The sequence below is a fragment of the Amaricoccus macauensis genome (assembly GCF_049800915.1).
Classification (GTDB): Bacteria; Pseudomonadota; Alphaproteobacteria; order Rhodobacterales; family Rhodobacteraceae; genus Amaricoccus; species Amaricoccus macauensis_A.
Genome location: NZ_JBNAFY010000008.1, coordinates 57672 through 171058, shown reverse-complemented (window position 1 = coordinate 171058; position 113387 = coordinate 57672). Strand labels below are relative to the sequence as shown.

Below are 113387 nucleotides of genomic sequence, written 5' to 3'. Positions count from 1 at the left end.
CAAGAGCACCGCAGCTTTCGCAATATGTTGAGCCTGACTCTTCAATTTCACCTCCGCGACCTGTTCTTGGGTCCGGACGACGCAAGTGGAAGTAGCATTTGCGATGCCGGTATCACTTACTCATTCCTGAGCCAGAAAGGCTATCGAGGATAGGACAGTCTGGGCGCGTGGCGCCATGACATGCCCGGGAGAGCGTGGATTTGAGCGAACCGAGATCGGCAATCTTTTCCTCGATACGGTTCAGATGCTGTCGGGCAAGCCGCTTCACATCCGCGCCTGCCCGCTGACGATCTTCGTAGAGAGAAAGAAACGTTCGTCAATCTTCAATTGGGAAGCCCAGCGAGCAGGCACGGTGCAGCAAGGTGAGCTTGTTTGCGTCCACCGAACTGAGCGCAGGGTAGCCGTCCGCGCTTCTTGCCGGTCGGACAAGTCCGATATCCTCATGATATCGGATTGACTTCGCGGGTAGACCGCTCTCTGTCAAAACTTCTCCAATAATCATCATCGCCTCCACAGTCTGGCCGCGTGATACGGCTTCCCGCCGCTGGAAAACTGAGATGAAATTCCTTTGGAACCTTCCAGTGTGGGAGGCTTGTTGGACCATACACCACGATCTCAACGGAGGAACGAAATGAAATATAGCCGATTCTTCGCGATGATTGCGACGTCAACGATTGTAATGTTTGGCTTGATGTATCTGAACACCTACCTCATCAGCCATATTTTCTGGTCAGAGACTCGAGCCTACATGGCTGTGGTGATGGGGGCTGCCATGGCACTCATCATGCTGGTCTTCATGCTGTCGATGTATCGCAATCGCATGCTCAACATCGCGATCCTTGCCGGCTCCGTCGCAATCTTTGCCGGTGCGCTCTGGCTGGTACGCAGCCAGGTTACCGTCCAGGACCGCAACTACATGCGCGCGATGATCCCGCACCATTCCATTGCCATAATGACCTCGACCCGGGCTCAGCTCACCGACCCCCGGGTTCGGGCGCTCGCCGACGACATCATTTACGCCCAAGACAAGGAAATCGCGGAAATGCGCTTTCTGATTGCCGATATTGGAAAGAATGGCGAGGCTCAGGAAGCGGCGGAGCCAGCAGCCGCGCGGCTGGTCTCCGCGGAAGAGGCCTTGGCATCGGAGGTCGTGACGAACGTCGACCCCGAATTTCTGAGCGAAGACGAAATTGCGGAACTCTTCCCGAATGGCGGCGTCTGCCGGTTTACCTACACCAAGGACAGTCCGGCCGTGTTCGTGACGGGAGAGGATGCCGAAGGACCCGCGGGTCTTGTGAAGATCAGCGGTGATCTGGTGCGAATATCGGGCGATGGTCGAGACTTCGTGACCGGGCGCCTGAGTATCCAAGTTCGGGGAACAGACGACAACGATTTGACTGACATGCTCGTGTCGGCAGGAGCGAACTATCATGCCGGGTTCCGGGGAAAATTCAGCTGCCCGATCCAAGGATAAGGAGAGCCAGATGCCCAAGGATCACGACAAGCACGCGCACCTCTACCGCACGGTTACGCCGGACCATCTCTGCCCCTTCGGCCTAAAGTCCAAAGACCTTCTGGAGCGGCAGGGGTACAAGGTCGAGGACCATTAACTCACCACCCGCAGCGAGAGCGAGGCCTTCATGGAGGAACACGGTGTCCAGACAACGCCCCAGTCTTTCATCGGAGGGGAGCGGATCGGCGGCTATGACGACCTGCGCGTCTATTTCGATCTCGACCCGCCGCCGGAGGAGCGGAGCGATACGACCTATCAGCCGGTCATCGCGATCTTTGCGGTAGCCTTTCTGCTCGCGCTTGGGATCTCGTGGAACCAATAGGGCAGCATCTTCACGCTGCGGGCTGTCGAGTTGTTTGTCTCGTTGTCCATGGCTTTTCTCGCCATCGAGAAGCTTCAGGATGTCGAGAGCTTCTCGACAATGTTCCTCAACTACGACCTGCTCGCGCGGCGCTGGGTGAGATACGGCAGGATCTACCCCTTTGCCGAGGCGCTCGCGGGAATCCTGATGACCGCCGGCGCGCTCGTCTGGATATCCTCGCCCGTGGCGCTTTTCATCGGGACGATTGGCGCAATCAGCATCGTCAAGGCGGTCTATTTCGAAAAGCGGGAGTTGAAATGTGCCTGCGTTGGCGGGGAATCGGCGGTTCCGCCCGGCTTCGTTTCACTGACCGAAAGCTTGATGATGGTGGTGATGGGGATCTGGATGCCGGCAAAGTCGGTGCTCTTCTGAGATCGCTTGATTCTGTCTTGACCTTCCAACGATTGGAAGCCCCATCTTTCATGTCAGATCAGACAGGGAGTCTGAAATGACAGATCACGAACACCGGGGCCACGAGGCGCATCGCGCCTGTGGCCATCACCATCACCACGAGACCGAGGGCGGTCCGAAGGCCAGGGATCCGGTTTGCGGCATGTCCGTTGCGATCACACCGGATGCGCGCAGCCGCGAGTACGACGGAAAAACATTCCATTTCTGCTCCGAGGGATGCCAGGCGAAGTTCGATGCCGATCCGTGGTTCTACGCCTCCGGCAGTGCGGCGAAAGTGACCAAGAGGGCGCCGCAGGGAACTCAGTGGACCTGCCCGATGCATCCCGAGATTATTCGCGACGAAGCTGGATCCTGCCCGATCTGCGGCATGGCGCTGGAGCCGATGGTTCCAAGTGATCAGCCGAGCGAGGAGCTTGTCGACTTTACCCGGCGACTCTGGATTAGCGCGGCAGCCGCAATCCCGCTCGTGATTCTGACCATGGGAGAGATGGTGGGCCTGCCCGTGCGCGATTGGGTCGGGCACAGGATCGCCGTCTATCTTGAATTCCTCCTGGCGACACCGATCGTCCTCTGGGCGGCGCGCCCGTTCTTCCAGCGCGGCTGGGATTCGATCCTGAACCGCTCGCCGAACATGTGGACGCTGATCTCGCTCGGCGTCGGGGCAGCCTACATCTACTCGCTGGTCGCGACTTTCCTGCCGGGTGTCTTTCCGGAGCAATACCGGATGGACGGCATGGTCGGCACGTATTTCGAGGCTGCCGTCGTCATCGTGGCTCTGATCTTCGTAGGCCAGGTGCTGGAGTTGCGCGCGCGCGAGCGCACCGGCGACGCAATCCGGGCTCTGATGGATCTGGCCCCCAAGACGGCGCGACGCATCCTGCCGGACGGATCGGAATATGACGCACCTCTCGAGAACATCATCGAGGGTGATCTCCTGCGGGTCCGGCCGGGTGACAGCGTGCCAGTCGACGGGGAAGTGGTCGAGGGCCGCTCGTCGATCGACGAGAGCATGATCTCGGGCGAACCTGTGCCAGTCGAGAAGGCTGCAGGCGATGGCGTCACGGGCGGGACCATCAACAAGAACGGTTCGCTTGCCATCCGTGCCACCGCAGTCGGCTCGAACACAGTGCTTTCGCAGATTGTGGACATGGTTGCCGGCGCACGACGATCGCGTGCGCCTATTCAGGGCCTCGCGGATCGCGTCGCGGAGATCTTCGTGCCAGCCGTGGTGGGCATAGCCGTGATTGCCTTCATCGCCTGGCTGATCATCGGACCGAGCCCGGCAATCGTCTTCGCGATGGCGTCCGCAGTATCCGTGCTGATCATTGCCTGCCCCTGTGCTCTGGGCCTCGCCACGCCGATCTCTATCACCACGGCCGCCGGGCGAGGCGCACAGGCCGGCGTGCTCATCAAGGACGCCGAGGCGCTCGAAAGGATGGCCCGCGTCGATACGCTCATTGTCGACAAGACAGGGACGCTCACGGAAGGCAAACCGAAACTGACAGATGTGATTGCGTTGTCCGACACCATTGAGAACGACGTTCTCGGGTTCGCGGCCGCACTTGAACGCGGGTCGGAGCACCCTTTGGCCGAGGCGATTCTCGAAGGCGCCAAGGCGCGCGGTGTCATAGCTGACAAATCAACGGAGTTCGAAGCCGTCACCGGCAAGGGTGTGACCGGAAAGGTGGCCGAGCGGTCAGTGGCGCTCGGAAACGCAGCCCTGATGCAGTCGCTGGGGATTGGAACGGAAGCTGCCGATCGGACCGCCGACGACCTTCGTGCCGATGGCAAGACAGCGATGTTCGTTGCCGTGGACGGAGCGCTTGAAGGCATCATTGCGGTCGCGGACCCGATCAAGGCAACCACGAAGGACGCCATTCGCGGCCTGCACCAGCAGGGTTTCCGGGTCATAATGGCGACGGGGGACAACAAGCGCACAGCAGAAGCGGTCGCGGCTCAACTTGGCATCGACGAAGTGCGTGCGGGTGTCCTTCCGGAAGGCAAGAAGGACCTTGTGGACGAGTTGCGTGCCCAAGGCGCCTCGATCGCCATGGCAGGGGACGGAGTGAACGACGCGCCCGCGCTCGCCGCGGCCGATGTTGGTATTGCAATGGGAACCGGCGCGGATGTTGCGGTCGAGAGCGCGGGGCTGACGCTGCTCGGGGGAGACCTGTCAGGCATTGTGCGGGCCCGCAAACTGGCGGACGCCACGCTGCGCAACATCAAGCAGAATCTCTTCTTCGCCTTTGTCTACAATGCGGCGGGGATCCCGATAGCAGCGGGCGTGCTCTATCCGGTCTTCGGTCTGCTGCTCTCTCCGATGATTGCGGCGGCCGCCATGTCGCTATCCTCCGTGTCAGTAATCAGCAACGCCTTGAGGTTGCGGCGCCTGGAGTTGTGATCCATGAACTTGCCGTCTCCGTTTCTTGACTGGATCACCAAAATGCCAGTTGTATGCCGACGGATCTTGGATAGTTTCACGCCATGCATGACCTGATTCGCAGACTCCTGATTGTATGGGCGGTGACGTTTGTCGCGGTATCCGTCATGCTGAGTCCAGCGAATGCAGTGGAAATGATCGATTGCGACAGTCACGTTTCAGCAAGCGTGACTGTCGAGGGCCATGACCATAATGTCGATGTCCTGTCTGGTCATGACGAGATGCAGCACCAGCACCCGGAAAGCCACTGTGCCAGTCATGCTTGCGTTCTCGGTGTGGCAGTTGCTCCTACCGATCTGATGGAGATCGGACCGCTTCCCGACATGAACCGTCGGGGTATCGAGCCCTCACTGAATACTGACGCGTTGCTCGAAGGACTTCAGCGCCCGCCACGCGCCTGAGCATCATTTGATGGTCGATCGATCCCACTCGGATCGATCAGGTGTGTTGTTCTAAGACGGGACTTTATCCCTTGAAAATCATGTTTGCGGCCTTAGCGCCGCTGCTCGTTGCGGCATGCGCGCCGGTCAACGAGCTCGAGGACGCGTCATTATTGACAGCGGCCACCGATCCTTCCGTATCGGGACCAGCCGTTTCCGGCCCCGGCGTGGCTTACGCGCCTCACATCCTCGAAGAGCCCGCCAACTGGCGAGCGCTCAACGATGCCCAAGGGGGCAGCGGCCAATGAGAAGGAGGGTGTATTTCAGCCTCGGTGCTGTGCTGTTTCTATCTGCCTGCGGCAGTGCAGCTTTGAGGCAAGAAGCAAGCGCTTCGCGAGCTGGTTTTGACCGCGTCGAAGCCGGGACGCGCCGGGCAGTGGGCGCTGCGCCGGCCTGGCACCTCACAAATGCCGAGATGGAAGCCAATGCCGCGCGGGTTCGGGCTGCGATGAGCGGTAAGACAATCAGTTCAGATACGGCCGTCCAGGTCGCTCTGATCAACAACCGCGGATTGCAGGCCAGCTTTGCCGAACTGGGGCTCTCATCGGGCGATCTCTGGGAGGTCGCGATGGGCCCGGTGCCCACTGTGGGGGTCTCCGTTTCGGGGATCGCGGGCGATGTGACCCGGACACTCGAAGCCACGCTCATCAACTCACTTCTGGACCTCGCAACTTCCAGGTCTCGCACCGAGATCGGGGAAATCCGCTTCCGGCAGGCCGAACTTGCCGCATTGGCCGAAAGCATCGCGCTGGCCGTCGAGACACGGCAGGCCTGGATCGAAGCCGTCGGCGCGTTCGAAGCGGCGGCTCTGGTAGCGGAGGCAAAGGGCACTGCGGAAGCCAGCTCCGAACTTGCGTCCCAACTTGGCCGGACCGGCGCCATGAACAGGGCAGATCAGGCGCGTGAATACGCCTTTTCAGCCGAGCTCGCGGGCGAGGAGGCCGAAGCAAGACTTGAAGCCCAACTCGCCAAGCAGCGGTTAATCCGTCTCATGGGCCTTTGGGGCAGCGATGTGACCGTCTATGTTCCCGACGCCCTCCCGCCCTTGCCGGGAAGTCCACGCACAGCAAGCGACATCGAGCGTTTGGCGCTGACAAACCGGGTCGATCTCGCGTCGGGGCGCCTGGAGCTTGAGGCCGTCGCACGAGAATATCGGCTGACAGGTCAGACCTACATGATCTCGGACGTCGAGTTGGGCGCTGGCCTCGAGATCGAGAGAGAGAACAGCGAGACCGACAAGGGACCGGTCCTCGACATCGATTTCGAGATCCCGCTCTATGACACCGGCGGGCTTGTCTCGAAGCGCGGACAGATGGCCTATCTCAAGGCCGCAAACACCCTGGCCCAACAGGCAATTGATGCGCGCTCAGAGGCGCGCATGGCCCACAAGGCGGTGACGGGACGCCATGCGGTCGCGCGCCATTGGCGCGACGAGGTTCTGCCGTTGAGAGGGGAAATCGATGAAGAAGCCCTCAAATCCTATAGCGGGATGATCACCTCCACTTTTGAGTTGATCGAGGATGCGCGCGACGGGCTCGAGGCGCAACTCGGGGCCGCGGAAGCCAAGCGCGACTACTGGCTGGCCGAAACAATGGTCACTGCCGCGATCTGGGGCGGCGAGGTCAGCCCATCTGCCGGAGAGGGAGACGACGAATGATGAACCGCAGACAGCTTCTGGGCGCGGGCATTGGCGCCGGCGCGATGCTCGCCTCGGCAGCCAGCGCGCAGACGCGGTTCCGCGATCTGCCCGAGGCCGCAACCACAGACAGCCCCTACACTCAGGTGCCGGGACGCCCTGGCACAGGCCCGGATTACAATCCGGTAGTCACGCTGAACGGCTGGTCGCTTCCCTTCCGCATGAACGGAAACGTAAAGGAATTTCATCTGGTCGCCGAACCGGTGGAGCGGATCATGGCGGATGGCATGATCGCGCGGCTGTGGGGCTACAATGGCCAGTCCACCGGTCCGACCCTCGAGGCGGTCGAGGGCGAACGGGTCCGGATCTACGTCACCAACCGCCTGCCGGAGCACACCAGCGTGCATTGGCACGGGCTGATCCTGCCTTCGGGCATGGATGGCGTCGGCGGGCTTTCCCATCCGGCGATCCCGCCAGGGAAGACCTTCGTCTACGAGTTCGACCTGACAAAGTCCGGCACCTTTATGTATCATCCGCATGCGGATGAGATGGTGCAGATGGCGATGGGCATGATGGGGCTCTTCATCGTGCACCCGCGCGACCCTGCGTTCATGCCGGTCGATCGCGATTTCGCCTTTCTGCTTGCCGCCTACGACATTGATCCGGGAACCTACGTGCCGCGGATCATGGAGATGACGGACTTCAATCTCTGGACGTGGAACAGCCGGATCTTTCCCGACATCGACCCGCTTGTAGTCTCGAAGGGCGACCGGGTGCGGGTGCGCGTCGGCAACCTGACGATGACGAACCATCCGATCCACATGCACGGCTACGATTTTGAGGTAACGGGAACCGATGGCGGCTGGGTTCCGGAAAGCGCGCGCTGGCCGGAGGTCTCGATCGACATTCCCGTGGGCGCCATGCGGGCCTATGAATTCGATGCGGTGCATGAAGGCGACTGGGCCATCCACTGCCACAAGTCGCACCACACGATGAACGCCATGGGGCACGACATCCCGACCTTCATCGGAACCGACAAGCGCAGGCTATCCCGGATGATCAACCGGCACCAGCCCGGCTACATGGCGATGGGAACGGCAGGCATGGCCGATATGGGCGAGATGTCCATGGAGATCCCGGACAATACGGTGCCCATGATGGCCGGATGGGGCCCCTATGGTCCCCTCGAGATGGGCGGGATGTTCAGCGTCGTGAAGGTTCGCGACGGCATCGCTCCCGACGATTACAGCGATCCCGGCTGGTACGAAAACCCGCCGGGAACCCAGGCCTGGGAATGGACCGGCGAACTGCCGGAGCATGCCACCAACACCAGTCCTGCCACCATCCTCACGCCGCGCGGCGGCAAAAGGCAGGGCTGAAGCAATGAGCAGTACAGGAGAAAACCTCATGAAGTCACTTGTCCTCACACTCGGGCTGGCACTGCTTCCCGCAGTCGCCCTGGCTGCGGGAGAGCACGCCGGCGGCCACGGCGAAATGCCCGGTCACGTAGACGGCGGAGGGCATGGCCATGGCATGGCGATCGGCGAACCTGCCCATGGATCACCTTCGCGCACCGTCAAGGTCACCATGCGTGAAGACTACGAGGGCGAGGAAATCTACATCTTCGAACCGGACGAGCTGAATTTCGAGGCCGGGGAGACGGTCCGGCTCCACATCGTCAACGCCGGAGAGGAAGCCCACGAATTCGTCATGGACACAATGGCAGCCAATGCCGAGCACAAGGAGCTAATGGAGCGGTTCCCCGAAATGGAGCATGACGACCCCAACGCCGTGCGCCTCGAACCCGGCGAGGAAGCCGATATCGTCTGGACATTCGCGACCCCCGGAACCTTCGAATTCGCCTGCCTGCTGCCCGGTCACTACGACGCCGGAATGCACGGTCCCTTGACTGTCAACTGAACCCGGAGAACAGACAGATGAAACTTGCCGCCTTTGCCGCAGCCCTCATCCTCACCACGACCACAGCAATGGCTGAACAAAGCTCATCCATGAGCACCGGCACGGTCACGAAAGTCGACACGCAATGGAACAAGGTGACCATCGATCACGGACCGCTCGAAAACCTCGACATGCCTCCAATGAAGATGGTCTTCAACGTAGCCGATCCGCAGATGCTCAACGGTTTGTCGGAGGGAGCTCAGGTCAGCTTCCTCGCTGATCGAGTGAACGGGAAACTGACCGTCACCGAACTGAACAAGCAGTAAAAATCAGCCGCGCGCTGGCTTGCACCGGCGCGCGGACTGCCCTGAAAGGAAGGGAAAATGCGCCGAAAGCCTCTCATTCTGGCCATATCGGGACTTGCAGCCGTCGCCTTGGGCGGCGCTTGGCTTCTGCCTGCTGGCCCCGACCTCTCAAGAGGTGCAACCATTTATGCCGAAGCCTGCGCGTCCTGCCACGGAGCGGAACTCGAAGGTGCGCCGAACTGGCGTGCTCCGGGCGCAGATGGGCGGCTCCCCGCCCCGCCGCACGATGCTACTGGCCACACCTGGCATCACCCCGATCCCGTGCTTCTCGACATGATCACGCGAGGCACCGCCGCCGTTGTCGGGCGGGGCTACGAGAGCAACATGCCCGGCTTCGGGGACACATACTCCGACGCCGAGATCACGGATGTTCTCGAATGGATCAAGAGCCAATGGCCGGACGATATCCGGGAAACCCAGGCCGAAATCACCGCAGAGGCCGAAGGCAGCTGAGGTATGCTTGCGGCCCATTGACGATGGCCAAAATGCGGGTCTTGCCGCGCTGCGGCAACAAGACTGGAACGCTGCATGATTAACCGGGACCGTATCACCGTTGGGACGTCATCGGTACTTGTCGAGAGCGGCATCTTCCGCTTTTCACGCATCCCGATATATCTTGCGATGATGCTTCCTCTGCGAGGCCATAGCGCGGCTTGTGAACTCACTTGCGCTGTTCTTCCTGATGTTCCTGACGGGTAACCTTATCTGTCATCTTGAAGGCAGAAGCCCGCCTTGGCACCCCGTCAGGCGGAGCCTGTATTCCGTTGCGCGGCATTGTCTGCGGGCGGGCATGCGCGATCAGTCCCCATCGTCCCGTATCAAAGGTCCCAAGAGGCGAATGCGACCGCGTGCGGGCCGCTCGAGGTCGCCACGCGTTTCGAGTGAGGCTATTGCCCGGTAGAACGCGGGCGGTGTCACACCAAGATCGGAGGCGAGCGAGGTCAGCGAGATTTCGACCGGCACCACCCCATCGCTCCCGGCGAGTTCGACAAGACGAATGAGCACCCTTTCGGTTAGGGGCGTGACAGCGCGCAACTCCAAGAGGCGCCGAGACTGCATCAGCGATCGGGCAAGGTATAGGGCATAGTCTCGCGCCAGATCCCGGTCATTTTCCAGAGCGTGCTCGAACAGTCTCTTCGGAACGAGATGCACATGTGACGGCGCAAGCGCCACGGCATCACAGTGGCAAGCTTCAGCATGCAGTGAAGCCTCCGCAAACGTTTCGCCGGCGCACGCCGTATGGATGCGCACGCTCCGCCCGGCCTTCGTCCACCGGACGAGGGCGATCTGACCGGAGCAGAGTGATGCCAACCCCGGTGGATTGTCGCCCTGTCGAAAGAGCAGCTCTCCAGTTGTCAGATCGATAACACGCACATTCCGATCACCGCAGGCGCGTTCCAGACGCTCGAAGAATTCCTGACACGACATGATCGCAATCATATCCGGATCGGCATAGTGGTGTTAGACATTCCTCTTGCCGGACAGGGAGGTAGTCATGCGCTTCGGACACATCACAGTTCTTGCAATCCTGCCGATCCTCGGTATGACGGGCCCCGCTCTTGCACAGCACACGAACCATGCGGATCACATGGCACAGTCCGCCGCAGTAGTCGAAACAACCGGAACGCCGATTGAACCGGGAAACGGGGCCTTCGCCGCTATTACCGAGATCGTCTTGCTGCTCAACGCCGACTCAGACACCGATTGGCCCTCTGTCGATATCGGCGCTCTCCGAGACCACCTTGTGGATATGAACAACTTGGTTCTCGCCACCGATGTGCAGACCAGAGACCTCCCGGACGGTATCCTGATACGAATAAGGCTCGATAATGAGGCAGGAGAGGCCGCGAGCCGGATGGTTCCGGCCCACGGGCCCGTTCTCGCTGCTGAAACTGGCTGGTCGTCCGAGGTGTCGATGGCAGATGAGTTTATTACCTGGACGATCAAGGGCGAAGGAGATGGGGCGGCGAGCCGGATCAAGGCGCTCGGTTTCTACGGCCTCTTGGCGACAGGCAATCATCACCCCGGTCATCACCTCGCCATCGCGCGTGGTGAACCCATGCGTTGACGAAATAACGCTTTGCTGCCAATTGGCAGGAACCTTGGGGTCGGTTGCGCCGAAGCCGACATTCATGATCAAGAGGCGAGCGGCTTCGTCCATGGGCCGTTCGCTCCGATCCGAGGCACCAACTTGTACGCCCAATGCCTCGGGCTTCGTTTGCCGCTGCAGACGCCCCGGCAGGGCCAATTCTGCTACCATATGCCCATCGCGGCGACCATGTTCGGGCACAAGGCGACTACCGTTTCTCACGGCCTGCAGGCCGTTTCCGGTGGAGCGGTTCGCTTTTGCGGGACTGGCGCCGTGCGATGCGCCCCTCTGGTAACGCCCCCTTAACCATCTCTGCACGTCGTTCCTGATTTCAGCTTTGGATCTCCCAGGCGGACCAATCTCGGTTCTGACAGCACGTGATGCTGTTGATTTTGAGAGGACATCGCCATGAGCGACTCTGATACTTCGATGCAACTCGTAAGTGTAACCCTTTCCCTTCCGTCCGGCCTGCTGGCTGCCTACGACGCACTCGTGGACCAGCAGATCTATCCGGACCGTGCGAGCGCACTGCTCTATGGTCTCGTGCGAAGCTGGTATTTCGACCAGGGCACATTCCATTCGATCCGTCTCGACATCAAAAGCAAGGACGATCAGACCGAGGATCCGGCGTTCGAAAAGGCGGACGCCGAGGAGGATCCGGAAAACTCCGCATCCTGATCGGTGAACCCGCGGCTCGTCAGCCGCCCGCGGAACGTCTCGCGTTTCGCTGCAAACTTCCCGCTGGCGCGCCTCGCGCCGGCGGAGCAGATCCCGAGGGATCTGTGCCATGCCCGCCACCGATCGCGCAGGCTCACTCACGTCGGACAGGGTTCCGACAGCCGGACGGCACCATTGAAGACCGATGCAGACGGCATGCGGCGTATAATGGAGTTGCCTATGAATACCTCAGACCTGACCTCGACACCTCGTCCCAATCCTTCGGACCAGCAAATATCGCAGCTGAGCGCTGCCCGATCTCTCGCGTTCGACCTCGCGAGCCTTCGGAGCGAGGTGAAGACCCATTTCGGAAGGTTCGTGAAACTCGAGGGCGATGCCCTGGTCAAAGCAATCGCAGCCGAGATTGGTCCGATTGCCGCGAAGGATGTCCGGCTGCAGCTCGAGAAGCTGGTGCGCGCCGGGGAATGGTCGCCCAACTGGGCACGAAGTGTCGAACTGCTCTCGGACCGCCTGGCGGGGTATGCCCGCGACCAGAAGAACCCGGTGATCGAATGCGATCTGGAGGTCTTCGCCAACAACGCCTTCACCTTTGTCTTCCAAAGCGAAACGATCTGGAGACTCGAGGCCGCCCTGGGACTGTCGGGGCATGGCACCGGGCCAATTCCGGTCTACTCCCCAGTTCCCCGCAAGCGGTGATTTCCGCGGCTGTTCCGACCGCCCTGCGCGGTCGGAACACGCACGCTCCCGCGCGCCAACAACCGCGCGAATGGCGACAGCCGCAAGATCCGTGGCCTGCCGCCTGACGGCTCCCCCGAACTGGATCCTTGACGCAAGTCCCGGGTCAAACCGGCCTTTTCAATCAAATGATGCGCTGCATCGAGCAAGGAGACCACAACATGCAATACGTAAACCTTTCCGACCGGATCCTGGATCTTCGAAGGGCCGCAGGGTTCGCCGCCTGGCTCCGCGAGGAAGGCGGACCAAACCTTGTGGAAACCGCGGCACTCTTCGGGGGACCCCACTGGGGTTCCCGGGCTGATGCCCTTATCCAACTTGTGACGGAAGGTGCCGAACCCCTCGAGCATATCCAGGACCTCCGCGCGCTTCGGGATTTCCTTCATGACGCCCTTGGGGGTGGTCTACCGGTCGCGTCCGTCGAAGACGGCGATATCGACTTCCTCGAACCGGACGACCCTAAGGTCATCTGTGCGCTGGAGTGCCTCACGACCCTGGATCAGGGCGTGACGGCCCTGGATGCTGCCCGGACCCTGAAACGCCGACTCACACATGGAGCCCTCGGCGCATGACCTCGCACAACTCCTAACAAGATCACACTGCCGGCCGAGGCACGGGATCCCGCGACTGGAAGGCAGGCGAAGCCGCTTTGAAGCTGGACAGGCTTCTGATCTCTCCCGACCGGCAACGCGTTTTCGAGACGGCGCTCCGGAGGGCTCATGCTCTCCGGGACGCCGTCGTGATGCGGGAAAACGCTGTTGTCATGGACGGCGCGGTGCGCCCCGAGATTGTCGAACAATACCGCCTTCTCCGGGAAGCAATGGCTCGTCACGGGGCACACCCGGCGGTGATGACGTCGCAGCGCTCGTGCGGCACGGCTACGTTGTGGACACTCGGTCCCATCTGACGTCTCGCAGACGACACGTCTTCCCCATCGATACATACGGGTTGGTGGGAAGCGGTCTGGGACTTCCCTGTCGGAGCCGAGGCTGGTCAAGCATCGAGCGGGCGGCATCTCTCAAACCTTCCCGCAAGGCGCGTTGTATCCGCGCATCTGACATTGCGGATCAAGTCGCAGCTTCGACGAGAGGGGCTATGGCTGGGGTAAGCCGACATAGCCATGGAACGAACCGCCCTGCCTTTTTTCCTTCTGGCGAGAGTTCGCCTCGCAATTCTTCGCGGAGACTAACCCGGTTTCACTCGCGCACTGTTGCCTGAGACAGCCTCTTGAAGGAGAGCGGCAGGAGTAGCGGATCGGTTATGCGCGTATCAAGCCCACGGAGCCGGAACGTATCGCCATCGATAGCCATGTCGGCGACACCCATGATGTCTTTTGCTTCGCCCGTTTCGCTGGACGAGACCCCCTCAAGCAACCCCGCATGGCCTGCAAGGGCAAGCACCATGATCGCAGTCATCACGTTCCGATTCCGAAGTCCACGTGTACGCCAGCGAGACGATCTGAACCTGTTTACAACAACAGGGCCCCTGCCCGGCTAAGCCAACGCGCATTTCCGTCATATCCTGTCGTGGTATCACGGCCTTCAATGAGATCATTCCGGCGCCGGGCGATCCGCGCCACCCGCTGAAAGTGTACTTTGACCCGGCCATCCGCGCTCGCGGCACATGAGAGCGCAACAGCTTCTGCACGGTCACCGAGCCGCCAGACAAGCGCTTCAGCCTCGCACACAGCCTGATGCCGCGCGGACAGCGCGCCTCGAATACGGCTGATCATAGGTAGCCCCTCTAACCCCTTGAAGATCATGCCTGATTGGAATGCGTGTGACCAGCTTCAGCTTTCAATGGGGTGAATCTCAAGGAGAAAACTGCAGCAAACCGGGGACAGTGGACGCCGACCAAAACGCCACATACATCGGCGCTTCCGGATCGGGAAGCCAAAAAACGCTCCGTTGGGGTCGGTGTCGACCGCCGTCGGCCCTCCCAGCTGACCACTCGTTGAGATGCGAGAATCCGGATGCCTCGATTGCCGCGCCTCTCGAATTCGATAAGGAGCCTACGCCTCCCCTCCCAGTGGAGGGTCTCGCTGCCGGATCACATCTGTTCGCCGATCGGAAAATCGGTCCTTCTACCGGCGGCGGCTGGCGGGAACAGGTTTTCGACTGGCAGCGTGCAAGTTCCGAGCCTCTGCCCGGCTGTATCGTGCGTGCTCTTCGGCAATGCGACGCTCGGCTTCCAGTTGCACGACACGCACTCTGGCGTCAGCGTCGGCCCGGGCCCGAGCAGATGATTCTATCGCCTCGGCATACCGCCGCTCCGCATCCAGGCGGGCCACACGCTCATCAGTCAATCGACCCTCCGCGTCATCCATCCGCTTCTCGACCGCCTTGGTGCGCTCCTCCGCGATGCCATACCTTTTCTTTGCCTCCAGTAATTGGGACTGCATCTCCTCCAGCTCCCTGGTCAATTCCGCATTCTTCTTGTCCTGAGCATCTGCGCGCGCTTCTGCTTCCGCTATCCGGATCTGCGCATCGGAACTCGCTTCGGCCTCGGCATTGCGCGCAGCGGTGCGTTCGCGTTCAAGTTTTTCTGACATGGACTGGCGATGCATACGAGCGGTGAGACGTTCGGCCTCGAGTTCCTCTGCCATGATCTGCTCATGCGCAGCTATCACCGCCTTGAGGGCAATGCGCATAGCTTGCGGGACTGGCAGATCGTCGAGCGCCGGGACAGTTCGCTTCGCCTGCTCAGATTTGGCTTGCTGCCAGGTCTTGAATGCAGAGGCGACGTCGTTGTTGTTCGCCTGCACAAGTTCGCGCACCTTCTGGATCGTTGGGCGAATGCCCTCGGACTCCAGGGCTTCCGCAGCCGCCGCGACCCGCGCTTTAAGATCGTTACTCATCCTGATACCTGTTCGATACGATATGGTCGTATCGTATCGTATTCGGGTTGCAAATCCGTTGCCTCACCGCCAACCGACCAGGGTTGATTTTCGATCAGACCGTTCAGCCCGGGCCGGCAAGAGGCTCGTCGGACGCCCGAGCGCGGGATCATGCTCTTCTTTTCAGTTCCGCCCGAATAAAAGCATGTCCTCTTCGAAATACCGTGCCTTTGAACAGGAAGACTCCCCCGCCTGACATTGTCCTCGAGTCCCAGAACAGGCGCTTGTGTGATCATGCGGCCCGTTGGGGACTATTCCGGTTGGCCTTGATCTTCCTTGTTTCGGAATTGACAGCTACGTCTTTTCCTGGAGACCATTGCGGTTGCGCAGAGTCGCTGCGGTGCCTGAGATCTACTCCGGGCATCAATTCCTCAAAAATGTCATCGCGTTCTCGCGCAGCGGCGGCCAATGCAGAAGCGCGGGCCTGCTGACCAATATACTTCGCGGCAGCCTGCGTCGATTGATGGTCATTGAGCAGCATAGCACCCCGCGTTGCGTTCTCGCCGAGTGCGAAGAGAAAGTCGTAGACAATGGTACGTGCGATGTGCGCGCCGGTGCCTAATTCCGTCGACCAGACTTGTGACACGTAGTTCGGAGCTACCTCCGATCCGTTCGGGTGGATAAAGAGGGGCCACATCATTTGCTCGGCCCTTTCACGCAATACATCGAGATATTTCGGATCATCGTCCTGCAAGAGAACCGCATCCACGAATTGTTGCACGGACGGGTGAATCGAGCCGGGGTAATCCTCGCTGCCTGAATGCGCCATGAACCATCAACGCTGCGCATCCTCTCGACCCAGGCTCTCAGCTGTGCGCTGCGAGGAGCGGAACATCAAATTGACCTATGGGCTGTCGATGGATCTTGCGCCCAGGCACAAGTTGCAGCACAAAAATGTCGCAAGACGGAGTCGGGAAAGTTTCGGCATCTAAATTCCTTTTTGGGACAAGGACTTGCGAACTCCGCTCCGGCGCCTTCCAGAAGCTCGGCAATGCCGGCCACATCCTTGCTGACGACCGGGTCCGCAACATCACCCGCAAGCGTGACCACGCCGGCTTCCACAGATACCGTTAACTGGTCTTGGTCGAGTGCGCCGATGATGGCACGCAGCCGGTCGGCGATCGCCCTATCCGTGGGAGCGTTCTCCACGGCAAGAACTCCGGGTGTCGCATCGCTCTCCTGCGCCGCGGCTTGCATCCCCGGGGTGACAAAAAGGGAGGCGGGAAGAAGGAACTGAGGATCAGTTATTGGCAACTGTGAACGTCCATGTGTGATACCAAGCAGCAGAGACTATCAGTCATTCACCCAGTCGCGGCGGCCGATCGAAAGGATGCGCCACGGCTCATAGTCTCTGCTGCTTAATATTACGCGAGCGATACGCGCTGTCCGCCCAGACGCCCGACTGGATTACAGATCTGCCCGCAATTCCAGTGTCACTCAAATGGCAATCCAGGATTATGTCGGCAAAGGTGGCGTTAGAAATGCCACCAACCGGGTTGGAGGTGAATTTGGCGCTTCATCGCGTCCGCTTCCTGCGAATAACCCGGTCTTCGGCGCTCGCGGCGGCAATATCCTGAATGCCATCCGCATAGGTGCGCTGCCCGCGTGTCACATGCCGTTTCAAAACCTCTACGGCGGCAGGGAGATCCCCAGATTCGAGCAGGTCAACCATCTCGATATGCTCGCCGATGGATTTCTCGGTATGGGTCGCATGCTTCGAAAGGTGGGTTCGCAGTGCGGCCGTGCGGCCTGTAATCGCTTGATACCCACCAATCAGGTAGAGGTTCCCACAGCGCTCGACGAACGCATTGTGAAACTGTCCGTCCAAATTCAAATACTCCGCCATTCGACCTGTGCCGTGGGCTGCAGTCATCGCGCTGCAAATCGATTTAAGTGAGATCAGAAGATCCTTTCTGTGCTCTGCCATCGCAAGGTCCAGTGCCGTGGATTCGAGGACGAAACGATAGAAGCCCAGCTGTGCCACCTCTTCGACACCCATGGTAAATACAAAGGTGCCTTTTCGTGGAACAATGGTCACAAGGCCTTCATGCTTGAGAGTGGCAAGTGCTTCACGGATCGGAGTCTTGCTAATGCCGAGAAGTTCGGAGAGTGAATTCTCGGAGAGTGCCTCCCCCAATCCATAGCGCCCTGTGATGATCGCCTCCCGTATGGCCGTGGCTGCGATATCGCAGAGAGAATCCGGCGCCTTAATCCGCTTCATCTTCTGTCCGGTCATCGGCTTTCCTTTCTTCGCCACCGCAACCTTGATACCCCAGCCAAGATTCCGTTGCACTAACATTTTATATCTGATACATCAGACATCAGTATCAACAAGCAGACGATCCATTTGGTTGGACGCACACAGGGTGGAGAAACCATGTCGAGGACAATTTCAGTCGCGTTCTTTGCATTCTTGGCTACGGGAGTCGCAAGCGCAGCATCGGCCGAAACCGTAATAAAGATCGGCCACGGCACGAATGAGCAATATCACATGCACCGGGCTCTGCTGAAGTTTGAGGAACTGGTTGAAACCCGCTCCGATGGCGAGTTCGACGTTCAGATCTTCCCCTCTTCGCAAATGGGCCCGGATCGTGAGATGATCGAAGGTGTGCAGACCGGGGTGTTGGAAATGGCGGTTTCGCCCTCTGCCATCTTCGCAGGCTGGGATCCGGCGTTTGCAGTGATCGAACTGCCCTACATGTACCCCAGCAAGGAAGTCGCCCTGGACGTGCTCAACGGCCCGACGGGTGACGAAATGCTGGCGCGGCTTGAAAACCAGGGTCTGGTGGGCCTGGGTTGGATGGAAAATGGCCTGCGCCACGTGACCAACAGTGTTCGTCCCATCGAGAAACCCGAGGACCTTGAAGGCATCAAGCTGCGCACCATGAAGGTGCCCGCCCATGTCGATACCTTCAAGGCTCTGGGCGCCAATCCGACTCCAATGAACTTTGGTGAAGTCTATTCCGCTTTGCAGCAGGGTGTGATCGACGGCCAGGAGAACCCCGTCGCACTGATCGATAGCCAGCGTTTTTACGAAGTGCAGGAGCATGTCTCGCTCACGGGCCATGTCTTCACTGTCTACGTCCCAGTGGTCGGCGAATGGTTCTGGTCGGGTCTCTCTGAGGATGAACAGAACCTGCTGCGCGATGCGATGACCGAAGCCGAGGCCTATCAACAGGAACTGGTCAACGCCGAAGAGGCCGGCCAGCTTCAGAAGATCCGTGATGCCGGTGTCAACGTGATCGAGTTGACGGCCGAGGATCGTCAGATGTTCGTCGACGTGACCCAGGATGTCCGCGCGAACTACCGTGACGAGGTGGGTGCCGACGTATTTGACAGCTGGCTCGGCGCTGTCGAAGCGGCAAGCGCTCCCTGAGAGTGGGCAATGCCACGGGTGTCCAGGATGGACACCCGTTCACTGCAGTTCTGGGGGGAGACCGGTAAATGACGGCACTGCGTTGGATCGACAAGAATTTCGAACGCTATCTCGTTGGCCTGCTTCTGGCCGCGATCGTGCTTCTGATAAGCACGAATGTCTTTATGCGCTACATTATGAACGCATCCCTGTCGTGGGGCGAAGAACTGACCTTGTGGTTGTTTATCTGGTTCGTCTGGGTGGCGGTCAGCTACGCATTCCAGCAGGGCTCTCATGTCCGCATCACGTTCCTCCGCGATGCCTTGGGCCCACGCAGCCAGCGAGCATTCGAAGTGGTGGTGGATCTGTTGGTCATCGGATTTCTCGCGGTGATTGCCGTCCAATGTATCCAATTGATGATGCAGCCCTTCGTTCTCAGCCAGAAATCGGTGGTGCTGGGTATGCCAATCCCACTGCTTTACGCTTCCGCGCCCGTGGGTGCGGCGCTGTCCATCCTGCGCGTTACGCAACACCTGATCGGCACGTTGCAGTGCACGGACTCGATGTCCGGAAAGGCCTGACCCATGATCGCGACTGTACTCTTCCTGGTATTGCTCTTCACCCTGCTTCTCAGCGTTCCGATTGGTATCTGCCTTGGCCTTGCAACGATGGCTGTCATGGTCTTAGTCGACGGCACTCCGCCCTTGGTCCTGTTGGCCAGGTCGGTGGTAACGGGAGCGGACTCTTTTCCTTTGATTGCCGTTCCGCTTTTCGTTCTGGCTGGCGATCTCATGCAGCATGGCGGCATGTCGCGGCGCCTCGTCGGTTTCGCCAATGCGCTGATCGGTCACATCCGCGCCGGCCTCGCCTATGTCAACGTGCTCGCATCTGTTTTCTTTGCTGCGATCTCAGGCTCTTCACCGGCAACGGTCGCCGCCATTGGCGCGAACCTCATTCCTGAAATGGAGAAGGTCGGATACAATCGCACCTTCAGTTCTTCGCTGACGGCGTCCTCCGGCATGATCGGGGTCATGATCCCGCCCAGCATTCCTTTCATCATCTATGGGGTTACGGCCGAGGTCTCGATCGGCAAGCTGTTCCTTGCCGGGATCGTACCAGGGATCCTCTTCGCGGTGATGTTCATGATTGTGGCCCGCATTTTGCTGCGCAATGAAACCGAGGTCATCAACAATACCAGAACGTTCAACGCGACGCGCGTTCGTACGAGTTTACGCGAGTCGGTCTGGGCCCTCCTCGTCCCGGTGATCATCCTTGGCGGCATCTACAGTGGCGTCTTTACACCCACCGAAGCGGGCGCAGTTGCCGTGCTCTATGCCGCGATTATCGGAAAATTCGTCTACCGCGATCTGAAGTGGTCAGATTTTCCGTCGATCCTGGCCGAGAGCGCCCGGACCAGCGGAATGATCCTCGTGCTGGTGATCATGGCAACGGCATTCGGCCGGGTCATCACCCTGGCTCAGATTCCGGCAGATCTGGCGACATGGTTGACGGGGCTCTCGGACAATCCGATCATCATCCTGCTGCTGATCAACCTGTTGTTGTTGATCATCGGCATGTTCATGGAAACGATTTCCTCGATCATCATCATGACGCCGATCTTGTTGCCGGTGGCCACGGCTCTTGGCGTCGATCCCATCGCATTCGGCGTAATCATGACGGTCAACCTGGCAATCGGCTTCTGCACGCCGCCCTTGGGTGTGAACCTTTTTGTCGCCAGCAGCATCTCGGGCGTGTCGATCGAGCGGATCAGCAAAGCGATCCTCCCATTCTTTCTCGGGATGATCATCCTGCTTATGCTGATAACCTATGTGCCTGCCCTGTCCCTGGCACTGCCGGCGCTGTATTGACATGACGGATCTCGAGCCGGTCAACGTGAGCATCGAGGGTGGGATGCAGTACCCCTGCCCCCCTCTGATCCCGTCGACCGGCATTCCGAATGCAGACGATTGCACGATATTGGTGCGGCCATGGCACACCAGCTCGACCGCGTCCCGAACGATGATATCGCCGGGAAGACGATCGCCATTACCGTCGGCAGTTACGAGATCATGGGCCTCGTCGAAATCATCCGCGCCCTGGTCGCGGGGCTCAAGGGTTACGGGATCACCGAGGAGAGCACCGGGGCGGAGATCCGATCTTCGATGGAGGTGTTGATGTTGATCGGCTGGCCGACGGCACGCCGCTCTACATCGATCGGATCGCGTCCAATGCCGACGCCATAGTCATTGCTAACGAACTCAAGCAACATGCGGACTTCAAGGCCGGAGTATGAAAACGGCCTCGTCGAGAGGCTCTGCATTGGGTTGGGCAAACAAAAAAGCGCGGGGCGATAACCAGGGGTTTGCCCGCGCTTCTGCTTAGTGTGAAGGTAAGTGAGTGGCGTTCAACAGCGGGCGGTGCAAAGCCAATGGTCTTCGCCCCCTACGATCATCTTCACTGGTACTTACGATGCACTCTGGGCACTATCACCGGATGAAGTGTTCGACAGGGTTCGAGCCTGCCCTGTCCTGATCGAGTTCCTTGCAGCATGTCGATCTCGACGACGACCGTTCGACACCCCTCCGGGTCATGCCGACACGCATTGCCTGAAGTTACCGCGCAAGTTCCCTGTAGGCGTGGGTGAAATCCGATGCCCGCCTGTTCAGCTCCGCCATATCGTATTCCGGTTTGAAGAGCGCCGAGCCGAGCCCGAAACTGTCGGCCCCGGCGGCGTAGTAGTCCGCCATGGTTTGGGGCGTGATGCCGCCCACTGCCGCGACCAGAGCTTGCTTCGGCAGCACCGCGCGAAGCGCCGAAATCGCCTTCGGAGGGATCATCTCGGCAGGAAAGAATTTCAGGACTGCAGCACCAAGATCTAACGCAGCGAAAGCTTCGCTCGCGGTCATCACGCCAGGGCACCATTTCGCCGCAAGTTGCTCGGCGCGCGCGCCAACCGCGGGGTTCATGTTGGGCGAAACGATGATGTCGCCACCGGCATCCACCACCGCCGACACGTCCTCGGGGTTCAGTACCGTTCCGGCCCCGACGACGATGTTCTCACCATGGCGTGCGGCGATCCGTTCGATAGAGAGCAAAGGCTGAGGCGAGTTCAGCGGCACTTCGATTATGCGAAAGCCGGCATCGACCAGTACGCTCGCGGCTTCCACGGCACGCTCGGGATCGAGCCCTCGCAAAATGGCAATCAACGGATTGTCGCTCAGGGCCCGCTGCCATTTGGTCATGTGATCAATCCCGCTGTTCTGGCGATGACGAAATGTCCTCGCGCGACGATGTCGTTCTCGGCCCTACGGCTTTCCCGACCGGCAATGTCCAGCGCGATCTCGTATCGGTCTGCCAGGTCGCTGCGTCCGACGATGGTGACGGGACCTTCGCCAGTCATGCTCGTCTGCCCTCCTGCAATCTCTGCACCGATCAGCAGGCCGGACAGATAGTCCGCACTCATCTCCGCCGGGATCTTGTTGAACAGCGGGAGGGATCGCACATGGAAGAGCCGGTGCAGCAGGTTGCACCCAGCCGACAGGCCCGACGAAACGCCGAGGCTAAAGCCATCTTTCTGAAATGACATTTCAGCCATCAGCGCTTTGAGAATTGTATGATCGCGAAGCGCGGCAAAGATGTCGCCGGTCATATAGGTAGCGAAATTCTCGATCCGCCCACCGTCGACCTCGACCCATTTGCTGTGCGTGCCTGGCATTACGAAACAGCCTGCAACCGCACCGGAGGCGATTGCCCCAACGATCTGGGTTTCCTCGCCGCGCATCACGTCTGGAGCGCCATTAATCTCGCTTGCCAACCCGGTGACGAACTGAATCTGCCTACCGGTATCGGTCGTATGTGCAACCAGCGCATTGGCCAGTTCTTCGATGCCGGCGGGCAGCGATACATACGGCGTTTCCACCCAACCGTTCCGACTGGTAATCATTCCGGAGGCCAGAACCGGCAGCGATCGATGGCAGGCCCAGGGTGACAACAGACGCTCGAAAGCTGCTTCGAAGCAGCCACCCTCGACATGCATGATGCCTTCGGGCGCGTGCAATGTTTCCAGGACGCTACCATCCGCACCGATCAAAGCGGCGCGGAAGGACGTTGTTCCCCAGTCGAGGCCGATCAGCGCCGGATCAGATGCGGCCGAATTCATTAAGAAGATCCTCGACCGTCTTGCCCTGGGCGACCCATTTGCGTGTCTCTTCTTCGCGATCCGCCTGTTCCTGCGCCAGCTTGACGACCTCTTCGGCCTTTCCCAGAGGAACGACCGTAACCCCCATCAGATCGGCGACGATGAAATCGCCGGGATTGACCACGACGCCACCGCATTGGATCGGGACATTGATCGACAGCTCTTCCTTGCGGCCCGAGAACATCGTGTGGGTGCCACGCGGGGTAATGGCGCGGGTCCAGATCGGCCAATTGATGTCTTGCAGTTCGTCGGTATCCCGGCCTGCGCCATCGACGATCATGCCCCGAATGCCCCGGTTCTGTGCAAGGCCGCCCATGAGCCCACCGCAGACGGAAGTGTTGGGATCGCCACCGGCATCCACCACAATGACATCCCCGGGCTGACCCATTTCCAGCGCCTTGAGCGGATCCACCAGGTCTCCCTTGGAGAGCTGCACGGTGATCGCCTGTCCGGTTACCTTGGCCCGAAAGGCAGGCTTGATGCCGCTGTCCATGACGCCGAGACGGTATTGAACGTCGGCAAATACAGCGGTGGAGGAATAGCAGGTCAGCACCTTGTCGAATTGCGCCAACAGGTCGGGGCGACGATCGAATTCGTTGAAGACTTTCAGCATGTTGTTTCCTTTGTGACTTCAGCTCTGGACTGCGAGAGCTTCGGCATTGACGGGGAAGTCGGGCTTTTGCCCGGTCAGGACCTTGGCCACCTGCGTTGCCGCACCCTCACGCGCTGCTCGGATCGATTCCTCCGAGTAGTAGGCGGCGTGCGGCGTGATCAGCACATTGGGCAGGGTGAAGATCGGGTTGTCTGCGGGGTTCCAGGAGGCGCGTTTTGCGGGTTCTTCCTCGGGGTCATCGAGCCCGGCTGCGGCGAGGTGGCCTTCGGTCAATGCGCGGTAAAGCGCCTTGTTGTCGACCGTGGGTCCGCGCCCGGTGTTCACCAGAATTGCACCAGGCTTCATCGCGGCGAATTCGGCATCCGACAGGAAATGCCGGGTGTCCTTGGTCATCGGCGCTTGCATCAGGATGTAGTCGGAGCGCGCGAGTAGGTCCGCCTTGGAAACCAACTCGACACCCAGTTTCCGTGCCACATCGGTAGGCAGGAAGGGGTCGTAGGCGATGACTTCAGTGCCAAAGGCTCTGGCACGATGAGCAATGGCCTGGCCGATCTTTCCAAAGGAAACGATGCCCATTGTGCGTCCCCGAAGACGACGGACAGGTGCGCCGGACTGCCAACGCCAGACACCATCGTGGGTTGCCCGATCATACGCAGGCAGGCTGCGTGCAAGGGCCATCCACAATGCTATGGCATGATCCGCCACTTCCTCGGTGCAATAGTCCCGGACATTGGTGACAAGAATTCCCCGATCCGTCGCAGCATCGACATCGACGATATCGACCCCGACGCCGTAGCGCGCGATCACCTTGCATTTCGTCATTCGTGCAATCGTTTCAGCCCCGATGCGGGCGTACTGGTTCATGATAGCCGCACAGTCGCGCGCTTCCTCGAACAGGTCGGATTCCCGCTTGGCCTGCAGGCCGATGACCTCGGCGCCAATGGGTTCGAGAATGGCGCGTTCGATATCGACATCCCCATAATCAAAGTCGGTGACGACAACTTTTGGCCTTGGTCTCATGTCCGCCTCCCCGGTCAATTTCTTGTCTTTCTGATATCTGATGTATCAGATCTATGTCAAGAATTTTATGGCCCCGTGCGCGGATGCGGCCCCTTTCCTCATTACGAGCCAGTCCGTCTACGTCACCAATCGGCACGATCAGGAGTTCCCTGACTGCTGTGCCGCCGGGTCTAACGCACTAATTCGCTATCTTTTTGTGTAAGCAGAACAGCATCACCCAGAGCACTTCCCAGAATGCCCGCGTGAAAGAGCAGGGTTCTCAGGCTTCCGGAACTGGCCGAGCCAGGTGCAGCAGGACCGGCACCATCGCGAAGGAAATCGCTGCAGCAACCAGGAAGAACACTCCGTATCCCAATGACTCAGCCACCAATCCCGCCAGGATGCCAGCCACCATGCTGATCGCGGCGTCCATGCATTGGAAAAGCGTGAAATCAACACCCCCCTGAGCAGGATCAGACCAACGCATGAACTGGGCGTAGAGCGCGACGAAGCCGAGTGCCATGACGGCAGGGCTCGTCAGAACGATCATCGGCGCGATGAGGCCCGGCTCTACCAGGGGTGTGGCAATGGAGGTTGCCACGAGCGCGAGAAGCCCGCCCTGCGCCGCAATCGCCGCCACGAGAACCGGCCTGCTGCCGAAGCGTCGCACGATGGCGCCGCCCGCGAGCGCACCACCGAGACCCAGGGTGAGGCTTGCCGCGCCACTCAGGAGTCCGAGCGTCGAGAGCGAGTAGCCAAGATCGACAAAGAGCGGGCCGATCATCCCCATGGCCGTTTTCTGCGCGATGACATAGATCGCCGCGATGCCAAGCCCGAGGCGCACTTGCCGACGGGCGAGCGCCGCGCGGAGCGAGGGAACGTGGCTGCGTTCCTCGACCGGGCCTTGGCGCGCAACCAGAACGAATGGAATGCAGATGACCACAATGATTGCGGCCATGCTCCAGGTGCCGGCGAGCCAGCCGTAGTGATCGGCAAGCACCAGGAAAAGTCCACCGCCAATGGCCGAGCCGAGATAGGCACCGCCAACCTGTGCCGCGTTGCCCGAACCGTAGTTGGTGCCCTGAAGTGCACTGACGGCGAAACCGTCGCAGGCGATATCGACGGTTGCGGTGGCGAAGGCAGCCACGAACAGTAGTGCAAGCACCAGCAGGACCGGTGACGGCCCGACGAGGCCGACCGCCAGGAGCGATGCGACCACCAGCCCGACGCCAAGCATTACGATCTCGCCCGAACGGTTGCGGCCGCGGGCTGGAAGGCGGAAACGTTCAACGCGCGGGGCCCAGAGGAACTTGAGTGCCCAGGGTAAGACGATCAGCGAGACAAGCCCGATCTGATCCAGCGGCATCCCGTTTGCGCGCAGGACACCGGGCAGACCCGTCCAGGTGAACCCACCCAGGACACTCTGCGCCACGTAGACACCACCGATTGCGCCAACGATCCAGCCGCTTCCCGCCCCCATGCTCAGAAGCGATATTGCAGCGCTGCGGTGGCTGTGCGGCCATCGTAGCGGTAGCAGTATCCGGCGGAGCAGGTCTGACCCGTCTCGTCAAAAAGGTTCTTCACATTGACCTGGATCTCGGCACCTTCTTGGCCGATGCGGCGCAGATCGTAGGTCAGCGTGAGATCGGCGAAGACGTAGTCGTCGTTCTTGAAGCTGTTCTCGTCGTCGCCGTAGCTTTCGCCTACGTATCGCAAGCCGCCACCGAAGCCGAAACCACTGAGCGGGCCTACCTGCGGCTGGTAGAAGGCCCAGATTGCTGCCTCGTTGTGGGGCGTCGCAGAAAGCTGATTGCCCTCGGTGCCGGCGACACCGTCCTCGATCTCCATGTCGATGTAGGTGTAGGAGGCGATCATCCTGAGGCCGTTCTGGAAGTTGGCTTCGCCCTCGACCTCGAAGCCGCGCGAGCGCAGGTTATAGGGCACCTGCACCTGCTGCACGCCGAAGACGGCCGCATCGACGTTCTGAAACACGACGCCATCATCCTGTTCGATGTCGAAGATCGACGCCGTGATAAGACTTTCTGTTCCGGGGATCGCGTATTTGATGCCGATCTCCTTCTGGAAAGCGCGGGTCGGATCGGCCGGCCGACTGCTGTCAGGGTCAGATGGATCGTCGAAAACCAGGCCGGTATTGGGCACGAAGGCGCTTGAGATATTGGCGAAGGGCGTCATGCCGTTCTCCATCTCGTAGGAGACGCCGAGCCGTCCGGAAAATTCGCTATCCGTGGTTTCGGTGATCGTCCGGCTGGCATCTTCCGTCGTTGTCTCGACCCAGTCGTATCGGCCGCTGACGAAGACATTGAGCGCGCCGCGCGAAAGCTGATCATGCACGTAGATCCCGAGTTGCTCGGTGCCCTGCGAGGCGTAGAAGTCTGCGTCCGCAGCATCGGTGGCGCTGGCGGAGACGTAGCCGGTGGGTGCAAGATAGGCGTTGTAGGAGGAGTCGGTGTAGTCGATCCCGAAGATTACATCGTGGTCGATCTCACCGGTCCGGAAGGACGATTCGAGCGCGTTGTCCACGGTGAAGTTGTGCTGGTCCTCGACATAATGCCCCCAGTAGCGCGCAAGGGAATCGAAGCCGGTGTCGTAGAAGCCGCTGTATTCGAGGTCGCTATCGACGTCCGAGTACCGCAGCTTCTGGCGGAACGTCACCATGTCGGTCAGTTCCTGTTCGTATTCGTAGCCGAGGCGATACTGGGTCTGATCGAAGTCGTTATAGTCCGGATCGGAGTTGGCGATCTCGGACGCGACGCCGTAGCTGGGATTGTAGTAGGAATAGGTGCCGCCCACCGTCGAGTCCGAATACTCGCCGAGGAAGGTGATCTTCGCCTTCTCCGTGAACTTGAAAGTGAAGGCCGGCGCGATGAGCATCTCGTCATCCGGCGCATTGGGATAGGGCGAGTTTGCATCGCGCGCGATGCCGGTGAGACGGTAGAGAAAGCGCCCGTCTTCCGAGACCGGGCCGGTGGTGTCGAAGGCGAGTTCGGCCATGTCATCGGTCCCGCCTGTAAGACGCACCTCATTGAAGGGCTCTTCTTTCGGGCGTTTCGAGACCACGTTAACGAGGCCGCCAGGGCCAGAAACGCCGTAGAGCGAAGAGGACGGTCCCTTGAGGATCGCAATGCCCTCCATCGTGTAGGGGTCGTTGCGATACCAGGCGGAAGGGCCGTTGACCTGACGCAGGCCGTCGCGGAAGAAGCCGTTGTTAAAGGCCGAAAATCCGCGAAGGTAGAAGGCGTCATAGCGCTGGTCGAAGGCGAAATTCGACGTGGAGGTGCCAGCCGAATAGCTCAGCGCTTCGAGAAGCTGGCGGGGTTTCTGGTCCTCGATCTGATCTTGCGTCACGATGCTGATCGCCTGAGGGATCTCCGCGATCGGCGTATCGAGTTTGGTCGCCTGACGTCCGCTTTCAGCCACATAGCCATTCTGCAGCAAGGTCTCGTCGCTTTCGGCCTCCACAAGCAGTGTACCGAGAAAGAGCGGCTCTTCGTCCTGGGCAAATGCCGAACTTGCGACGAGGCAGGAGACGGAGCAGAGGAAAAGCGCGTGCGTGGTGATACGAAGCATAAGGCCTCCCGAGATGAAGTGTATCGGTTCGGGCTGGCGTCTCGCTTGCTGTGTTCCCCATAGTAGCGCTGGTCGGGAATGTTTAGACCGGAAAAACCGCGATAACGCACCATGCGCGCAGTGTGACAGTACTGTCACAAGATGCGCGGCGCCTCACTGCGCAACCGGACAGCACAGCCGTCGCGCCTACAACCGATAAACTCCCGCATAGATTGAGTGAAATGTCTTCGTGCAATCGTAATTTCGACTGAGACTTCGGTGCGATCTTGTAGGCAAAAGTGGGAGATGCAGTGAGCCTGGCAAGCAACAGTCCGTTGCCCACTTGCAACTGACTGTATCCGCAGGCGCCATTCGCCACCGCGAGACACCTCTTGCTCGCTTCAGCTGGTAGCGCGCGACACGGCCTCTTTTTCTGGGCTTGCCAAGGGACCGGCATTCGCGGCAGGAATAAACTTACTAAACCACTCAGGTATGCGTGGTGCGTTTCAATGACACCGGAGGCATGGCCCGACATGAACAAGCAAGCCGGCACACTCGCTATCCCATTCGACGTCGCGGTGCCCCAGGTCAGAAATGCGGCCCACGCCTTGGGCCTGACTGTCCTGGAACCGGAGAGCGGCCTCCAAGTGGTGCTTGAATATGGTGTTTTTACCATTTCGGGGAGCACCTCGGGTTGCGAACTGCTCTTGCGCGCCGACAACGAGGCGCGACTGCATGATCTGCGCGATACGCTGAACCTCTATTTCGAGAATTCCGGCCTCCGCGAACATCTCAGCTGGGCTGCGGACCGGACCGGGACACGACCGGCAAACCTGACAATTGCCCATATCGAAAATGTCCGCAGGATCTCGCCATCCTTCTTCCGCGTGCGGCTGGATGGCGATTTCCGGCGGTTCGAGAAGGATGGCCTGCATTTCCGGCTGCTTTTCGGACCAGAGGGCGCGGACTGGCCCATGGCGGACGCCACGGGTTCGACCATATGGCCCGGAGGGATCGATGCGTGGCACCGGCCGCCTTACACGGTGCGGGCAATCGATCCGGAGTGCAGATGGATCGACATGGATATCTTCATCCACGAGGGGGGCCGCGTAACCGACTGGGTGAAACAGGTCACGCCGGGCGAGGAGATCGCCATGACCGGACCGGGTGGAGCGAAGCCCAGAAGGGCCGGATGGGTTGGCTATATTGGGGACGAGACGGCTTTGCCAGTCATCGCCCGCGCCTTGGAAACACTGCCAGACGCGGCGCGCGGGCAAGCGCGGATCTTCATCCCGCAGGAGGCCGATCGGCAGGAGATTCCGGTACCGCCCGGCGTCACGCTTGAGTGGATCACCCGCAACGGGCAGAGCGATCCGCTTTCCGCACTCAGAGACCTTGCGCCGCCCGACGAGGATCGGTTCGTGTTCTTCGCCGGTGAGCGTGAAGATGCGAAGGCCGCGAGAGCGCATCTCGAAGGACTTGGCTTCGCCCGAACCGAGTTCACCACGGCCGCCTACTGGACCGATGGCTGGGTTCCCCCCGCGGATCAGGCCCGGCCACAATTCCGCCGGAGTTGATCCCTGAAGGGTTGGAGTCAAAGCGCCTACAGATACCTCGAGGCCTTTGGTCAATTGCTTGTTTCAATGGGCTCGAGATAGGCAGGAGGAGTATCGCGAAACGCATCGCGGATCAGGGCAATCCGCGCAACGGCGCGATGACTCGACGCGACAAGATGCGCACGCAGCCCTTCGCAAGCCTCCGGAACCGCCCCCGCCCGCAGCAATTCGAGTACCTGAAGATGTTCGTCCAGGAACGGCTCCACCGGATACATCTCGGATGTGTGCTGATAGAAGAACCTGTGCGCCAGCAGAAGTGATTGGCTCTCGACCATCGTCTTTCGCAGCAGGGAATTTCGGCACCGACCCAGCAATCCGAAGTGCAGGTCGGCTTCGAGTTGGTCCAGGGTCGGCCCCCCTGAACGATCGGTCATCACGGTATGCAGGTCACGTATCATGCCGTCGAGCAGGTCGGTTGGCACATTGGCACCGACTTCGGCAAGCGCCGCCGGTTCAAGCAGGGCGCGCAGATCGTAGAGTTCATGCACCCGCTTTTCGGTCAACTCCGGTGCGATCCACCGTTTCCCTTCGTTGACGACAAGCCCGCAGGATTGCAACCGCGCCAGTACCTCGCGGGCGACAGTGCGACTGACGCCATAGTGCCGACCGAGAGCGGACTCGACCACACGCCAGCTTCCGAAGGCGATGCGCCTGGTCAGCGCTTTCTCGATATCGCTGTAGATGAGTTGCCAAGCCGGGGTGGTCTCGGCGCTGAAGGGTTCGGGAGGGTGAGCGGCGAACCGGAGAGCAGCGCGTTCGGCTGCATCCGTCGTCACGACAAAGCCCCGCGCAGGTGCTTCCGCTTGCGCCACAAGGCCCAGGTCTTCCATCTCGGCCAGCGCCTGCCGCGCCGGAGCGCGCGATACGCCGAAACGATTGGCGAGCCGGTTCTCCATGAGGCGCTCACCAGGTGCAAGATCGCCTCGCGCGATCTCGGCTCCGACAGCGCGGAGAATGCGGGTGTAAAGCGTCTCTTCCAATTCCGGCTATCCGGTGCGGTGGAGGGGCTGCGGCATGAAACCTTCCCGCGGGCTGATAGCGCACTGCCACGCTACGGCCAATGAGGACTTGAATGCACACGATTATTGTCTAAAGTATACGATAGACGTTATTCGAAGGAAATCAAGATGGGTGTTCGTCAGTGCGACATGCAGGCGTGTTTTGGGTTTGCAGGCGATGAAGTGGTGTTCCGGACCGTCATGACCGCAGCGCGCACCCGCGGCCCGAGATGATGGCAAACCGGCACGCCAACCTCGACGCCCTATCGCGCTTTTGCGACGCGGTTCTCAGGGCCGCAGGCGCGGATGGTCCAAGCGCCGCTGCCGCCACCCGTGCGATGCTGCATGCAAGCAGCCTGGGCGTTGACAGTCATGGAATCCGTCTTCTGCCGCATTACGACATGGTTTTGCGTGGCGGGCGCGTGAACGGCACACCGCACATGACCTTCGAACGCATTCGAGTCGGATCAGGCCTGCTCAACGCTGACAACGGACACGGCGCGCTGGCCACCTATACCGCGGTTGATCATGCTTGCGCACTCGCCCGCGAGGCCGGCATAGGCGCGGTCGGTATTCGCCAGTCGTCGCATTTCGGACCAGCGGGCGCCTACGCTTTGGCGATGGCCGAGGCAGGCATGATCGGCTTTGTCACGTGCAATTCCGATAGTTTCGTGCGGCTTCACGACGGTGCCGAGCGCTTTCACGGCACCAATCCGATCGCCGTTGCTGCCCCAAACCCGAGTGGCCCACCTTGGCTACTCGACATGGCAACAAGCGCCGTGCCCTACAACCGCGTCCAGCTCTACAAATCGCTCGCGCTTGATCTGCCTGAACGCACCGCGTCCGACAAGGCCGGCATCGACACACGCGACCCGCATGACGCGGAGATGCTGGCACCGCTGGGTGGGGAATTCGGCTTCAAGGGAGCAGGTCTTGCCGGAATGAGCGATATATTCTCGGCGCTGCTCACCGGCATGAAAACGAGTCCCGAGATCCTGCCGATGCCCGGACCGGATGTCTCGACGCCGCGCGATATGGGAGCCTTCGTGATCTGCATCGATCCCGACGGCTTCATCGGCCGCGGCATCCTGCTCGCCGGAATGGAACGGTATCTTGCAGCCCTTCGAACGAGCGCAGCTCGCGAAGACGGAAAGGTCATGGCTCCGGGTGACAGGGAATGGGCGGTAGCAGACCGGCGCCGCGCGGAGGGTGTGCCAATAGACCCGGAAACTGCAACTGCGTTCGAGCGCCTGGCGGAATGCGCCAACGCGCCGGTGCCGTTCTAAATAAACGGGCTCACAGCCAGCCCAGAGGGAGAAGAGAGACATGGCAAAGACAATCACGCAGGGGCGTGTCGGGGTGGCCCTTATTGGAGCCGGTATGATCGCGAAGACCCATGTGGCCGCTCTTTCAGAGGCACGGGATACGCTGCAACTCAGGACGGTAGTCTCGCGCCGACCCGAGCGTGCACACTATCTTGCGGAGTTCTACGAAGGAGAGGCGCCCGAATTTTCGTCCGATCTCTCCGCGGTCGCAGCGGATCCGACCATTCCCTTGGCCATCGTCGCAACGCCACCGAGTGTCCGCAAGGAAGTGATTGAAGAGCTTGCGAAGTCCGGGACGCATGTTCTTCTCGAAAAGCCGGTTGGCCGGAACCCGGAGGAAGCTCTCGAGGTTGTCGAGATCTGCGAACGCGAAGGTGTGATGCTCGGCGTGCTCTTCCAGCACCGGATGCGCGCGCCGTCCTTGGCCGCGGCCCGTCACGTGGCAAGCGGGGTGCTTGGAAAGCTTGGCCTGGTCGAGATCGCCGTGCCTCTATGGCGCGACCAGTCCTATTATGATGAGCTCGGGCGGGGCACCTACGCCCGCGACGGCGGCGGGGTCATGATCACCAACGCAATCCATTCCATCGATCTCGCGCTCAGCCTGACCGGTCCGGTAAAACAGGTGCAGGCGATGACGGCCACGACGCTCCTGCACCGAATGGAGGCAGAGGATTTCGCTGTCGCCGGCCTGACGTTTGCCTGCGGGGCCGCTGGATCCTTCGTGGCCAGCACCGCCATGTTTCCCCACAGGACCGAGGTCATCCGGCTTCATTTCGAGCATGCCAGCCTGAAGCTGGACAAGGAGGCGCTCGAGATCAGCTGGCGAGATGGACGCACCGTCATCGAGGCGAAGGACGAGGCCCCGCGGAAGGTGAACCCCCTATCCGGCGGCAAACACGAATGGCATCAGGCGGTGATCGAGGATTTCGCCGAGGCCATTCGCCTCGGGCGCAAACCGATGGTCACCGGGCGCGAAGCGCTGGTTTCACATCAGCTCATCACGGCCATCGAGAATTCGTCGCGGTCCGGTGGGCCGATTGACCTGACGCCATAAGCGAAATTTCCTGCCGGATAGAGAACTCCGATTTACTCGACGGGGTTCGAACTCACCCGCAAACGATCCGCGCGTAGCTCTGGAAATGCAACACGGTATGGCTTCAGAAGGCCCAATCGGCGCACTGACGGTATCTGCCTCGAATGCTGAGTGGAAAGTAAGGTAGCAGTGCCCCGCAGGTTTCTGCGAGGCACCCTCCCCTTCAAAGGAACACCGGCTAACCGGTTAGACGTCGCCCGTTCAAGCAACCAGTATAGCTCGGAAATCATTCACGTTGGTTCCGGTCGGTCCAGGTTCGAACAAGCCTTTGGCCGCGGAAAACGCCTGCCAGGAGTCATTGTCGTCCAATAGCGCCTGCGGGTCCAATGAGGCCGCCCGGATGAGACCAAGGGAGGTTTCATCGCAAAAAGCCCCGGCATTGTCTTCAGATCCGTCGATGCCGTCTGTATCGGCCGCAAGGGCATGGACCCCCGGGAGCCCCTCAACCCCCATGGCAAAGGCAAGCAGGAATTCGGCATTCGGTCCACCGCGCCCGGTTCCGCGCAGGGTGACAGTCGCCTCGCCGCCGGATAGCATCACGACAGGGCGTTCAAAGGGCTGATTCTGAAGTGCAATCTCGCGAGCGATCGCCGCATGGGTCTGACCAAGCTCTCGTGCCTCGCCCTCCATGCTGTCAGACAAGATGACGGCCCTCAGTCCCAGACGCTCCGCCTCTGAAGCGGCTGCAGCAAGGGACTGACCTGCGGACGAGATGACGCGAACCTCGTGACCGGCATAGGCCCGATCTCCTGGCGCGGGGATTTCGGGCCCTTCGACGATTTCACGGTGGATCCGGTCGGGCAAGGACACGCCGTAGCGCGAGAGCCAGGACGCAGCAGTCTGACGCGTGGCCACGCCGGGCACGGTCGGGCCGGATGCGACCTCTGCCGGGCCGTCGCCCGGAACATCGGACACGATCAACGAGACGACGCGGGCGCCGCCCGCCGCCAGTGCCAGTTGTCCGCCCTTGATCCGGGAGAAGTGCTTGCGCACCGCGTTCATGCCCCCGATGGGCATGCCACTGCGCAAGAGCGCATCGGTCAGAAGCTGGTCGTCAGCCAATGTAAAGCCGGCGGGCGGCGCCGGCAGAAGCGCCGATCCCCCGCCACAGATCAGGGCGACGACCAGATCATCAGGGCCAAGCCCCGAAAGCAGCGCCAGAAGCCGCTCCGCCGCTTGCAGCCCGGCCTCATCAGGAACCGGATGAGCGGCCTCTACCACCTCAATGCGCTTGCAAGGGACCCCGAACCCGTAACGGGTGACCATGAGGCCCTCGATCGGCCCAGACCATTCCTGCTCGAATGCGCGCGCAAGCTGAGCGGCGCCTTTGCCGGCCCCGACAACAACCGTCCGCCCGGGGGGAACGGGGGGCAGTGCCTGCGACAAGACGCGTTCGGGATCGGCGGCGGAAACTGCGGTAGCGAAGAGGTGGCGCAGAAACCGCTCCGGATCTTTCAGGGGTGCTACCATGGCTTATGAAACAACATTCTGCGGCGCAGCGTTCATGAAGGCCTCAATATTGTCGATGAGCTGGTCCGCAAGGGTCTGTATGGCCTCCTGGCTGGCCCATGCGACATGCGGAGTCAGGATCACGTTGCTGCGCTTGGCGATGCGTCGCATGACATGATCTGCGCCCGGCGGCTCTGTCGTCACCACGTCAAACCCCGCTCCGGAAATGCGACCACTCTCGAGCGCGCGCTCCAGCGCTTCCTCGTCGACAAGCCCACCCCGCGCAGTGTTCAACAACAAGGGGCGACGCTCCATCATGTCGAACTCGCTGTCAGAGATGAGGTTGCGTGTGGAGGGCATCAGCGGGCAGTGCAAGGTAATGATGTCGCTGCGCCGCATGACATCCTCGAACGGCGTATAGAGGGGGCCCATCCCCTCGACCCCCTTGTAGCTGGAAAACAGCACCCGCAGTCCGAAGGCTTCGGCAATCCTGCCAACCGCCTTGCCGAGCGCGCCATCTCCAATGATACCCATCACCTTCCCCGACAGATCCGCGATCGGATAGTCGAAGTAGCAAAACTGGTTCGCGTCTTCCCAACGCCCGTCGATGACCGACTGGCGATAGGGCACGATGCTGCGCTGCAGGGCAAGAAGCAGCGCAAAAGTATGTTCTGGAACGGTATTCCCGGCATAGCCCTGGATGTTGGAGACTGTGACGCCCCGCGCTCTGCACGCTGCGAGATCGATGCGATCATAACCGGTGGCTGCCACTGCGATCAGCTTCAGCTTCGGCGCCGCAGCCAGTGCCTCGGCATCGATTGGCACCTTGTTGGTAATCACAACCTCGGCGTCGGCGATGCGCGCGGCCACCTGGTCGGGATCGGTCTGCTGGTGCTCTTCGATCTGCGCAGCGAAACTGGGTTGCTTCAGCCGGGTCTCGGGCGACAGGGTCGCCCGGTCGAGGAAGACGATACGGACGGGTGCCTGCGTCATTGCACGACCTCGGCGATGAGACCCGACAGCGGGCGCTGACCGAGGCCCGCAGCAACGGCATCGAGATCGGCGATGACATTGTCCGGCAGTGTGATGCCCGCCGCCCGCGTCTTGCGCGCGCGTGCCTGTTCGAGCTCGCCCGGCATGAGTATGGCGTCGAAGCCATCCGCCAGGGCGCACTCCTTCAGCGCGTTGACCAGTTCCCTCACCCGATCGGCATGGGTCCCCGCCACATGAGTGCGCGACACGTCGATGAGCAACATGAAGTGGCCGATGTCCTGAGGTGTGACGAAATCGCTGTAGAGATTGCCCAGGTCGCCTGCGAACCGCCCACCGGACAGCACGCCGCAGAGCACTTCAACCATGATGGCCAGCGCCGATCCCTTGGGACCCGAAAGCGGCAGCACGACGCCTTTCTCGGCGGCCATGCCGCTGGTGGTGGGTTTGCCGTCGGCGTCCAGCGCCCAGCCCTCGGGAATGGCCTCTCCCCGCTTGGCGGCTTCGACGATCTTGCCGCGGGCGACGACCGATGTAGCCATGTCCAGAAGCACCGGCGTCTCCCCGGCAATCGGGGTGCCGAAGGTGATCGGGTTGGTGCCAATCACCGACTGCCGGCCGCCGAAGACCGTCATGGAAGGCGGCGCATTGGTCATAGCGATGGCAATGCAGCCTGCTGCAACGGCCTTTTCGACATAGAAGGACCCAGCGCCATTGTGGTTGGAATGGCCCACGGTGGCGACACAGACGCCGTTTTCCCGCGCCACCTCCAGCCCGGCTTCAAGTGCACGCAGACTTACCACCGGTCCCGGTCCGTTGTCGCCATCGACAACCAGCACGCCCGGCGAGGGTCGTTCGAACTTGATATCGGGGCTGGCCTTGACGACACCCGCCTTGATCCGATCGGCATAAATCGGGATCCGCGTGAGCCCGTGCGAGCCATGTCCCCGAAGGTCGGCGTGGATCAACACGTCCGTCACGATTACCGCGTCCTGTCCCGTCAGCCCCGCGGCTTCGAAAACGCCGTTGGAGAAGTCCCGGATCGTTTCCAGTTCGATTGTTGCGGTCATTGGTTGGTATCCTCATTGCGGCCGTTCAGGCGGTCATAGAGCAGGCCAAGCGCAGCACTGTCGTTCTTGGCGAATCCGGAATTGCAGGTCGCGACCATCAGCTGATGCGCGAGATCCGTCGCGGGTTGTGTGATGTTGAAATGTGCACCCACGGCATTGGCGATGCCGAGATCCTTGCGCATGAGTTCGGCGCGGAACCCGCCCTCGAGCGTGCCTTCGATGTAGCGCAGTGCATGGGCGTCGAGAACACCGCTGCGGGCGGCACCCGTGGAGAGGACCTCCCGCATCACCTTGGGGTCAACCCCCGCGGCCCGCGCCAGGGAGACGGCCTCGAAGACGCCCATCATGTTCACCGCGACCATCAGCTGGTTGCAGGCCTTTAGCGCCTGCCCGGCACCGAGCGGGCCCACATGGTGAATGTTCTTGCCCATGGCCTGCAGCACCGGCTGCGCCTCGGCCACATCGTCCTGCGATCCGCCACACATGATGGTCAGGGTGCCGCTTTCCGCCCCCTTCGCGCCGCCGCTGACCGGCGCGTCGATGAACCGGCCCCCGACCGAGGCAAGCTGTTGCGCCATCTCCTCCGCCTCGAACGGCGCGATGGTCGAGCAATCGATCAGCAGACCGCCGTTCCAGTCCTGGGCAGTCAGCCCGGTCTCGCCTGCGAACACGCCGCGAAGCGCCGCGGCGTCCGGAACGCAGGAGACTATGATCCGGCAGCGCGCGGCAAGATCCGCCGGTGTCTCGCAGATCTCCGCCCCCAAGGCCCTGAAAGTCTCCGCCTTGTCGGGCGAGGAAGTGGTGACTGCCAGCTTCAGGCCGGATGCGGCGATGTTGCGTGCCATTCCGGCGCCCATAACGCCCAGTCCGATGAACCCGATCATGTTGCTCAAACCCCCATTCTCTCGACTTGTGTTTTCTTGGATCGCAGTTTGCCCTGTCGCCAGGTCGTCAGGCCGACGAGCCCGATGACAATCGCCACCAGGGTCAAGGTGACCGGATTGGTCACGAACGGCTCGAACGACCCGCGGCTGCGCGTGAGCGCCTGTCGCAACGCTTCTTCGAAAGAAGGCGTGATGATGAAGGATATCAGCAAGGGTGCGACCGGCACGTTCGTGCGGTTGAAGATGAACCCCAGGATGCCTGCGCCCAGCATGACGTAGACGTCCAGGATATTGTTCCGTGCAACGTAGCTGCCTGCCACGCAGATCAGGGCCACGCAGGGCATTAGATAAACCTTCGGGATCCGCAGGGTCAGAGACAGCATGCGCATCGCCGGGTATCCGATCAGCCCCATCAGGATCGTGGAGCCCAGCAGGGCGAAATAGATCGTGTAGACGATATCGGGCGAGTTGACGAAGATCAGCGGCCCGGGCGTGACCCCCTGCAGGACAAGCGCGCCCAGCAGGATCGCTGTAACGGCATCGCCGGGAATCCCCAGGGCAAGGGTCGGAATGAAGGTCGCGCCGACCACTGCGTTGTTGGCGCTCTCGGATGCGATGACCCCGCGCGGATCGCCCTTGCCGAAGGTTCCTTCGCTGCCTGCCGACCGCTTGGCGTCGGCATAGGCCAGGAACGAGGCGATGGTGGCACCGATGCCGGGCAGGATACCGATGGTTGATCCGATGGCGGATGCACGTGTCATCGGCACGATGTTGCGGATGATTTCACGAAGCGGGATCCGGTTCGCAGCGCGATCTTCGCCGGACAAGTCAACCTTGCGGATCGATTGAGAAAAGCCACGGGTGGCTTCCTCGATGATCTCGGCCACGGCAAAGAGCCCGACCAGGAGCGGAACATAGGTCAGCCCGTCCATCAGCGCCGTCGATCCGAAGGTAAAGCGGGGTATGCCCAGCATGGGATCGCTGCCCACTGTCGCCAGCACCATCCCCAACGCCGCCGAGAACAACCCCTTCACCAACGAGCTTCCGGACAAGATCCCGATAACGAGAAAGGTAAAGAACAGCAGCGAGGCGATCTCGACCGGACCGAACCCGAGCGCAAAGCCGGCCAGTTGCGGCGCCAGCAGGATCAGCAGGACGATCGAGAACACGGCCCCGAAAACGGAACTGATGAGCGACAGGCGCAACGCCCGGGTCGCCAGTCCCTGCTGGGCCATCGGGTAGCCGTCGAAAATCGTGGCTGCGGAGGCCGGTGTGCCAGGCGCGTTCAGCAGGATCGCCGAGACAGATCCGCCGAAGATACCCGCGCCGTACAGTCCGATCAGCATCACCATCGCCTGATCGGTCGGCATGAAGATCGTCAGCGGCACCGCCAGAGCGACCGCGATATTGACCGAAAGACCGGGGATTGCCCCAATGATCAGTCCGACGACGACTGACAGAAGAAGGGTCAGAAAAGTCACAGGCTCAGCGAGCCCGTAGAGAGCTTGGAAAAGCGGATCCATGTCCAGCCTCCGGAAAAGTCAGAACAACGAGGCGCCGGGGAGCGGAACCAGGAAAACCTTGCGCAGCAGAACATCGACGAGGATCGGCATCCCGAGCGTCAGAATTCCCGCCACGATCCAGTTCTGGGCGCGGTACATCAGGAAGACGGCTGCCAGAAACAGGATTGAGGCAGGCATGAACCCGATGAGCGGCAGGCCAAAAGCGTAGGCGCCGAACAGTGCGATCTGGAGGAGCCCCAGACCAATCCCGGCCTGGAACTTACCGACCTCTTCCGGCAAGGGGCGGTCGGTGAACAGCATCATTGCCCCGAAGAGCAGCACCATGACCCCGGCGAAGGTTGGTAGGGCCGATGGCCCCACCGAATAGAAACCACCGCCCATACTGGCCTGCTGCTCGTCGAGAGCCGGTACCATCACTGTCAGGAAGACAATGGAGGCGGCCACGAAGACCAGCGCAAGCATTCGGTTCGCGGTCATGCGCTTACTCGGCCGCCGCAGTTTCGGAGGACAGAGCACCAGCCACCGCGTCCGACATGGACTGCATCGCCTGTTCGAACTCTGCGCCCGTCAGATAGCTTGGCGTGATGTTGCTGCGCAAAGCCACCGTCGTGAAGGCGTCCGTTTCCATCGCCTTGGCAAAACGCTCCTGCAGGTAGGCGACCGCCTCGTCTGGAGTGCTGGCGGGAGCGACAAGGCCCTTCATATTTTCCAGATTGACGTCGTAGCCGAGCTCACTCAGCGAAGGCACGTCGGGGATCTGTTCTGCGCGATCGGAGGTGGTGGCAAGCACGTTGATCGTGCCGGCATCAAGTTGCGCGCGCGCGTCGCCGGGGGTGATGATCGTCAGATCCACATGCCCGCCCAGCAGAGCCGCAAGTGCCGGCGATCCGCCCTGGTACGGAACGTGGACCATGTCGATCCCGGCTTCCTGTCCAAAGACCAGGAACGCGGAATGCAGAATGCCTGCCGGGCCGGAGGACCCATAGGCAAGTTCACCGGGGTGCTGTTTGGCACGCTCGACAACCGCGTCGATGCTGTCCAGCCCGCTGTCCGCCTTGCTCACGATCACCATGTGTTCGCGGTTGACACGGATGACCCCCCGGAAATCATCGAGGCTGTACTGGGTTTCACGGTGATGAGGCACAGAAGTGCTTTCGCTCCCGCCGGCAACCAGCAGAGTGTAGCCGTCTCCCTCAGCCTTCGCGACCATCTCGGCCGCGAGCGTGCCAGAGGCTCCGGGGCGGTTTTCGACCACCAGCGGGACCGGGAACAGTTCTTGCGCAGCAGAGGCGATCAGACGCGCGGTCTGGTCCGTGCCGCCACCGGGCGCGAAGCCGACAACGATGCGGATCGGTTTTTCCGGCACCCATTCCTGGGCAGTGACTGAAGCGGCAGACGCCGTGGCCAGGCCACAGGCAATAATCAGCCTTTTGAGACTTTTCATGGTTTCCTCCGTTGGATTTTTCTACGCGGCGTGCCTGATGCGGCCGCCATCTTGTATTGATGCGCAGTCTGCGAGGGGCCTCAGACCCCGGCGCATCCCTTTGCCTTGAGCATCTCATCTACCCAGGCACGGTCCCAGGCGGCCTGCTTGATCGCCTGCTGAATGCCGCGTTCCTTTTCTTCCTGCGCACGAGAAAGTTCAAGAACCCGCGTGGCATCGGCCCTGGGGATGCAGACCACGCCATCCAGGTCGCCGATGACGATATCTCCCGGCTCGATGATCATCCCGTCGAGCGAGATGGGAATATTCACTTCGCCCGGCCCGTCCTTATAGGGGCCACGGTGGCTGACACCCGCCCCATAGACCGGAAAATCGTTCGCGCTGATGACGTCCATGTCCCTGACTGCGCCGTTGACAACGAAGCCGACACAACCACGCGACCGGGCATGAGAAATGATCAGTTCCCCGATCAGGGCATTGGTCAGATCTCCACCCGCATCCACGACGATCACGTCGCCGGGTCGAACCATATCGGCGGCCTTGTGGATCATGAGATTGTCGCCAGGGCGGGTCTTCACCGTCAGGGCAGTGCCGGCCAACGAACCTCCGCGGTGCATCGGGCGAACGGTCGGGCCTGCAGCCACCATGCGGTTGAGATTGTCACTGATGATTGCCGTCGGGATACTTGAGAAAGCTTCCACCATTGAGGCCTCGGCCCGTTCATGGCCGTCAACCACACTAAATCCAGTCACCGTTCATTTCCTCCCAGAAACATTTGTAAGACCCATGTTGCAAGAAACTCATATATGCTGTCCAATACTTTATATGCACCCGATTAATGCCGAACGGACATAACACATGCCTCTCGAACTTCGCTTGATCCAAAGCTTCGTGTGCCTGTCGGAAGAGCTGAATTTTTCGCAAGCGGCAAAGCGGCTGCATATCGCGCAACCCGCTCTCAGTCGGCAGATCATGGCGCTGGAGGAGACGCTTGGCGTGGAGCTTTTCCACCGCACCAAGCGCAAAGTGACGCTGACTGCGGCCGGGGCGGCCTTTCGCAATCGCTGCTATCGAATTCTTTCGGATGTGACGGATGCGGAGCAGGAGGTCCGGCGGGTCGCTGCCGGCCAGGAAGGAGCATTGGCTGTCAGCTTCATTCACTCTTCGACCTACGGGATGCTGCCCCCGATCCTGAATGCCTTTCGAATCCGGTTTCCCCGCATCGAGCTCAAGCTGTTCGAGATGACGATCGCCGAGCAGAAACAGGCCCTACGCGCATCCGAAGTGGACATTGGCTTGCTGCGCCCACCAATTTCGGATGACAACCTCACGTCGTGTCCGCTCGGAACGCAGAAGTTCCTGGTCGCCCTGCCACGATCACATCCACATGCCCGGGCCGGGCGTATTTCGCTCAGCGCGCTGAAGGACGACCCATTCGTCCTGTTCGAACGGCAGCAAAGTTCACTGTTCTACTCGCGCATCATCGCGATGTGCGAAACTGCTGGCTTTGTTCCCCTGGTCAGCCAGCAGGCAACGCAGATCCATACCGTCGTTGGACTTGTCGGCGCAGGGATGGGGGTGTCGATTGTCCCTGAAGTTGCGAAAAACCTGCAGCTTCCGACCGTTTCCTTCGCTCAGATTGAGGACAACCCGGCGGGTGTCGATGTGTGTTTGGCATGGCGCAAGGACAATACCCTGCCCGCTCTCGCAACCTTCGCCGACATCGCGGCAACCGTCGCGCGCGAGTATCTCGGTGGCAATGACCAAGAGGGCCGCTGATCCCTTCCGTTGCCGTATGAACTTGGAGGCCCTGGCCGAAACCCTCAACGGCCGGTGCGGTTGAGCTGCCTCGACAACACACCCCGAAGGTGTCTCGGCTACGGAGCACCCTCGGGAGCGTTTCGCGAGAAAGCTCGGGAATCCAAGATTCCGAACCGCTGCCGCAACCAGGTTGGACTTCCCATCTGTCTGGTCAGTCCAGCCCGCACTATGCGGTTTTTCCGTAATAGAGCCGCACGACATGTTCGGCCTCCGCGAAGAACAGCCAGCGCGAGACGAACATGCCGGCAAGATGCACCGCGAAGGCGAGCAGCAACACCGGCCAGACATTTGGCAGTGCAAGGAGCAGTAGGATGGGTGCCACGGTCATCGCAATCAGACCGATGACACGCAGCTTTTGCGCGTGCTTGCGGCCCACTTCATGGACGAACTCACGCAGCAGGTAATTGTCCCCGGTATGGGGGCTCTCGAAGAGGCGGAGGTCTTTCATGCCGGTGAGGCCAGTGGCAGAAGCAATTGAATGGCCGCGCTCGGAAAAGCGACTGTCACCCTTCATCCAGACAAAGGCCTGCAAGACGGCGAAGGCCATGAGCAGAAGGATGGCAAGCGAAACCTGGCCCGAGAGGATCGCCCCGCCGGTAAGCGCCGCGCCAAGAAAGCTTGCCGGGGTAAGCGGCGAGTTCCAGCGTGGCACAGTGGCAAGCTGGGCATAGATCATCGATGTGGCGAAGACGGTTGCGAGCGAAAGTGCCGCGCCCAGGAATCCCAGGAGCGTCAGCTGCGTCCCGAAGAAGATTGCGGCAATCGCATAAAGCCCCATGACGCAGAGGGCCGCGACCGAGGCCCAGGCCTCGCGACTAAGCCAGCTCGTGCGCCATTGGGTGAAAGCCCGCATAGCCCGCTTCGGCTGACCGAGATGGAAGGTCGAAGCCATGAGACCACCCGCAGCCAGCGCAAAGGCCAGCGCGAAGGGGCCGAACGCGGAGGCGCCCGTGCCGCCGGTCAGACCGAGCGCGAGAAAGGCAAGATAGCCAAAGCCTGCGCCCGAAAGCACAGTGAAGATGATGACGGAGGGAGCGGCGTGCATCAGACCTTCTCCAGGGCGCGGTCGAGCCAGCCCAGAAAGCCTTTGGCATCTTGGGCGACCGGTTCGAGTGCGGGAGTGTTGCAAAGCTCGGCGAGGAAGTTCTTCGGCCGCGGCGGCAGATACTTGTTCACCGGCTTCGTGTTCATCTCGGGCATGAGATCGACGCCACCGCGCTCGGCCACGAGCCGGCTCACGTCGCTCTCCGGATCGCCCAGATCGCCGAAATGGCGCGCCCCCGCGGGACAAGTGCGCACGCAGGCCGGCACCCGGTCCTCCTCGGGCAGGTTCTCATTGTAGATCCTGTCGACGCAGAGGGTGCACTTCTTCATGACACCTTCGGTCTGGTCGAGTTCGCGCGCCCCGTAGGGGCAGGCCCAGGCGCAGAGCCCACAGCCGATGCAGGCGTCCTCGTTCACCAGCACGATCCCGTCCTCGGCCCGCTTGTAACTCGCGCCCGTCGGGCAGACCGTGACGCAGGGCGCGTCCTCGCAATGAAGGCAGGATTTCGGGAAGTGGATCGTCTGGCTGCCGCCGCAGCCGCCCGTGTCGGCCTCGAAGGCATGAACACGGTTGAGGAACGTGCCCATCGGCGCATCGCCATAGGCGTCGCGGTCGGAGAGCGGCGCGCCGTAGTTCTCGGTATTCCAGCCCTTGCAGCTCACCACGCAGGCGTGACACCCCACGCAAGTGTCGAGGTCGATGACCAGCCCGAGCTTCTTCTCGGTGGTTTGGGGTAGTGCTGTCATGTTCCCACCTTCCAGGCAATGTGTTCAGGGGCGTCAGGCACCGGCGATGCGATCGGCGGCAGGACCGGATCGCATTCTGGCAACGGCGCCTCGGCCTTCTCGATTTTCACGCGCAGATCGAACCAGGCCGCCTGCCCCGTGATCGGATCTGAATTGGACCAGCGCAAACCGTCGGCCCTCGGCGGCTGCAACTCGTGGATCAAGTGATTGAGTAGGAAGCCCTTTGTGGCCTCCGGCGCACCGTCCGAGAGCGCCCAGGCACCCTTGCGCTTGCCGATCGCGTTCCAGGTCCAGACCGTGTTCTCGTTGAGCCCGCCATGGAGCGCGACCGGAACCGTGATCGATCCGTGCGGTGAGCTCACCCGCGCCCAGTCGCCTTCCTCGAAGCCCTGCGCCTCCCAGATTTTCTTCGGCACGTAGAGCGGGTTGCGGCCATGGATCTGCCGAAGCCAGGCGTTCTGGGTGCCCCAGCTGTGATACATCGCCATCGGGCGCTGGGTGAGCGCGTGGATGGGATATTGCTCGGCAGTCTCGCCGGCATCCTCGAAGGTCGGATACCAGATCGGCAGCGGGTCCATCACGTCGCAAAGCCTTCTGCGCAGGTGGTCGGGCGGCTGGCGCTCGCCATGGCCCTCGGCCGCGCGCTGGAACTTTCGCATCGGCTCCACGTAGAGCTGGAAGAGGAAAGGCTGCGGCTTGTCAAAGAGCCCCATGCCCACGGCCCAGTCCTGATAGGCGTTGTTCCACGGCTTGAAATAGGCAGCTTCCTCCGGGATGTGCGTGACGAAGAAGCCCCCATTGGCAATGTAGCGATCGAGCTGGTCCGCGTTCGGCGCGCCACGCCCCACCTGGTCGCCATTGCCTCGGAAACCCGAGAGCGGACCGATGCCGGGCTTGCGCTCGTGGCGCACGATGTAATCCGCGTAGTCGCTGTATTTCGCGCTGTCGTCCTCGTTGACGAAGCCCGGCAGGCGCAGGCGGTTGGCAAGCTGGATGAGCACGGTCTGGAAGCCGCGCACCTCGCGGTCGGGCTCGATCACCGGCCAGCGGATCGCATCCGCCGCAGCATCGGCCTCGCAGATCGGCCGGTCGAGCAGGCTGATGCAGTCATGCCGCTCGAGATAGGTCGTGTCGGGCAGGATCAGGTCCGCATAGGCCACCATCTCGGAGCTGTAGGCATCCGAATAGATGATGCGCGGGATCACGTAGTTTCCATCCTCGTCCTTGTCCGTCAGCATGTCCATCACGCCGCGGGTGTTCATCGACGAGTTCCACGCCATGTTCGCCATGTAGAGGAACAGCGTGTCGATCTTGTAGGGATCGCCTGCGTGCGCGTTGGAGATCACCATGTGCATGAGCCCGTGCGCGCTCATCGGGTTCTCCCAGGAAAACGCCTTGTCGATCCGCGCCGGTGTCCCGTCCGCCTTCAGCGCCAGATGCTCGGGCCCGCGCACGAAGCCCAGATGCGGACCATCCAGCGGCTGGTTCGGAGTGAAACCGCAATGGGGCGTCGGGTGCGCCTCGATGGGTTTCGGATAGGGTGGCTTGAAGCGGAACCCGCCTGGCACTTCCACCGAGCCCAGCAGGATCTGAAGCATGTGCAGCGCTCGGCAGGTCTGGAACCCGTTCGAATGCGCCGAGATGCCACGCATCGCATGGAAGGAGACCGGCCGCCCGGTCATCTTCGCGTGCCGGTCGCCTCGAAAATCGGTCCAGGGGATGTCGAGTTCGAATGCCTCGTCGAAGGCCACCCGAGCCAGCTCGGCGGCGATGGTGCGGATCCGCTCGGCAGAGATGCCGCAGCGCTCCGCCACGGCTTCGGGGGCATATTCCTCCGAGATGTAGCGCTCCGCCATGGCAGCGAAGACCGTCCGCGCGCCCTCATGCTTTCCGTTGAGGTCGGGCCGCACGCCGGGCGTATCGAAGGCCACTGGCTTGCCGCTGCGGCGGTCAATCACCAGAGGCGTTTCGTTCGCGTCACGCAGGAAGAGACCCGTCTCGGGATTAAGGAGCACCGGCGCGTTGGTATAGCGCGAGAGATAGTCGAAATCGAGCCGCCCTGCCTTGAACAGGCAATGAACCAGCGCGAGAATGAACAGCCCGTCGGTGCCGGGCGTAATCCCCACCCAATCATCGGCGACCGCGTTGTAGCCGGTGCGGATCGGATTGACGCCGATCACCCGCGCGCCACGCGCCTTGAGCTTGCCCAGACCCATCTTGATCGGGTTGCTGTCATGATCCTCGGCCACGCCGAAAAGCATGAAGAGCTTGGTGCGCTCCCAGTCCGGCTGGCCGAATTCCCAGAACGCGCCGCCCATGGTGTATATGCCCGCAGCAGCCATGTTCACCGAGCAAAAGCCGCCATGAGCCGCGTAGTTCGGTGTGCCGAAACCCTGGGCCCAGAAGCTGGTGAAGCTCTGGGACTGGTCGCGTCCGGTGAAGAAGGCGAGCTTCGAGGGATCGGTGCAACGGACCTGCTCCAGCCAGTCGGTGGCGATGTCGAGCGCCTCCTCCCAGGTGATTTCCTCGAACTCGCCCGAGCCCCTGGGGCCGACGCGCTTCAGCGGCGCGCGCAGCCGGGAGGGCGCGTTCACCTGCATGATCCCGGCCGATCCCTTGGCGCAGAGCACGCCCTTGTTGACCGGATGGTCGCGGTTGCCCTCGATATAAGCGACCTTGCCGTCCTTCATGTGGACATTGATGCCGCATCGACAGGCGCACATGTAGCACGTGGTCTTGCGGATCTCGTCGGAGACCTTGGGCGAGGTTTCGATCTTCGGCTGGTATGTCATTTCGGGGAAATCTCCGTAGCGAGTTCGGGCATGCGGGCGATGGGCTCTGCCATGCCGTCTGCCTGGGCTGCGGTCACCGCGATCATGTGCAGCACATCTTCGGCGCTGCACCCGCGGGAGAGGTCGTTTGCCGGTTTCGCAAGCCCCTGGAGGATCGGACCGATGGCCTCCGCACCGCCGAGACGCTGCGCGATCTTGTAGCCGATGTTGCCCGCCTCGAGACTGGGGAAGACGAAGACATTCGCGTCCCCACCAAGGGGCGAACCCTTGGCCTTGGCGAATGCCACATCCGGCACGAAAGCGGCATCGAACTGCAACTCGCCGTCAATGATCAGGTTTCGGCACCGAGCCTTGGCAATGGCGGTTGCCTCGACGACCTTCGAGACGGCGCCATGTTGCGCACTGCCATGGGTCGAGAAGGAGAGCATCGCGACCCGCGGAACCTCTCCGGTCAATTCCGCATAGGACCGGGCCGATGCGATCGCGATCTCCGCCATTTCATCCGCCGTCGGATCGATCACAAGCCCTGCATCGGCAAACACATAGGCCCCATTCTTGGCATGATGGGACGCGCAACACATCATGAGGAAGAAGCTGGAGACCATGCGGCTTTCGGGCGCCATGCCGATGATCTGGATCGCTGTGCGAACGATGACCGCTGTGGGAAGCGTGGCCCCGCCAAGCGTTCCGTCCGCCAGTCCCGCGCGCACCGAGAGAGCCGCGTGTATTGCCGGTGCCCGGGCGCCCTCGAGTGCCTCGGTCTCCGTGAGCCCTTTATGGGCGCGCAGCCTGAGATAAAGTTCGGCCAGCCGGCCGGTGATCGGGGACGCGGCAGGATCCCGGATCTCGATCCGTTCACTTTCCTCTCCCCCCGCGCTTGCGAGGCGAGAGCGGATCGTCGCCGCATCGCCCAACAGTGTGATGCGGGCGATGCCACCGCGGGCAGCCGCAACAGCCGCCTCAACCACGCGAGGATCCTCGCCCTCTGGCAGGGCAATGCGGCGGTCCGATCTCGCGGCGGTATCAAGAATGCGCTGCAGCGGTTTCATGGCTCACATTTCCTTGGATTCATGCCTTTGGCTCGGTGAGTCCCGTCGCGGTACGGGGGGGAGAGACATTTCCACGACGGGACTGCGTCAGGCCGACAGCGGGATCAGGCGAAAACCTGTTCGCGCATGTCCTCAGCCTGAATGGGTGCCACTTCGACAGGTTTCTTCATCGCGTCGCGGCGGAAGGGCTCACCAAGCTCCTGGTTGAGCAGGACCTCGATGAAGGTCGTCTTGCCCTCGGTCATCTGGCGGCGAATTGCCCGGGCCAGCTCGTCGGTGAGTTGCTCCATGGTCGTGACCTGAACGCCATCGACACCACAGGCCCGTGCAATCCCCGCGTAGTTGACCTCCGTGGAGAGCTCGGTTCCGACGAAGTTGTCCTCGAACCACAACGTCGTGTTCCGCTTCTCCGCACCCCACTGGTAGTTGCGGAAAATCACCATGGTGATCGCTGGCCATTCGGGGCGTGAGATCGAGACCATCTCGTTCATCGAGATCCCGAAGGCGCCGTCTCCGGCAAAGCCCACCACCGGCACGTCCGGGCAGCCGATCTTCGCTCCGAGGATGGCCGGGAAGCCGTAGCCGCAGGGTCCGAACAGGCCAGGCGCGAGATATTTGCGGCCCTCCTCGAACTGGGGGTAGGCATTGCCGATGGCGCAGTTGTTGCCGATATCCGAGGTCATGATCGCCCCCTTCGGCAGCGCGGCCGTGATCGCGCGCCAGGCCATGCGGGGCGACATCTTCTCCGGCTCGCGGTTGCGCGCGCGCTCATTCCAGGTGGTGCCCGGATCGTCATCCTCGTGGTCGAGCGAGGTCAGTTCCTGCGCCCAGGCGGATTTGGTCCTTGCGATCAGAGCGCGACGCTCTTCCCGATCCGCATCGCCCGCAATGTCGGAAAGCTGTGACAGAATGCCCTGCGCAACCTTCTTTGCATCACCGACAATGCCGACGGTCACCGGCTTGGTGAGCCCAATCCGATCTGGATTGATGTCGACCTGAATGATCTTCGCATCCTTCGGCCAATAGTCGATCCCGTATCCGGGCAGGGTCGAGAACGGGTTGAGCCGCGTCCCCAGGCAGAGCACCACGTCGGCCTTCGAGATCAGCTCCATCGCGGCCTTCGACCCGTTGTAGCCGAGCGGCCCCACGGAAAGCGGGTGCGAACCGGGGAAGGCGTCGTTGTGCTGGTAGCCACAGCAGACCGGTGCATCGAGGCGCTCGGCGAGCATCCGCGAGTCATCAATCGCACCACCGAGAACCACGCCGGCCCCATTGAGAATGACCGGGAACTTCGCTTCGGAGAGCAGGTCAGCCGCCTTGCGGACAGCCGCTTCCCCGCCCGAGGGGCGCTCGAACTCGACCACCAGCGGGAGGTTGATGTCGATGACCTGGGTCCAGAAATCGCGCGGGACATTGATCTGCGCAGGCGCAGAGGCGCGCCGGGCCTGGAGGATCACCCGGTTGAGCACCTCGGCCATGCGGGAGGGATCGCGCACCTCCTCCTGGTAGGCAACCATGTCCTCCAGAAGCGCCATCTGCTCGACTTCCTGGAACCCGCCCTGCCCAATGGTCTTGTTCGCGGCCTGGGGCGTGACGACGAGAAGCGGCGTGTGGTTCCAGTAGGCGGTCTTGACCGGCGTCACGAGCGAGGTGATGCCCGGCCCGTTCTGCGCCACTACCATCGACATTTCCCCGGTTGCGCGGGTGTAACCGTCGGCCATCATTCCGGCATTGCACTCGTGGGCGCAGTCCCAGAAGCTGATCCCTGCCTTCGGGAACAGATCCGAGATGGGCATCATGGCCGATCCGATGATGCCAAAGGCATGCTTGATGCCGTGCATCTGAAGGACTTTGACGAAGGCCTCTTCGGTCGTCATTTTCATCTTTGAATACTCCAGTTTGGGATCGCACCGGGCCCGTCGGGCGAACCCGGTTCCTGTGTCAGGCGTAGCGGTGCGACAGGCGCCGCCACACGGAACGGATGTTTGGCCAGAGCGACCAGAGAACGAAGGCGAGCGCGAGCGCGAGGATCGTGGCGCTGATCGGCCTGGTGAAGAAGACGGTCCAGTCCTGATGAGCGTTCGCGAGAGAGGTCAGGAAGTAGCGCTCCGCCAGCGGGCCGAGGATCACGCCGAGCACCAACGGTGCCGTCGGAAAACCGATCCGCTTCATGCCCCAGCCCAGCACGCCGAAGGCGAGACACACATGCACATCGAAGATGTTGTTGCGCACCCCGTAGGCGCCGACGACGCTGAGCACGATGATGAAGGCAGCCATGATTACGGGCGGTGTCTTCATCAGGGTCGAGAAGATCTGTGCCACGCCCACTCCGGCAAAGATCATCAGGATATTGGCAATGATCATTGCGGCGAAGATCGTGTAGACCATCGACGGGTCCATGATGAAGAGCAGTGGTCCCGGGTTCACGCCGTGGATCATCATCGCAGCCAGCATGATCGCAGTCGCGGCACTTCCTGGGATGCCCAGCGTGAGCAGGGGAACCATGGCCGCACCGGTGGTCGCGTTCTTTGCGGATTCCGGCGCTGCCAGACCCTCGTCTACGCCGCTTCCGAAATCATCACTGCGCTTGGAGATCTGCTTCTCGACACCATAGGCGATCACGGCGCCCGGCGTCGCCCCGGCACCCGGAATCAACCCGATGACGCAGCCAAGGCCCGTGCCCCGAAAGATCGCGCCCTTGACCCGCAGGATGTCGGCAATCTTCAAGCCGAGACCCTTCCCGCTGCCGTTCTTCGGGCGCAGGTCGCGGTTTGTCACGAGGAGGTCGATGACCTCGCTGATCGCAAAGAGCCCGATCATTACCACGACGAACCGGATGCCGCTTTCCATCTCGGGCACACCGAAGCTGAACCGGGCCTGACCATAGAGCGGGTCCACGCCCACGGTGCCGACGGCGATCCCGAGCAGAAGCGAGATCAGGGTCACGATTGGCCGGTCCTTGGCAATCGCCACCACACTGACGAGCCCCAGAATCGTCGCGGCGAAGAACTCGGGTTGCGAGAACTTGAGGGCAAATGTGGCAAAGGGCGCGGACAGGAAGGCCAGCATCAGCGCACTGGCAAGTCCCCCGGTGGCAGACGCGGTGACGGCGATCGCGAGCGCGCGCTTCACCTCGCCTTTCCGGGTCATCGGGTAGCCCTCCCACGTGGCGGGCAGGGAAGCCGGCGTCCCAGGCACGTTGATCATGATGGCGGAGATCGACCCGCCAAACACGCCGCCGCAATAGATGCCGCCGAGGAACAGCATCGATTGCGTGGGCTCCATCACGTAGGTGAAGGGCAAGGCCATGGCCATCGCGTTCACGAAGGAGATGCCCGGCAAGGCGCCTGCGATGACGCCAACCATGAGACCCACGATGATCGTGAGGAAGTTGTGGAAGTGAAAGGCCGCCTGGAATCCACCGGCCAATAGCTCGAACGAGTTCATGGCAGAGTTCCCTCAGTAGATCCCGACTGTGTGCAGCAGCCAGATCGTGAATGTATCGAAGATCCCTGTTCCGCGGCTCAGGGGCATGAGCGCCAGCCCCATGAAGACCCAGAGCAGGACGAAGGTTCCGCCAAAGGCCATGGACAAGACGAGAAACGGGCTCTGCAGTCCGCCGAGAAAGCACCAGACAGTGATGAAGATCACGGTGGTCAGCGGAAATCCGGTATAGGGGAGCAGCCACCCATAGGCGAGGATCAGCCCGATCCAGAGTGCAGCACGCCCATAGTTGTAGCCCTCGCTGTCCGCAGGGGCGACCAGCGTCGGCTCGGCGTCGGGCGAGTTCATCACGATGATCTCGCGACCGAACCAGATCGCCGACAGGATCGCGAGGCCAAGAAGGGCAGTTTCGGGCCAGGCCGCCGGGCCGAAGGCTCCGTCCGCCGGGTGGGGTGCCTCATGCTGGAACATCAGGCTGGGCATGAACATGCCGAACGCAAGCAGGAATCCCGGCAGCAGCAGCGGCTGGACGAGGGAGAAGCCGCGCCGCTCCTCCGTCATCTTGCTCCCGAGCTCCTGGAAGGCGTCCGCTTCGGAGTATCTCGAGCCATCCATGTTACGATCCGAGCTGTTCTGCGATCAGATCGCGGAAATCACCGATCATTGACTGCGCCTCTGCGCCGGTGATCGGCTCAATGCAGGTGTAGCTCGCGGTGCAGAACTCCTGCCATTCCTCGGAATGCACGGCCTCGAGCACCGCGGCTTCGAGCTTGGCAACAATTTCCTCGGGGGTACCCGCCCGCACGGCGATGCTGCGATAGTTGTCCAGCCCGGAAATGTCGAAGCCCAGTTCGGCAGAGGTCGGGACGTCCGGAAATTCCGGATGGCGCTCTTCGGAGAACGTGACCAGGGGCTTCAACTGACCCGCCTTGATGAACTGCGCCACATCTCCCGGCTCTTCGTAGAGCACGGCCGTGTGCCCACCGATCGGCGCGGCATAGCGCTCGCCCGGGGACTGGAAGGGCACGTTCGACATCTCGACACCGTCGCGGGCGAGAAGATCGAGGGTCACGTCATCCTGCGTGCCATACCCGGAGGTCGCGACCGTGATCTCGCCGGGATTCTCACGGGCATACTCAAAGAGGTCTTCGGCGGACTGATGGGCGCTGCTGGCTGGAACGAAGAGAAAGCTTGGCGAGCTCTGGACAACTGCGACCACCCGGAAGTCCTCGGGCGTGTTGTCCCCGAGCCCTGACGCCCAGGACGCGACGGTGAGCGAAATCAGCGTGCCCATCGTGTAGCCGTCTTCCGGGTTGGTTCTCAACCGGGTGAGCCCCGCATTGCCTGAAGCCCCGGCCACGTTCGCTACCGGAACCGGTACGCCCAGCGGGTCTTCGAGAAGGCGCGACATCTGTCGGCCCATCAGATCGGCGCCCCCGCCGGGCCCGAAGGTCACGACCAGTTCCACCGGGCGGTTGGGATAATCCTGTGCCGCCACCGGAGACATCGCGCCGATGCCGCATGCCAGTGCGATCGCGGGCACCGCGGAGCTCGCCAGACGCGCATTGCGCCGTGTTTTTGTCTTGTTCATCTTCAGACCTCCCTGGGTTGTCGGTTCTGCCGCCATTCGGCGGGCCGTTTTTGGTCCTGTTGGTTGGCCGCTGCTGCGGCCCTCCTGTCTTCGAGTCCGGCTCTTCGACGTGGCCGGTATGAAGTTGCGATGGATCCGGTCGTGTTTCCGGCGGAACGAAGCAGGCTTCGGGAATTGGCCTTCAGTTGCTCCGTTTCATTTCACACCCGGTCCTGGGAATCCTCCTTAGCGTCTCTTTCCGTGTGTCTCGATTGCTCCCTTAGGCTTGGATGGCCGGTTCCGGGAGGGCGGTGAGTTCCGCGAGTTTCATCCGCTGGATTTTGCCCGAGGGTCCCTTGGGCAGATCCTCCATGAAATGGATCATCTCGGGGCTCTTGAAGGTGCCGAGCCTGTCCTGGCAAATGCGGATCAGATCCTCTGCCGAAACCCCGGATCCATTGCGCAGCTTCACGGCCGCCTCGACCCGCTCGCCCATGCTGACACAGGGGCGTGCGAAGGCCGCTGCCTCGACAATATCGGGATGCGAATACAGCGCCTCGTCCACCTCGCGGGGCGCGATATTCTCGCCGCCCTTGATGATCAGCTCCTTGAGCCGCCCCGTGACAAAGACATATCCATCCGCATCCATCCGCCCGAGATCCCCGGTGCGCAGCCAGCCATCGGCCGTGATCGTGGCCGCCGTCGCGTCCGGGTTGCGGAAATATTCCTTCATCACGTTGGGGCCGCGCACGGCAATCTCGCCCTCCGTCCCGGTCTCCGCCGGAATTCCCTCCGAAGTCAGGATGGCCACCTCGTTGCCGTAGGCCCGTCCCGGCGAACCGACCTTCCGCTGCCCGGACGGGAGCGGGTTCGAGAGGATCTGCGCAGCCGTTTCCGTCAGCCCCATGGTCTCGACGATCGAAACGTCGAACCGTGCCTCGAACGCCGCGTGAACATCGGGGGAAAGTGCGGAGGAGGCCGACCGGCCAAACCGAATGGCATTCCGCGTCGCTTGGTCCGGATCGTGCGCCCCGTGCAGCAGGTGCGAGATGATCGTCGGCACCACGGAGAACCACGTCACCCTGTGCTCGCCCGCCAGCCGCCAGAACCGCCGCGCCGAGAACCGTTCGCACACCACCACCGAGCCGCCGGTCACCAGGGGCCCCATGATCGTGACGCACAGTCCGTTGATATGGTAGAATGGAAGGACGCAGAGTGCGCGATCCGACTCCTCAAGTTCATGCGCAATGGCGGTTGTCCAGCCGCCGGCCAGAAGGCTTGCATGCGAATGGATCACGCCCTTGGGTCGCCCGGTGGTTCCGGACGTATACATCAGCAGCGCGTCATCCCGCGGACCGCAGGGCTGCAGCACACCCGGCCTCGCCCGCTCCGGCCAGGCAATCCCCCGGTCGTCCACTTGTATGGGCCGCAATGTCAGCGTCCTGCCGGCAAGGGCCGTGGCGAGCAGATCCTGCTGGTCCACGCCGACGAAGGTGAAACACGCCCCGGAATGCTCCAGGGCATACCCGATCGCATCCGCCCCCGCGACGAGATTGATCAGGGTTGCCCGAAATCCGCCATAGAGCGCGCCGAAGAGGCAAAGCACACCGGGGCGGCCATTGGGCAGCATCAGCGCAACGCTCTCGCCCTTCCGTGCGCCAAGCCCGTAAAGGAGACCGGCAATTCCTCGTGCTTCCTCGCGAAGTGCCGCCCAGGTCAGCGGGGCCGCACCATCCGCGAAAAGATGGCTGATCCCGTCGGGTGTCGTCTCGGCGCGATGGTCGATCCAGTCGCGAACGGTGCCATGGGGCGGGGCGTCGACCTCGATCCTCATTTGCCCGCCTCGTTCCAGTAGTCGCCGAAAATCTCCTCGACGCTCGGTTCCCGGGGTGAAATTTGCCGCACCACACGTGCGCGCTGGACGAAATGCCGCCAGTGAAGATTGTCATCGATCGAGTTGCCGCCCCAGCTTCCGCAACCCATAGAGAGTGAGAAGGGCAGGCCGTTGTCGAACGCGCCCCCGGTGGCAAAGCAATGTGCCTGATTGACGATCACGCGACAGGTGGGCATGCGCCGCGCGAGGTCCACGGGGCGCTGCGTGTCACTGGTGTGGATACCGAGGGAATGCCCCGCGCCCTGATGCTCGAGGATCTCCCGCGCAAGGGCTTCCGCATGTGCAAAGTCCCGCGCGCGATAGACCGCGACGACCCGGCTGAGCTTTTCACCCGAAAGGGGATGCTCCGGTCCGATACCGGCAGTCTCGATGGCGATGAAGCAGGTATCCGCCGCCACGCTCCCGGCCAGCCCCAGCGCCTTCACCAGAACATCGGCGTCTCTTCCGATCACCTCCCTGTTGAGATGTCCGTCCACCCAAAGCTTCGAGACGATGGCTCCCGCATCCGCTTTTTCCACGATGGCGCCCCCATGGGCTTCGAGCGCACCGAGAAATGCATCATAGATCTCGTCCACGACGACGAGTGCGTTTTCGGAGGAACAGGAGGTCGCATTGTCGAAGGTCTTCGAGGCAGCGATCTTTTCCGCAGCCTCGGAGAGATCCGCAGTTTCGTCGATGATGACCGTGACATTGCCCGCACCCACTCCGATCGCGGGTGTACCACTCGAATAGGCCCGGCGCACATTGTCCTGACTCCCGGTGACGATCGCGAGATCCGCCGTCTCGAGCAGACGCTGGGTCTTGGCCTTGCCGCCGGGGGGCGGGATCATTTGAACCAGGGCGTGATCCTCGCCGATCTTGTCGAATTCGGCGTGAATGTAATCGAGCAGGCGCTCGCAGCAGGCCACACCCTTGGGCGATGGCGAAAGGATGATCGCATTGCCACCCTTGAGCGCGTTGATGATATTGTTCGCCGGTGTCGCAGCCGGGTTGGTGGAGGGCACGACCGCCCCGATGACCCCGATGGGCCGCATGATCGTCGTGATGCCGGTTTCCGGATCATCGGAGACAATACCGAAAGTCTGGGCATTTCGGATGTCGCGCATCAGGCCCAGCGTCTTGCGGTGGTTCTTGGTGATCTTGTCGGCCACATTGCCAAGGCCGGTGCTGCGGACAGCAAGTTCCGCAAGGTCCCGGTTGCGACCCGGCTCCATGATTGCCCAAGCCGCAGCCTGAGCCGCGCGATCGTATCGTGCCTGACTTCCGCCTGCTTCGAACTTCGCCTGAGCCGCTCTCGCGCGCGCCATGAGTTCGTCGACCACGAGCTCTTCGTCAAACACATTCATCTGCCCGCTCCCGAAGCTTCGGAGACCATCGAGTCCTCGCCAGTTCCTTCTGGGACCGAGAAGTTTTCGCGGCACAATGCGGCTGGCAATCCTGACATGGCGTTTCCCTGTTTTCTCCCTGATCCGACCTTTTTTCGATCGGCACTGGACTCAGGTTAGATAATGAAAATAGTATTGCAAACGTTTTCATATTAATCTCCACATGGGGAAAAATAGAATGTCAAAACAAACCCATAAAGCTGACATCGTTTCCGTAGCAAAGCTTGCAGGGGTGTCTCCGGCCACGGTTTCGCGTGCGCTCAACCATCCCGATCTTGTCAACCCGGCGACTCGAAAGAAGATCGACGCGGCCATCCGCAAATCGGGCTACATCCGCAACAGGGCAGCGCAGATGATGCATGGCCGTCGAAGCGCGACGATCGGCATCATCGTCCCGACAGTGAGCTACGCGATTTTCGCCGAGGTCGTTCAGGCGTTCAACGAAACCGTCAGCGACCAAGGCTTCACACTTCTGCTTTCATCCCACGGATACGATCTCGGCACGGAATACGTTGTCCTCCGCAAACTCCTCGAACATCGTATCGATGGCGTGGCATTGATCGGGCTCGACCACAGTCCGGACACAATCCGGCTCCTGCAGGAGCAGGAGGTCCCCATGGTCGCAATCTGGAACTACTCGGATGATTTCCCCTTCTCCTGCATCGGGGCCGAGAATGCGGAAGCAGGACGGTGCGCGGCTGAGCATCTCGCCATGCTCGGTCATCGCCGGATCGGACAGGTTTTTCCTCCCGTCTCCGACAATGACCGCGCCCGGGCCCGCCTGAAGGCCGTGAGAAGCGTGTTCGACCAGAATGGCGTGATCTCCGAGCCACGCTGGAGTGCGGAAACCCGTTACAGTCTATCGGAGGCTAAGGCGGCTTGTCTGCGAATTCTGAGCCAGGAGGATCGCCCCACGGCGCTTCTCTGCGGCAATGATATCATCGCCCACGGTGCGATCTATGCCGCGATGAAGCTGGGGCTTTCCATTCCGAACGATCTGTCGGTTGTCGGGATCGGCGATTTCGCCGGTTCGGCGGAGATGGAGCCTGCGCTGACGACGGTTCGCTTGCCGGCGCGCAAGATTGGCAAGGCCGCCGGCGCACATCTCGTCGAGGCGATTGCTCGGCGCGACACGAATTTCATCGAGAGGATCCGTTTTGACGTCGAACTCATGATGCGGAAGTCGAGCGCGCCGGTTTACTATCCCCCCACGGGGCCTGACCGCTGAGAGCGCAATTCGTCTTTGCACAGGCACGGGTCCGCGAACGCTTGAGGCGGGAAACAGGCAACCATCGGGCGGATCTGCGCCAGAAGCCATACCGGTAGCCATACGTTTTCCATACCGGTTCCATACGGGTTCCATACCCCGGTTACGCCCATCTTTGCGGCTGCTTTCGGCCCTTTCGGGAAGGCCCGTGATGCGGTTTTCCGGCTGCCCGCCGCCATGCTCCGCACCCCTCCAGGGCCCGGCAGGTTTCGCTGCGAAACCCCCTGCCCTCTCCGACTGTGGACACCGCGCCAGGAGGTTTTTCTGGTCTTGGGACACGTGTTCGAGAAGCGTGTCGCGTCGGCTCGTGGAGGCACGCTTTGAACGATGTGCCGCCGCGCATGGCATGGGCACAAGGCTGCCCGGGAAAGAAGCGGGCGGGCGCAAGGCGCCCGGCTCAAGACCCGCAGGAGCGGAAGGGTCCCGCACCCGTTGCGTGGTTCAGACGGCTTGCGCGAAACTCTCGGCCTTCGGTGTTGCCATGTCGAACCGGTCGCGGATCGTGGTGCAGGTATCTCCACCCAACCGGGCAATTGCGTCCATCGCCGCCGGATCGACGTGCAATCTCTCGTTCACCGCACCCTCGGCAAAATGCGCGCGGACAATCCGCCCGAGAATGATCTCCCGCGACTTGCCGAGCGAGAGCGAGAGATGCCGCCGGCATTCGAAGGCAGCCGGACTCTCCGCGATCCAGGGGGCGGAGACGGCCGTGCCCGGGCGCGCGGTCAGCCCGGCGATCTTCAATTCATCGACGCCGGGCGCAAACTTCGCGGCACAGACATGCATCGCCTCGGCCATTGCGTGCGAAACGATATTGACCGTGAACACCTCGGTCTCGCGGATATTCGCCGAAGTATCCTTGAACCCCATATCGGCATGGTTCTCCACGCCGAGCGCAAGGATCGGCGGTTCTGCCGACAAGCAATTGAAGAAGCTGAACGGGGCGGCGTTGATCCGGCCCTGGGAGTCTACGGTGGTTACCAGCGCGATGGGGCGCGGGACAATGGCGCCGATCATCAGCTTGTAGCGTTCATGAGCGGAGAGGGTTTCGAAATCGAATTCCGTCATTTCGACTTCTGCCCTTCCGACAGCTTGAGTTCCGCCCATTGGCGCAGGATCTCAGCGGCATCGGCGCCGAGGGCCTGGCTGGCCGGGAGTTTGCGCTGCAGGACCGGAGCGCTGCATTCATGAACCAGAAGGTCGGTGTCGATCGGATGGCGTTCGGCCGGCGTCAGGTTCTCGAAGGCGCTTCCCGCCTGGTCCATCGAAGCGGCAAAGTAGAGCCGGGAGATGCCGGCAATTGCCATGGCCGAGACGCAGAGCGTGCAGGGTTCGCAGGAGGTGTAGAGGTCACAGCCGGAGAGATCGACGCTTTCAAGATTGCGGCAGGCGTCGCGGATGGCTTCGGTCTCGCCATGGGAGGTCGGGTCGAAATTCTTCAGCGACCGGTTGATGCCTTCACCGATAATCTCGCCGTCCTTGACGATGACAGCGCCAAACGGCTCGAGGCCAGGTTCGTTCAAGGCGCGCGCCGAGATCTCGATGGCGCGCTGCATGAAGGTTTCATTGTACATTCGGTTTCTCCTGAGTGGCCTGCGGCAGAAGCCAGGCATGTGCCGGGTTCCAACCGAGGCTGACCTGCGCGCCCGGACCGAGACGGAGCGCCTCGACCTCGTGCTGTTGTTTTTGAACGCGGAACTCGCGCCCGTCGGGGGCTTCCACGTAAATGGTCTGGGTGGAGCCGAGGAATTCGAGCCCCAGTACCGTCCCGGGCATTCCGTCGGGTGCGCCGAGATCCACACGGTCTGCCGCGATGACGAAAGCCGCGTCCTCGCCCATCTGCATGGCCTGTCCGCCATTGGGCACCTGCATACGGCCATACTGCGAGTCGAGGATCAGCGCATCTCCGTCGCGGCCGACGACCGAACCGCGGATGAGGTTGTTCATGCCGATGAACTCGGCGACGAAAGGATTGGTCGGCGCACGGTAGACCTCTTGGGGCGGTCCGGCCTGCTGGATCTGCCCGTCCGCCATGATGACCACCCGGTCAGCGAGGGCGAATGCCTCGGATTGCGCGTGGGTGACGTAGATGAAGGTGATCTTCAACTCCCGGTGCAGGCGTGACAGTTCCGCTTGCAACCGAACACGCAGATGGGCGTCGAGTGCGGACAAGGGTTCATCGAGCAGGATCAACGCGGGCTGGGTCACAAGGGCACGGGCGATGGCGACGCGCTGGCGCTGGCCGCCCGAAAGCTGGGAGATGTTGCGATCCGCCATGCCGCCAAGCCCGAGCCGTTCGAGCCACTCCTCTGCGCGGCGGCGGCGCTCCTTCGGCGTGACGCCTTTCATCTTCAGCGGGAACGACACATTGTCTGCGACGGAGAGGAACGGGAAGAGCGCGAGCGATTGCCAAACCATTGGCGTATCGCGTTGGCTGGCAGGGATCTCGGCCATGTCGCGCCCGCCGATACGGATGGTGCCGCTCGAGGGCTGTTCGAGCCCGGCGATCATCCGGAGCGTCGTGGACTTGCCGCAGCCGGAAGGCCCCATGATGGCGAGGAATTCGCCGGGTTCGATGTCCAGGTTAATCCCTTTCACCGCATGGTGGCCGGGGTACCGGCGGTCGACATTCTTGAGGGAGACATAAGGTTTGGTCATGGCGGGCTTATTCCTTCTCGTCGCGGGTGGTGCGCAGGGAGATCAGCCTTTGCGCGACCACCACGAGCGTAATGCTGATGAAGAGGACGACTGTTCCGATGGCGTTGATCTTCGGATTCACCTGACCCTGGAGCAGGTTGAGGATGCGCACCGGGAGGGTCTCGTGAACACCGCCGACGAACCAGGCGACCATGAACTCGTCGAAGGAAACGGCGGCGGAAAGCAGGAAGGCAGCAACGATCGACGGTGCGCAGAACGGGATCACGACATGACGAAGTGCCTGGAGATGCGACGCACCGAGATTGCGCGCAGCGGGTTCGAGTTCGGTGCCGAAGTCCTCGAGGCGTAGCCGGATCAGCGCCATGGCGAAGGACGACGCGATGGCGATATGCGCGACCATGATCCCGCCGATCTGGCCGAAGAGGCCGATGCGCGACAGGAAGGCCAGCATGGCCATGCCGAGGATCGACACCGGAACGGCGGGCGGCACGGCTACGAGGAGCACGAAGGCGCGCTTGCCGAAGAAATTGTAGCGGAAGTCGAGATAGGCGGCCGCGAAGCCCAGGAGCGTCGCGCCCGTGGCTGTGACCAATCCGACCTTGACGCTGTTCCAGAAGGCGGCGCGGATCATGGCATCCTCGAAGGCCGCCTTGTGCCATTCGAGCGAGAACCCGCCCCAGGGTATTGAGGGGAAGCGGTTGGCGTCGAAGGAGAACACAACGATCACGATGATCGGGGCCGCAATGAACAGGAACAGCAGCGCGACGTAGAAGCGTTGGAATACGGCGTTCATTTGCGACCTCGTGCGAAAAGATGCGCGGCGACGAAGGCCAGCGACAGGATGAGGAGCATGGCGACGCCGATCACTGAGGCTTGGGGCCATTGCGAGCCGGATTTCACCGTGTCCACGATGAGGATCGAGAGCGTGGGAGGCCGGCTGCCGCCGAGGAAGACCGGGCTCACGTAATCACCGAAGCTCAGGAGGAACACGGTCGTAGCCGCGGTCAGGATCGCGGGACGAACCGCGGGGATCAGCACGTTGGTGATGACCCGGTGCGGCGGGCAGCCAAGATTCTCGGAAGCCTCGATCAGGGTGCGATCCACGGCCGAGAGGCCGAAGACGAGCACCAGCGTCGCGACAGGCAAGGTGAGCGTGAGCAACCCGACCTGAAGTGCGAAGCTGTTGCCGAGCATTTCCACGGGACCGAAGCCCATCGCGCCGAAGAGGGCATTGATCACACCCTGTGGCGAGAGCAGTATCTGCCAAGCGTAAACTCTGAGGATGTAGCTCGAGAAAACAGGAACGATGAGCGCGCCTATGGCCAGCCGTCGTGCCGTCGGCCCCAGCTTGAAGGTGATGACATAGGCCGCCGGGAAGGCGAGCAGCACCGCGAGGACGGTGGTCAGCCCCGCCGTTTGAAGCGTGAAGACGAGGGCGCGCTGGAAGGGCGTCGAACCCAGCACCTTCACCCAGTTGTCGAAGACGAAATCCGGCGAAAGCCTGAAGTTTGCGACCTTCCAGAAGGTCACGACCACCAGGAACGCCACCGGCATGGCAAAGAAGACAATCTGCCAGGCCGCAACAGGCACTCCGAAGGCCCAGGGGAGCAAGCGCTCCGCCGGCCTGGCCGCTGCGCGCGTGCGCGTTTCGGTTTCCACGGTCCTGCTCCCCCTCTTGCTCAAAGGCTCTTGAATTCGCTCCAAACGTCGTTCCAGTCCTCAATGGTCTGGTTCGAGGGGAGCTCGCGAAAATTGATCCGGCCCGCGCGATAAGCGTCCATGACGTTGGGGGCGTCGAAGGTCATGCGCAGGATTTCGGCCTCTCCCGGCATTGTCTGATTGAGAAGCTCCCAACCCTTGACGGAAGGAATGGATTTCTTGTTGTCGACCTTCGTGGCCTGGCGAACCTGGCCCTCCGGTGAAGTCGTGTACTGGATGAACTTGCGCGCGAGGTCGGTCTTTGGGGATCCCTTCACGATCGAGAGGGACTCGGTCCATTGCAGACCACCCTCGGCCGGAATGTGCGTATCAACCGGCACGCCACCCTGACGGAGACCCAGCGTGATCCATTCGCCGATACCGGGGATGAGGTGCGCTTGACCGTTGGTGAGCGATGAGAAGATGTCGGCAATGGTATAGAAGCCGCTGGTCTGCGCGCTCAGGGAGTAGAGCTTCTGTTGCAGCGCCTCGAACTGATCTCCGGAAAGGGCGAAAGGCGGGCGGACACCGTTGGAAAGGCTCACGCAGCCCATGGACGGCAGGTACCAGTCGAAGAAGCCGACCTTGCCGCGGGCCTTCTCGGACCACATCACGGCATAGCTGTCGACTTCCTCCGGCGTGTACTGATCGGTGTTGTAGGAAAGGCCGAGGTAGCCGAAGTCGGTCATCACGCCATAAAGCTTGTCGTCGAACCAGTGCAACGGGAACTTCTGGAACTCGGGCCAGAAGTCCTCGAGAGGGTAGTCGGCCGGATCCAGTTCCTCGATGAAATCCGCGTCATGGAGAAGGTGCATGTACTCGGCATCCGCCAGCACGACGTCGAAGGAACCGGGAGGTGCCTGGTTGATCACGGCGAGCATCTGGTCGCCGCCAACATACTCCTTGATCATGATCTTGCAGTTGTTCTCCTTCTCGAAGGCCTCGATCAGGTAGGGGTCTGCATTGCCAGGCCAGGAGAGGTAGTTGAGCACCTGAGGGTCTTGGGCGCGTGCGGGGGACCAGCGCGAGGTGGCGGCGAGCGCACCCGTTGCGGCGGCTCCCTGCAGGAAACCTCGGCGGCTCAGATCGATCGGGAAGCGGTTTTTCATGGCGGAGGGTCCTGTCTGATATCTCTCCCCATTCAGATCGTATACATTTCATCGGTATGGAAGGAAAAAATCGTATACAAATACTCCAACAATGGGAATCCGATTGACTTGGTCAAACAGAATGCAGTTCGACTGCCATAATGCACAATCGATAAGCTACATCGTATACAATAATCTGGTAGGTGACCGCGCTCGGCCAGCTCAGCCCTCAGCGTAGCTGCTGAGAATCGCCGCGATGTCGGGCTCGGGCGAATCAGGTTTGAGGAGCGCGCGGGCGCTGACTGACCCGAGGTGATCATCCATCAGCCTCATGGCCTTCTCGGAATCCTGGCTGACAAGCGCCTCGATGATCTCCCTGTGCTCGTCCACCCCGCATTCGGCGGAATGCGGACGGCCATACTGCGCAAGAATGAGGGAACACCGGGAGACACTGCGGCTCACGTAGTCGGTGAGAGTTTTCGATGTCGTGAGTTCAGCCATCAGGATGTGAAACTCACCTGCCAGCCGAATGCTGCGGGCTGAAGCACCGCGCAATGCACGTTCTTCTTCACGAACATGGGCTTCCAGAGCGTCGATTGCATCCTTCGACATGCGCTGGCACAGACGCCTGACCACTTCGGATTCGAGGAACCGCCGGATGTCGAAGGCATCCCTGGCTTCCTCCAAAGTGGGCTGGGCCACGGCTGCGCCACGGTTCGGTCGCATCTCCACCAGGCCCTCGGACGTGAGCCGCACGAGTGCGTTTCTCACGCCCGTGCGGCTTACCCCGTAGGCCTCACCGATCTGGTCCTCTGGGAGTTTGGTGCCGGGTTTCAGGGCCTGTTCGATAATGGCGCGCCTGATCGAGGCGAAGATTGCGTCACTGCGGTTTGGCTGTCGCGCCATGACAAGGGCTCCCAATGCATTTTCGGGCAATGCTCTGGGATATATTGTATACGATTATCAGGGGCCCGCAATGGGTGAAGTGACGGCCCCATCCATCGCATGTCAAACTGGCCGCTGCCGCTCCGGCAAGGGTGGGAGGAAGCTGCGATCAAAAACATCCGCCGGAGCGGGTGCGCGCGTATGGGGCTTTCCTTCCGCGATCAGTTTTGCGCCATCGGCAAGCCTCGCGTCGCTTGCGTCTCCAAGACCGATTTCCAGCACTTCCGGATGGCCCATTTCGAGGGCGATCGTGCCCTTGAGCCGGACCGCATTTGCTTGCCGGTCGATGGACGGGTTGCGCCTTACCACGGCATCGATCGCGCTGTCCGGGTCGGCGAGGGTTTCCCGCACCCCGCGGTTTATCGCCCGCACGAGGCCTCCGACCGCCTCGGGATGCGCATTCCTGAATGCCCGGGCAACCATCACCGCCCCGCCATAGAGGGCCGGAACATGCTCACGCCATTCGAAATGCCGCAGAACGCTGGCCGGATCGAGCCCCGCCTCGACAGTCTGGGCGCCAATGGTGTTCACGAAACCGAAGATCCCGTCCCAGCGTCCTTCCAGCATAAGCGGCACCATGTCCTTGTGCGGCAGATCGGAGACCTCGATCTCGACACTATCGGGGTCGAGGCCGGTCGCGCGACAGAACTCGGGAAACAACCGCCAAGCAGCGTCGTTCGGATGTGTGACCAGCTTGCGGCCGGCAAGCCCAGCCGGATCGCGCACCGGACCGTCGCTGGCAACGGCGATGGTGTAGGGCGGACGATTATGCGCCATGTAGACGGCGACGGGGGCGTCGGCGTTCCCCGTGGCCGCCATCTCGATCAGCGCATTCATGTCGCCATAGCCGGCATCATAATCGCCGGTCGTCAGGCGCGGCACGGCATTGGCCAACGTATCACCCTCGGTGAAGCTGACCGAGAGACCTTCGTCCGCGAAATATCCCCGGTCATCGGCGAGGAAGAACCACGCCTGCGGGCCGGAAATGAAGGTATTAAGGATAAAGCGGACGGGCAGAAGCCCATCCGCTGGCGAAACGCCGGATGCGTCGGACCGACCCCGCCTGGCATCGAGCGCGGTCACTTGCCCTGGATCCCGGCCGCGACGATCAGCGGTTCCCAGACGCCGATCTGGGTTTCCACAAAAGCGGCATATTCGGCGCTCGGCATTGCCTTGGTGCTGATCCCGAGATCTTCCATGGCGGCGACCACATCCGGCAGCGCGAGCACGGCCTCAGTCGTCTCGCGGATCTGCTCGGCCGTGGCCGGGTCGATCCCGGAGGGACCAGACAAGCCGACCCAGTTCTCGATCACGATGTCATAGCCCTGCTCGGCGAAAGTCGGGACATCCGGTACTCCGGGAAAGCGATCAGGCGCGGCGATGGCGATGGCGACCGCCTCGCCGTCCTCGATCATCTCGCTGTTCTGCGCGACCATGTCGTAGAAGGTGTCGAGCACGCCAGCCCGGAAATCCTGGATCGCGGGCGCGCTGCCCTGATAGGGGACGTGGAGGGTTTCGATCCCGAGTTCTGCGTCCACGGCCTCGCCAAGAATGTGGCTGATCGAACCCACACCGCTGGAACCATACGTTACCGGGTATTCCTTCGCGCTTTCGATGAACTCCGCAACATTGGTGATACCGGCATCCGGCTTGACGAACAGGCCCGGCGAAGACGAACCGATATAGGCCACATGGGTGAAGCTTTCCATCGGGTCGTAGGGCAAGGTCTCGAACTGGGTCGGGGCGATTGTGAAGGGCGCATTGTTCGCGATCATCAGCGTCGTGCCGTCCGCATCCTGTTTCGCGACGTAATCGGCGGCGACGGTTCCGGCAGCCCCCGGGCGGTTGTCCACCACGGCCTTCTGGCCGAACTCCGAATCGAGATACTTTGCGAGCAGGCGGGCAACGAGATCGCTGGTCCCACCCGGCGGGAAAGTTACCACGATACGGACCGGCTCGTCAGACCAGGCGCCAGGCTCGGCGCTGGCGATCGACGCGGAGAAGGTCATGCTGCCGGTTGCCAGCGCCAAGACGGAGGCGCAGAGAAGGTGGTTCGGTTTCATGGCGGTTTCCTTTTTCGGTATGATTTCAGGTGTCGCGTTATTCGGTGGCGGCGAGGGCGGCGCCGCGGGCCTGCCGGCGCGCGCGGAGCGTGGACCAGATGCCGTAGACGAGGATGCCCGCCGTGATCGCGATGAGCGTTCCGCTGATCGGTCGTTCGATGAAGACCATCGGGTCACCACGGGAGAGCAGAAGCGCGCGGCGAAGCTGCTCTTCCATCATCGGCCCGAGGACGAAGCCGATGAGAAGCGGGGCCGGCTCGAAGCGGAACAGCCGCATCAGGTATCCCGCCACGCCGAAGACCAGGGTCAGCCAGATGTCGAAGACATTGTTGTTGAGGCTGTAGACGCCGATGCAGATCAGCACGATGATCGTGGGATACATGTATTTGTAGGGGATCTGCAGCAGCCGCACCCAGAGGCCGATCAGCGGAATGTTCAGGATGAGCAGCAGGATGTTCCCGATGAGGAAGCTGGCGACAAGACCCCAGAACAGTTCGCTGTGATCGGCGAGAAGCCGCGGCCCAGGCGTGATCCCGTGGATCATCAGCGCGCCGATGACCATGGCCATGCTGGCGCTGCCCGGCACGCCAAGGGTGAGTGTCGGGATGAAGGCGGTCTGTGTCGCGGAGTTGTTGGCCGATTCCGGCACCGCGACGCCTTCGACCGCGCCCTTGCCGAATTTGGCTCGGTTCGGGGATACCTTTTTCTCGACGGCGTAGGCCACGGCCGATGCAACCGTCTGTCCCGTCCCGGGCAGTGCGCCGAAGAACGAGCCGATGCCGCCCCCGCGCAGGATCGGACCAAGGCAGGCGCGCCATTCGGATTTGGTGGGATAGAACCTGGCGTAGTCGATGGACTGGCGGCCCTGACCGGAGCTGTTGGCCCGGATCGAGGCGATAAGCTCACCCACCCCGAATAGACCCATCGCGACGATCACGAGATTCACGCCGTCACGGAGTTCCGGCACGCCCATGGTGAAGCGCAGATCACCGGTGGTGAGATCGACCCCCACAGTCGCCAGCATCAGACCAGCAATGACCATGGCGATGCCCTTCAGCGCGCCGCCATTGCTTACCGCAGATGCTGCGATCAGGCCGAGCAGGATGACGGAGAAGTATTCCGCGGGGCCGAAGGATAGCGCGAGCTGCGCAAGGCCCGGTGACAGGACCGCCATGACAACCATGCCGATGATCCCGCCGCCGAAGGACCCGATCGCTGATATGAAGAGGGCGACACCTGCGCGACCGTTGCGGGCCATCGGGTAGCCGTCGAGGCAGGTGATCGAGGAAGACGGGGTTCCGGGAATATTCATCAGGATCGAAGCAATCGACCCGCCGTATTCTGCGCCGTAATACACCCCGGCGATCATGATGATCGCTGTGCTCGGATCGAGGTAGAAGGAAAGTGGCAGGATCATGGCGATGGCCGCCATGGAACCGATACCCGGCAGTACTCCGATGAAGGTTCCGAGGAAGACACCCACGAAGCAGTAGAGCAGGTTCGCCGGGTGGAGAACGGTCAGCAGTCCGGATGCGAAGCTTGAAAAGATTTCCATGGTTCAGAACCCCCGGAATGCTTTGAACGGCAGGCCGAGCGCCTCGATGAAAAGAACCCAAGACGATGCGGCAAGGATCACCCCAAGAATGGCCTTTCCGGGCAGGTGAAGGCTCCGATCCGGAGCGCTCGCGATAATGGTCGTGAGAAAGACCGCCGGCAGGAGGCCGAAACGTTCGGCCGTGAGCGCAAAGACCATGAGAGCGGCGCCGATGGCCAGAAACGAGATCCAGTCCGGTCGCTCTGCGAGACCGTCGCTCCCGAGATCCTGAACAATGATCCCAGCACTCAGGACAATGAGGATCAGGCCGGTAAAGAACGGGAATGCCCCGGTGCCGGGCCGGAACGGCGTCCCGAGGCCGAGCTTCAGCCCACCGGACATGAAGTAGATGCTGAGGCCCGCCAGTGCCACGCCACCGAGGGCGCCCCACAAGGCATGAGGGCGGCGAACGTCGCTTCGGTCTGCATCTTCCGTGGACAAGATCAAAGCCCTCCTCTGAAAAGCGAATATCCCCAAGCGGTGAATTTGAACGGCAGGTGATAATGTTGGCGTGCATCGGCCACACCGAACTGGAATGAAACCTCGTCGAGGAAGGCCGGTGGTGCATTGTTCATTCCATTCGCAGTGTAGAATGCGCCGACCAGAAATTGTGCGATGTAGCAACCTTCCGTGACCCCCTCCCCCCGGACAGTCGGATGGTCGAAGAGCCCGGTCGGGCCGCATTGTCCTGCCGCCAACAGCTCCTGCATGTCGCCAGAGATGCGAAGGAGCCGCACTTCAAGTCCTTCGGCAGGGCGACCGGAGGCCACGTCCACGGCATGGATGGAAATTCCTCCGGCTGTCATTGCGTTATCTCCTCCGTGGCGGGAAATGCACGCATCACCCGCGCCCGGCTGACGGAGCAGATCTGCTTGCGGTTCTCGTCAATCTCCGCGGTGCGCTCCCGTCCAAGTCGCTCGTGAAACGCAGTCAGCACCGAGGAAATGTTCTCGTGTTCGTGCAGCGCCAGAATGAAAGGGAAACCGAATTTGTCCGAATAGAGGCGGTTGAGCCGCGCGAGATCAATCTTCGCGGCTTCGTTGCTGTTCAGCCCCAGCCGCCCCTGTTCGGTCTGCGAGGCGTCTGTCATCTCAGCAGGATCGGGTGGCGCGAGCTCCGGGTGGCGGCGGAAGAGCGCGACGGCGGAAGGCTCCTCGAGAGAGTTGACGGCATCTGCGATCCGGTCGGCAAGATCCAAGGGGTCAGCGAACGGCCGGCCAGCAGCGACAACGGCAGCGATATCCCGAGACCGCTCGATCAGCGGCAGGATCAGTCGGATTGCCCCCGCATCATCGGCCAAATTGATCGTCTCTATTCCGGAATGATGTGACATGGAGGGAGCCTCTTCGAGCGGTGTCGAGAAAGGCATAGCAACTGATATCATTGCCAACTATGGCAAAATAGGTAACGCTTCATTCTCATTTTGAGAATGATAGGTCTACCCACCATGTCCCTCCATCTTGTGCCGCGACCATTACGCTACGTGAAGGCCGTCGCTGATCACGGCTCCATACAAGCCGCGTCCCGGGCGCTCGGAATTGCGGCGTCGGCAATCGATCGTCACATCCACGCCATGGAGGAAGCGAGCCAGACACAACTCTTCGAAAGGCAACCGCGCGGCATGCGACTAACCGCCGCGGGTGAGGCGTTGATCGTGCTCGCACGCCGCTGGGAAGTGGACGCAGATCGCCTCGATGAGAACCTCGCCTCAATGCGAGGCCAGGAACATGGCACCGTCAGGCTTGCAGCAATGGACAGTCTGGCGAACGGTTTTCTGCCTGAGTTGGTGGAATGGACACGGCTCAATCACCCGCGCATCAACCTGTCGATCGATGTGGTAACACCAACCGAAGCGGCCGACTGTCTGGAAGAAGGCACGGTTGATGTGGTCATTGCCTTCAACCTTCCCAAGCAACGATACCAACACCGGCTCTGGACCGGCGAACTCCCATTCGGTTGTGCGATGTCTGTGGAGCATCCACTTGCATCACGTACCGAACTGGCGCTCTCCGATTTGAACTCCCACTCGACAATCGCCCAAAGCATGGTTCTTCCGATCCGTCAGAAGCTGGACCATTCCCATTCGTGGTTCTTCAATGACAACATTCCGGTTCTTTCCACCAACTCCCTACAGCTTCTCAAGAAAAGCCTTATCCATACGGAGCTCGTTCTCATCACTTCCGAACTGGATATCCTTCCGGAAGTGGAGGCAGGTTTATTGGTCTTCGTGCCACTGCGAGAGCGCAGCCTCCGACCCCAGAATGTCTCGGTAGCCGTGGACACGAGACGCACGCTTCTCAGGGCGGCCAGGGTTGTTTCGGAACATGCGGCCACAGAACTTGGCCGGAAACTGTCTGCCTAAGAACTCCTGGAAAAGTAGAAAACTTCGTGTTTGGACAGAAGGACATGACACAACTACGCCTTGCCCGAGGCTCACCCCTTCCTTTCGAAGCTCCGCCTTTACCCGCAGCGTCACATGCGCTGACACGACCTGCACGACGGGAAGCATCTCGACGTCCACGGCCAGGAAAACCAACCGGCAATGCCTCCATCGAAGCATTCAATAGCCGGGTTTGGCAGGAATGCTCGTTGGTTCTTGTCGATGGCTGATGCCTGCGAGCGCACCAATGAATGGAGGCTCGACTACAACGATAACTGATCGCGCTCAGCGCTCGGAAACTTGACGCCGCGCGCTTTTGCCGCCCAAGTATCATCAGCCCGAAGTGTCGAATGACGCCCGGACCAAAAATGGGGTCAAGTCACTGCCCATCTTGCACTAACTCTAAGAGAGGACCACGTAGCTGGGGCAGACCGAACTCGACGACTTGCCAATCACCACCACAGAGGAAGACAGCCAGTTGATCACGAGAGAAGACATTTCTGCAGCGCTCGCCATTTGGGGAGAGCAGAAGATCGCCATCTCAAAGGCCTTTGAAGATGGTGGCGTCGACGCCGCCCGACAAGCCGCGTCGGCACATCTGGACAGGAATTACGGCTACAATCTTGGGCCAGTGTTGTTCAAACCGACCATGGCAAGCGGTGAGCAAACCTTTCGTCCGACCAAAGACGGTGCGCTGGCCTATTTTGTCGGGCATTCCGACGAATATCCTCTGGATGCGGGCTTCGCAATCAGGGGGTGGCGTGCAATGGAGAGCGTGACTTCGGCCGAGTTCATCGAGGGCGACATTGCCATGTGGATGGGCTGGGTCAGCCTGACCGACAAGGATGGCAACATCACCAAGGTCGACAAGAGTTTTGGCTACAAGAAGGATGAGAGTGGAATTCTGCGTATCGTGCTGCACCACTCGTCCCTTCCGTTTAAACCGTAGCCGATAGAATCAACGGTCTTCTGGCTTCATGAACCGGATAAGCAGTCGGGCAAGATGACACGCCCACAGCAATTCTGGATGATCCTGAGACGACCACCTTCAAAAGAGTGAGAACTCCTTCGCTTTCAGTAGCGCATACGCGCCGAGCGGTGGAATGGCGCCCATCGTGATGCAAGTGGAGGGCATAGCCGGGTTTCACGTTCAGCATCTCGAACCTGGAGAGTTCCGACCTGCCTTTGGCCGGCGCGGTTTCCCGGCCCCATTCGGGGCCGGGCCAGGACGGGAACTCAGGCAGCTCGACGAGATCCATCTTCGCCGAGCGCGGCCACAATGCGTGCTGCATCTATCAGGTCGCGCGTTCTGATCACTGCCTTCCCGAGCTCATCAGCCAGTTGATAGTACATCGGCAATGCGCTCACCGCGTTTGGCAAGACACGCTCGGACGTACGGTCTCGAAGCATGCCGCCCTCGAACAGACCGTCCCTACCCGAGGCAACGACAGCCTGGAACTTCCCGACCGTTGCCCGGAGGCCGCCTTGATTTTCATGGGGCAGATTACTCATCACCTCGTGCAACTTGTCCGCCTTTTCGAAGACCTCCAGAGTGGCCTGCATTGCATGGTCGGTGTTCTTCCCCTTCAGCACCATTCCAAGATCCTTTTTCGATGCGTGTGAATGGAACCGTAGCCTGACGCTTTCGCCGGTGCGGTCGCGGTGTCGTGGATTCGGTCTGGTTCCGCGGGTTGGAGCGGCGGATCACGCAGAACCGCTCGATTGATCGCGTGACAGACACCCATTCGAGATGCGGAAACTGGAATGGGGCGCGTCACGGCCGCCTCCCCCGAGTTGCGGAAGACGAGCTCCATCAGCTCTACATTCGGATCGCTCATCGCGATTTGCCATATAAAGTAACAGCATCATGCGCTGCTAATAAGGATACTGGCTTGATCCGGCACTGCGAAGGAACTGCGGCGAGAAACCTGATCGAATGGTCAACATATCCTTGCGGGCCTCTGGCGTCAGAGCCTCATCCCTTGGCCTGGACGCCAAGCCATCGGGACCGACAGAACCACCTGCATCCGGCTTTCATCTCTAACCCTTGAGGACCCTGACATGGAAATCAGCGGGTTCCGCAAAATGCACAAGCAAAACGACAGTGCTGCGTCGCCGTGCCGCATTTGATCATTGCCGCAGAAATATCTCTCCCATACGTGCCGCCAGTCAGAGCCGACGGGAAACAAACATCATTGCGCCGGCTCGGCAATTGAGCGCAATTGCGGGAAAAAGTTGATCCTATTGCCTCCCCGTCGCTCCGGTCTGGCGGTTGGCGGCGGGTTTTGGGTTTGGGGCTTTGGGTTGGCTTTTGAGCCGAACACGCTGGCGTGCTCGGCTGGGCTACGCCCCCGTATTCCAGAACCGGACCTGTCTCACCGATCGCAGACGGAAGCGATACACCAGCAAGAAGCACTCTTAAACGAGCGAGATGGCGGGACAGGCGCCGCGCCCGCTGCCGCCGATACCAAGTGGCGCGGCTGATACCCTCGGCTTCCCAAGGCCGGTCGCGACTGAGCGAATTCCTGACAAGCCAGTCATGACGCAACATGATGTCCTTGGCGCGTCGACGCTCTATTCGTCGCGTCCTTGCACGGTCCTCCCGCAGGGAACGGGGGATAACCTGGCTCAATCCAAGCGCCTCGGCGAGTTGCCGATCGACATGCAGAAGCTCAGCCAACCTGGCCCCAGAATAGTTGTAGCGCAGATCCTGACCATCCCGCCCTCGCTGTCCCATCCGAGCAGCGTTACCGCGGTTGAGCGTAGTTCCCATCGTCCGCCGAACCTCGGCCTCGGACAGACCCGGAGCCACATCCGCGGCCTTGGAGACGACATGCTCAGCGAGATCCGGCATGTTGCAGATCCAAGTCATGGCGGTTGTCCAGAGGTGAAGCCACTGGATCCGTAGCCCTTGCGGGATCCACCCGCCCCAGTGCAGGCGTAGGGTCTCAAGGTCGTGGATTACTTGGCGAAAGAAACCAGCCCTGGAAAGCCCGCGTAGGCGCGCGGGCTTGGACCCAGGAGCAATTGCCGCTTTCGTGCGACCCTTCCGCAGCTTTCGTCCTTCGAGATCGGCCCGTACAGGTCGTCCGGTTGCACGCCAAATGCAATCTGCAAGGGTATCAAAATCGTAACGATCGCCCATGCCTGCGATCACGCAAACCTGGCGATCTGCGCGCTGATGCCAGGACCCGGGCAAACGCAGGACCCGGGCCGCATCGATGCATTTCGGATCTGCCCCAAGGGGCTGCGCCCAGTCCGTCAGGGCGCGCTCTACAGCGGACCAACGCTCGATTGCCGCCGGCACAATACCCGCGAGAAGCCAGATGCAGTAAAAGCCGCGACCACTGTCGAGAATAAAGGACGGCGGAGGAAGGCTGGCTCGGGAAATTGTCTCCCCGATGCGTTTTGCCGCTTCATGTCGCGGGAGGGCAGCAAGCGCAGGTACGTTGTAGATATCAAAGTCAAGCCAGAGCGCATTGAGACCTGCAAGCCGACGTCCCCCACCACGCAGCCCGTAATATCGGTTCATCGCGATATAGACATCACCCCCGTGATCACAGACCGGCGCAACGATGCCTCCCAAGTCCCGGGGTTTGTAGGTTCTCATGCACATGGCCTCGCCTGCTGAGACGAGCAGGCTGACAGCGCCCCGGCTGTCTACTGGATGCAAGGCCTCGGCGAACCGCTCTGCAGTCCACTGCGGAGGGCTGTCATCAAGTTCAAAATCTGTCGGCGCAAAATCAAACATGACCAGGAACTGGGTCCCGGTGGGCTATCGCCAAAATGCATAGTCAGTCGGGCTACGACGCCCCCTGTCAGCGCCTGTCCCAGGCTCCTTCTGCCGCCTGAGTTTTGGAATCCGTATATGAGACCTCCAATCAACCCGGTCTGCATGGCGAGATGAAGGAGCTGGCGCTTACCGAATAGTGACCTGACGATTTCATCTCGGGTCGCCCACACCACGCAAGGTAAGCGCCGCGATCCGCATGAAACGCGCCTTGAGCCGTGGAATCATTTCAGCTCAGCGATCGCGGGATGGCAATTCAGTCAACACGCCGAAGTCATGGCTCAAATTCCAGCCACGTTAGCGGTGATGCACTTGCTATCCAAAATGTTATAATATAACACTCATCCGTGGTGCTCAGGCTATGACGATCCGCATGAGAATTCGGCGGGTGGATCGGTTCGGTTGGGGGAGAAACAAAGGATAGCGCCCGGGTCGAGTTCTGCACTGAAGAGTGAAGCCCTCAGCGCCGTATCACCAGTTTTCTCAGTGTCTCCGCCTCACATCCTGCGCCGGTACACACAGAGATTACCCCGACTGGAAGGTTTCGGGGGATGAGAGGAATCGCCATGTTCGATGTTGCCGTGATCGGCGGAAGTTTTGCCGGTCTGACCGCAGCCCTTCAACTCGGGCGTGCCAGCCGGTCGGCCGTCGTGATCGATGCGGGTGCGCCGCGCAACCGCACTTCGCCTGCCGCGCATGGGGTGGCGGGATGGGATGGCGTCGCACCCAGTGAGATCCTCGCCCGGTTTCGCGCGGATCTCGAAGCTTATCCGACCATCGGCCTCAAGAGCGGCAAGGCCGTTGCATTGTGCGGTGCTGCGGAGGCATTCACCATTGAGACAGACGGCGGCGACATGATCACCGCAAGGCGCATCATCCTGGCCCATGGCGTGCGCGACGTCTTGCCTGAGATTCCCGGCCTCGCGGAGGCGTGGGGTATACGCGCGCTCCATTGCCCCTACTGCCACGGCTACGAAGTGAAGGGCGAGCGACTGGCCGTGCTTGCAACGCATCCGATGAGCGCTCACCAGGCGCTGATGCTGCGTGCGGACTGGAGCGAACGTGTCACCATCATCGTCAATCGTATGGAGGGCCTCGACCTCGAAGCGCTTCGGGCAGCGGACATTGTCGTGGACACGCGCGCGCTAATAGCGGCGAGAGCAGATGACAGCGGCATATCCTTGAGCCTTGAAGGCGGGATGGACGAGCATTTCGACGCACTTTTCCTCGGGCCGAAGGTCTCGCTCGCTGGCAGCCCCGCGGATCAGCTCGGATGTGCCGTCGCAGAGGGACCTATGGGTCCGTTCGTGCGTGTCGGGCCGATGGCGCAGACGAGCGTGCCCGGGGTCTTTGCGGCCGGTGATGTCGCCCGACCGATGCCCAACATCAACTTTGCACTCGCCGACGGGGCCATGGCAGGCAGCGGCTGCCATGCCTCGCTGCTGTTTCCCGGCTTCGTAATGCCTCTGGAGCTTGCAGCATGAAAGACCCCCGTGTTCCCGTGACGCTGCTGACGGGCTTTCTCGGCGCCGGAAAGACCACGCTGCTGAATGCGGTCCTGGCAGATGCCTCGGCAGGCCGGATCGCCGTCATCGTCAACGAGTTCGGCGAGGCCGGGCTCGACCACGATCTGATCGAGACAGCCGGCGAAGAGATCGTTCTGATGCGCTCAGGCTGCCTATGCTGCTCGGTGCGCGGCGATCTTTCTCGCACCATCTTGAGCCTGCTCCAGCGTCGGGAAGCGGGCGAGGTCTCATTCGAACGGGTGGTGATCGAGACTACCGGGCTCGCCGATCCCGGGCCGATCCTGCAGACGCTGGTGGTCGATCCGTTTCTGGCGCGTTCGACCCGGATGGATGGTGTGGTGACGGTCGCGGATGCAGCCAATGGCCCCGCAACGCTGACTGCGCAGTTCGAGGCCGTCTCTCAGGCAGCGATGGCTGACCTGATCGTCGTGAGCAAGACGGATTTTGTCCCGCCCCTGAAGATACGTGCTTTCGAGGCCCGGCTCCGGACAATCAATCCGAACGCGCGCATAATACATGCCATTCGCGGAAAGGGGGTTGTCGACCATATATGGTCGCTAAGCGGGCTTCGCCGCGGTGTGGCACACGCCGATGCCGTTGCCTGGACCACCGGACCGGCCGCACCCCCCGATCCGCTGGCAAACCTTTCGGGGCTCGTAAAGCCCGCGCCGGTTTCCTCGCAAGTGCCGCTCCATGACACACGTATCGGAAGCGCCTCCATCATTCTCGATGACCCTGTTCCCGAGGAGGTCTTCGATTTCTGGCTCGATACGCTGATTGCACTGCGCGGATCCGACATCCTGCGCGTAAAGGGTATCGTGTTTCTCGAAGACATCGAGACGCCCTTCGTCTTCCACGGCGTACAGCAGATCTTCGAGCCACCCGTGCCGCTCGAGGACTGGCCTCATGACGACACCCGCTCGCGGATCGTGGTCATCGCACGCGACATTTCCCGCCCAGAGCTACAACGCAGCCTCGACCTGCTGCGTGCGCGCCAGCTCCCGGGCGGCGTCGACCCCATTCTGAACGAGGTATCCCGAATATGACAGACACCCGACTTCCCGTAACCGTGCTCTCCGGCTTTCTGGGCGCAGGCAAGACGACGCTGCTCAATCGCGTGCTGAACAATCGTGAGGGGCGCCGCGTCGCGGTTATTGTCAACGACATGTCGGAAGTGAACATCGACGCGGACCTCGTGCGCGCCGACACCGAGCTATCCCGCACCGACGAGACGCTGGTGGAGATGTCGAACGGCTGCATCTGCTGCACATTACGTGACGACTTGCTCGCGGAAGTGCGCCGTCTCGCAGCCGAGGGGCGTTTCGACTACCTCCTCATTGAATCCACCGGAATCTCGGAGCCGCTGCCCGTTGCTGCCACCTTCGAATTCCGAGACACCGAGGGCGAAAGCCTGTCGGATGTGGCCCGCCTCGACACCATGGTGACGGTGGTCGATGCGGTGAACCTGCTCAATGACTATTCAAGCCACGATTTTCTGAGCGATCGCGGCGAAACACTGGGCGAGGAGGACGAGCGCACGCTTGTTCACCTGCTGACTGACCAGATCGAATTCGCGGACGTGGTGATCCTCAACAAGGTCGCGGATGCCGGCTCCGAACGCACCGACGCAGCGCGAAAGATCATCCGCAGTCTCAATGCTGACGCGCGGATCATCGAGGCAAACCATTCCGATGTAGCTGCCGGGGATATTCTCGATACCGGCCTTTTCGATTTCGACAAGGCCCATGAGCATCCGATGTGGGCCAAGGAACTCTATGGGTTTGCAGACCACGTGCCCGAAACCGAGGAATATGGGGTTTCAAGCTTCGTCTATCGTGCGCGGCGCCCATTCGAACCTGAAAAGATCATTGCCGTGCTGAATGGCGAGATGCCGGGCGTGATCCGCGCCAAGGGGCATTTCTGGATTGCGACCCGGCCTGATTGGGTGGCGGAGTTCTCACTCGCGGGCGCGCTTTCCTCGGTGAAACCGCTTGGTACCTGGTGGGCAGCCGTGCCGATGAACCGCTGGCCGGCCCAACAGAGCGCGCGGGACTACCTGGCCGCGCATTGGCAGGAACCGTGGGGAGACCGACGGCAGGAGATCGTCTTCATCGGGGCAGGCATCGATTGGGCCTGGTTGAAGGCACGGCTTGATGCCTGCCTGTTGCCCGAGCACCTCGCGCCCGGCCCCGATGCGCTCCCCGACCTGCCGGACCCGTTCCCGGCCTGGCGTCGGGCAGAGGCGGCGGCATGAACGTCGCGTCCCCTGCCATGAACGATATGGCGTCCTGCTTGAGCATTGCCGATCTTCCCGAAGACCTCATGGCGATCCATCGTCCCGGCTGTGCCGCCGCGATCTGGCGGCGACAGGCGCTGCCAGAGTTCCAGACTTGGATGGATGGACTGGCTCCGGACAGGCTTCCACGAGCACGCGTGATTCTACGGCCCGAAGACGTGCGGGAGGCGGCCCTGCAGATCTGCGAGACGTCCGGGACGCCTGACTGCCCCAACCGGGAGCGACTCGTCGATGACATCGCGGCACTTGCGGACATCTTTGGCAGGGTCATGGGCGCACCGTATCTGCGCCTGCGGCTCGACGTGGTCGTGACGAACGCCTGCCGGAAGTTCCACATAGATGCGGTCACCGCGCGTCTGGTCTGCACCTATCGCGGGACCGGCACCCAATACGGCATCTCGACCGGCGAAGTCGAGCCTCGGCGCGTCTTCACCACACCCACCGGCGCGCCGATCCTGCTGCGCGGCACACGCTGGCCGGACCCAACGGAACACGGCCTGCTCCACCGCTCTCCTCCAATCGAAGGCACCGGAGAGACGCGGCTCATGCTTGTGCTCGACCCGGTCACCGACCCGAAGAGCGAGCCGGAAAAACAACTTGCACACTGACGCTTGCGGACAAGGGGACGGAAAGAAATGAAAACACGCGCAGCCATCGCCTGGGAACCCAACCGGCCGCTGGAGATCGAGGAAATTGATCTTGAAGGCCCCAAGGATGGCGAAGTCCTTGTCCGGATCGTGACCACCAGCCTTTGCCACACCGACGTGTTCACACTGTCGGGCGAGGACCCCGAGGGACTCTTCCCCTGCATTCTCGGCCATGAAGGCTGCGGTATCGTCGAAGAAGTAGGCAAGGGCGTCACATCGGTCGTTCCGGGCGATCACGTGATCCCACTCTACGTCCCCGAAGATCCCAATTGCCCCTACATCAAGTCGGGTAAAACCAACCTCTGCCAGACGATCCGCGCGACCCAAGGGGCCGGGCTGATGCCCGATGGAACCTCCCGCTTCTCCTACAGGGGCAAGCAGATCCTGCACTACATGGGCACCAGCACCTTCAGCGAATACACCGTCCTGCCGGAGATTTCGGTGGCGAAGATCTCCAAGGATGCCCCTCTCTCAAAGGCATCGGTGATGGGCTGCGCGGTTCCGACCGGAATGGGGGCAGTCAGAAACACGGCCAAGGTCGAGGCGGGTGCCACGGTCGCCGTGTTCGGTCTCGGCGCCGTCGGCATGGCCGTGATCCAGGGTGCAGTGATGAGCGGCGCGTCCCGGATCATCGGCGTCGACATCAACACCGCGAAGTTTCCTTTGGCAAAGGCACTTGGCGCCACCGAATGCATCAACCCGAAGGATTATGATGCGCCTATCCAGAATGTTCTGGTCGAAATGACCGATGGCGGACTCGACTATACGTTCGAAGCGGTCGGAAACGTCAACCTCATGCGGGCAGCTCTCGAAGCCTGCCACAAGGGCTGGGGTGAATGCACGGTGATCGGCGTCGCCGGAGCGGGTCAGGAAATTTCCACACGGCCGTTCCAGCTCGTCACTGGCCGGGTCTGGCGCGGAACTGCCTTCGGTGGTGTGAAGGGGCGCAGCGAGTTGCCCGGAATGGTGGACGAGTGGCTGCGCGGCGATTTCAGCGTTGATCCCTACATCACGCACCACATGACCCACAATCAGATCAACACGGCCTTCGACCTTCTGAAGGCGGGCGAGTCCATCCGGTCCGTGGTCCATTTCCGCCCGGGCGAGACCATGACGGTGAACTCCCTGCCAGGGGAAGTCGTACCGGAATAGGGAAAGCGTTCCCCCCTCTGCACGAACACCACCGGTTGCCGTCTCGCGGCAATCGGCCACACGCATGAATGACAAGAAAAGGTATTGGGAATGACACAATCAAGACTTGCTTCCACAACTCTGCTGGTATCGGCTCTCGCGCTCACACTTCCCGCCTGGGCCGATGAGGACGCCACGGCCTGGCGGCTGTTCGTGGCGGATCATACCGATCCCGTCGTCACAGCAATCGAACTCGACGCGCCCGATACGCGCTGGAACTTTGAGGTCGCGGGCCCGGCAAAGCTCTACTCGACGGCCGATGAAGCCCTCGTGGTCGCGGTGCAGTCCGACAACGAACAGGTCGACTTTCTGAAGAGCGGCATCTCGCTCGAAAGCCACGGCGACCATTCAGACATTCACGTGTCCGAGCCCGAGGCCATTGGATCGATCAATGGCCCTCGCCCGTTTCATGTCGTCAATCACGATGGCAATGTTTCGATCAACTTCGATCGGGGCGGATACGCTTCCGTTCTGGGCGCCAGCGCGATCCTCGATGGCGAAATCTCCGAGGCGCAGTTCCCGATGAACACCGCGCATCACGGCTTTGTCGCGACGGTGGGTGACTATTTCGTCAGTTCCGTCGCCTCGGAAGAGCCGGTTGCCGATGACGAACTGCCTCCTCGGGTCGGTATTGGCGCGTTTTCGGCAGACGGAGCGTCACTTGGGGAAATCCATGAGTGCACCGACCTCCATGGAGAGGCTTTTTCAGGCAACTTCCTGCTGGCCGGATGCGCAGAGGGCGTGATCGCGCATGACACGACGGGCGGCTACGACGCTTTCACCATGCTCCCTTATCCTGACGATTTTCCCGAGGACGGCACCGGGACCCTGCTGGGCTCGACCTCCATGCAGGTCTTTCTCGGCAACTATGGCAAGGACTCTGTCGTCGTCATCGATCCAACAACCGAGCCTTACTTCACGCGGGTCGAACTGCCGTTTCGACGTGTCGATTTCATCCTCGATCCCGCCAAGCCGCAATTTGCCTATATCTTCACCGAGGACGGTTCACTGCATCGGCTGAACGTGCTTTCCGCCGAAATCGAGCAGAGCGCGCAGATCACCGAACCCTACTCCATGGACGGCCACTGGCGCGACCCACGGCCCCGGATGGCGGTTGCCGATGATCAGCTGATCCTCACCGATCCGATGCAGGCGAACCTTCGGATCATCGATCTCGAAGGCCTCACAGAAACAGACACGATCGCTCTTGAAGGCCTGCCCTACAATGTCATCGCCGTCGGCGGCAGTGGCCTGAGGCACTAACGGGTTCCTCGGCGCTCGCGCTCCATATCCTGAGCGTGAGCAAAGCACAGTCGAGCCAGGGCAATGCTGCCAACCAGGCGACATCGTGGTGATCACGGGCTCCAACTCGGATCACTGGAACAGCCTTGGCTCGTCCAGACACGCGGTGTCTCCTCACGCTTTTATGCACCGAGGAGAGCATCCTTCAGCCTCCGGATCCCTTCCGGTTCTCAGGTTGCCAGCGGCGGGCTTCCATACATCCCTTGCAGACAAATCCCGCGCAGCGACACGACCAAATACCGTGTCACCATTCTTGGCTGAATTTTGGGGTAGGAACGGCTTTCTCTCTCAGAGTAGCCGGTAACTATCGGCGCGAGTCCCGCCCTGTCAGCGCCTGTCCAGTTTCATCCTGCCGCCTGAGTTTTGGAACGCCCCAATCGGGGCGTAGGTCCTCTCGAGACCAATCAATCGAGCAGGACCCATCATGATCACACCACCAGACGAAACTTACTCCACGGCAGAGGCTGCCGACATTATCGGCATTTCCGAGCGCCAGTGCTCACGCCATCTCGACGCCGGGCGGATTCAGGCGCTGCGACCCAATGGCCGCTGGCGTGTCACCGCGCTCGCGCTCTGGCGATACCACGGCATTGAACATGAGATGATGAAGCTCTGGCGCGACTACTGCCGCGAGGCCGAGAACCAGGCGCTGGCCGGCCTCGCCGCCCCGGAAGGATCGGATCAGTCGACCCATAGAGCTTCCCAGGATTCAACGAATTAGACCCTCGGGGGACGTGAGGAGGGCTCCACGGCGTCGGCATGAAGACCCTCAAATGTCCCCGAATGTCCGCAGATGTCGCCCCAAGTCGGGCGATGTCCACCAAGGTCGCCGGAGGGCCGCCCCCGACAGAAGATTCCGGGTCCCGATCCCAGTGCCTTTTCAGATGACGTCACCGGGTTCGGGACCCGGAACATAGAGAAAGAAAGAGATCATAGATGAAACATGAACACGATTTCACCCCAAGCGGAATTTCGGCTGAAATCTCTGGGGATACCGCTGATCTGATAGCTTGCGTCAGGTTGACGCCCATGCGGGCGAACACACGTAGCGCAACCATCGATTCCATCCGCAAGATCCGCGATGCCCTGACAGGTGGCCCAGACGGCCCGATTGCAGACCTTGTGGACGCTCTCGCAACGGATAACCCGACTCTCAGAGCTTCGATCGACAGGCGTTGGACACAAGTCCGCTCGGACCTCCGGCGCGCTTTCCGCGCTTGGGAGAATATCCCCAGGCGCACTCTTGCGATGCGGCTCCGCACCAATCTGCCAAACCTGGAAGATGCCAAGCAGGCGATCCGGCTGCACGCTTCCGAGGACGTGGCAAAACGCTGCGAAGATGCCATCAACCAACTCGCGGCCTCGCAGGAAACGACGGCGGAACAGCTGACTGCGACAGTTCATGTGATCGAACCGCTGCTTCGGGTCGCGACACCAGAGTCGTTTGCGGTGCAGACGCCAAAGAGCCTTCGAAACAAACGGGTTCTGATCCGCCGCGCAGTCAAACTGGTTGATCCGACAACGGTCTCCGGGCGCGAGGCCGACCTCGCGAGCCTGCCACCGGTCTGGCTTTCTTGGCTCGACCGGCTCGAAGCGGCGCTGCCTGAGCATGCGCTCAGCAGCCTCGCCATTCTGCGGCGTCTTGCAGTTACCGCCAATCGCGCCGGCTTCGATCCTTCCAGTCTCCCAGGCGGCCTCGTCGCGGAATTCGCCGATCGGGAACAAGCAACCCATTCCAAAAATTACGTGGAGAAGCTACGCGCGGCGTTCCGGTGTTGGAACAGCCTTGCCGAACAGGAAACGGGCATCGTCCTGCTCGACCTGCCGGCCACGAAATCCCATCGTCAGCCCGACATTGCCTGGAATTCTGTGCCGGAGGCCATCCGCACGCCTGTCGACGAGGTGCTGACGCGCGCGGTCTCGGTTCGTGACCCGGGCGACTGGGGCGACCTGGTTGGCGATGCCGATGAGGATGATGCCGAGCTCGGCATGACCGACATCCTCGTCGGGGTCGGCGAGGATGCCGCCAGGGACGTCAGTGCGCCTGTTCTCGAGCTCGGGACCCGTCGCAACTGGCGCGACGCGGTCAAGCGTGCCTGGGCGGCGGCCGTAGCCGATCCCAAGGTCGCGCCGAAACCCATGGCGCTCATCGACCTCTACTGTCCCGACGTCGTGATGGCCTTGGTTCGGGGCGTCAAAACCACGCGCCGCGATAGTCACGAGGCACGGGGCCTGGCTTTCGATCCCCGCGAAAAGGCTCGCTATGAACACAGCCTCGTCGAGGCGCTCTGTGCCGTCGGCCGCGCAACCGGGATCGATCCGGAAATTCTTGAGCCGGTCGAGCGGATCAAGAAGAACATCGACCCGCACATCGTCGGCTGGACACGCAATACGGACGGCGGGCGCAAGGCCGTCTACGCCGATCGCCAGATCGGCAAGCGCCACGCCACCATGCTCCGGCAATTCAACGAGAACTCTGCCCTACGCAGATGGTTCGAGGCGCCGGACACATTGTGGAACGAAGCCACACGACCAATCAGGACAGGTGCCACGATCCGCATGACCCATGTCGCCCTCGCGCGCTCCGCGCTGGTAGCCAGGATTGGCCAGTGCGTGGCTCCGCTCCGGCGGAGCAACTACGCCCGGTTGCGGTATCGCGGGGACGACCCGCATCTGCACCTGCCCACCAATGATGGTCCAGGCTGGCTCATCATTCCAGCAATCGAGACAAAGACACTCAAGCAGATCAAGGTCCGGATCGACCCCGAAACCGTGCGGATGATCAAGTTCTATATCAAGAAGTTCCTGCCCGTCGCTCAGAAACATGCCAAGGCGAGTGACGACAATCCGCACCTGTTTCCGGGAGCGGGTGGCAAGGACCCGGGAGACGGTGGCTACGCGCCCGGGTCCGGTTTCATCACAAAGGGCAAACTCAACAACACGTTCAGAAAGCATGTCCAGAAATACTGCGGCCTGAAGATGTGTCTCCACGTTATGCGCCACATTTGCGGCAAGGTGATCCTCGATCAGGATCCCTCTGCGATGGCCCTCGTTCAGGCCCTGCTCACTCACAAGACGATCAAGACGACCCAGTCCTACTATGCCGAAGTCTGCGGGATCGTGGCCCAGAACCGCTACCTGCATCTGCTCCATCAAGGCATGCGCAAGGTCTACGCGAAGCACAGCTACAAGCTCATCCCTTGGGAAAAGGAGGCCGGACGGCATGGGTAAGCATCGCATCAGCCTGCCACCGGCCGAATGGCCGGTGGAGATCCGCGACCGCTTCGAGGCCCACGCGGATCGTCTGAGCATCCACCAGAACCGCCGCCTGTCCCGCTGCCTTGGCCGCTGGCTCAAGGCCGCGCGGGATGAAGGCGTGCCACCAGACAACGTTACGGTGGATCTGTGGCATGCCCGCACATCAGGTCTTAGCAAGGATGCGCGAAATTCGGTGCGCCAGGCAGTTGTGTTGGTCTACCCGGAAGCCCGAGCAATCCTGTTCGCGCGAAAGGCGCCCAAGGTGCGCAGCAAACGTGAGAAACTCACTTCCCTGATCGACCGCAACCTCGCCCGTTGGCCGGAAGACTGGCGCAAGGCTGCCGAACCACTGCTCCATATCGATCCCGACGAACTCAACGACGGCATCCTGATTCAGGTCTGGTCGCATAAGACCATCAAGGGACGGCTCGAGTATCTCTCGACGCATTTTGCGTTCTGCCGAGACAACGGGCTGAGCCCCGATGTCACACCCCGGACCGTTCGCGCCAACCTTCAGCATCGCCAGCTCCGATGCGCCTCCGGCGAACTGCGAATTGGGGGCACGCACGTCTATCTCTGCCAGTTGAGCGGGATGGCATCCGCGATCCGGCCAAACCGGAACTGGGAATGGCTGCGGAAAACACGGGACCGGATGAAAAAGATCGCCAAGCACCACCCCTCCCGCAACGATGGCCGCGTCATCGAGATCACGGAGTTACGCAACGCGGCCCTCAAGGAACTGGCTGCAGCAAGCAAGCAACAGACTCAGGCGATCAACCATCGGCAGCGTGTCGCGGCCCATACGCAAGCGCGCACAGCCCTCGCCATGTTTCTTTTGTCAGAGGCGCCAGTGCGCATCGAGAGCGCCGCGGGCATCGCAACTGATCGGCACCTCTCGGAAGATGGGCGAACCGTGACCTTGCAGGCGCATGAAACCAAGGAGCGCGCAATGGACACCCGTCAACTCTCGGACGAGGCCGTGGCGGCGATCAAGCACTTCGTGACCCTTCACCGGGCCGTGGTCGCGCCCCGTGACGAGACGCGACTCTTCCTCGCTGACGATGGCGCCCCCCTGAGCGCGGCCCACCTGTCGCGCACCATCGGAGATCTTTGCCAAACGATGCTCGGCAAGCGCACGACGGCGCATGTGATCCGCAACTCGGTCGCAAGTTTCATCCTGAGCGAGGCCCCGGAGGAGGTGGGGTTGGCGAGCGTGATCCTGCACCATTCCGACCCGGAAACCACAGATGCATATAACGGGACGGCAGATCAGGTTATCGCCGGGAACAAACTCCGGGAAACCCGCTCGGCCAGTGCGAAGTCTGCCGGAGTAACGAAGAAGATCCAGCGGAAAACGCATTCCGGGCGGAAGACAAGGTCCCTTCGCGCAGAGCTGGCTCAGCGCCGAAGCAGATCAGGACGACACTCATCGGTGTGACGGGACACGGTATCGTCAAGCCCCTGCCCTTCCTGGGCTCGGCCAGGACCGTTCACCCCACCCCCAGGCCTTATACTGCATGTGTCACGCATCCTCGTGGTGCTTGGCCCCGATCCGTGCGGCGAGATCGGCCATGGCAATGGCTGCGTCGATGCTGTCGATCACCGGAAGCCCGTGCCGGCGACGAAGCTCGGGCGCGCGCCCGGCAAGGCCGCCCGAGCCGAGTATGATTGCCCCTGCCCCATCGACGGCCTGCGCTGCCCGGATTTCAGCATCAATCCGCGATCCGATCTCCTGGCCTGCACCGGTGGCTTCTGCGACCCCGATCCCGGTGGCGCGGACCGTACACCGATCCTCCACCCCGAGCGATTTCACGAGCGAAAGGATCCCTGGCACCATCGTTTCGACGGTGGTGATGATCGTGAATCGTAGGGCATGGAGGCGCGCCAATGAAATCGCAGCTTCAGCAGCGCAGACTATGGGCGCGCCCAGGAAACTGCGACCTGCGGCAATCGCGATATCATCGAAACAGGCCATGACATAGGCATCATATCCCGGGCTTCGCGCGAGAAGATCAATCGCGAGTGGCTCGGCCTTCTTCCGATCCTCCGGTGTTTCGATGGAGCGCGGGCTTCCTTCCGGGTTCAGCGCGACGATATGCGTCGTTGGCCGTGCAGCTTCGCGCCCGACGCGCTCGACAAGGGCAGTGACCTCGCGGTTGCCATTGGGGTTGATCGCAAGCAGCCGGATATCGGCTGCCTTGGTTGTCGTGGGTCGTGTCATGGCAGTCATGTCAGCGCCCCGCCGCGAGATCCGGAAGGAAAAGTGCGATCTCTGGCAGGAGGACAAGCAACCCCGCGAATGCGATCATGAGCAGCACGAAGGGCAGCGCGCCCTGGACCACATCGTTGAAGCTGCCACCGCCCTTTCGAACGCCTTGGACGACGAAGAGGTTCATTCCGACGGGTGGCGTGATCAGGCCGATCTCGCACATCACGACCACGAAAACGCCGAACCAGACCGGGTCCACACCAAGGGCTGTGACCATCGGCACGGCAATCGGAACCGTCAGCACCAGCATCGACATTGCGTCCATGAACATGCCGAGGATGACATAGAAGAGGACGAGGAAGAGCAGGAGCGTGGTCTGGCTCAGGCCGAGTTCGGTGACCCAGCGCGTCACGGCCTGCGTGGCGCCAGTCATCGACAGCGTGACATTGAGCAGCAATGCACAAACGATCACGAGGATGACCATGCCCGTGGTCCTCGCCGACTGGATGAAGCAGTTCTCCACCAGGTTCCAGTCGAGCCGGCCCCCTCTCCAGACGAAGAAGAAGGCGGCAATCACACCGAGGGCGGCGCTTTCCGTCGGGGTCGCAATACCGCCGTAGATCGAGCCCATGACCACACCGAAAATCACGCCGGGCGGCACGAGATGGCGCAGCAGGCGCCGCCGTTCCGCCGCCGGGATGCGTGGCGTTTCGCTGCTGCGCCCCGCATTCGGATAGGCCAGCATGACATAGGCCGAAAAGAGCAGCGTCAGGGCGATCCCCGGAAGCACGCCTGCGATGAAGAGTTGCCCGACCGAGACATTGGCAAGCGAACCATAGACCAGCAGGTTGACCGATGGCGGAATGAGAATGCCCAGCGTACCGCCAGCTGCGAGCGTTCCCAGCGCGGGCCGCGCGGGATATCCCCGCTCCTCGAGCGCCGGAAGCGCGATCGTGCCTACGGTGGCGGCCGTCGCCACCGATGAACCGGAGGTCGCCGAGAAAAGCGCACAGGTGCCGATATTGGTATGCAGAAGCCCTCCAGGCAGCCGTCCCAGCCAAACGGCGAGCGCATCGAACATCCGGTCTGCAATGCCGCCCCGCAGCAGCAACTCACCCAGAAGCATGAAGAGCGGGATGGCTGTCATGACGGGATTGTTGAGCGTGCCCCAGACAACCCCGCCCATGGTCTCGACGAGGGGCATTCCGTAGGCGAGATAACCACCGATCCCGCCGACCGCGATGATCGAAACCGCCACGGGCAGGGACAGGAACATCATCAGAAGCATGCAGAGAAACCCTGCGGCAATGACGGAAATGCTCATGCCCGTGCCTCCAGATCCGAAAGCTCGGCCTTCAGTTCATCCTCGACCGTTTCGGGCCCGAACTCCCGAACAAGAGCATCCGTGTCGCGCCGGAACGCCAGCCAGAGCGCACGGCCCGCAAGACAAACCGCGGCGATCGTAAAGAGAGCCATCCCGACAAGCCAGGCCGATTGCGGCCAGATCAACGGCGTCATCCACGGCGTCTGGGCAACGGAGCCGAAAAGCCGGGTTTCAGTTACGGTGCGGATGGTGAAGACAAGCAGGTAGATGGCCAGGGCCGCCAGAGCCAGCGCCGAGATGAGGTTCATCGCGGCCTTGAGGCCTCGCGGCATCTGCATGTGCAGGAGGTTGATCCGAATATGGCTCTGTTCGACAGCCGTCACCACGAAGCAGAGCGGCGCACCAATGGCGATCGCGTAGCCGGAAAGCTCGTCCACGCCCGCAAGGGAATGTCCGAAAAACTTGCGCAGGATGGTCTCAACCGCGATGACGACGCAGAGCGCCGTCATCATCAGGCCGAAGACGATCGCGCATAGTCGCGAGTAGGTCTTCATGGGAGGTGTCTCCTGTCGGGCGTGGTATCAGAGGCCGAGTTCGGCGCCGACGCTCGACATCCAGTCGGCTTCACAGCTCGCATTCACCGCGTTGCACTGGGACGTCCATGCGGGCAGCGAGGATTCAACCAGCGCATTCGCGACCGCGGCCTGATCGGCTTCGGAGACGTCCAGCATCTCGAGATCGTAGGATGTGCCGTGCACACAAGGCTCCTGCCCCGTGTTGCAGTTCATCGCATCGGTATAGAGCTCCTCGGAATAGGCCCAGATATCGCCAACCAGCATGTCCATGGCACTCTGGAGCTTGTCCTGCTGTTCGGCGTCGAGCTCGTTCCAGCTGTCGAGATTGATGGCGTAGCCGTTCATCGCCAGCTGAAGTGCGATGGGCAGGACGGAGGTCGTGACTTCAGGCCACCCGGCCGAGTTCGCCGAAGCCGGCCCGGTGATGGCGCAGTCGACAACGCCGCGGGCGAGCGATTGCTGCACCTCGCCGAAGGGAAGCGGGACGCCGGTGGCTCCGAACTGCCCGACGAAGGCCGCGGCGGACTGGTCGCCCACGCGCACCTTGAGACCTTCGAGATCGCTCAGGCCCGAGATTTCAGGCTTGCAGAAGAGAACCTGCGGCCCCGCCGGCCAGACACCGAGAAGCTTCGCGTTGAACCGCTCCTGAACCGCGGAGTCCACCGTGGGCAGGAAGGCCGCGACATGGGCCTTTCCGGCTTCGTAGTCGGGATTGAGACCCACGAGATCGAGGCCGAGCATCGTCGGTTCGTCCCGGCTGACCTGCGGGCCACGAACCGAAACGATATCGAACAGCCCTGAACGCAGAACACGCATCCCATCGGTATCGGGAATACCGGCCATGTCGATCGGAAGGTATTCGACACTGGCATCGAGCCCCGACTTGCTGGCGAAATCCTCGAAGAAGGGCTGTTCCATCTGTTGCTGGATCAGGCCCGAACCGACGGGCTGACCAAGTACCCGCAAGGATACAGTTTCAGCGGTGGCAGTGTGCGCAAAGACGAGGGCGGCAGAGGCAAGCAGAAAACGCATGGAAGAGATTTCCTTTCTGGACACTGTGAGAGACCGGGCGCTCGGTTGATCGACGATGTCCAAGTATGAAAATCATTTTTCACGAACAGCAAACAGAAATCTGGTCATGAAACTGAATTTTCTCATCCACGGCCGAAGACCGCTCGAAAAGTAATCAGATTTTCATGCAGAATGCTCACGCAGTATGCGCAGTCAGAGCTCCCCCACCGCGTCATTGCAGCTTTCAATGTGCTGCAGACGGGTTCGCCCTTCCGCTCCGGCCAGTTCGATGGCCCGATTCGTGATGAGGTTCAGCAGCGCCATGACACTCGTATGGCTGAAGAGCGGCCCGGCGGATTCCGTGTGGCACCGGAAATGCCAAGCTGCGTCCTGCTCCGGCGGCACACTCTCATCCGTGATGTATGAGAATGCCGCACCGCTGCGGATCACGCTACTCCGGATCTGGTCGTTCTTCACGATCCTCCGCCGCAGCCCGAAGAGGATGACGAGGTCATCGGGCCCGATGCTGGCAAGATACTCGCCCATCGTCTGTCCGGCCGCCGGCACGGCAGAAATGCGGTCCGTGACCTGAAGTAATTGCCATTGCAGGTAATTCGCCAGCGGATTTCCTGCACGAAACCCTATAACCCAGACCTTCCGCGCCGAAAGGATCGCTTTCGCAAGATCGTCGATATCACCCCGGTCGATCGCGGCGAGCGTTTTCCGGATATTCTCGATATCGGTATTTGCGTAGCTTTCCGGCTCGTTCGGGGCATCCCTGCCCGCCTGACCGAGATAGAGGCGCGAGCCGCTTTGCTTCTCGATCCGGGCGTGGCGCCGCGCTTCTTCATATGAGGAATAGCCGAGCCTGCGGATGAACCGGGAAACCGTCGCATTCGACACCCCGGCGAGACCCGCCAGTTCGGAGGCGGAGTAGCTCGCAAGCTCGCCAGGGAAATCGCAGACCAGTTCGCCAAGCTTGCGCTCTGCCGGATGCAGATCGGGCAACAGTTTGCGCACGCGGGACAGGAAAGAAGCTTCAGCCATGGAGCACTCGAATGAAAACGCATTTTCATGGTTATTGCATTCTGGCAGGCCTTTCCAGCAATTCCCGAGCAGGGGCGACATCCCCTGGTATCTCAACAGCAAGAAGGTCGACGGATCCCAACTCGCCCGCGTCGCCACACTTCAGATGATCGGAGCACCGACAACCGACGCACGGCCTCGGCCCTGCCCCTTTGGCATGACCGGGGAAAACGCGCGCATGTCGTGAAGAATTAGGAAGCAAGCAAACAGTCCGCCGTATGGTCGATACGCGTTGAGACTGTGATCACGCTCTGTTATGCGCTCCAAAACCTCAAGAAAACCGATGCTTCGCACTCTCTGGACAGATTACATAGTACCAATCCTCCGTCGTCCCCCGCACTTCCAGGTCGCGGCACTCTGCTACCGTTGCCGCGGGCAGAGTATCGAAATTCTGCTCGTCACCTCTCTTGAAACGCGGCAATGGCTTCTGCCGAAGGGCTGGCCGAAATCCGGCCTCGATGCCGGAGGCACGGCCCTCGAGGAGGCCTGGGAAGAGGCAGGCATCAAGCCATGCGGCCCCAAACCGCGCCCCATTGGCGAATACCGGTATGAAAAGCGCATGGGTGGTGGCGTTCCCGCGCCAACGAACGTGAAGGTGTATGCAATCGAGATCGAGAAGCTTCTCGACAGCTACCCCGAGGCAGGGCGGCGCGAGCGTCGTTGGCTCTCGCCCGCAGAAGCGGCATCGCTCGCAACCGAGCCCGGCTTGAAACATTTCCTCGAAACCGTCGAGCCCGCGCTTCGACGTCTCGTGCAAGGCTCGGGCCGCACTGAAGAGAGCGACAACCTCTGATGAGCGACCAGGACGGCGCAAACGACTGGAAGACGCTTGACCGCGATCTGGGCCGGCTCTCCCGGCTCGAGGCTGCCACGATGTATGCTGCGCGGCCACTCATTGGCGTCGGCCTGTCGCTGTTCTTCGTCGGAGTTGCGGCATTGGCCGCGGGATTGATCGTGGGCGGGGCACCCGGTGGGCTGTTCGTGATCATCGCCGCAGCCTTCGGCGCCTACATGGCGCTCAACATCGGCGCCAACGACGTGGCCAACAACATGGGGCCAGCGGTCGGAGCAAAGGCACTCTCGATGGCAGGCGCCATCGCGATCGCCGCAGTCAGCGAAAGTCTGGGCGCCCTGCTCGCCGGGGGTGATGTGGTCAATACGATCTCCAAGGGTATCGTCGCACCCGAAAGCCTGGCTGACGGCCAGGTCTTCGTGACGGCAATGATGGCCGCACTCCTGTCGGCAGCCCTCTGGGTGAACATAGCCACCTTCATCGGCGCACCTGTCTCGACCACGCATTCCGTCGTGGGAGGCGTCATGGGCGCGGGCATTGCAGCCGCGGGGCTCGGCGCCGTGAACTGGTCAACCATGGGCGCCATTGCAGCAAGCTGGATCATTTCCCCGCTCTTGGGCGGCGTGATCGCTGCGGCCTTTCTCGCCTTCATCAAGTGGAAGGTGATCTATGTCGAGGACAAGATCGCCGCGGCGCGCGTCTGGGTGCCGGCGCTGATCGGGCTGATGGCAGCAGCCTTCGGAACATACCTGGCGATCAAGGGCCTCAGCCATGTCGCAACAATAGGCCTCGGAAAGGCGCTGATCTTTGGCATTTCCGTCGGATTGATCTGCGGCGCAATCGCAATTCCGCTGGTCCTCAGGCAGGCGGAAGGGATGGAAAACCGCAACCGCTCCCTGAAGATCCTCTTCCGCTTCCCACTGGTTTTCTCGGCCGCCCTTCTCTCCTTCGCTCACGGAGCCAACGACGTGGCGAACGCCGTCGGCCCCCTGGCGGGCATCATCCACGCACAGCAGACCGGCGGGGCGGCAACGGAGGTTGCCATACCCATCTGGGTGATGCTGATCGGAGCGGCGGGCATATCGGTCGGCCTGGTGCTCTTCGGGCCAAAACTCATCGATATGGTCGGCAACCAGATCACCAAGCTCAATCCGATGCGGGCCTATTGCGTGGCACTGTCGGCCGCCGTGACCGTCATCACGGCGTCCTGGCTGGGCCTGCCCGTCAGTTCCACACATATCGCCGTTGGCGGGGTATTCGGGGTCGGTTTCTTCCGCGAATGGCACGCCGGACGCCGGAGCCGCATCATCAACGAGAACCGTCCACCGGCGCAGAGGCTCCCGGTGGAGGAACGGCGACGCCGCAAACTCGTGCGACGCTCCCACTTCCTGACGATCGCCGCGGCCTGGATCGTGACGGTGCCCGCCGCTGCATTGCTGTCCGCCGCCTGCTACGTCCTGCTCTCGCAGTTTCTTGTCTGACACCCGAGAACAGGCTACGCGATCCTGACCTTTACGCCTTTGCCGCTCAGGCTCTGGGAAATCTCGCCCGAAAGCGGCGCATCGGTGACAAGCGACGTGTCTTCGTTCCACCGCAATATGCGCTTGAGAGACTTCATTCCCATCTTGGAATGGTCCGCGACAACGATCGTCTGCTGTGCCTGACCGATCATGGCTGTATAGACACCCGCGGCCGAAGGCAGGGCCTCGCTGACGCCAATCTCGTCAACCGCGGATGCCCCCATGATCGTGCAGTGTACATTATATTCACTGATGAACCTCAGGGTCTCAGGTCCGTGCACCAGACCCTCCTGAAGCTCCACATTCCCCGGCAGTGATATCACATCGAAGAGCGGGTTGGCCGCGAGTTCCAGGGCAACCTGAAAGGACGCCGTCAGGATCGTCATGTGCCTGTTGACCGACTTCAGCGCGCGCGCGACCTGCAAGGTCGTGGCACCACCGCCGACGTACAGGCTCTCGATACCGTCCAGCAGTTCGACCGCGGCCCCGGCGATCCGCTCGCGCTCTTCCACATGGAGCTTGAGGCGATCGGACAGGGCCGGTTCCAGGTTGGACGTGCGCACCGCACCGCCATAGGTGCGACGGATACTGCCCGCCGCATCAAGCTCGGCCAGATCCCTGCGAATGGTTTCCGCGGAAACATTCAACTCATGCGCCAATTCGCTGACCCGTTTGGCGGGATCAACCTTGAGCACATCCAGGATCCGATCGTGCCGACGTGTTTTTTTTGACTGGTTCTTGGTCAAATGGCACCTCCGAATGCCCAAAATAACGGAAAGTATGGGGTGGTCGATATCTTTTTTGACCGACTTGCCACAAAAAAGTTTTGCAAATGGTCATAACTGGTGTTTGCTGTTTGTCAGACTCAGTGGGGATTCGCGTGTTCAACTACGGCTATTTCTCTTTCGCATCCAAGGAAGAGCTGCTGAGCAAGGCGGCTGAATATTGGAACCCGGGCAAAGTCAGCTTCTGGCAGGAGGCCGGCACCCCCATGGTGATCGACCGTCGCGAGGGTTACCGGCTACATGACATGTCGGGCAAGACCCTGATCGACCTGCATCTGAATGGCGGGACCTACAATTTCGGCCACCGTCACCCCGAACTGGTGGAAGTGCTCAAGTCGGGCCTCGACTATTTCGACATGGGCAACCACTGGTTCCCGTCCGTGGCTCGAGCAGCCTTTGCGGAAAAGCTGGTGAAGACCGCACCGCACATGAAATACGCGATCTTCGGCGCAGGCGGAGCGGAAGCCGTCGAGATCGCGATCAAGACTGCGCGCTACGCAACCAAGCGCAAGAAGATCATCTCCATCATCAAGGGATATCACGGCCATTCCGGCCTCTCGGTCGCCACCGGGGACGAGCGCTTCACCAAGATCTTTCTCGCGGACCGCCCCGGAGAATTCGTTCAGGTGCCGTTCAACGACCCGGACGCGCTTGAGCGTGAACTGAAGAAAGGCGATGTCGCGGCCTTCATCATCGAGACGATCCCCGCAACCTACGGCTTTCCGATGCCGGAAGAAGGCTACCTGAAGACCTGTCAGGATCTCTGCCACAGATACGGGGCCAAGTTCATCTCGGACGAGGTGCAGACCGGGCTGATGCGGACAGGCGTGATGTGGGGCTGGCAGGGCTATGGCCTCCAACCCGACATCTTCGTATGCGGCAAGGGCCTGGGCGGCGGCATCTATCCGATCAGCGCCTGTCTGGTGACCGAGGAATGCGGCCGCTGGCAGGTCGAAGACGGCGCGGCACATATCTCGACAGCCGGCGGTTCCGAGCTGGGCTGCCTTGTGGGGCACCACGTGATCGAGATGCTGCAACGCCCCGAGATCGTTTCCAATATCGAATTCGTATCCCAGTTCTTCGCCCAGTCTATGGCCGAGATGATGGCGCGCCACAGCGACATCTTCTGCGGAGTGCGTCAGCGCGGCGTGGTGTTGGGCCTGGAGTTCGATCACCCGGAGGGCGCGATCGCCGTTTCCCGCGCGCTCTACGAGAATGGAGTCTGGGCGATTTTCTCCTCGCTCGACAAGAGGGTTCTGCAGTTCAAGCCCGGCGTCCTCAAGGATGTCGAGCTGTGCCAGGAGATCATGGACCGGTTTGATGCGGCCATGCCGCGGGCGCGTCAGTTGCTCAGCAAGATGGGGAGGTCGTGGTAATGGACAAGGCGCTCCTGAATGTCCCCGACCGGGAACTGTCCTCCGCCCGCATGAAACTGGTCAGGGCGGCCTGGGCTGCGAAATACTATCGCAAGTTCGACCGGGAGTCCGTGCTGCGCATTGCCGAAGCCGTGGCCCGAGCCGGCTACGAGAAGGCAGGCTACTTTGCCCAGCGGGCGGTGCAGGAAACCGGCTACGGCGTCGTCGCGCACAAGACGCTGAAGAACCAGCTCTCCACCCATGAACTGCTGGACTACTATCGTGGCCTCGATCTTGTATCGCCGCGTGTCGATGCCGAGCGCAAGATCATCGAGATACCTTCGCCCGCCGGTGTCGTCTTTGCGCTTGCGCCGGTCACGAACCCGGTTGCGACCGTCTACTACAAGGCGATGCTGGCCATCCTGAGCCGCAATGCCATCGTCCTCAGCCCTCATCCTGCTGCGAAGGACTGCTCCGCCGAGGCCGCGCGCCATCTTGCGCAGGCAGCAGAGGCTGCCGGAGCCCCGTCCGGTCTGATCCAGTGTGTGGAACACCCTACCGTGACGCTGGTCGAGGACATCATGTCCTCCGAGAAGATCAACGTCATCATGGCGACTGGCGGCAACGCAATGGTGCGGGCGGCCTACTCGTCGGGAAACCCGGCCCTGGGTGTCGGGCCCGGCAATGCCGTTGCCTATGTCGATCCCTCCGCTGCGGTGGACGCCGCCGCACGATGCCTCGTCGAAAGCAAGAGCTTCGACAACTCGGTCCTCTGCACGAATGAAAGCATCTGCCTCACGCTGGAGCAGAACCGCGGCAACATGGAGCGTGCGCTCCGGACAGCCGGGGCCCATATCTGCAATGCGGATGATACCGACCGGCTGCGGGACCACCTCTGGAGGGACGGGACGTTCAATGCGGACGCCATCGGAAAGTCCGCTGTCCGGATTGCGAAGGAAGCCGGTATTCGGGTGAGCGACTCCGCGAAGATTCTGGTGCCGGTGGTCGAACATCCCGGCCAGGACGATGTGCTGTTCAGGGAAAAGCTCTGCCCGGTTCTGACCCTGACGGCGGCCACGGATTTCGATCAGGCCGTGACCTTTGCCGCCCAGGCCACAAGGCGGGGCGCAGGGCATTCGGCGGCGTTTCACGGCGAGGACAACTGCCGACTGATCGCCTTTTCAAGTGCCGTGCCCGTGAACCGGGTGGTGGTCAATGCGCCCTGCAGCCAGGGGGCCTCCGGTTTCGCGACGCACCTGCCCCCGTCCTTCATGGTTGGCACGGGCTATGCCGGCCGGTCCTCGGTCGGGGAGAATGTCGGCCCGCAGCATCTGGTTCACTGGACCAGGATCGCGTTCGGACGCGACGTGCCCGCCGACCTGTCTTCACTGGACTTCGATGCACTTTCCAAAAAGCCCGCGCCGGTTGTTGCAGCGCCGCCCTCCCGCGCCCCCGAACCCGAACTGACCAAGGATACACTGCGCGCCATGATCCTCGAAGAGCTTCGCAGCTTGAAAGGCGCGTCCGAATGACCGAACTCCGCGCCTCGATCTTTATCGACCAGTTGCAGCCTCAGACGCTGGCCTACATCTCGACCTGGATGCGCGGAACGTTGCCCCGACTGCGCATGGCCGCCCAGATCGTCGAGATTTCCCCTGGCCTGGATATCGAGGCCCTGACCGACATCGTGCTGAAGAGCGCGGAGGTTCGCGCCGGTCTCCTGGTGGTGGAGCGCCAGTTCGGCACCCTGCAGTTCCACTCTCATTCGACGGCCGAGGTGCATTCGGGCGCAGCCGCGATCCTCGACGCGCTCGGCCAGACGATGGAGGACGTGGCCAAACCGAAGATCCTCGCATCGAAACTGGTCACGAATGTCGATGATCAGCACGCGTTCCTGATGAACCGCAACAAGCTGGGATCGATGGTGATCGGTGGTGACAGCATCTACCTGCTGGAATGCCAATCCGCGGCCTACGCCATTCTCGCCTGCAACGAGGCGGAGAAGGAGGCGGATATCAAGGTGATCGACATGCGGATGATCGGCGCGAATGGCCGGGTCTATCTCGCGGGCACCGAGGCGGACGTGCGCAATGCACGCAACGCCGCAGAGCAGGCCTTGCGTGATGCAGGAGCGGCTTGATGTCAGCAATACGCGACGAAATCCGGGCGATCCTGCGCGAGGAGCTTTCCGCTCTTCTGGCCGAGCATTCCGGCCCTCGGGTGGAAACCGTGCGCATCGAAACGTCGGACGATCTGAACGCCTTTGCCCGACGCATCGCGGAGCAGATGTCCGTGCCGGGCTTCGCAAGCAAGCTTCAGAGCGGCGAGGTCCGGTTCGCGCTGGAGCGGTCTGCGCCGGCGGCGCAGCCACGGGCCATACCCGCGGCGCCAAAACTGGTCGGTGCCGCGCCGAAACCGAAAGCGCCCATGCTGGACAAGAAGCTCATCACGGAGGCGGATCTCGCGGCATTCGGACCGGGGCCATTGCGTGTTCCGCCGCAGGCACGCGTGACGCCGCTGGCCAAGGACGAGGCGCGGCGCAAGGGCATTCGGATCGAGAGGATTGAGCCATGATCAAAGGGCGCGTGAAGGGAAAAATCTGGTCCTCGCGGCACGTCGAAACGCTGCCCGGCGGCGCGTTGCTCGAAGTGGAAGTCGAGGGCGGCAGTCGGCTGATCGCCTTCGATCCGCTTGGTTGCGACACCGACGAGGCGGTGCTGATCACCCAGGGCTCCGTCGCGGCTGCGTATTTCGCAGGACGCGCGGCCCCGGTGGACGCGCTCATCATCGGCTCAATTGACGAAACAAACGAGAAATAAGGCTCTGGAAAGGGAACCCCATGGCAAATCTTGCAATCGGAATGATCGAAACGAAGGGCTACGTGCCTGCCCTGTCCGCAGCTGATGCGATGGTCAAGGCGGCCAATGTCGAGATCGTGGCCCGCAATGAAGTTGGCGGCGGCCTCGTGTCGGTCGTGGTCAAGGGCGATGTGGGCGCGGTCAAGGCGGCCACCGAAGCGGGCGCACAGGCCGCAAGCGCCGTCGGCGACGTCACCGCAGTCCACGTCATTCCGCGCCCTCACGCAGACCTTGGAAAATACTTCGAAGCCGTGAAGTGAACAGCACAGGTTGGGGGCGATAAGATATGACCGAACTTCGCGTTTACCTCCCGATCGCTGATCTCCAACCGCAATTCGCGGCCTATCTGTCGTCGCCCACCCGCGCCCGGGCCTATCCGCCCTTCAAGGGGCAGAACTCTTTGATCATCGAGGTCGCCCCGGCGCTGAGCATTCACCGCATTGCCGATCTGGCACTGAAGGAAGCGCCGGACATGGAACCCGGCATCCTCTTTACCGAACGGCAGTTCGGGCTTCTGGAGCTGCATGCCGACAGGATGGAGGACCTGGAGGCCGCCGGAGAAGCCATTCTGAAAGGCATCGGGGCCAAGGCCACGGACCAGCTCGCCCCGACGGTGCTCTATCACGACATCATCGAAAACCTGTCCGACCAGCACGCCATCATTCTGAACCGGTCGCGCGACGGCTCGATCCTCGTGCCGGGCGTGGCGCTGCTGATCTACGAAATGGCGCCCGCGCTGTTTGCCTGCGTTGCCGCGAACGAGGCGGAAAAGGCAGCGCCCGGGCTCACCATCAACGACGTGCAGATGATGGGGGCGACCGGCCGCATCTTCATGTCGGGCACCATCGAACAGATGACCGTCGCCCGCGACCGCATCACGGAGGTTCTGAGCAAGATCAAGGGACGAAAGGGCCAATAACGAAAACAAACAGGCCCGAACCAAACCAACAAAGGAGTAAGCACAGTGACGCTTTCAAGACGCAGCTTTCTGAGCCGCACCGCTGCCCTGGGTGGGGCCGCAGCGCTTGGGCCCATGGCCCGACCGGCCTTCGCCGATCGCAACGATCAACTGAACATCCTCTGTTGGGAAGGGTACAACTCCGACGCCATCCTCGATCCATTCCGCTCTGCACATGCGGGGGCCACGGTGCGGGCCGAAAGCGGCACATCCGACCCGGACATGATCAACAAGCTTCGGGCCGGTGAAATCAACGTCTGGGACCTGATCAACGTCAACCAGCCCTGGGCCCGCGATCAGCTCTACCCCGAAGGTCTGATCAAGCCTCTGAGCAAAGAGCGGTTCATGCCGCACTTCGACAAGATGCTGCCCGAGTTCAAGGATTATCCACTGGCCTTTGCCGACGACGGGGAACTGATCGGCATGCCGCAGCGCTACGGCCCGTTCAGCTTCGTGGTGAACACCGATGTCATCAGCCGCGAAACGGCCGAAGACCAGGGCTGGAACCTGTTCCTCGACCCGGCGATGAAAGACCGCTACGGGGTTCTGACCTATGACAACTGGAACGTCATCCACATGTGCCTCGCGGCAGGCCTGAACCCGTTCGCCCCGGTCGAAGGTGAGGATATCGAGACGTTCAAGTCGACGGCCGAAGCGATCTTCGGCGGCGCAAAGCTTCTCACGGACGATCTGGTGGCGATGAACATCGCGCTGATCAACGGCGAGATCGACGCCTACTTTACCGGCGGTACCTATACCGCCTCTCCGGCACGCTATGACGGGGCCACCAATGTCCGGGCCATCACGCCGAACTCCGGCCCCGTCGACGGCAAGGGCGGCGTTGTCTGGATCGAACTGACCTCGGCGGTCAACAACCCCGATCCGAGTTCGCTTGCCGAGGATTTCCTGGATTACGTTCAGGGTCCAGAGGCGTCCAAGGCAGTTGCCTTCACGGAAGGCACCTACAACCCCGTCAGTCAGATGGGCAATCCGGAAGTCATGGCCCTCTTCGATGAGGACGAACTGGACGCGATCCAGATGGACAGCCTGGAAGAAGAGATGTCCCGTTCGCTCGATTACGAAGTCGTGGCCTCCTACGACACCCTGATCGACATCTACACGAGAGCGCGTCGTTCCTGACGACACTGAGGTAGCGCGCGGCGCCACCTTCCGATGCCGCGCGCTTGCAAGCGAGAGACCCCATGACTTCAGACGCTCTTCTGCGCCTCGAGGGCGTAGTCAAAAGATTTGGCCCGTTCACCGCGTTGCACGGTGTCGATCTGGACATCAGGGAAGGTGAGTTCTTCACCATCGTTGGTCCATCGGGCAGTGGAAAATCGACCATGATCCGCCTTCTCGTCGGGATGGACGAGATTTCCGACGGCGCGATCTGGCTGCACGGCAATCGGATCGACGAGACCCCCGCCAACGAACGCCCCACATGCATGGTGTTCCAGTCTTTGGCCCTGTTCCCGCACATGAGCGTCGGGCAGAACATCGAATTCCCCCTCAAGCTGCGAAAGGTCGCCCCGGTCGAGCGCAAGACCCGCGCCCTCGAACTTCTGGATCTCCTGCGCCTGCCGCGCGACTACTACAACAAGCGGATCTCGCAATGCTCCGGGGGCGAGCGGCAGCGTGTGGCGCTCGCGCGTGCCCTCGCATTCGATCCCGAGATCCTGTTCTTCGACGAACCCCTCTCCGCGCTCGACTACCGCCTGCGCAAGACGCTCGAGAAGGAACTGAAGGACCTCCATCACCGCACCGGAAAGACCTTCGTCTACATCACCCACTCGCTGGAAGAAGCGATGGTGATGTCCGATCGCATCGCCATCATGAAGGATGGCCGGTTCGAACAGATCGCCGTGGCCGACGAGATCTACAGCCGGCCGGTCAGCCGGTTCGTCGCCGAGTTCATGGGCGAGGTGAACCTCTTCGATGTCACCTCGACCCGGGGCGCGCTGACGGGCAAGGGACTGACGGTCGATCCGGGCATCAGACAGACGACCCTGGCCGAAGGCGAGAAAGGTCTTTTGATGGTGCGCCCCGAATACGTGCGGTTCGGCAAGGCCGGCGAAAGCTTCGACTATGAAATCTCCGGCAGGCTGCTGGAGGAATACGCTCTGGGCTCGCGCATCCAGTATGAGATCGAAGCCGCCGGCGGGCAGGTCATCACGGTCGAGAAACTGCGCGAGGACCGCACCACCGCGAAACTCGGATCCGACGTGACGCTCGGGTTCGACGCCGCCAACACTCACCTGATCGTCGAACGCTGATGCAGAAGCTCAACAACAAACTCGGGTATCTGTCCTCCCTGCCGATTGTCGTCGTCTTCGCAATCGCATTCTTTGCGCCGCTGATCGTCGTCGCCCTCTTCTCGATCATGCCGCCCAAGGTCTTCGACCTCGCCCATTCTCCCGATTTCTCCGCCTACTCGGTCTTCTTCGAGCAAGGTTACTACCGGTCCCTGCTCTGGTCGCTGGGCATGGCCATGGCCTCGACGGTCATCCTGCTGATTGTCTGCTGGCCGCTCGCCTACGGCATGGCGAAGGTGTTCAAGAGTTTCACGCTGGTCCTGACCATCGCGGTGGTGATGAGCCTGTTCGTGTCGGAAAACATCCGGTTGTTCGGCTGGGTTCTCACCCTGATGAAGGGCGGTTTGATCGAAGGACATCTGCGCGCCTGGACAGGTGTCGGTTTTGACAGCCCTCTCTACGATGTCCCGATCATCATTTCCGGGCTCGTCTATGTCTACCTGCCCTTCATGCTCTTCCCGCTGGCACAGGGCATTGCGATGGTGCCCGATGACGCGCGACAGGCCGCCGCCGATCTCGGAGCCACGCGGTGGCAGATCTTCACCCAGATCGACCTGCCTCTGGCAGCCCCCGGCATCGTCGTCGGGTGTCTGCTGAGCTTCGTTCTGGCCGCGGGTGCCGTGGCGGAAGCCAAGATCCTTGGCGGTCAGGCCGTCATCACCATTGCCGATGATATCGAGACCGCCTTCACCTTCGGCCAGGACTGGCCGCTCGGATCGGCCCTCTCGGTGATCCTGATCGTCATCATCGGATCACTGGCCCTCTTCGGCGTCTCACGCGTCGATCTCGACCAGATCATGGGGAGGAAACGCTGATGCCCGCGTCCCGCTCCACCCGCATCGTCCTTTTCATCTATGGCCTGCTGGTCATTGGCCTGCTCTACCTGCCACTGGTGTCCGTGGGCTTTGCCTCGGTGTCATTCGCCCGGTATCTCAGCTTTCCGATCAAGCGCTATTCCTACAAGTGGTATGGCGAGGTTCTTCAGAGCGGCACCGTCCGGGACCTGCTGCTGACATCCTTCTCGGTTGCGGTGATCGTGACGATCCTGTCCGTCATCATCGCGTTTTTCGGTGCACTGGCCTTCGCCCGCTACGACTGGCGCTTCCGCTCGACCTTCCAGAAACTGATCCTGCTGCCGATCTTCTTCCCGCAGACCGTCCTCGGGCTCGCCCTGCTGATGTGGTTCAACGCGCTCGGCATCATCCCCTCCTGGAAGACCGCCGTGGTGGCGCATCTGGTCTGGATCGCCCCGATCGCCACCCTGATCGTTGCCATCCGGGCCTACAGCTTCGATCCCGCCCTCGAAGAGGCCGCGCGGGACATGGGGGCGAGCACCTCGACGATCCTGCGCGAGATCACCCTGCCCCTGCTGATGCCGGGCCTGGTGTCCGCCGGGCTGTTCGCCTTCCTGCTGAGCTGGGGCAACTTCCCGCTGTCGCTCTTCACCACCGGCGCGGATTCCACGCTGCCCGAATGGCTCTACGCCAAGATGGTATCGGGCTATTCACCGCTGGTGCCGACACTGGGGATCATGTCCGTCGTGGGCTCCTTCGTCCTGATCCTCACCGCATTCGCTCTCGCCTGGCTCGTCCGAACAATAAGGGACAGCCGCGCAGCGCAAAACTGAACAACAAGGGAGAATACCATGCTCACATCGCTGAAAGGAAAGTCCGTCATCGTGACCGGTGGGTCCAAGGGGATCGGTCGGGGAATCGCCACGGTATTCGCCCGGCAGGGCGCGAAGGTCACCATCGCCGCCCGCAACGAGGCAGACCTGCGAACCGCCGCCGACGAAATTGCCGGCGATGTCCGCTACGAGACCTGCGACGTGTCGGACTGGGCCTCCGTCAAGGCCATGGTCGACAGCACCGCGAGCGCCCAGGGCGGGCTCGACGTGCTCTGCGCCAATGCCGGCGCCTTCCCCCAGACCAAGATCGTCGACATGGACCCGGATGAATGGGACGGGGTCATGGCGACCAACCTGCGCTCGTCCTTTCTGTGCGTCAAAGCCGCGATCCCGCACTTCGAGAAGGCCGGAAAGGGCCGCGTCATTCTGACATCCTCGATCACCGGACCGGTCACGGGCTTTCCCGGCTGGTCCCATTACGGCGCCTCCAAGGCGGGCCAGCTGGGCTTCCTGAAGACCGCCGCGATGGAACTGTCGCGCTACAACACCACGATCAACGCGGTCATGCCGGGCAACATCTACACCGAGGGATTGCAGGACCTCGGCCAGGAATACCTCGACACGATGGCCGCCTCCATCCCGCTGAAACGCCTGGGCGATGTGGAAGACATCGGCAACGCCGCGCTCTTTTTCGCCTCCGACGAAGCGGGTTACATCACCGGCCAGCAGATCGTGGTCGATGGGGGGCAGATCATCCCGGAATCGCTGGAAGCGATCGAGGAAATCTGAAGAGGGAGCGCATGATGGACGGATCGGATATTCCGCTCGAAGAATTGCTGGGTCACCTGAACGGGTTGGCGAACGATGCGCTGTCCCTCTGGGATCTGCCCGCCGGCGCATCCGCCCGGCTTATCAATGTCTCGGAGAACGCGACATATCTGGTCGAGGCACCAGGCGGCCACCGATCCGTCCTGCGCGTGCACCGCGAAGGCTATCACACCCGCCGGGCCATCGAATGCGAGCTGGCCTGGATCGATGCCCTGGGGGCCGAGGGTGTCGTGACGACACCGGGCTACTTCATCGGCAGGGACGGCTCGCCGATCCAGGAGGCCAAGGCCCCGGGCCTGAGCGTGCCCCGCTTCATGGTCCTGTTCCAGTTCGTCGAGGGCGAGGCGCCGGACGAGAGCGGAGACATCGGCGACAGGTTCGAGCAGCTGGGGGCGATCGCGGCTCGCTGCCATGTACACGCCATGTCATGGACGAAGCCCGAACCCTTCGAACGCCTGACATGGGACGTCGACGCCGTGTTCGGCGCAAACCCCACCTGGGGAAACTGGCGCGATGCCCCCGAAGTCACGCCGGAGGTGCGCGCCATCCTCGAAGAGGTCGAGACCACCATCCGCGCCCGCCTCGCGGCCTATGGCAAGGCACCGGACAGATACAACCTGATCCACGCCGACATGCGGCTGGCGAACCTCCTGGTCGATGAAACCGGCACCCGCCTGATCGACTTCGACGACTGCGGCCACGGCTGGTTCATGTATGACTTCGCCGCCGCCATCAGCTTTATCGAGGATGACCCCCGCATTCCCGATTTCAAATCGGCCTGGATCAGGGGCTACCAGTCCGTGCGCCCCTTGGGCGACGCCTGTCTCGCCGAGATCGACACCTTCATCATGCTCCGCCGCATGGCGCTCCTGGCCTGGATCGGCAGTCACATCGAAGCCCCCGAACCACAGGCGCTCGCAGCCGGTTTCGCGGCAACGACAGCGCGGCTGGGTCAGGAATGGATGGATCGGTCGCCGTGAACTGGAAAACCGCCTACCGCAGCTTCTACTACGAAACCGCCGAGGAGCCGGACGACATCACCCTCGATCCGGCATCCACCGCCCTCTTGGTCATCGACATACAGAACACGTACCTCGAAACCCCCGAAGACCCCGACGAGGCGCAGCGCTGGCAGCCATTCCTCGACCGGATGAATACCACCGTCATTCCCAACACGGCGGATCTGATCGCCTGGGCGCGGGAAACCGGCATTGAGGTCATGTTCGCCCGCATCGCCTGCCAGAAAACCGATGGCCGCGACCGCTCCCTGAGCCAGAAGAAACCCGGCTTCAACTACCTGCTTCTGCCGAAGGACCGCGAGGACAGCCAGATCGTCCCCGAACTCGCGCCCCAGCGAGACGAGATCGTCGTCATGAAAACCACCGACAGCGCCCTGACCGGCACGAACCTGCGGCTGATGCTCTCGAACATGGGAATCCGGGATGTCGTCGTGGCAGGCATCTTCACGGATCAATGTGTCAGTTCGACCGTCCGCTCCCTCTGCGACGAGAGCTTCGGCGTTCTGGTCGTGGAAGACTGCTGTGCCGCTGCAACCGAAACCCTGCACCACCACGAGCTGGAGATCATCAACATGATCTACTGCCACGTCGTCGAGGCGGCGGATGTGAAATCCTTTGTCGCCACGCCGGACTGACCCGGCAGGCTGAGCCGCGCCGCACTCAGATCCTCGCAGAACCGGGAGAACCCCTCCTCGCGCTCCGCCGGGTCCTGCAATCGCAGCAGGTAGGACGGGTGGACGGTGATGAGGACCGGCCCGCCGTCGCGCGCGGTTTCCACCGTTCCGCGCCGCTCCAGCAGTCCCCGGTCCGAGCCGGTGAGCGCGCGGGCCGCCGTCGCGCCAAGCGCGAGGGTCAGGCGCGGGCGCACCAGCCTGCGCTCGGCGTCGAGCCACCACCGGCAGTGATCGACCTCGCCGGCATTCGGGCGCTGGTGAATCCGCAGCTTGCCCCGTGGCATGAACTTGAAATGCTTCACCGCGTTGGTGATGTAGAGCCGCCTGCAATCAAGCCCCGCCACCGCCAGGGCGCGGTCGAAGAGCTGGCCCGCGGGCCCGACGAAGGGGCGCCCCGTGAGATCCTCCTGATCGCCCGGCTGTTCGCCGACCACCATCAGGTCGGCATCCTCCGGCCCCTCCCCGAAAACGGTCTGCGTCGCCGGCTCGTGCAAGGGACAGCGCGCGCAGGTTCCGGCAGCCGCCGCAAGTTCCGCGAGCGTCTCGGGCGGGGCGGCGGGTTCCGCAGGCACCGAAACCCTGGCGCCTGCGCAGAGCTGGCGCGCCGCCGCCACGCGTCGCGTCTCCAGATCGCGCGCCTGGGCCGCCTGCATCTCGGCCGCGCGGACAGGCGCGCTGCGGATGAGTTCGGGGATCAGCTCCGCTTCGGGCAGGTTGCGCCAGTATTTTTTCGGCATTTCCGACTGCATCGCCTGAACCTTCAGCCGCGCGGGATTGAAGATCGAGGCAAAGTAGGTCCGCCAGAGTTCTTCGGAGGCATCCGCCGGCGGGCGGGCCTCTGCCTCGGTCTCCCGAAAGCTCAAACTGCCGTCCACGAAGAGCGCGGTGAGGCCGGGCGTGCAGATCGTCCAGTCCATGTCGCCGAACCGGCGGGCGAAGAACGGGCTCGCGGCCTCGACGATGGGGTGATCGGGCTCGAACCAGGCGGCAAAGCTCCGGCGCGGCCCCTCGCCCGGAAGTTCCCGGAAGCGGACGAAAGCATGCATCTTGTGGATCGCGCGGCCCGCAAGCTTGGCGGTCCTCAGCACCTCGCGCAGCGCCGCATCCCGCCGATCCCCCCAGGAAAGCCCGGCATGGGCCATCCGGAACGCCACGTCATAGGCGCGGGCAAAGCGCTCCGGGTCGCGGTGGCTCAGCGAAAGCTCGAGCGTGGAGACCGCCTGGCGCGGCAGGCTGACCCGCTGGCCCGTCGTTCGCGCCTCGACGCGTTCGGTCGCGAAAAGATCCGGCTCCGCCGCACCCATGCGCCAGGTGAGCGCCTCGGGGGGCGTGCGCGCCTGCAACCGGGCCGAAGCCTCGGCCCGCCAGGCCGCGACGCTGCCGATCACCGGAAGCACGATTTCCTGCATCAGAGCGCGAGCTGTAGCTGCTGCGCCGGCGGCGCGAAACGGGCGCGAAGGTCGGCACTGTCCAATAACGTGCGCGGCGTCCAGCCCGGCACCTGAATGAAGGGCCGGGCATGTTTCATCACCGCCCCCATCCGCACCAGATCCTCGTAGCGCACCGCGCCGTGGCGGCGCGCGGCGATCAGGCGATCCACCGTCTTCGTCCCGAAGCCGGGCACGCGCAGAAGAATCGCGCGCTCCGCCCGGTTCACGTCGACCGGAAACACGGCCCGGTTCTCGAGCGCCCAGGCGAGCTTGGGGTCGACCTCCAGATCGAGCATGCCTTTCGCCGCGACCTCATCGACCTCGAAGCCGTAGAACCGCAGCAGCCAGTCGGCCTGGTAGAGCCGGTGTTCCCGCGCGAGCGGCGGCGGCGCGGGCGGCAGCTTTCCGGAGGGATCGGGGATCGGCGAGAAAGCCGAGTAATAGACACGGGACAGATGATAGCCGGCATAGAGCCGGGCCGACTGGCCGAGGATCGCCCGGTCGTTGGAGCCATCGGCGCCGATGATCATCTGGGTGGACTGGCCCGCGGGCGAAAAGCGCCCGGGCTTCCGGCCGCGATGGGTCTTCTCCTTTGCCGCTTCCCGGCGCTGACGGATCTCCGCCATGGATTTCCGGATCCCCGGCAGGGATTTTTCCGGCGCAAGCGCGCGCAGAGAGGTCTCTGTGGGCAGTTCGATGTTCACCGAGAGCCGATCCGCCCAGAGCCCCGCCTCCTCGAGCAGTTCGGGTGCCGCGCCCGGAATGGTCTTAAGATGGATGTAGCCGCGGAAATTCTCGCGGGTCCGGAGCGTGCGGGCGATGCGCACCATGTCGGCCATGGTGTCATCGGGCGAGCGGATGATGCCCGAGGAGAGGAACAGCCCTTCGATGTAGTTCCGGCGGTAGAACTCGATGGTGAGGGTAACGACCTCCTCGACCGTGAACCGCGCCCGCTCCACGCTGCTTGACACGCGGTTGATGCAATAGGCGCAGTCGTAGAGGCAGAAGTTCGTCATCAGGATCTTGAGCAAGCTGATGCAGCGCCCGTCCGGCGCATAGGCATGGCAGATCCCGGACCCGCCCGCGGAACCCAGCCCCTTGCCGTCGCGCGAGTTGCGCCGCTCGCCCCCCGAAGAGGCGCAGGACGCGTCGTATTTCGCGGCGTCGGACAGGATCGCAAGTTTCTCGGAAAGGGTACGCTGTGCCATGTGTTCTTATATTGTTCTCTCACCACATTCGGCAAGGGCACACTTGAGCCTCCTACCTGTCTTTCAGCAGGCACGGGTCCGCGAACGCTCAAAGCGGGAAACAGGTTGGACTGGTCGCTGCGGTTCGCTCCGCGACATGACCTTTGCGGGCTGATACGATTTCAACGCGGTCCAAGGGGCCCCTTCCCTCGGACCCCCTTGATCTGTAGCGTTGTCTTCTTTCGGCTGGAACACGTGAGCAGGGCCGGTAGATGCGCATCCATTCGCGGGAACTTCTCTATTTTGACGCGGTGCGTCGTGCCGGGTCGATACGGGAGGCGGCGCGAAAGCTGAATGTCGCCTCGTCGGCCGTGAACCGGAAGATCCTCCAGATCGAGGAAGAAATCGGCACCCCGCTGTTCGAGCGCCATGCCGGCGGGGTCGTTCTGACAGCGGCGGGGGAGGCGCTGGCCCGACATGCGATCACCGTTCTGCAGGATCTCGATCGGACTACAGCCGAAATCGAGGCGCTGCAGGGCGGGCAGCGGGGGCGGGTAAGCCTGGCCGCGGTGGAGAGCATCTGCCTGTCCCCTCTGCCGGAGGTGATCCGCGAGGTGTTCGGCCGTGCGCCGCGCATCGAGATCGAGGTTCAGGCGATGGGATCGCAGGAGATTCCCCATGTGCTGAGCGCGGGGGGCGCAGATATCGGGATCGCCTTTGATCTTGCGCCTGCTCCGGATCTCAGGCGGATCTATTCTGCCCGCTTCGCGCTTGGGGCCGTCATGTCGCGGTCGCATCCGCTGGCCGTGCACGACAGCGTAAGCATCGTGAATTGCGCGGAATTTCCACTGGTCCGGGCACAATCGAACCTGTCCATGGCCCGGCGCATCGAGCAGGCGATGGCAGAGATCGATCTCGCGGTTCCCGCTTCAGTGACCACCGATTCCGTGGCGCTGATGCAGCGGCTGGTGTCAGAACCGCCACATATATCGTTTCAGACCCGGATCGGCCTGAACGACACGGGCGCTGCGGACAGTCTCGCCTTCGTGCCGCTGAGGTCCCGGGGGGGCCTGTTCAGCGAACTCGGCATCTTCATGCGTGCGGGACGGTCGCTGCCCGCGGCCGTCGACGTGTTTCTTCAAGTCCTGACGCAGCATCTCGGCGCCACGCACTTCGCGAGGTAAGCGAGCGAATTCTGGCATCGCTGTAGGCGGATTTCTCTTCTTTTGGCATCGATGTGTCTTGAAATAGCAATGGGTCAGCACATTGAAACCAGGAAGGTTCACCATGACAAAGACACTGACCGCATCCCATATCGAGAAAACGGCTCTGCCGATCATTGATGTTGCCGATCTCTCCGCCTCTGACCCGGCACGTCGCCAGGCCGTCGGAGCGGCGCTGCGTGCGGCCTGTCTGGACAAGGGCTTTTTCTACTGCGTCGGCCACGGTGTGCCCCAGGGTCTTGTCGATGCGGTCTTTGAAGAGACCCGCACCCTCTTCGACCTGCCCGATGAGGCGAAGATGGCGCTGGAAAAATCCAGGTCGAAGGCCAACCGCGGCTACGAGGTTCTGGGCGGCCAGACCCTGGAAGCCGGCGCACCAGCCGACCGGAAGGAAGGCTATTACATCGGCGTGGAATTGCCCGAAGACGACCCCCGCGTGCAGGCGGGCAGGTTCAACCGCGGGCCGAATGTCTGGCCGCAGGACCTGCCGAGCTTCCAGCCGACGATGAATGCCTACTTCGCCGCGCTGACCACGCTTGGCGCCCGTCTCATGCAGGGCATCGCATTGTCGCTCGACCTTTCGGAGGATTTCTTCGCCGCTTACGGCCGCGACCCGCTGGCCACCCTTCGCCTGCTGCACTACCCGCCGCAGCAACCCGATGATCCGAAGGACGCCCGCGGCGCCGGGGCACATACCGATTTCGGCGGTCTGACGATCCTGCTGCAGGACGAAGTTGGCGGATTGCAGGTCCGCAATGCGGAGAGCGGCGAGTGGATCCACGCCCAGCCGGTGCCCGGCGCCTTCATCGTCAACCTTGGCGACATGATCGCACGCTGGACGAATGACACCTACCAGTCGACCCTGCACCGTGTAATCAACACCTCCGGGCGCGAGCGGTATTCGGTTCCGTTCTTCTATGCCGGCAACCCCGATTTCGAAGTGCGCTGCATCCCGACCGTGCTTGCCGAAAACGAGGCGCCAAAATACCCGGCGGTGACAGTCGAAGGCCATCTCCAGGCAATGTATGCAAAGACCTACAAGTAGGAATCTGGGGTCCGCACCTGAGACGTAGGGCGGAAAGGTCGGCAAAGCAGAAGCGCGCGATGGTTCACGCGTCGCGCGTTTTCAACGCCTGTCGCAGGGGCGGCCAGAGCCTCCTACCCGCCTTTCCGCAGACGCGGGCCTGCGAACGCTCAAAGCGGGAAACAGGCAACCATCGAGCGGATCTGCGCGATGAGCCATACAAATCAGCCATACGCTTTCCATACGGGTTCCATACCCCTTCCATACGCCGATTACGGCCTCTTTCAGCCCATCCAGGCAGGCAAATGACCCGATTCTCGCGCGGGTTTTGCCATGCTCCGCGCCCCTTCCGGGGTCCGGCAGGTTTCGCTGCGAAACCCCTGTCCACCGCCCCTTCACGGTGCCGGGCAACAGGCCCATTTGCAAAAAATTAATACTTCATTTGATAGACCTCATGCCCGCGGGGCCTACCTCCAATAAAAATTTTCGCTGCGAGCAGTCTGCCTATGACACGTATAAATCTGGTCGATCCGGGTGAGCTTACCGATGCGCACCTTCTGGACGAACATGCTGACATTCCTGCGGTTTTTCGGCTCATCGTCTGCTGGCAGGCGCGTTTGCGCACCCATGGCACCGAAAGCGAGCCGCCCCTCCCCGAAGCCTACACCCTCGAAACCGGGCATATCCGGTTCTTCTACGACAAGGCCGCCTGGCTCGCAGCGCGCCATAAGGCACTCACCGCCGAGATCGGCAGGCGCGGACTTGAGACCGAAGCATCTGATCCCGACACCCTGATGCGGGAGATCGACCCGGTTTTCCAGGCGGATACGCCCTACCTGCCGAGCCTGTCGGAGGTCGCCGCGAGCTACAAAAGGCTCCGTGACCGCATCCGAAATCCCATCAGCCAGAAGGCCGCTTGGCGCGAAGGCGAAAGCCGCGCGGATGCGGAAGCCAGCCACCGGATCACGCCAGCGGCTCGGCCGAAGGAGAAGCTGGCCGCGTAGATCCGGAGTGTAAGGGAACGGCGAACAGCCGCAGGTCTGCGGCCCCCGGCGTCAGAGCCTGCGCAGATGCAGGGGCCAATCCGGGTGCCCGCTGATCTGGCGAAAACGCATTAGCTTCCACATGCCATACTTGTAGAAGTCGAAGTCCAGCCGCGAGACGCGAAGCTGCACCATGGACCAGAGCGCCCATTTCACATCCGCCAGTGCCTTGTGCACGATGACGCGCGAGACGATCTCTGGCCGGGCTTCTCCGAAATATTCCTCGATGAGGGCGAGTTCCTGCTCGGGCGTGAAGAACATCTCCCCGAACCAGATCCCGAGGTCGTAGCAGCGATCGTTCATCGAGGCGTATTCATAGTCGATCAGCATGATCGAGCCGTCCTCACCCACCATGAAGTTCCCCGGCATCGGATCGTTGAAACAGGGCACGAGATCGAGCCCGGAGGCGAGCAATGCCTCACGTGCCATCTTCTCGTTGAGCATGATCCAGGCCTCGTCGCGGAAGCGGGGCGCATCGAGGTCCGCGGCCTGCCGGGCGTGCTCGTCGATCATGTCGAAGACGGTCTTGGTGAGCCGCAGGGCCGGGAGGGCGTGCATCTTGCGGTAGGCGGCAATGGCAGCGCCGCACTTCACCGGGTCGGCGAAATCGGAGTGGGTCGAGGCGCGCCTGTCGGGAATGAAGTCGTTGATCTCTACCCCGCGCGCGGCAAGATCGTCATGAACCCTTGGGCCAAGCCCCGCGGCCGCGGCCTTTTGGGAAGCCTCGAACGCTGCGGCGCGATCGACGAACATCTCCGTGCCGTTGCCGGGGACCTTCACGAACCAGTCGCCGGGGCCGGAGATTTCGCGCACGCGCCAGTTCTCGTTGCTGATCCCGCCCGAGACGGGCCCATATTCCATGCCCTCCCCTCCCTTGAAGAGCGGGGCGTCGCGGATCACCTGCTCGATGGTCTCTTCCATGACATGAGTGGCCGATCCAAGCGGTTTCATCATCATGCCGTGCCCCTCGCCAGTCGGATCCGTTCCTCGAAGCCCCGATCGTTCAGCGCCATCCTCAGCCGCATGAGGCGCCATTCGCCATATTTGATCCATTCGACCGCACCACGCACGGAGGTCTGGGCGTTGTGGCGCGACCAGAGAGCGTGGAGCATGTCATCGACGAAGGACCAGATGCGAGCGCGCGCGAAGCCCTGCTCATCGAAACTGCCTGCATAGGCGGTGTAGCCGGCGCGCATGTCCCGCTCGAAATCCGTGGTTTCGGCCAGAAGCGCGCCCACGTCATAAAGCGGGTCGTTCATCCCGGCCCGGTCATAGTCGATCAGGCGCACCTCCCCTGCGGGACCTTTCAGAAGGTTCGAGGCCGAACCATCGTTGCGGCAGGGCGCGAGATCCGCAGTCTCGAGCAGGGGTTCAGCCTCGGCGATCAGGCGGCGAAGCCACGCGATATCGTCTGGAAGACCCGCACCGAACTGCCGCAGCTCCGCGATGAGCGCATCAATCTGCGCGAAGGGATCGAAGCGGGACGCAAGAGGACCTGTATCATGTAGCGCGCGGATCGTGCCCATGGCCGCTGCGAGGAAATCCGGGTCCTGTAGCGTGTATTGATTGGCGGTGCACCAGCCCGCATCCGCCTCGAACGCCTCCATGGCGATGGCGCCCGCAGCCGCATCCGACCAGAAGACCTTCGGGCCGATACCGGCGTCTCCTGCTCGGGTTGCCAGTTGCATGGCTGCCTTGAGGTCGAAGCCCGGGCGCATTTCGGGGTGCATGACCTTGAGAAAGACGCGCGCCTCGGGGCCTGCAACGAACCGTGCGTGGCTTTCGAGGGCCTTGTAGCTCGGTGACGCCAAGGGCGCCGGGCCGGGGCTTGCGGGGGCATTGGCGGGCAATCCTGCGGCCACGATGGCTTCGCCGAACTGCGCTTCGGTGACGAGAGCCGCGCTCATGAGTTGGCTCCGGCCGCGCGGTCGAGATCGCCCTTCGCGGCATCGATGCGGCGGATCATGTCGACAAGCACGTCGCCGCCCGCGGCAAGATCCTCGGGGCTTGTGTATTCGTCATTGCGGTGGATCACGCCGCCGACAGAAGGCACGGCCACGACGATCGCGGGAAGGATGGCGTTGACCGCGACAGCGTCGTGGCCACCGATCGTGTCGAGCTGCATGCGGGGAAGCTGAAAATCATCGGCAATGCGCTCGGTGAGGCGCACGAGGCGCGCATCGAACTTGCCGGCCGGACGACGATCCACCGAGACGATTTCCGCCTCTACGCTGGCCTGGGCTGCAAGGTCCGGAAGTGCTGCGCGCAGGCTTTCCTCCGACCATTCGAGCATGGCGGGTTCGGGCGCGCGCAATTCGCAGAAGAGGACCGCCTTGCCGGGGACAATGTTCGGAGAGTTGGGTGAGATATCGACGCGCGCGACAGAGGTGAAGATCGTGTCCTCCGCAATATCCGCCAGGCGCTTCACCTCCGCGATGATGTAGGCAGCCCCCAATACGGCATCCTTCCGGTCTTCCATCGGGGTGGGGCCGGTGTGGTTCTGCTCGCCC

110 protein-coding genes and 3 pseudogenes (2 of these 113 cut by a window edge) are annotated in these 113387 nt (G+C 61.9%); 54 read left to right on the top strand and 59 right to left on the bottom strand.

Going from position 1 to position 113387, the window contains the following annotated elements:
- Positions 1–45, bottom strand: the beginning of a protein-coding gene (locus tag ACP15W_RS18630; protein ID WP_424934446.1) for a hypothetical protein. 153 nt of this gene lie to the left of the window's left edge; the window shows 45 of its 198 coding nt (coding positions 1–45); it begins with the start codon at positions 43–45; the stop codon falls past the left edge of the window.
- Between the two features lie 67 nt (positions 46–112).
- Positions 113–502, bottom strand: a pseudogene (locus ACP15W_RS18625) (MerR family DNA-binding protein).
- A gap of 129 nt (positions 503–631) precedes the next feature.
- Between ACP15W_RS18625 and ACP15W_RS18620 the strand changes: the two are divergent.
- The 10 genes and pseudogenes from ACP15W_RS18620 (at position 632) to ACP15W_RS18575 (ending at position 9518) form a co-directional block, all read left to right on the top strand.
- Complete coding sequence (locus ACP15W_RS18620) at positions 632–1474, top strand: DUF305 domain-containing protein (protein WP_424934445.1); 843 nt, start codon at positions 632–634, stop codon at positions 1472–1474.
- Between the two features lie 10 nt (positions 1475–1484).
- Positions 1485–2246, top strand: a pseudogene (locus ACP15W_RS18615) (MauE/DoxX family redox-associated membrane protein).
- A gap of 76 nt (positions 2247–2322) precedes the next feature.
- Positions 2323–4686: a heavy metal translocating P-type ATPase gene (locus tag ACP15W_RS18610; protein WP_424934444.1), complete on the top strand. Its 2364-nt coding sequence runs from the start codon at positions 2323–2325 to the stop codon at positions 4684–4686.
- A gap of 83 nt (positions 4687–4769) precedes the next feature.
- The gene (locus tag ACP15W_RS18605; protein WP_424934443.1) at positions 4770–5126 is read left to right on the top strand and encodes a hypothetical protein; all 357 of its coding nucleotides are present in this window, start codon (positions 4770–4772) and stop codon (positions 5124–5126) included.
- Between the two features lie 71 nt (positions 5127–5197).
- Positions 5198–5413 (top strand): hypothetical protein, encoded by a 216-nt coding sequence (locus ACP15W_RS18600; protein WP_424934442.1) that lies wholly within the window; start codon positions 5198–5200, stop codon positions 5411–5413.
- 200 nt (positions 5414–5613) lie between these two features.
- Positions 5614–6822, top strand: coding sequence for a TolC family protein (locus ACP15W_RS18595; RefSeq protein WP_424934440.1), 1209 nt, complete (start codon positions 5614–5616; stop codon positions 6820–6822).
- Positions 6819–8180, top strand: a complete 1362-nt coding sequence (locus ACP15W_RS18590) for a multicopper oxidase family protein (protein ID WP_424934439.1) — start codon at positions 6819–6821, stop codon at positions 8178–8180. Before ACP15W_RS18595 ends, ACP15W_RS18590 begins: the two co-directional genes overlap by 4 nt.
- 28 nt (positions 8181–8208) lie before the next feature.
- Positions 8209–8721, top strand: a complete 513-nt coding sequence (locus ACP15W_RS18585) for a cupredoxin domain-containing protein (RefSeq protein ID WP_424934438.1) — start codon at positions 8209–8211, stop codon at positions 8719–8721.
- Between the two features lie 17 nt (positions 8722–8738).
- Positions 8739–9026 carry a copper-binding protein gene (locus tag ACP15W_RS18580; protein ID WP_424934437.1) on the top strand — a complete coding sequence of 96 codons (288 nt, stop codon included), beginning with the start codon at positions 8739–8741 and terminating at the stop codon, positions 9024–9026.
- A gap of 57 nt (positions 9027–9083) precedes the next feature.
- Complete coding sequence (locus ACP15W_RS18575) at positions 9084–9518, top strand: c-type cytochrome (RefSeq protein ID WP_424934436.1); 435 nt, start codon at positions 9084–9086, stop codon at positions 9516–9518.
- Between the two features lie 345 nt (positions 9519–9863).
- Here the strand turns inward: ACP15W_RS18575 and ACP15W_RS18570 are convergent, their stop codons facing one another.
- Complete coding sequence (locus ACP15W_RS18570; RefSeq protein ID WP_424934435.1) at positions 9864–10493, bottom strand: Crp/Fnr family transcriptional regulator; 630 nt, start codon at positions 10491–10493, stop codon at positions 9864–9866.
- A 67-nt stretch (positions 10494–10560) separates the two neighbouring features.
- Here ACP15W_RS18570 and ACP15W_RS18565 point away from each other — a divergent pair, with 67 nt between their 5' ends.
- The 4 genes from ACP15W_RS18565 (at position 10561) to ACP15W_RS18550 (ending at position 13139) form a co-directional block, all read left to right on the top strand.
- The gene (locus tag ACP15W_RS18565) at positions 10561–11133 is read left to right on the top strand and encodes a hypothetical protein (protein WP_424934434.1); all 573 of its coding nucleotides are present in this window, start codon (positions 10561–10563) and stop codon (positions 11131–11133) included.
- A 429-nt stretch (positions 11134–11562) separates the two neighbouring features.
- Complete coding sequence (locus tag ACP15W_RS18560; RefSeq protein WP_424934433.1) at positions 11563–11832, top strand: hypothetical protein; 270 nt, start codon at positions 11563–11565, stop codon at positions 11830–11832.
- Positions 11833–12051: 219 nt separating this feature from the next.
- Complete coding sequence (locus ACP15W_RS18555; RefSeq protein ID WP_424934432.1) at positions 12052–12528, top strand: hypothetical protein; 477 nt, start codon at positions 12052–12054, stop codon at positions 12526–12528.
- Positions 12529–12728: 200 nt separating this feature from the next.
- On the top strand, positions 12729–13139 hold the full coding sequence (locus tag ACP15W_RS18550) for a hypothetical protein (RefSeq protein WP_424934431.1): 411 nt from the start codon (positions 12729–12731) through the stop codon (positions 13137–13139).
- 624 nt (positions 13140–13763) lie between these two features.
- Here ACP15W_RS18550 and ACP15W_RS18545 read toward each other — a convergent pair.
- From ACP15W_RS18545 to ACP15W_RS18525, 5 genes are all read right to left on the bottom strand, one after another.
- The gene (locus tag ACP15W_RS18545) at positions 13764–13982 is read right to left on the bottom strand and encodes a hypothetical protein (RefSeq protein WP_424934430.1); all 219 of its coding nucleotides are present in this window, start codon (positions 13980–13982) and stop codon (positions 13764–13766) included.
- A 668-nt stretch (positions 13983–14650) separates the two neighbouring features.
- Entirely contained in the window at positions 14651–15424 is a 774-nt protein-coding gene (locus ACP15W_RS18540) for a DNA-binding protein (protein ID WP_424934429.1), read from the bottom strand.
- Between the two features lie 271 nt (positions 15425–15695).
- Positions 15696–16232, bottom strand: a complete 537-nt coding sequence (locus ACP15W_RS18535) for a hypothetical protein (protein ID WP_424934428.1) — start codon at positions 16230–16232, stop codon at positions 15696–15698.
- Between the two features lie 65 nt (positions 16233–16297).
- Positions 16298–16612 (bottom strand): BON domain-containing protein, encoded by a 315-nt coding sequence (locus tag ACP15W_RS18530; protein WP_424934427.1) that lies wholly within the window; start codon positions 16610–16612, stop codon positions 16298–16300.
- Positions 16613–16979: 367 nt separating this feature from the next.
- On the bottom strand, positions 16980–17699 hold the full coding sequence (locus ACP15W_RS18525; RefSeq protein WP_424934426.1) for a GntR family transcriptional regulator: 720 nt from the start codon (positions 17697–17699) through the stop codon (positions 16980–16982).
- Between the two features lie 141 nt (positions 17700–17840).
- On the opposite strand from ACP15W_RS18525, the gene ACP15W_RS18520 reads away from it, so the two are divergent.
- The 4 genes from ACP15W_RS18520 (at position 17841) to ACP15W_RS18505 (ending at position 21061) form a co-directional block, all read left to right on the top strand.
- Positions 17841–18839, top strand: coding sequence for a TRAP transporter substrate-binding protein (locus ACP15W_RS18520; RefSeq protein WP_424934425.1), 999 nt, complete (start codon positions 17841–17843; stop codon positions 18837–18839).
- A 68-nt stretch (positions 18840–18907) separates the two neighbouring features.
- On the top strand, positions 18908–19399 hold the full coding sequence (locus ACP15W_RS18515) for a TRAP transporter small permease (protein ID WP_424934424.1): 492 nt from the start codon (positions 18908–18910) through the stop codon (positions 19397–19399).
- Positions 19400–19429: 30 nt separating this feature from the next.
- Complete coding sequence (locus tag ACP15W_RS18510; RefSeq protein ID WP_424934423.1) at positions 19430–20686, top strand: TRAP transporter large permease; 1257 nt, start codon at positions 19430–19432, stop codon at positions 20684–20686.
- A 120-nt stretch (positions 20687–20806) separates the two neighbouring features.
- Positions 20807–21061 (top strand): hypothetical protein, encoded by a 255-nt coding sequence (locus ACP15W_RS18505; protein WP_424934422.1) that lies wholly within the window; start codon positions 20807–20809, stop codon positions 21059–21061.
- 369 nt (positions 21062–21430) lie between these two features.
- Here the strand turns inward: ACP15W_RS18505 and ACP15W_RS18500 are convergent, their stop codons facing one another.
- The 6 genes from ACP15W_RS18500 to ACP15W_RS18475 form a co-directional block, all read right to left on the bottom strand.
- Positions 21431–22060 (bottom strand): 2-dehydro-3-deoxy-6-phosphogalactonate aldolase, encoded by a 630-nt coding sequence (locus ACP15W_RS18500; RefSeq protein ID WP_424934421.1) that lies wholly within the window; start codon positions 22058–22060, stop codon positions 21431–21433.
- Positions 22057–22977 carry a 2-dehydro-3-deoxygalactonokinase gene (locus ACP15W_RS18495; RefSeq protein WP_424934420.1) on the bottom strand — a complete coding sequence of 307 codons (921 nt, stop codon included), beginning with the start codon at positions 22975–22977 and terminating at the stop codon, positions 22057–22059. The genes ACP15W_RS18500 and ACP15W_RS18495 overlap by 4 nt, the downstream gene beginning before the upstream one ends.
- Positions 22958–23629 (bottom strand): RraA family protein, encoded by a 672-nt coding sequence (locus ACP15W_RS18490; RefSeq protein ID WP_424934419.1) that lies wholly within the window; start codon positions 23627–23629, stop codon positions 22958–22960. Before ACP15W_RS18490 ends, ACP15W_RS18495 begins: the two co-directional genes overlap by 20 nt.
- Positions 23630–23647: 18 nt before the next feature.
- A complete protein-coding gene (locus ACP15W_RS18485; protein WP_424934418.1) occupies positions 23648–24649 on the bottom strand; it encodes a C-terminal binding protein in 1002 nt (333 codons plus the stop codon).
- 259 nt (positions 24650–24908) lie between these two features.
- A complete protein-coding gene (locus tag ACP15W_RS18480) occupies positions 24909–26108 on the bottom strand; it encodes an MFS transporter (RefSeq protein WP_424934417.1) in 1200 nt (399 codons plus the stop codon).
- Positions 26109–26110: 2 nt separating this feature from the next.
- Positions 26111–28216 (bottom strand): TonB-dependent siderophore receptor, encoded by a 2106-nt coding sequence (locus ACP15W_RS18475; RefSeq protein ID WP_424934416.1) that lies wholly within the window; start codon positions 28214–28216, stop codon positions 26111–26113.
- Positions 28217–28728: 512 nt separating this feature from the next.
- On the opposite strand from ACP15W_RS18475, the gene ACP15W_RS18470 reads away from it, so the two are divergent.
- Positions 28729–29772, top strand: a complete 1044-nt coding sequence (locus ACP15W_RS18470) for a siderophore-interacting protein (RefSeq protein WP_424934415.1) — start codon at positions 28729–28731, stop codon at positions 29770–29772.
- A gap of 50 nt (positions 29773–29822) precedes the next feature.
- On the opposite strand, the gene ACP15W_RS18465 is transcribed toward ACP15W_RS18470, so the two are convergent.
- Positions 29823–30791, bottom strand: coding sequence for a GntR family transcriptional regulator (locus ACP15W_RS18465; RefSeq protein WP_424934414.1), 969 nt, complete (start codon positions 30789–30791; stop codon positions 29823–29825).
- A 248-nt stretch (positions 30792–31039) separates the two neighbouring features.
- On the opposite strand from ACP15W_RS18465, the gene ACP15W_RS18460 reads away from it, so the two are divergent.
- Both ACP15W_RS18460 and ACP15W_RS18455 read left to right on the top strand, forming a co-directional pair.
- Positions 31040–32095, top strand: coding sequence for an Ldh family oxidoreductase (locus ACP15W_RS18460; protein WP_424934413.1), 1056 nt, complete (start codon positions 31040–31042; stop codon positions 32093–32095).
- 40 nt (positions 32096–32135) lie between these two features.
- Positions 32136–33188 carry a Gfo/Idh/MocA family protein gene (locus ACP15W_RS18455; RefSeq protein WP_424934412.1) on the top strand — a complete coding sequence of 351 codons (1053 nt, stop codon included), beginning with the start codon at positions 32136–32138 and terminating at the stop codon, positions 33186–33188.
- A gap of 240 nt (positions 33189–33428) precedes the next feature.
- Here ACP15W_RS18455 and ACP15W_RS18450 read toward each other — a convergent pair whose 3' ends face one another.
- The 8 genes from ACP15W_RS18450 to ACP15W_RS18415 all read right to left on the bottom strand — a co-directional run bounded on the left by ACP15W_RS18450 (position 33429) and on the right by ACP15W_RS18415 (position 41339).
- Positions 33429–34697 carry a glycerate kinase type-2 family protein gene (locus ACP15W_RS18450; protein WP_424934411.1) on the bottom strand — a complete coding sequence of 423 codons (1269 nt, stop codon included), beginning with the start codon at positions 34695–34697 and terminating at the stop codon, positions 33429–33431.
- A gap of 3 nt (positions 34698–34700) precedes the next feature.
- Positions 34701–35669, bottom strand: a complete 969-nt coding sequence (locus ACP15W_RS18445; protein ID WP_424934410.1) for a D-2-hydroxyacid dehydrogenase — start codon at positions 35667–35669, stop codon at positions 34701–34703.
- Positions 35666–36736: an Ldh family oxidoreductase gene (locus ACP15W_RS18440; protein WP_424934409.1), complete on the bottom strand. Its 1071-nt coding sequence runs from the start codon at positions 36734–36736 to the stop codon at positions 35666–35668. Before ACP15W_RS18440 ends, ACP15W_RS18445 begins: the two co-directional genes overlap by 4 nt.
- Positions 36733–37620: an NAD(P)-dependent oxidoreductase gene (locus tag ACP15W_RS18435; RefSeq protein ID WP_424934485.1), complete on the bottom strand. Its 888-nt coding sequence runs from the start codon at positions 37618–37620 to the stop codon at positions 36733–36735. The genes ACP15W_RS18440 and ACP15W_RS18435 overlap by 4 nt, the downstream gene beginning before the upstream one ends.
- 5 nt (positions 37621–37625) lie before the next feature.
- Positions 37626–39143 carry a tripartite tricarboxylate transporter permease gene (locus tag ACP15W_RS18430; RefSeq protein WP_424934408.1) on the bottom strand — a complete coding sequence of 506 codons (1518 nt, stop codon included), beginning with the start codon at positions 39141–39143 and terminating at the stop codon, positions 37626–37628.
- A gap of 18 nt (positions 39144–39161) precedes the next feature.
- Entirely contained in the window at positions 39162–39620 is a 459-nt protein-coding gene (locus tag ACP15W_RS18425; protein WP_424934407.1) for a tripartite tricarboxylate transporter TctB family protein, read from the bottom strand.
- Positions 39621–39624: 4 nt separating this feature from the next.
- Complete coding sequence (locus ACP15W_RS18420; RefSeq protein WP_424934406.1) at positions 39625–40587, bottom strand: Bug family tripartite tricarboxylate transporter substrate binding protein; 963 nt, start codon at positions 40585–40587, stop codon at positions 39625–39627.
- A gap of 80 nt (positions 40588–40667) precedes the next feature.
- Complete coding sequence (locus ACP15W_RS18415; RefSeq protein WP_424934405.1) at positions 40668–41339, bottom strand: RraA family protein; 672 nt, start codon at positions 41337–41339, stop codon at positions 40668–40670.
- Between the two features lie 106 nt (positions 41340–41445).
- Here ACP15W_RS18415 and ACP15W_RS18410 point away from each other — a divergent pair, with 106 nt between their 5' ends.
- Positions 41446–42366, top strand: a complete 921-nt coding sequence (locus ACP15W_RS18410; RefSeq protein ID WP_424934404.1) for a LysR family transcriptional regulator — start codon at positions 41446–41448, stop codon at positions 42364–42366.
- 208 nt (positions 42367–42574) lie between these two features.
- Here the strand turns inward: ACP15W_RS18410 and ACP15W_RS18405 are convergent, their stop codons facing one another.
- The 10 genes from ACP15W_RS18405 to sauS form a co-directional block, all read right to left on the bottom strand.
- Positions 42575–43453 (bottom strand): dimethyl sulfoxide reductase anchor subunit family protein, encoded by an 879-nt coding sequence (locus ACP15W_RS18405; RefSeq protein WP_424934403.1) that lies wholly within the window; start codon positions 43451–43453, stop codon positions 42575–42577.
- Positions 43453–44199, bottom strand: a complete 747-nt coding sequence (locus ACP15W_RS18400) for a 4Fe-4S dicluster domain-containing protein (RefSeq protein ID WP_424934402.1) — start codon at positions 44197–44199, stop codon at positions 43453–43455. Before ACP15W_RS18400 ends, ACP15W_RS18405 begins: the two co-directional genes overlap by 1 nt.
- The gene (locus ACP15W_RS18395) at positions 44196–46991 is read right to left on the bottom strand and encodes a molybdopterin oxidoreductase family protein (protein ID WP_424934401.1); all 2796 of its coding nucleotides are present in this window, start codon (positions 46989–46991) and stop codon (positions 44196–44198) included. Before ACP15W_RS18395 ends, ACP15W_RS18400 begins: the two co-directional genes overlap by 4 nt.
- Positions 46988–48040, bottom strand: a complete 1053-nt coding sequence (gene pta, locus ACP15W_RS18390; protein WP_424934400.1) for a phosphate acetyltransferase — start codon at positions 48038–48040, stop codon at positions 46988–46990. The genes ACP15W_RS18395 and pta overlap by 4 nt, the downstream gene beginning before the upstream one ends.
- 104 nt (positions 48041–48144) lie before the next feature.
- Positions 48145–49923 (bottom strand): sulfoacetaldehyde acetyltransferase, encoded by a 1779-nt coding sequence (gene xsc, locus ACP15W_RS18385; RefSeq protein WP_424934399.1) that lies wholly within the window; start codon positions 49921–49923, stop codon positions 48145–48147.
- Between the two features lie 58 nt (positions 49924–49981).
- Entirely contained in the window at positions 49982–51487 is a 1506-nt protein-coding gene (locus ACP15W_RS18380) for a tripartite tricarboxylate transporter permease (RefSeq protein ID WP_424934398.1), read from the bottom strand.
- Between the two features lie 12 nt (positions 51488–51499).
- The gene (locus ACP15W_RS18375; protein ID WP_424934397.1) at positions 51500–52099 is read right to left on the bottom strand and encodes a tripartite tricarboxylate transporter TctB family protein; all 600 of its coding nucleotides are present in this window, start codon (positions 52097–52099) and stop codon (positions 51500–51502) included.
- A gap of 1 nt (position 52100) precedes the next feature.
- Positions 52101–53075 (bottom strand): Bug family tripartite tricarboxylate transporter substrate binding protein, encoded by a 975-nt coding sequence (locus ACP15W_RS18370; RefSeq protein ID WP_424934396.1) that lies wholly within the window; start codon positions 53073–53075, stop codon positions 52101–52103.
- 259 nt (positions 53076–53334) lie between these two features.
- Positions 53335–54888 carry an AMP-binding protein gene (locus ACP15W_RS18365; protein WP_424934395.1) on the bottom strand — a complete coding sequence of 518 codons (1554 nt, stop codon included), beginning with the start codon at positions 54886–54888 and terminating at the stop codon, positions 53335–53337.
- The gene (sauS, locus tag ACP15W_RS18360; RefSeq protein ID WP_424934394.1) at positions 54885–56294 is read right to left on the bottom strand and encodes an acylating sulfoacetaldehyde dehydrogenase; all 1410 of its coding nucleotides are present in this window, start codon (positions 56292–56294) and stop codon (positions 54885–54887) included. Before sauS ends, ACP15W_RS18365 begins: the two co-directional genes overlap by 4 nt.
- A 217-nt stretch (positions 56295–56511) precedes the next feature.
- Between sauS and ACP15W_RS18355 the strand changes: the two genes are divergently transcribed.
- The gene (locus tag ACP15W_RS18355; protein WP_424934393.1) at positions 56512–57561 is read left to right on the top strand and encodes a LacI family DNA-binding transcriptional regulator; all 1050 of its coding nucleotides are present in this window, start codon (positions 56512–56514) and stop codon (positions 57559–57561) included.
- Positions 57562–58041: 480 nt separating this feature from the next.
- On the opposite strand, the gene ACP15W_RS18350 is transcribed toward ACP15W_RS18355, so the two are convergent.
- The 13 genes from ACP15W_RS18350 to ACP15W_RS18290 form a co-directional block, all read right to left on the bottom strand.
- Positions 58042–58668 (bottom strand): flavin reductase family protein, encoded by a 627-nt coding sequence (locus tag ACP15W_RS18350; protein WP_424934392.1) that lies wholly within the window; start codon positions 58666–58668, stop codon positions 58042–58044.
- Positions 58665–59174: a nucleoside deaminase gene (locus ACP15W_RS18345; RefSeq protein ID WP_424934391.1), complete on the bottom strand. Its 510-nt coding sequence runs from the start codon at positions 59172–59174 to the stop codon at positions 58665–58667. The genes ACP15W_RS18350 and ACP15W_RS18345 overlap by 4 nt, the downstream gene beginning before the upstream one ends.
- Positions 59164–60258, bottom strand: coding sequence for an ABC transporter ATP-binding protein (locus ACP15W_RS18340; protein WP_424934390.1), 1095 nt, complete (start codon positions 60256–60258; stop codon positions 59164–59166). The genes ACP15W_RS18345 and ACP15W_RS18340 overlap by 11 nt, the downstream gene beginning before the upstream one ends.
- Before the next feature lie 7 nt (positions 60259–60265).
- On the bottom strand, positions 60266–61051 hold the full coding sequence (locus tag ACP15W_RS18335; RefSeq protein WP_424934389.1) for an ABC transporter permease: 786 nt from the start codon (positions 61049–61051) through the stop codon (positions 60266–60268).
- Positions 61048–61917, bottom strand: a complete 870-nt coding sequence (locus ACP15W_RS18330) for an ABC transporter permease (RefSeq protein ID WP_424934388.1) — start codon at positions 61915–61917, stop codon at positions 61048–61050. Before ACP15W_RS18330 ends, ACP15W_RS18335 begins: the two co-directional genes overlap by 4 nt.
- A gap of 20 nt (positions 61918–61937) precedes the next feature.
- Positions 61938–63065 (bottom strand): ABC transporter substrate-binding protein, encoded by a 1128-nt coding sequence (locus ACP15W_RS18325; protein ID WP_424934387.1) that lies wholly within the window; start codon positions 63063–63065, stop codon positions 61938–61940.
- A 201-nt stretch (positions 63066–63266) separates the two neighbouring features.
- Positions 63267–63950, bottom strand: a complete 684-nt coding sequence (locus tag ACP15W_RS18320; protein WP_424934386.1) for a GntR family transcriptional regulator — start codon at positions 63948–63950, stop codon at positions 63267–63269.
- A 102-nt stretch (positions 63951–64052) separates the two neighbouring features.
- The gene (locus ACP15W_RS18315; protein WP_424934385.1) at positions 64053–65072 is read right to left on the bottom strand and encodes an ABC transporter substrate-binding protein; all 1020 of its coding nucleotides are present in this window, start codon (positions 65070–65072) and stop codon (positions 64053–64055) included.
- Positions 65069–66052, bottom strand: coding sequence for a Bug family tripartite tricarboxylate transporter substrate binding protein (locus tag ACP15W_RS18310; RefSeq protein WP_424934384.1), 984 nt, complete (start codon positions 66050–66052; stop codon positions 65069–65071). The genes ACP15W_RS18315 and ACP15W_RS18310 overlap by 4 nt, the downstream gene beginning before the upstream one ends.
- A gap of 37 nt (positions 66053–66089) precedes the next feature.
- Positions 66090–67607 carry a tripartite tricarboxylate transporter permease gene (locus tag ACP15W_RS18305; protein ID WP_424934383.1) on the bottom strand — a complete coding sequence of 506 codons (1518 nt, stop codon included), beginning with the start codon at positions 67605–67607 and terminating at the stop codon, positions 66090–66092.
- 3 nt (positions 67608–67610) lie between these two features.
- Positions 67611–68087 (bottom strand): tripartite tricarboxylate transporter TctB family protein, encoded by a 477-nt coding sequence (locus ACP15W_RS18300; protein WP_424934382.1) that lies wholly within the window; start codon positions 68085–68087, stop codon positions 67611–67613.
- 2 nt (positions 68088–68089) lie between these two features.
- Positions 68090–68452, bottom strand: a complete 363-nt coding sequence (locus tag ACP15W_RS18295; protein WP_424934381.1) for a hydroxyisourate hydrolase — start codon at positions 68450–68452, stop codon at positions 68090–68092.
- Positions 68449–68979: a 2-oxo-4-hydroxy-4-carboxy-5-ureidoimidazoline decarboxylase gene (locus tag ACP15W_RS18290; RefSeq protein ID WP_424934380.1), complete on the bottom strand. Its 531-nt coding sequence runs from the start codon at positions 68977–68979 to the stop codon at positions 68449–68451. The genes ACP15W_RS18295 and ACP15W_RS18290 overlap by 4 nt, the downstream gene beginning before the upstream one ends.
- Positions 68980–69075: 96 nt before the next feature.
- Between ACP15W_RS18290 and ACP15W_RS18285 the strand changes: the two genes are divergently transcribed.
- From ACP15W_RS18285 to ACP15W_RS18275, 3 genes and pseudogenes are all read left to right on the top strand, one after another.
- Positions 69076–70008, top strand: a complete 933-nt coding sequence (locus ACP15W_RS18285; protein WP_424934378.1) for a LysR family transcriptional regulator — start codon at positions 69076–69078, stop codon at positions 70006–70008.
- Between the two features lie 158 nt (positions 70009–70166).
- Positions 70167–70380: pseudogene (locus ACP15W_RS18280) on the top strand (integrase core domain-containing protein); the annotation flags it as partial.
- 124 nt (positions 70381–70504) lie between these two features.
- Positions 70505–70975 carry a phosphoribosyl-AMP cyclohydrolase gene (locus tag ACP15W_RS18275; protein WP_424934377.1) on the top strand — a complete coding sequence of 157 codons (471 nt, stop codon included), beginning with the start codon at positions 70505–70507 and terminating at the stop codon, positions 70973–70975.
- Positions 70976–71262: 287 nt separating this feature from the next.
- Here ACP15W_RS18275 and ACP15W_RS18270 read toward each other — a convergent pair whose 3' ends face one another.
- Positions 71263–71622 carry a hypothetical protein gene (locus ACP15W_RS18270; RefSeq protein WP_424934376.1) on the bottom strand — a complete coding sequence of 120 codons (360 nt, stop codon included), beginning with the start codon at positions 71620–71622 and terminating at the stop codon, positions 71263–71265.
- A 472-nt stretch (positions 71623–72094) separates the two neighbouring features.
- The gene (locus ACP15W_RS18265) at positions 72095–73777 is read right to left on the bottom strand and encodes a hypothetical protein (protein ID WP_424934375.1); all 1683 of its coding nucleotides are present in this window, start codon (positions 73775–73777) and stop codon (positions 72095–72097) included.
- Between the two features lie 605 nt (positions 73778–74382).
- Between ACP15W_RS18265 and ACP15W_RS18260 the strand changes: the two genes are divergently transcribed.
- From ACP15W_RS18260 to ACP15W_RS18220, 9 genes are all read left to right on the top strand, one after another.
- A complete protein-coding gene (locus ACP15W_RS18260; protein WP_424934374.1) occupies positions 74383–75300 on the top strand; it encodes an NAD(P)/FAD-dependent oxidoreductase in 918 nt (305 codons plus the stop codon).
- Positions 75297–76388, top strand: coding sequence for a CobW family GTP-binding protein (locus ACP15W_RS18255; protein ID WP_424934373.1), 1092 nt, complete (start codon positions 75297–75299; stop codon positions 76386–76388). Before ACP15W_RS18260 ends, ACP15W_RS18255 begins: the two co-directional genes overlap by 4 nt.
- Positions 76385–77596: a GTP-binding protein gene (locus tag ACP15W_RS18250; protein ID WP_424934372.1), complete on the top strand. Its 1212-nt coding sequence runs from the start codon at positions 76385–76387 to the stop codon at positions 77594–77596. Before ACP15W_RS18255 ends, ACP15W_RS18250 begins: the two co-directional genes overlap by 4 nt.
- On the top strand, positions 77593–78246 hold the full coding sequence (locus tag ACP15W_RS18245) for a DUF1826 domain-containing protein (protein WP_424934371.1): 654 nt from the start codon (positions 77593–77595) through the stop codon (positions 78244–78246). The genes ACP15W_RS18250 and ACP15W_RS18245 overlap by 4 nt, the downstream gene beginning before the upstream one ends.
- A gap of 27 nt (positions 78247–78273) precedes the next feature.
- Entirely contained in the window at positions 78274–79437 is a 1164-nt protein-coding gene (locus tag ACP15W_RS18240) for an S-(hydroxymethyl)glutathione dehydrogenase/class III alcohol dehydrogenase (protein ID WP_424934370.1), read from the top strand.
- Positions 79438–79527: 90 nt separating this feature from the next.
- Positions 79528–80739, top strand: a complete 1212-nt coding sequence (locus ACP15W_RS18235; RefSeq protein WP_424934369.1) for a hypothetical protein — start codon at positions 79528–79530, stop codon at positions 80737–80739.
- A gap of 463 nt (positions 80740–81202) precedes the next feature.
- A complete protein-coding gene (locus tag ACP15W_RS18230) occupies positions 81203–81499 on the top strand; it encodes a helix-turn-helix domain-containing protein (protein WP_424934368.1) in 297 nt (98 codons plus the stop codon).
- Positions 81500–81714: 215 nt separating this feature from the next.
- Complete coding sequence (locus tag ACP15W_RS18225; RefSeq protein WP_424934367.1) at positions 81715–84009, top strand: hypothetical protein; 2295 nt, start codon at positions 81715–81717, stop codon at positions 84007–84009.
- Positions 84002–85474: a hypothetical protein gene (locus ACP15W_RS18220; RefSeq protein WP_424934366.1), complete on the top strand. Its 1473-nt coding sequence runs from the start codon at positions 84002–84004 to the stop codon at positions 85472–85474. Before ACP15W_RS18225 ends, ACP15W_RS18220 begins: the two co-directional genes overlap by 8 nt.
- Before the next feature lie 84 nt (positions 85475–85558).
- Here ACP15W_RS18220 and ACP15W_RS18215 read toward each other — a convergent pair whose 3' ends face one another.
- The 5 genes from ACP15W_RS18215 to ACP15W_RS18195 form a co-directional block, all read right to left on the bottom strand.
- A complete protein-coding gene (locus tag ACP15W_RS18215; protein ID WP_424934365.1) occupies positions 85559–86266 on the bottom strand; it encodes an aspartate/glutamate racemase family protein in 708 nt (235 codons plus the stop codon).
- A gap of 1 nt (position 86267) precedes the next feature.
- Positions 86268–87569 (bottom strand): TRAP transporter large permease, encoded by a 1302-nt coding sequence (locus ACP15W_RS18210; RefSeq protein ID WP_424934364.1) that lies wholly within the window; start codon positions 87567–87569, stop codon positions 86268–86270.
- Positions 87566–88123, bottom strand: coding sequence for a TRAP transporter small permease subunit (locus tag ACP15W_RS18205; RefSeq protein WP_424934363.1), 558 nt, complete (start codon positions 88121–88123; stop codon positions 87566–87568). Before ACP15W_RS18205 ends, ACP15W_RS18210 begins: the two co-directional genes overlap by 4 nt.
- 27 nt (positions 88124–88150) lie before the next feature.
- The gene (locus tag ACP15W_RS18200; protein ID WP_424934362.1) at positions 88151–89176 is read right to left on the bottom strand and encodes a TRAP transporter substrate-binding protein; all 1026 of its coding nucleotides are present in this window, start codon (positions 89174–89176) and stop codon (positions 88151–88153) included.
- 192 nt (positions 89177–89368) lie between these two features.
- The gene (locus ACP15W_RS18195) at positions 89369–90202 is read right to left on the bottom strand and encodes a MurR/RpiR family transcriptional regulator (RefSeq protein ID WP_424934361.1); all 834 of its coding nucleotides are present in this window, start codon (positions 90200–90202) and stop codon (positions 89369–89371) included.
- A 322-nt stretch (positions 90203–90524) separates the two neighbouring features.
- Here ACP15W_RS18195 and ACP15W_RS18190 point away from each other — a divergent pair, with 322 nt between their 5' ends.
- Entirely contained in the window at positions 90525–91034 is a 510-nt protein-coding gene (locus ACP15W_RS18190; protein ID WP_424934360.1) for an NUDIX hydrolase, read from the top strand.
- Positions 91034–92515 (top strand): inorganic phosphate transporter, encoded by a 1482-nt coding sequence (locus ACP15W_RS18185; RefSeq protein WP_424934359.1) that lies wholly within the window; start codon positions 91034–91036, stop codon positions 92513–92515. The genes ACP15W_RS18190 and ACP15W_RS18185 overlap by 1 nt, the downstream gene beginning before the upstream one ends.
- 14 nt (positions 92516–92529) lie before the next feature.
- Here ACP15W_RS18185 and ACP15W_RS18180 read toward each other — a convergent pair whose 3' ends face one another.
- Positions 92530–93300 (bottom strand): DeoR/GlpR family DNA-binding transcription regulator, encoded by a 771-nt coding sequence (locus ACP15W_RS18180; RefSeq protein WP_424934358.1) that lies wholly within the window; start codon positions 93298–93300, stop codon positions 92530–92532.
- Positions 93301–93410: 110 nt separating this feature from the next.
- Here ACP15W_RS18180 and ACP15W_RS18175 point away from each other — a divergent pair, with 110 nt between their 5' ends.
- The 14 genes from ACP15W_RS18175 to ACP15W_RS18110 all read left to right on the top strand — a co-directional run bounded on the left by ACP15W_RS18175 (position 93411) and on the right by ACP15W_RS18110 (position 104931).
- Positions 93411–94715, top strand: coding sequence for an aspartate aminotransferase family protein (locus tag ACP15W_RS18175; protein ID WP_424934357.1), 1305 nt, complete (start codon positions 93411–93413; stop codon positions 94713–94715).
- Complete coding sequence (locus ACP15W_RS18170; protein WP_424934356.1) at positions 94715–96226, top strand: aldehyde dehydrogenase family protein; 1512 nt, start codon at positions 94715–94717, stop codon at positions 96224–96226. Before ACP15W_RS18175 ends, ACP15W_RS18170 begins: the two co-directional genes overlap by 1 nt.
- Complete coding sequence (locus ACP15W_RS18165) at positions 96223–96834, top strand: BMC domain-containing protein (protein WP_424934355.1); 612 nt, start codon at positions 96223–96225, stop codon at positions 96832–96834. Before ACP15W_RS18170 ends, ACP15W_RS18165 begins: the two co-directional genes overlap by 4 nt.
- Positions 96834–97268: a hypothetical protein gene (locus tag ACP15W_RS18160; protein ID WP_424934354.1), complete on the top strand. Its 435-nt coding sequence runs from the start codon at positions 96834–96836 to the stop codon at positions 97266–97268. Before ACP15W_RS18165 ends, ACP15W_RS18160 begins: the two co-directional genes overlap by 1 nt.
- Positions 97265–97513 carry a EutN/CcmL family microcompartment protein gene (locus tag ACP15W_RS18155; RefSeq protein WP_424934353.1) on the top strand — a complete coding sequence of 83 codons (249 nt, stop codon included), beginning with the start codon at positions 97265–97267 and terminating at the stop codon, positions 97511–97513. The genes ACP15W_RS18160 and ACP15W_RS18155 overlap by 4 nt, the downstream gene beginning before the upstream one ends.
- A 20-nt stretch (positions 97514–97533) precedes the next feature.
- Positions 97534–97812: a BMC domain-containing protein gene (locus tag ACP15W_RS18150; RefSeq protein ID WP_424934352.1), complete on the top strand. Its 279-nt coding sequence runs from the start codon at positions 97534–97536 to the stop codon at positions 97810–97812.
- Between the two features lie 26 nt (positions 97813–97838).
- Positions 97839–98471, top strand: coding sequence for a microcompartment protein (locus ACP15W_RS18145; RefSeq protein WP_424934351.1), 633 nt, complete (start codon positions 97839–97841; stop codon positions 98469–98471).
- A 45-nt stretch (positions 98472–98516) separates the two neighbouring features.
- Positions 98517–99650: an ABC transporter substrate-binding protein gene (locus ACP15W_RS18140; RefSeq protein WP_424934350.1), complete on the top strand. Its 1134-nt coding sequence runs from the start codon at positions 98517–98519 to the stop codon at positions 99648–99650.
- Between the two features lie 62 nt (positions 99651–99712).
- Positions 99713–100783, top strand: coding sequence for an ABC transporter ATP-binding protein (locus tag ACP15W_RS18135; RefSeq protein ID WP_424934349.1), 1071 nt, complete (start codon positions 99713–99715; stop codon positions 100781–100783).
- Positions 100783–101637: an ABC transporter permease gene (locus tag ACP15W_RS18130; protein WP_424934348.1), complete on the top strand. Its 855-nt coding sequence runs from the start codon at positions 100783–100785 to the stop codon at positions 101635–101637. The genes ACP15W_RS18135 and ACP15W_RS18130 overlap by 1 nt, the downstream gene beginning before the upstream one ends.
- Positions 101637–102449 carry an ABC transporter permease gene (locus tag ACP15W_RS18125; protein WP_424934347.1) on the top strand — a complete coding sequence of 271 codons (813 nt, stop codon included), beginning with the start codon at positions 101637–101639 and terminating at the stop codon, positions 102447–102449. The genes ACP15W_RS18130 and ACP15W_RS18125 overlap by 1 nt, the downstream gene beginning before the upstream one ends.
- An 18-nt stretch (positions 102450–102467) precedes the next feature.
- Positions 102468–103238, top strand: a complete 771-nt coding sequence (gene fabG / locus ACP15W_RS18120; protein WP_424934346.1) for a 3-oxoacyl-ACP reductase FabG — start codon at positions 102468–102470, stop codon at positions 103236–103238.
- A gap of 11 nt (positions 103239–103249) precedes the next feature.
- Positions 103250–104257 carry a phosphotransferase enzyme family protein gene (locus tag ACP15W_RS18115; protein WP_424934345.1) on the top strand — a complete coding sequence of 336 codons (1008 nt, stop codon included), beginning with the start codon at positions 103250–103252 and terminating at the stop codon, positions 104255–104257.
- Positions 104254–104931: a cysteine hydrolase family protein gene (locus ACP15W_RS18110; protein WP_424934344.1), complete on the top strand. Its 678-nt coding sequence runs from the start codon at positions 104254–104256 to the stop codon at positions 104929–104931. The genes ACP15W_RS18115 and ACP15W_RS18110 overlap by 4 nt, the downstream gene beginning before the upstream one ends.
- Here the strand turns inward: ACP15W_RS18110 and ACP15W_RS18105 are convergent.
- Both ACP15W_RS18105 and ACP15W_RS18100 read right to left on the bottom strand, forming a co-directional pair.
- Complete coding sequence (locus tag ACP15W_RS18105) at positions 104874–106379, bottom strand: UdgX family uracil-DNA binding protein (RefSeq protein ID WP_424934343.1); 1506 nt, start codon at positions 106377–106379, stop codon at positions 104874–104876. The two genes, ACP15W_RS18110 and ACP15W_RS18105, sit on opposite strands and share 58 nt — an antisense overlap.
- On the bottom strand, positions 106379–107608 hold the full coding sequence (locus tag ACP15W_RS18100) for a putative DNA modification/repair radical SAM protein (RefSeq protein WP_424934342.1): 1230 nt from the start codon (positions 107606–107608) through the stop codon (positions 106379–106381). The genes ACP15W_RS18105 and ACP15W_RS18100 overlap by 1 nt, the downstream gene beginning before the upstream one ends.
- A gap of 251 nt (positions 107609–107859) precedes the next feature.
- Between ACP15W_RS18100 and ACP15W_RS18095 the strand changes: the two genes are divergently transcribed.
- The 3 genes from ACP15W_RS18095 (at position 107860) to ACP15W_RS18085 (ending at position 110838) form a co-directional block, all read left to right on the top strand.
- Entirely contained in the window at positions 107860–108771 is a 912-nt protein-coding gene (locus ACP15W_RS18095) for a LysR family transcriptional regulator (protein WP_424934341.1), read from the top strand.
- Positions 108772–108874: 103 nt separating this feature from the next.
- Positions 108875–109855 carry an isopenicillin N synthase family dioxygenase gene (locus ACP15W_RS18090; protein WP_424934340.1) on the top strand — a complete coding sequence of 327 codons (981 nt, stop codon included), beginning with the start codon at positions 108875–108877 and terminating at the stop codon, positions 109853–109855.
- 485 nt (positions 109856–110340) lie between these two features.
- A complete protein-coding gene (locus tag ACP15W_RS18085) occupies positions 110341–110838 on the top strand; it encodes a pyrimidine dimer DNA glycosylase/endonuclease V (RefSeq protein ID WP_424934339.1) in 498 nt (165 codons plus the stop codon).
- 51 nt (positions 110839–110889) lie between these two features.
- Here the strand turns inward: ACP15W_RS18085 and ACP15W_RS18080 are convergent, their stop codons facing one another.
- The 3 genes in view from ACP15W_RS18080 to ACP15W_RS18070 are tightly spaced (each overlapping or abutting the next) and all read right to left on the bottom strand, a layout consistent with a single transcriptional unit that may run on beyond the window.
- Entirely contained in the window at positions 110890–111834 is a 945-nt protein-coding gene (locus tag ACP15W_RS18080) for a phosphotransferase (protein WP_424934338.1), read from the bottom strand.
- On the bottom strand, positions 111831–112784 hold the full coding sequence (locus tag ACP15W_RS18075; RefSeq protein ID WP_424934337.1) for a phosphotransferase: 954 nt from the start codon (positions 112782–112784) through the stop codon (positions 111831–111833). Before ACP15W_RS18075 ends, ACP15W_RS18080 begins: the two co-directional genes overlap by 4 nt.
- Positions 112781–113387, bottom strand: partial view of a Zn-dependent hydrolase gene (locus ACP15W_RS18070; RefSeq protein ID WP_424934336.1) — the final stretch only. Its footprint extends 680 nt past the window's final position; the window shows 607 of its 1287 coding nt (coding positions 681–1287); the start codon falls outside the window, past its right edge; the stop codon is at positions 112781–112783. Before ACP15W_RS18070 ends, ACP15W_RS18075 begins: the two co-directional genes overlap by 4 nt.

Bases quoted from the DNA above. Each gene is read 5' to 3' on its own strand.
- ACP15W_RS18620 (WP_424934445.1), top strand. From the start codon at position 632: ATGAAATATAGCCGATTCTTCGCGATGATTGCGACGTCAACGATTGTA.
- ACP15W_RS18610 (WP_424934444.1), top strand. From the start codon at position 2,323: ATGACAGATCACGAACACCGGGGCCACGAGGCGCATCGCGCCTGTGGC.
- ACP15W_RS18605 (WP_424934443.1), top strand. From the start codon at position 4,770: ATGCATGACCTGATTCGCAGACTCCTGATTGTATGGGCGGTGACGTTT.
- ACP15W_RS18595 (WP_424934440.1), top strand. From the start codon at position 5,614: ATGAGCGGTAAGACAATCAGTTCAGATACGGCCGTCCAGGTCGCTCTG.
- ACP15W_RS18590 (WP_424934439.1), top strand. From the start codon at position 6,819: ATGATGAACCGCAGACAGCTTCTGGGCGCGGGCATTGGCGCCGGCGCG.
- ACP15W_RS18585 (WP_424934438.1), top strand. From the start codon at position 8,209: ATGAAGTCACTTGTCCTCACACTCGGGCTGGCACTGCTTCCCGCAGTC.
- ACP15W_RS18580 (WP_424934437.1), top strand. From the start codon at position 8,739: ATGAAACTTGCCGCCTTTGCCGCAGCCCTCATCCTCACCACGACCACA.
- ACP15W_RS18575 (WP_424934436.1), top strand. From the start codon at position 9,084: ATGCGCCGAAAGCCTCTCATTCTGGCCATATCGGGACTTGCAGCCGTC.
- ACP15W_RS18570 (WP_424934435.1), bottom strand. From the start codon at position 10,493: ATGTCGTGTCAGGAATTCTTCGAGCGTCTGGAACGCGCCTGCGGTGAT.
- ACP15W_RS18565 (WP_424934434.1), top strand. From the start codon at position 10,561: ATGCGCTTCGGACACATCACAGTTCTTGCAATCCTGCCGATCCTCGGT.
- ACP15W_RS18560 (WP_424934433.1), top strand. From the start codon at position 11,563: ATGAGCGACTCTGATACTTCGATGCAACTCGTAAGTGTAACCCTTTCC.
- ACP15W_RS18555 (WP_424934432.1), top strand. From the start codon at position 12,052: ATGAATACCTCAGACCTGACCTCGACACCTCGTCCCAATCCTTCGGAC.
- ACP15W_RS18550 (WP_424934431.1), top strand. From the start codon at position 12,729: ATGCAATACGTAAACCTTTCCGACCGGATCCTGGATCTTCGAAGGGCC.
- ACP15W_RS18545 (WP_424934430.1), bottom strand. From the start codon at position 13,982: ATGACTGCGATCATGGTGCTTGCCCTTGCAGGCCATGCGGGGTTGCTT.
- ACP15W_RS18540 (WP_424934429.1), bottom strand. From the start codon at position 15,424: ATGAGTAACGATCTTAAAGCGCGGGTCGCGGCGGCTGCGGAAGCCCTG.
- ACP15W_RS18535 (WP_424934428.1), bottom strand. From the start codon at position 16,232: ATGGCGCATTCAGGCAGCGAGGATTACCCCGGCTCGATTCACCCGTCC.
- ACP15W_RS18525 (WP_424934426.1), bottom strand. From the start codon at position 17,699: ATGACCGGACAGAAGATGAAGCGGATTAAGGCGCCGGATTCTCTCTGC.
- ACP15W_RS18520 (WP_424934425.1), top strand. From the start codon at position 17,841: ATGTCGAGGACAATTTCAGTCGCGTTCTTTGCATTCTTGGCTACGGGA.
- ACP15W_RS18515 (WP_424934424.1), top strand. From the start codon at position 18,908: ATGACGGCACTGCGTTGGATCGACAAGAATTTCGAACGCTATCTCGTT.
- ACP15W_RS18505 (WP_424934422.1), top strand. From the start codon at position 20,807: ATGGCACACCAGCTCGACCGCGTCCCGAACGATGATATCGCCGGGAAG.
- ACP15W_RS18500 (WP_424934421.1), bottom strand. From the start codon at position 22,060: ATGACCAAATGGCAGCGGGCCCTGAGCGACAATCCGTTGATTGCCATT.
- ACP15W_RS18495 (WP_424934420.1), bottom strand. From the start codon at position 22,977: ATGAATTCGGCCGCATCTGATCCGGCGCTGATCGGCCTCGACTGGGGA.
- ACP15W_RS18490 (WP_424934419.1), bottom strand. From the start codon at position 23,629: ATGCTGAAAGTCTTCAACGAATTCGATCGTCGCCCCGACCTGTTGGCG.
- ACP15W_RS18485 (WP_424934418.1), bottom strand. From the start codon at position 24,649: ATGAGACCAAGGCCAAAAGTTGTCGTCACCGACTTTGATTATGGGGAT.
- ACP15W_RS18480 (WP_424934417.1), bottom strand. From the start codon at position 26,108: ATGGGGGCGGGAAGCGGCTGGATCGTTGGCGCAATCGGTGGTGTCTAC.
- ACP15W_RS18475 (WP_424934416.1), bottom strand. From the start codon at position 28,216: ATGCTTCGTATCACCACGCACGCGCTTTTCCTCTGCTCCGTCTCCTGC.
- ACP15W_RS18470 (WP_424934415.1), top strand. From the start codon at position 28,729: ATGAACAAGCAAGCCGGCACACTCGCTATCCCATTCGACGTCGCGGTG.
- ACP15W_RS18460 (WP_424934413.1), top strand. From the start codon at position 31,040: ATGATGGCAAACCGGCACGCCAACCTCGACGCCCTATCGCGCTTTTGC.
- ACP15W_RS18455 (WP_424934412.1), top strand. From the start codon at position 32,136: ATGGCAAAGACAATCACGCAGGGGCGTGTCGGGGTGGCCCTTATTGGA.
- ACP15W_RS18450 (WP_424934411.1), bottom strand. From the start codon at position 34,697: ATGGTAGCACCCCTGAAAGATCCGGAGCGGTTTCTGCGCCACCTCTTC.
- ACP15W_RS18445 (WP_424934410.1), bottom strand. From the start codon at position 35,669: ATGACGCAGGCACCCGTCCGTATCGTCTTCCTCGACCGGGCGACCCTG.
- ACP15W_RS18440 (WP_424934409.1), bottom strand. From the start codon at position 36,736: ATGACCGCAACAATCGAACTGGAAACGATCCGGGACTTCTCCAACGGC.
- ACP15W_RS18435 (WP_424934485.1), bottom strand. From the start codon at position 37,620: ATGATCGGGTTCATCGGACTGGGCGTTATGGGCGCCGGAATGGCACGC.
- ACP15W_RS18430 (WP_424934408.1), bottom strand. From the start codon at position 39,143: ATGGATCCGCTTTTCCAAGCTCTCTACGGGCTCGCTGAGCCTGTGACT.
- ACP15W_RS18425 (WP_424934407.1), bottom strand. From the start codon at position 39,620: ATGACCGCGAACCGAATGCTTGCGCTGGTCTTCGTGGCCGCCTCCATT.
- ACP15W_RS18420 (WP_424934406.1), bottom strand. From the start codon at position 40,587: ATGAAAAGTCTCAAAAGGCTGATTATTGCCTGTGGCCTGGCCACGGCG.
- ACP15W_RS18410 (WP_424934404.1), top strand. From the start codon at position 41,446: ATGCCTCTCGAACTTCGCTTGATCCAAAGCTTCGTGTGCCTGTCGGAA.
- ACP15W_RS18405 (WP_424934403.1), bottom strand. From the start codon at position 43,453: ATGCACGCCGCTCCCTCCGTCATCATCTTCACTGTGCTTTCGGGCGCA.
- ACP15W_RS18400 (WP_424934402.1), bottom strand. From the start codon at position 44,199: ATGACAGCACTACCCCAAACCACCGAGAAGAAGCTCGGGCTGGTCATC.
- ACP15W_RS18395 (WP_424934401.1), bottom strand. From the start codon at position 46,991: ATGACATACCAGCCGAAGATCGAAACCTCGCCCAAGGTCTCCGACGAG.
- pta (WP_424934400.1), bottom strand. From the start codon at position 48,040: ATGAAACCGCTGCAGCGCATTCTTGATACCGCCGCGAGATCGGACCGC.
- xsc (WP_424934399.1), bottom strand. From the start codon at position 49,923: ATGAAAATGACGACCGAAGAGGCCTTCGTCAAAGTCCTTCAGATGCAC.
- ACP15W_RS18380 (WP_424934398.1), bottom strand. From the start codon at position 51,487: ATGAACTCGTTCGAGCTATTGGCCGGTGGATTCCAGGCGGCCTTTCAC.
- ACP15W_RS18375 (WP_424934397.1), bottom strand. From the start codon at position 52,099: ATGGATGGCTCGAGATACTCCGAAGCGGACGCCTTCCAGGAGCTCGGG.
- ACP15W_RS18370 (WP_424934396.1), bottom strand. From the start codon at position 53,075: ATGAACAAGACAAAAACACGGCGCAATGCGCGTCTGGCGAGCTCCGCG.
- ACP15W_RS18365 (WP_424934395.1), bottom strand. From the start codon at position 54,888: ATGAGGATCGAGGTCGACGCCCCGCCCCATGGCACCGTTCGCGACTGG.
- sauS (WP_424934394.1), bottom strand. From the start codon at position 56,294: ATGAATGTGTTTGACGAAGAGCTCGTGGTCGACGAACTCATGGCGCGC.
- ACP15W_RS18355 (WP_424934393.1), top strand. From the start codon at position 56,512: ATGTCAAAACAAACCCATAAAGCTGACATCGTTTCCGTAGCAAAGCTT.
- ACP15W_RS18350 (WP_424934392.1), bottom strand. From the start codon at position 58,668: ATGACGGAATTCGATTTCGAAACCCTCTCCGCTCATGAACGCTACAAG.
- ACP15W_RS18345 (WP_424934391.1), bottom strand. From the start codon at position 59,174: ATGTACAATGAAACCTTCATGCAGCGCGCCATCGAGATCTCGGCGCGC.
- ACP15W_RS18340 (WP_424934390.1), bottom strand. From the start codon at position 60,258: ATGACCAAACCTTATGTCTCCCTCAAGAATGTCGACCGCCGGTACCCC.
- ACP15W_RS18335 (WP_424934389.1), bottom strand. From the start codon at position 61,051: ATGAACGCCGTATTCCAACGCTTCTACGTCGCGCTGCTGTTCCTGTTC.
- ACP15W_RS18325 (WP_424934387.1), bottom strand. From the start codon at position 63,065: ATGAAAAACCGCTTCCCGATCGATCTGAGCCGCCGAGGTTTCCTGCAG.
- ACP15W_RS18320 (WP_424934386.1), bottom strand. From the start codon at position 63,950: ATGGCGCGACAGCCAAACCGCAGTGACGCAATCTTCGCCTCGATCAGG.
- ACP15W_RS18310 (WP_424934384.1), bottom strand. From the start codon at position 66,052: ATGAAACCGAACCACCTTCTCTGCGCCTCCGTCTTGGCGCTGGCAACC.
- ACP15W_RS18305 (WP_424934383.1), bottom strand. From the start codon at position 67,607: ATGGAAATCTTTTCAAGCTTCGCATCCGGACTGCTGACCGTTCTCCAC.
- ACP15W_RS18295 (WP_424934381.1), bottom strand. From the start codon at position 68,452: ATGACAGCCGGAGGAATTTCCATCCATGCCGTGGACGTGGCCTCCGGT.
- ACP15W_RS18290 (WP_424934380.1), bottom strand. From the start codon at position 68,979: ATGTCACATCATTCCGGAATAGAGACGATCAATTTGGCCGATGATGCG.
- ACP15W_RS18285 (WP_424934378.1), top strand. From the start codon at position 69,076: ATGATAGGTCTACCCACCATGTCCCTCCATCTTGTGCCGCGACCATTA.
- ACP15W_RS18270 (WP_424934376.1), bottom strand. From the start codon at position 71,622: ATGGTGCTGAAGGGGAAGAACACCGACCATGCAATGCAGGCCACTCTG.
- ACP15W_RS18265 (WP_424934375.1), bottom strand. From the start codon at position 73,777: ATGTTTGATTTTGCGCCGACAGATTTTGAACTTGATGACAGCCCTCCG.
- ACP15W_RS18260 (WP_424934374.1), top strand. From the start codon at position 74,383: ATGTTCGATGTTGCCGTGATCGGCGGAAGTTTTGCCGGTCTGACCGCA.
- ACP15W_RS18255 (WP_424934373.1), top strand. From the start codon at position 75,297: ATGAAAGACCCCCGTGTTCCCGTGACGCTGCTGACGGGCTTTCTCGGC.
- ACP15W_RS18250 (WP_424934372.1), top strand. From the start codon at position 76,385: ATGACAGACACCCGACTTCCCGTAACCGTGCTCTCCGGCTTTCTGGGC.
- ACP15W_RS18245 (WP_424934371.1), top strand. From the start codon at position 77,593: ATGAACGTCGCGTCCCCTGCCATGAACGATATGGCGTCCTGCTTGAGC.
- ACP15W_RS18240 (WP_424934370.1), top strand. From the start codon at position 78,274: ATGAAAACACGCGCAGCCATCGCCTGGGAACCCAACCGGCCGCTGGAG.
- ACP15W_RS18235 (WP_424934369.1), top strand. From the start codon at position 79,528: ATGACACAATCAAGACTTGCTTCCACAACTCTGCTGGTATCGGCTCTC.
- ACP15W_RS18230 (WP_424934368.1), top strand. From the start codon at position 81,203: ATGATCACACCACCAGACGAAACTTACTCCACGGCAGAGGCTGCCGAC.
- ACP15W_RS18225 (WP_424934367.1), top strand. From the start codon at position 81,715: ATGAAACATGAACACGATTTCACCCCAAGCGGAATTTCGGCTGAAATC.
- ACP15W_RS18220 (WP_424934366.1), top strand. From the start codon at position 84,002: ATGGGTAAGCATCGCATCAGCCTGCCACCGGCCGAATGGCCGGTGGAG.
- ACP15W_RS18215 (WP_424934365.1), bottom strand. From the start codon at position 86,266: ATGACTGCCATGACACGACCCACGACAACCAAGGCAGCCGATATCCGG.
- ACP15W_RS18210 (WP_424934364.1), bottom strand. From the start codon at position 87,569: ATGAGCATTTCCGTCATTGCCGCAGGGTTTCTCTGCATGCTTCTGATG.
- ACP15W_RS18205 (WP_424934363.1), bottom strand. From the start codon at position 88,123: ATGAAGACCTACTCGCGACTATGCGCGATCGTCTTCGGCCTGATGATG.
- ACP15W_RS18200 (WP_424934362.1), bottom strand. From the start codon at position 89,176: ATGCGTTTTCTGCTTGCCTCTGCCGCCCTCGTCTTTGCGCACACTGCC.
- ACP15W_RS18195 (WP_424934361.1), bottom strand. From the start codon at position 90,202: ATGGCTGAAGCTTCTTTCCTGTCCCGCGTGCGCAAACTGTTGCCCGAT.
- ACP15W_RS18190 (WP_424934360.1), top strand. From the start codon at position 90,525: ATGCTTCGCACTCTCTGGACAGATTACATAGTACCAATCCTCCGTCGT.
- ACP15W_RS18185 (WP_424934359.1), top strand. From the start codon at position 91,034: ATGAGCGACCAGGACGGCGCAAACGACTGGAAGACGCTTGACCGCGAT.
- ACP15W_RS18170 (WP_424934356.1), top strand. From the start codon at position 94,715: ATGGACAAGGCGCTCCTGAATGTCCCCGACCGGGAACTGTCCTCCGCC.
- ACP15W_RS18165 (WP_424934355.1), top strand. From the start codon at position 96,223: ATGACCGAACTCCGCGCCTCGATCTTTATCGACCAGTTGCAGCCTCAG.
- ACP15W_RS18160 (WP_424934354.1), top strand. From the start codon at position 96,834: ATGTCAGCAATACGCGACGAAATCCGGGCGATCCTGCGCGAGGAGCTT.
- ACP15W_RS18155 (WP_424934353.1), top strand. From the start codon at position 97,265: ATGATCAAAGGGCGCGTGAAGGGAAAAATCTGGTCCTCGCGGCACGTC.
- ACP15W_RS18150 (WP_424934352.1), top strand. From the start codon at position 97,534: ATGGCAAATCTTGCAATCGGAATGATCGAAACGAAGGGCTACGTGCCT.
- ACP15W_RS18145 (WP_424934351.1), top strand. From the start codon at position 97,839: ATGACCGAACTTCGCGTTTACCTCCCGATCGCTGATCTCCAACCGCAA.
- ACP15W_RS18135 (WP_424934349.1), top strand. From the start codon at position 99,713: ATGACTTCAGACGCTCTTCTGCGCCTCGAGGGCGTAGTCAAAAGATTT.
- ACP15W_RS18130 (WP_424934348.1), top strand. From the start codon at position 100,783: ATGCAGAAGCTCAACAACAAACTCGGGTATCTGTCCTCCCTGCCGATT.
- ACP15W_RS18125 (WP_424934347.1), top strand. From the start codon at position 101,637: ATGCCCGCGTCCCGCTCCACCCGCATCGTCCTTTTCATCTATGGCCTG.
- fabG (WP_424934346.1), top strand. From the start codon at position 102,468: ATGCTCACATCGCTGAAAGGAAAGTCCGTCATCGTGACCGGTGGGTCC.
- ACP15W_RS18115 (WP_424934345.1), top strand. From the start codon at position 103,250: ATGATGGACGGATCGGATATTCCGCTCGAAGAATTGCTGGGTCACCTG.
- ACP15W_RS18105 (WP_424934343.1), bottom strand. From the start codon at position 106,379: ATGCAGGAAATCGTGCTTCCGGTGATCGGCAGCGTCGCGGCCTGGCGG.
- ACP15W_RS18100 (WP_424934342.1), bottom strand. From the start codon at position 107,608: ATGGCACAGCGTACCCTTTCCGAGAAACTTGCGATCCTGTCCGACGCC.
- ACP15W_RS18095 (WP_424934341.1), top strand. From the start codon at position 107,860: ATGCGCATCCATTCGCGGGAACTTCTCTATTTTGACGCGGTGCGTCGT.
- ACP15W_RS18090 (WP_424934340.1), top strand. From the start codon at position 108,875: ATGACAAAGACACTGACCGCATCCCATATCGAGAAAACGGCTCTGCCG.
- ACP15W_RS18085 (WP_424934339.1), top strand. From the start codon at position 110,341: ATGACACGTATAAATCTGGTCGATCCGGGTGAGCTTACCGATGCGCAC.
- ACP15W_RS18080 (WP_424934338.1), bottom strand. From the start codon at position 111,834: ATGATGATGAAACCGCTTGGATCGGCCACTCATGTCATGGAAGAGACC.
- ACP15W_RS18075 (WP_424934337.1), bottom strand. From the start codon at position 112,784: ATGAGCGCGGCTCTCGTCACCGAAGCGCAGTTCGGCGAAGCCATCGTG.